The organism is Soonwooa purpurea (assembly GCF_053891095.1).
In genome coordinates this window covers 1-86653 of the sequence record NZ_JBSSMA010000013.1, presented here as the reverse complement: position 1 = coordinate 86653, position 86653 = coordinate 1, and the positions used below count along the sequence as shown (strand labels likewise).

Here is an 86653-nt window from a genome sequence, read left to right as displayed (position 1 = left end):
ACACCCAATTTAAATACTATCATATACTATTTAAAAGAATTTTAATGAATTGTAATAATTGTAATGTTCAATAAATCAAATAAATAGTATTTTATAACACTCTGTTATTGGGTAGGTTCGAATACCTTCCTCTCTGCAAGATAAAATCATCAAGAAACAAAAAGCGCTTAGAATTGTTTATTCTAGGCGCTTTTTTATTTATTATGTTTCTATAGGTTGAAATTGTCTTGTGTTTTTATTGATAATTATAGGTTTTATTCATTTTTTTTGAGGTTTATTATTTTGTGCATTTGTGTAAGTGTTTGATTAATAATTGCATATGTTTTGGTTTTTTAGTTAATCTTGTTTTTGGCATAAATTTTTCAAGTACCTAGCTCGTAAAACTAAAAAATTGAATTATGAAATTTTTAAAACAAGCATTATTTACAATTGGTGTATTAGCTGGAGGTCTGGCTTTCGCCCAAGATTCGAATATGAACAATATGATTAAAGTTGGTGTTAATGGTGGTGTATCCACAGGAGGTAACACTTCGGCCAATGTCGGATTGGACGTATCGTACCAGAATTTGGTTGCACCAGGATTTGGTTTGGGGATAGCAACGGGCTATAACCACTTCTTCGGAAAATCAGCAACGATTAATAACGTAAAAGTAGAGAATAACGATTTCGGTGTTGTACCTGTTGCTGCGTTGTTTAGGATTTATCCTCAGCAATATGGATTTTATCTAGGTGCCGACCTTGGTTATGGATTTATCGTTGGTGATGACACCGTTACAAACAACGAAGTTTATAATACACAAAGACCAGATGGCGGTTTTTACATGCGACCAGAAATTGGTTACCATAACAAAGATTGGAATTTCTATGCACATTATACAAAAGTATTCACTGGAGATAAAGGCCAGGTTGCTGATCAGAAGTATAATGCAGGTACAGTTGGTGTAGGGGTTTCTTACAATTTACCTTTAGGAGACTAATCAATTTATTATAATCTTTTCTTTAAAGTCTATCTTCGGGTAGGCTTTTTTTAAATCAAATTCTTAACATAAATCAATTTTTATTTAGAATCATTATTGGTATGTTTGCACCAGAAATTTTTAAACAAATATATAATGAAAAAATTAGCATTGGTAGCCTTAATGATGGGTAGTTTAGCATTTGGTCAAACTAAAAAAGTGGTAGCATCAGATGTACATTGGTGGGGTTACAAAATTGCAAAATCAGAAGCTTCTTCACATGATGGTACAGTTGATGTAAAATCAGGAAATATTGTTGTTAAAGGAAACAAAGTGGTAGGAGGGTCTTTCGTATTAAATATGACCACTATTAGCGCTACAGATCTCCAAGGTGAGTACAAAGCAAAATTGGACGGACATCTTAAAAACGGCGACTTTTTTGAAGTTGAAAAATATCCAACTGCAACTTTTGTGATTACTTCTGTAAAACCAAATTCGGACAAAGTGTTTAATTCAACTATTACAGGTAATTTAACGATAAAAGGAAAAACAAACCCAGTGAGTTTTCCAGCAAAAGTTGGTGTTAGCAAAGGCGTTGCAAGCATCGTAAGTGACAAATTCAGTTTTGATCGTCAAAAATTCGATATTGCATACAAATCTACAATGCAAGATGTTTTGGTAAAAGACGATATCGATATGAAAGTAAAAGTTACTGCAAAATAATTGCAAACTTTAAGAATATTTAAAAAAGAACAGCTTGTCTGTTCTTTTTTTGTTTCCTAATTTTGGGAGTATTTTAGTGTATGAAATTATATGTTGTAAGCGGTCTCGGAGCCGATTTTACCGTTCTCGAAAAGTTAAATTTTGATCAAAATCTAGAAGTCATATTTTTGGATTGGCTCATTCCGGAAAGTCAGGAAGAATTTTTACATTATGTCAAAAGAATGGCTGATAGGATAGATGATTCTCAAGAATTTTGTTTATTGGGATATTCATTTGGAGGCATTATTGTACAAGAAATTCATCGTGTGAAGCCCGCCAAAAAAGTCGTTATTTTGGGTAGCATCCGTTCTGACGAAGAAAAATCCCATTTAATAAAATTTGGAGGTTACACAAAAATTCCAAGATTGATGCCCGAGCGTTTCTTTAATGACAATTCCACCATTGTCTATACCTTCCTCCGCAAGCTGTTTGATCCCAAAAATCCGCGTATTAACAACTACTTCCGTGTGCGGAATCCTTATTATCTTAAGTGGTCTATTGAGAAAATATCGGAGTGGAAGTTCAAGAAAATACCAGATATTATCCAGATAATGGCCGACAAAGACATCGTTTTTCCCATCAAAAATTCGAAGCCCGATTATATTATTAAAAATGCAACCCATTTATTCCCAGCGACTAAACCAAAAGAAGTTTCTGCAATTCTCCACGAAGTTTTTAAAATCTAACAAATTTTAAATTTGGTGCTTTTTAATTTGTAATTTGATAGTATCTTTAGAGCCCTAATTTTATTAAATGGAATCGATCAGTGTTTTTGAAATTATAAAAGTCGGAATAGGACCTTCTAGCTCACATACCATGGGACCTTGGAATGCTGCCGAAATGTTTTTGAATCTTATTAAAAAAGATAGAAAGCTTGAAGAGGTTAAAGAGGTTTTTGTGGAATTTTTTGGTTCTTTGGCAAAGACCGGAATTGGGCATGGGACAGATATTGCTGGCATGTTGGGACTTTCTGGTGAAGATTTTAAAACCATCGATACCACAAAAATTGATGAAAAGATAGAAACCATAAAAACATCGCAACATCTTTATTTGGACGGAACTCACAAGATTCCTTTTGTTTACGGTTTTCATTTAATTTTAAATAAAGAAAAAACGCTAGATTTTCATCCTAACGGTATGATTTTCAGGGTTGTTTTTAACAATGGTCAAGAATTAGTACAAGATTATTATTCGTTGGGTGGCGGTTTTGTCGGTACGAAAGAGGATAATACGTATAATGATATGTGTATCAGGACTTTGTATCCTTGCCATCACGGTCGAGATATTCTTAAATATGTAGAGCATTTAAAGCTTGAGCGTATTTCAGATTTAATTTATCTCAACGAAGAATCTTGGCGTTCCAAAGAAGAAACTGATCAACAAGCTCTGGAAATATGGAGAAATATTAAAGAATGTATTTATAAAGGAATCAACAAAAAAGGTATTCTCCCTGGCGGGCTCAATGTAACGCGCCGCGCTTCCGAAATGAATGAAAAGCTTCTAGGTGCCAAAATTTATAAAAACCTGCATGAATGGTTTAATTTGGTTTGTGCCGAAGAAAAAAGTTTTAATTCTATAACCAAATGGGTGAGTTGTTTTGCCTTGGCGGTTAACGAAGAAAATGCAGCTTTTGGCAGAATTATAACCGCACCAACCAATGGTGCAAGTGGTGTAATTCCTGCTGTGTTGATGTACGCACAGACTTTTACAGAATTTAATACAGAAGACGATGTCATTCGTTTTATCTTGACAGCTGGCGAAATCGGAACTTTATTTAAAAAGAATGCAACCATTTCGGCTGCCATGGGCGGTTGTCAGGCAGAGGTTGGCGTGTCATCAGCTATGGCTGCAGCAGCTTTAACAGAGATTTCAGGCGGTAGTCCAGGACAGGTTTTGATGGCTGCAGAAATTGCGATGGAGCATCATCTTGGCTTAACTTGTGATCCTATTGGCGGTTTGGTGCAAATCCCGTGTATCGAAAGAAATTCTATGGGCGCTATTAAAGCCATTACAGCCTCATATTTAGCTTTAGAAGGCGATCCTAGCAAGGCAAGAGTTTCTCTAGATAATGTTATTAAATCCATGTGGGAAACTGCGCTGGACATGAATTCTAAATACAAAGAAACATCAGAAGGTGGCTTGGCTGTAGCAGTCAATGTCCCAGAATGTTAAGATATAGAAGGCGTACAAATTTTTGTACGCCTTTTTTTATTTGTCCAAAATTCCTCGGATTTTGTTAGCATTGAGAATTAATTCTTCTAAGAATTCAAAATTTTCTTTTTCTAAAGCCGATTTAAATTTTTTGAGCTGCGAAATATGTTCATTTAAAACATCTAAAACATTTTCTTTATTTTGTTTAAAAATGGGAACCCACATTTCGGGATGCGATTTTGCGAGTCTTACCGTACTCGAAAATCCTGAACTTGCCAATTGGAAAATGGTATCTTCTTCGCGTTCTTTCTCCAAAACTGTATTGGCTAAAGCATAGGATGTAATATGCGAGATATGTGAAATATAAGCCGTGTGCATATCGTGTTTTTCGGCATCCATGTAGAGAATATTCATGTCAAGATTTTCATAGATTTGTTTTACATATTCTATGGCAAAATCATAAGAATCTTCAGGATTACAAATAACAGCAGCACGATTGCTAAAGGCATCAACGGTCGCAGCGTTTGGACCACTATGTTCGGTTCCCCACATCGGATGGCTTGCAACATAGTTTTTACGTTTCGGATGATTGTCAACTATTTTTGAAATTTCATGTTTTGTGGAGCCTACATCCATAACGATTTGCTTATCAGAAATCCTGTCAAGAACTTCTAGCAAAAGGACTTTCGTAGCTTCAACAGGTAAAGCGATGATGATGATTTGCGAGTTTTTTATCAAGCCTTCGAAACTAGAAATTCTATCAATAATCTGTCGTTCTTTAGCGGTTTGCAGATGCACATCACTTTTATCAAAAGCAATAATTTCTGAAGTAAATTTTTTTTCTTTGAGTTTTAAAGCCATGGATCCGCCAATGAGTCCGACGCCGATAAGTCCTATTTTCATTTTATATTTTAATATTTAAAAACAAAAAACCCCGTCCTAGGACGAGGTTAATATCATGTATACGAAATGTTCATCCTAGATGCAGGTTGATATTCCGTAATAATATGTTACTGGGTTAAACATGAATGCAAAGCTATGAAAAGTCTGTCAAATGTTTATCGGATTTTTTTGAAAGTTTTAATGTTTAATGAATCTTTTCCTTTTTCGTAAGTAATTTCGTACTTCGGATTTTTTTCCGGTGACGTCAAATAATATTCTGGAAAAGGTTGTTTTTGAGCCTGGCTTTTATCAAAATCGATTTTTCCTTTTCCAATGATGGAGTCTTTAAGAAAAGCTTTGTCAATTTTTAAAACATTTAATTCTGTTTCGATGTTTTTAGGTAACGCAACAGGTTTTGTCATACTTTCAGCGATAACGCGGTCGTTCGGAAAGTAGGAGCAACTCGTACCTTTTTTGTTTAAAATAAACAATACAACGAGAAGTCCTGGAATAAATCCAATAAAATAAAATTTAAGTTTTTTGAGCATTATTTAATTTTAGAAAATCAATAAGTTGATGTCGTGATAGGGTAAATCGAATTTTTTACAAATAATTTGTTTGGTATGTCGACCTTTGTACATGTAAAGGCTTTGCTTGACCTCTTTTTTTTGAAGTAGCATATTCTCGAAACCGCCATCTTCGTCGTTTCCAAGAATATAGCTTAAAAAGAAATTGCTAATTGCTTTGGTTGTGGTTCTTGGCATTTTTGATGTTAAATTGGGAAGCCCGCAATGTACAACGTCGTGTTTTATGATGAAAGGTTTTTCTAGACTGGTTAATTCTGATGTTTCAATCGCTTTGCCGTTATCCACAGTGATGTCAATAATAACGCTTCCTTTTTTCATTTTTAAGACCATATCTTCTGTGACTATAGGCGGAAGGTTAGGACGTGGAAGCGCACCAATAACCACGTCAGCACGTCTTATGGCTTTGGTTAATTCGCGCGGATCGATGATGGAAGTCGGCACACGATGGTCAATTAAAGAATGCAATCGTCTTAGTTTTGACAACGAATTATCAAAAACACGAACGCTTGCGCCAAGTCCGATGGCTGCTTTGGTTGCAAATTCGCCAACGATGCCTGCACCGATGATGACCACTTCTGTAGGCCTAACACCTGTAATACCACCTAACATCAAACCACTGGAAGACGCCAAAAGTTCTGAGGCGTAAAGTATCGAAATACTTCCTGCGATTTCTCCAATGAGTCGTACCAATGACAGTTGTTGATATTCGTCGGTGATAAATTCAAAAGCAATGGCATTCACTTTTTTCTCGGACAATTGTAAGAAATAATCTTTACTTTGAAGATTAAGTTGTAGTGCAGAGATGAGATACGTATTGGATTTTAAAAAACTAATTTCCTCTGATGTCGGCGGATTTATTTTTAAAATAATGTCTTGCGAAAAAGCTTCTTTGGGATCCTCTGTAATAATGGCGCCCACCTCGGCATATTGCAAATCTGTAAAATGAGAGCCTTCGCCAGCGCCACTTTCGATAATCACTTTGTGACCAGCTTGTACCAAAATATGGACGGCATCTGGGATGAGGCAAAGTCTTTTTTCTGAAAGACAAGTTTCTTTTGGAACGCCTATACTATGCATTTTCCCTTTACGTACAATCTCTAACTTTTCCTCTTTCGGAATAAGTTCTTCCTCTTTGAAAGGTGTAAATATGGTAGAAGTATGACTCATTAACTCTGCAAAATTTATATTTTATTTAAAGATACAAATATAATCAACTTGCCTATTACTTTATTAACTGAAATTAATTATGCGCGCATCACCCGTACTGGTGATTTGCATGTCGTGAAATTCGGATGGCAAAAGTTCTGTTTCATAGATTTCGGGCCATTCGATTATGCAAAGAAAGGCGTTGTCCAGATATTCTTCGATACCGAAATCATAGGCTTCTTCAATGTTTTTTAAACGGTATAAATCGAAATGAAAAATTTTCCCTTGCGGAGAATTGTATTCATTAACAATGGAATAGGTTGGCGAGCTGACTTCGTCTTGACTTCCAAGCGCTGCAACCAATTGTTGCGTAAAAGTTGTTTTGCCAGCACCCAAATTTCCTTTTAATAAAAGAATCGGTCGATCCAGTTGTTCTTTAACATAATCAACGATAGATTGCCATTCTTCAATATTTTTAATCTTGAATTCCATTCTTAAAAATTTGGACAAAATTAAGTCTAAAACTTTTATTTAAAAACATTTATATATTTAATCTTTAAATATTAGCCTTCATCTTAAATTCAAATCTTAAATTTGTAAACTTTTATACAACGATTTTTAATACAATTCTGATATAATTGTGATAACCAAAGAGACAATTGATAAAATATTTTCCACCGTTCGTATCGAAGAAATTATCGGCGAATATGTGCAGCTCAAACGGGCAGGCTCTAACCTAAAAGGTCTGAGTCCTTTTGTGGATGAGAAGTCACCGAGTTTTATTGTGTCACCGAGTAAGCAGATTTTCAAAGATTTTTCTTCTGGTAAAGGTGGCGGTGTTATCACGTTTCTTAAAGAATTAGAAGGATTCTCTTATCCTGAGGCTTTACGTTTTTTAGCAAAAAAATATGGTATTGCCGTGGAGGAAGATGTTGTCGAGATGTCTCCTGAACAAAAGCAGCAACGTGACCAAAAAGATTTGATCTATAAAATCCATGAGGTTGCCAACGATTTCTTTATTCATCAGCTGTGGGATGACGAGGAAGGTCAACAGATCGGACTTTCGTATTTTAAAGAAAGAGAACTTCGACAAGATATTATTAAGAAATTTCAGTTAGGATATTCGCCAGAAAAGAAAGATGCTTTTACAGAATTTGCTTTAGCGAAAGGCTATGACAAGGAGATTTTAGAAAAATCGGGACTTTCTGTTTTCCCAGAAAATGCGCCAAAAGGTGTAGATCGTTTTCGCGAAAGGGTGATGTTTCCCATCCATAGTTTTTCGGGGCGTGTTTTAGGATTCGGAGGTAGAATTCTCAATAATACGATAAAAACGGCTAAATATCTTAATTCCCCAGAAACGGAAATTTACCACAAATCCAATGTTTTGTATGGTTTGTTTCAATCCAAACAAGCTATTTCGAAGCAGAATTTGTGTCTGTTGGTGGAAGGTTATATGGATGTTATTGCGCTGCATCAGGCTGGTATAGAACATGTTGTGGCGAGTAGCGGAACGGCCCTTACGGTAGAACAAATCAAATTAATCAAACGTCTTACGGAGAATGTGACGATTCTCTTCGATGGTGATGCAGCGGGTATTAAAGCGAGTTTCCGAAGTATTGATATGTTGCTTTCCGAAGGGATGAATATCCGCGTATTGTTATTTCCAGATGGTGATGATCCAGATAGTTTTTCCAGAAAGCATCCGCAAGATTACGTAGAATCTTTCATTCAGGAACATGCGCAGGATTTTATCGATTTTAAAGCTGAAATTCTTTTCAGAAATACAGAAAATGATCCGATAAAAAAAGCCGAAGCTATTCGCGAAATTGTAAAATCTGTAGCTTTTGTAACTAATGGATTAAAACAGGAGATTTATCTCAAAGAGGTTGCTAATAAGTTTAAACTTAGCGAGCAGAACTTGTTTAATGAGCTTCAGATACAGAAAGATTCTAAAGATAAAGAACACAAGCCGCGACCACAACAACTTCAACAAGTCCAAAAACTAGAAGTTGTCACAGAGCCAGAAATCAAAATCAGTCCACTTTTTGTGCTAGAAGAAAAGTTGATAGAATTGATGATGAAATTTGGTGATGTGGTTATAGAACGCAAGGATCCAGAAGGTGAATCTTACAAAATAACGGTGATAGAGGAGATTATCCAGCATTTGGAGGAAGACGATTGCCAACTTCAAACAGAGATTAATCAAAAAATTGTTCACGAAATAAAATTGGGACTTCAAGAAGATGAGTTACGATCCAGTTCATTTTTCTTCTCATTATTGGATGAAGATATTTCGAGCAAAATGGCAGATACACTTATTAACCCTTACGAAACAAGTGATTGGTCGAAGTATAATATTTATTTCAGTTCAGAAGAAGAAGTGGTTCCCAAGATGGTCCAAGATACCATCCTTCGTTATAAGCGTGAATATGTGATGAAAATCGTTGAAGAACTCAAACACCAACTGGAGGAAGAAGAACACAAAGAAGATATTTATTTAAAAATTATAAAATTGACGCAACTTCGTAACCAACTAGATGCTTTATTGTATAGGATTTTGTGACAGAATGACGTATTTTAGCAAAGGAATAGATATTGCAAAAGAGAACTAAGAAAAATACCAATCTATATGGACTTAAAAAAAGAATTTAGAGATTTCGCGGTAAAACACCAAGGGATCAACGGCTTAGCAACCGATCAATATATGGGATTGTTTAATCCAACCAATTTGACGCCTTATATTATGGAAGAGCGTCGTATGAATGTCGCACAAATGGATGTTTTCTCAAGATTGATGATGGACAGGATTATCTTTCTAGGAACTGGGATTGACGATCAAGTGGCAAATATCGTAACCGCTCAACTTTTGTTTTTAGAAAGTTCAGATCCGTCAAAAGATATTCAGATTTATATCAATTCGCCAGGTGGTAGCGTTTATGCAGGTTTGGGAATTTACGATACGATGCAGATTATAAAACCCGATGTAGCAACAATTTGTACAGGTATTGCAGCGTCTATGGGAGCGGTGCTGTTAGTAGCTGGTGAAAAAGGAAAACGTTCTGCTCTTAAGCATTCTCGTGTGATGATCCACCAACCAAGTGGCGGCGCGCAAGGTGTAGCATCGGATATGGAAATTAATTTGAGAGAAATGTTGAAGTTGAAAAAAGAACTTTATGACATTATTTCCCAACATTCTGGACAAACCTACGAGTGGGTGGAGAAAGCTTCGGATAGAGATTATTGGATGACTTCCGAAGAGGCTAAAAGCTACGGAATGGTCGATGAGGTCTTACAAAGAAAAATCGAAAAATAATATATAAAACTCAGTGAAAACTGAGTTTTTTTATTTTTTAACATTCAGTTAATCTATGATGTTGAATTATTTTATACCTTTATTACAGAAATAATGGAAATGACACGTTCTACAAGACCTATTTTCGATATTACTATACTTGATTTGATACATTTTGAGATGGCTGGTTAGCTATCTCTTTTTATAGAGTACTAACTAAACAAAATGAGATGTCTATCTACTGGAGCAGTTCCTAAAGAGCTGCTTCTTTTATTCAAACTCCTTGCTGATGCCAAGTCCGAATAAAGCATAATCGTACACGGCAGGATCATTATTATTAAGTTCTCGAAGAACCAAATCCAATTCTTCCAAAGTTTTCCAATCGTTTTGTTTGCGATTCACGAGATTAAGTTTTCTCGAAATATTAGCGGTATGTACATCCAACGGGATAGAAAGATATTTTTGATCAATATTTTTCCAAATCCCAAAGTCAACCCCACGATTATCTTCCCGTACCATCCATCGCAAAAACATCATGATTCGTTTGGAAGCAGAATTTTTGTACGGTGAGCTTACATGTTTTTTGGCGCGATGTTCTTCTTGGATAAAAGTATTTCTGAAACGTTCTATCGGGTGATAAAAATTGGTTTCGTTGTTTTTTAAAAGGAACAGATCTTCCAAACTTTCATGCTCTAGATAGATTCTTTGGAATTGTTTTAAAAAATATTTTAAATCTTCCATGTGAAACGTACGATGCGCCGCTTTGTCAGGAAATGATTTTAGATCAGATTCTTTAAAATTAAGAACAAAATCATAAGGCGAATATTCTAGCAAAGACATAATAAGATCAGCATTTTTGATAATCGCTTTTCGGTTGCCCCACGCGATGCTTGCGGAGAGAAATCCCGCAATTTCAATATCTTGTTTTATCTCGAAACGATGCGGAATTTGGATAGGATCATTTTCTATAAAATCGATGTGATTGTAGAAGTCTGCTTTTTCATTAAGAAGATTGATGATATCTTGTGTAGGACGTTTCATATTGCAAATTTCCGAATTTTAAGCCGATTTTCCACGATTCGTAGCAAAAGCATACTTCTTTTTTACAAATTAAATTTTAACTTTGTAGAAAGTGAAAAGTAAAAATGGAAAGTAAAAAAGAATTCTTTTTAGAATGCTACAAACTAGGGATTATCAAATTTGGTCGCTTCACCCTAAAAAGTGGAATAGAAAGCCCTTTTTATGTCGATCTAAGACCTTTAGCATCAGAACCCAAAATTCTCAAAAAACTGGCAAATTATCTTTTGGATATGTTGCCTTTGGACAATTTTGATGTAATATGTGGTGTGCCTTATGCAGCGCTTCCAATGGCAACGGCGATGTCTTTGGAAAGTTATATTCCATTGATTATTAAAAGAAAAGAAGCCAAAACCTATGGTACAAAAAAACTTCTCGAAGGAATTTATAAAAAAGGCGATAATTGTCTTTTGGTAGAAGATGTCATCACTTCTGGAAAGTCTTTGATTGAAACTATTGATGAGGTAGAGAACGAAGGTCTTAATGTTTCCGATATCGTTGTAGTACTTGACAGAGAGCAAGGCGGAAAAGAAAAACTAGAAGCTAAAGGCTACAATGTTCATACATTATTCTCCATTTCGGAAGTTGTTGAAATTTTGAAAGAAGTTGAACAGCTTACTGATGAAGAAGTTCAAAGAATTAATGATTTTCTTAATGGCAATCAAGTTCAGTTTCAAGAGAAGAGAAAAATTTCTTATGAAGACAAACTACACATTGTGGAACATCCGATGGGCAAACGACTTTTGGAAATTGCCATCGCTAAAAACTCAAATCTTATTGCTTCGGCTGATGTTTTGTCAACCAAAGAATTGTTAGACTTTGCAGATATGGTGGGACCGCATATTGTTGCGCTAAAAACACATATCGATATTTTAACCGATTTTGATCCAGATTCTACGATTTTACCATTAAAAGACTTAGCACAAAAACATAACTTCCTCATCATGGAAGATCGCAAATTTGCAGATATCGGAAATACACAGGAATTGCAATTCTCGTACGGCATGTACAAGATTTCCAATTGGGCAGATCTGGTAACCGCGCAAGTTATTGGTGGTAGCCAAAGTCTGGACGGTTTTCATAACGTTGGCGTTGTTGCTATTTTGGGGATGTCTTCCAAGGGAACTTTGACCGATGCACATTATCGTGAAGAAGCCACAAAAATCATCGAGTCACAAGCTAACGTGATGGCTTGTGTTGCACAAAACCAAATTGCAGATAATCTGCTGTTGATGACGCCGGGTGTCAACCTTTCGGATGCAGGCGATAACAAAGGTCAACAATACAACACGCCAGAGAAGGTGATTACAAATTATCATACCGATTTCATCATCGTAGGACGTGGCATTTATAAAGCTGAGAATCCAGAACAAGAAGCTGTGAAATACAAAATAGCTGGTTGGGAAGCTTACAAAAATGCTTTATAATTTGCCCAAATATTTAATTAATGTAAAAGCTGTCTTCGAGATTTATCGAAGGCAGCTTTTTTTTTAAAAAGTATTTAAATATTAAATTAGAATTAAGAAAAATTGAATCCTAATCGGCTTTATTGATAGGATTTTATAAAGAAAATCGAATTATTTTTTTGTAGATTTGATTATTCCAAATATTTGATGAAGAAATTATTTTTGAGTAGCTTGTTTTTGATGGGAGGATTTTGGTGTTTTGGACAACAAGATAGCATTAGGATTTCCGCAAAATTATCCGCTGATGCGCAAAGTTTGATTGTGGCGCAGCAGATCGTTTATCACAATCCGTTTGATAAGCCTACCGACAAAATTAAACTTCAAAATTGGGTGGCTGCTTACCAAAACAGAAGTACGCCACTTCTTAAAAGAAAACTCCAAGACCGTAAAAAAGATTTGTATTTTGCGAAAGCCAATGAGCTTGGTGCACTTAGAAATCTGCATATTGAAGGCGCTAATAATAGCAAAGATTATGAGCAGCTTAACGAGGAGTTTTTATACTTTTATCTGGATAAAATGTTGGCACCAAAAGAAGCCATAACAATTAATTTAACTTATGAGATAAAGCTTCCTAATGTTAAATTCACAGGTTATGGCGTTGGGGAAAAGGATATTAATCTGAAATATTTTTTCATCGTTCCAGATAGTTTTGAAAACGAAAATCAGTACCCGAAACATTTTTTGGATATCGAACAGAACCTGAACAGCAATTCTTATTGGAACGTCAATTTTGAGCTTTCAGAATTGTATAAATCGGAGTCAAGTCTTGTCAAAATAAATCCGCATACTTTCGAAGGTGTGTCCACCAATGATCCCGAATTTTTTATTAGTTATAACAAGATTGATGCGCTCGATGTTGAGGTTGATAACGAAACTATAAAACTCGTTTTTGGCTATGCAATTACCGAAGAAGACCGCCAAAGCTTGGCTTTTTTTGCACCGCTTCATTTTAAATTTTTGAAGAAACGCTTTGGAAATCTTCCAAAAAAGATATTTATAAGTGAAAGGTACAGATCCAGCGAAAAATTTGTCGGTATTGATGATATTAAGTTTTGGAAGTTTCATTACAAATTATTTTCTGATGCCGAAAAAGTAGATCTTCATTATTTTAGCATTTTATCAAAACAGCTTATGGATGCTTTATTTATTAATGAAAAGAATGAAGACCATTGGCTGAAAAACGGTTTGCAAACCTACAGCGAGATACAATATATTAAAGAATTTTATCCCCATCATAAGCTATTGGGCGATTTGCCAGAGCAAGCCAAAATTCTTGGGATGAAGCCTCTGAAAATCTTCCATGCGGCAAAACTTAAATTGACAGAGCGTTATCCGTTGGCTTATCAATATATTTTGACACAAAACCTCGATCAAAAAATCGACGAAAATTACGAGAATCTAAGTAAGTTTAACGCTTTTGCAATTAGTCATTTTGAAACGGGAATTCTGTTTTATTTTGTTGCTGATCAAATGGGTTTTTCGAAATTTAATTCATTTTTAAATTCGTATTTCTCAAATCATTTTCAGAAACCAGTTGTTGCAAGTGATTTTTTGTCAAAACTTGAGTGGGAAAGTGGCGGAAATTCTCGTTTTTTATCTTCTTTAATTGAAGAAAAAAATCGTGTTAATTTTAATCTTAAAAAATTTACGCGAAAAGATGATGCTTTCGATGTTAAAATAAATAAACTTGGGAAGTACAATCTACCTTTCAAACTGCAAGCCGAAACCGAATCTGGGCAAAAAGAAATGCAATGGCAATACGCAGATGCAGATTCTAAAGTCTATCAAATAAAAGCCAACGATGCAGAAAAGATTATTGTAAATGACGAATTTTCTTTTCCTGAAACCAATTTTAGAGACAATTATCTGTATACCAAAGGTCTTTTTTCTAATATGAAAAGACTAAAATTAAAACTGATAAAAGATGTTCCGAATCCCGAATTTAATGAGCTTTACATTTCGCCACGGCTAAGTTTCAATGCTTATGATAAAGTGATGTTAGGTTTTAATCTCGTTAATAAAGGCGTTTTCGATCAAAAGTTTGTCTATTCTGTATCGCCGTATTACAGTACCGGGACTGGACAATTGACTGGTAAAGCTGGCGTTTCTTACAATATTATGCCAGCGGACAGTTTTTTTAGAAGTTGGCAGATTGGTGGCTCGGCATCTTACTTCCATTACGATTATGATTTGGCTTACCAGACTTACAGCTTTTTTACTAATTTTTCATTTAATAAAAATCCTAGAAGTGCGATTGGACGAAACTTATATTTCAGTTATGGACATTTCCAAAAAGATTTGGATGCCAAACGTATTTTAGCAAAAGAATATGGGAAGTATAACTTGTGGAATGTTGGTTACTCGTATAGCGACAATGCTTTAATCCACGAAAAATACATTAATGCAGGTTTCCAATGGATGGAAGATTTTCAAAAATTATCGACTGAAGCGTTTTACCGTTGGGAGTATGCGAAAAACAAAAAGATAAGTTTTAGATTTTTTGGCGGTGTTTTCATTAATAACAATACCCAAAATGATACATTTGATTATGGAATTTCTAAAGTATCAAACTATGCTTTTTCTTACGGTTTGTTAGGACAAAGTGCGACTACGGGGATTTTGTCTCAACAATATATTTTAGCAGAAGGTGGTTTCAAATCTGACTTTAGAACCAAAGCCAACCAATGGATTACCAGTGTTAATGTCGATTCTCACGTTTGGAAGATGTTTAACTTGTATGCTGATTTTGGACTTTATAAAAGTAAAGGACAAGGGGCAGACTTTATTTGGGATTCTGGGGTTAAACTAAAAATTATTCCAGACTTTTTGGAGGTTTATTTCCCTGTTCAGTCTTCTCTTGGTTTCGAACCTGCGATGAAGGATTATGGCTACAGAATACGATACACGCTGCTCCTAAATCTTGGCTCGCTGTTGAGTAATCTTCGTCGAGGGGTTTATTAATTATTTTTTAGAGCCTTGTTGAAGCGCCTTGCTCTAACAAGGCTTTTATATACGTATGGAAAAATAGTTAGAAAGCTGTGGCTTTATAAACAACAAGGTGTTTTCACAAAAACAACAAGGTGTTTTCATAAAAACATCAAGGTGTTTTCATAAGAACAACAAGGTGTTTTTGGGAAGTATATAGTCTATTAAAAAAATAGGTTGGTGTATTCATTTTTTTTTTACATTAGTTTAGATATTAAAAACCAAATGTTTAACAAAAAATTTATTAGTTATGCCAATCAAATTTAATGTTGTAGCGCGCAAAAACCCAAGAGATTTTGCCGCCCCACCCAAGTATTATGCCAATATCGTAGGCGATGGCAAGACCACACTAGAAGATCTTGCAAAGTATGCTGCCAGCACTTCTACAGTGTCCAAAGCGGATATACTGGCGGTTCTGGAAAGTACCTTTTCCAAAATTGCCGATGATGTTGGCGATGGTAAGATTGTCTATGTTGGTGAGTACTTTACCTTACAAGCAGGTGGCTCTAGCGAGGGCAAGGATACGCCAGAGGAAGTAGGCGCCAGTAGTATAAAAAGTGTGAAAACAGTCTTTCGACCGGGGAGGCTTATCAAGAATGCGATAAAGCTTTCTAGCTTTCAGAAAAAATCCTAAACACAAAAAAGGCTTCCAAATTTTGGAAGCCTCTTTATTTTTCTAAGAAAAATAATTATTTTTTGATAACTTTTTGAGAAACTGCTTTACCATTAACTGTTGCAGTAACGATGTAAGTTCCTTTTGTTAAGTTAGAAACATCTAGTCTAGTGTTTTCTTTAACTTCTGCAGTTTTAACAACTTGACCAGCCATGTTGATTACAGATACGTTAGCAGCTTGTCCGAAGATTAATTCGTTAGCAACTACTGTATTTTTCACCAAGTTAGCTTTAGTTCCGTTAACATCACCTACTGCTAATGTTGCAGTTCCTTTGATATCATCTACGAACAATGCGTTAGTTGAACTTTTTTGAAGTTTGATAGAGAAAGAATTAGTATCCCAAGAAACACCAGTAAGGTCTAATGTAACAGTAATCCAATCGCTAGCGTTGATACTTCCTGTATAAGCATTTTGCGTAGCAGCTGATAAAGTTACGTCGCTAGTTGTGTTAGCAGGAACGTTAAAGAACTTATCACCAGCATTGAAAGAGATACCTCCAGAAACACCTTTAAATTTAACAGTAATATAATTGATACCTGTAGTATTCATATTTTTATTAGCTGTCATAACGTAGATGTTTGACGTCGAAGTATTGTCAGTGATTTTTAAAGCACCTGTACCACCTACACCACCATCAACACTTTGTTCTCCTGATTTAAGAGCAAATCCTAAGCTTGATTGAAATGCTGCCCAGTCGTTAAAATCTGAACCTGCAAATAAATTTGTTTGAGCACTAGCAAACATTGCTGCAGATACACCTAAAATTGTAAAGATTTTTTTCATAATATAAAAATTTAAGTTTTATTAAAAATTGGATTGCTAATTTACATATTTTTTTAATTTGAAAAACAAAACATGAAAATTTAACAATTATTTAATCTTTCTTTATATAATGTTAAATACAAAAAAAGCTTATTAGATAATACTTTAGCTAAAACAATAAGACTTAATCTTGTTATTATCTATTGCAAATTTAAGCATTATTTACACATTATAAATATGATACATATTATGTTTGTATGAACAAAAAAGCCTCCCAAAATAGGAGGCTAGCTTGTTTTTCGGCGTGAAAAACTATTTTTTGATGATCTTTTGTGATACCGCTTTACCGTTAACAGTAGCAGTTACAATATAAGTACCTTTTGCAAGATTAGAAACATCTAGTCTAGCATTTTCTTTAACCTCAGCAGTTTTAACTACTTGACCAGCCATGTTGATTACCGATACTTTAGCATCTTGACCGAAGATGATTTCGTTAGCTACCACTGTATTTTTAACCAAGTTAGCTTTTGTAGCGTTGCTGTTACCTGTTGCTAATGTTGAATCTACTGTTAATGTAGCCTCATCAGAAATCGTTTGACATGTTCCAGAAGAAATAACAACTCTGAATTTAAAACCATTTGAAAATTCTATAGTTGCAGGTGTAGTAAGAGTTGCTGTTGTAGCACTTGCAGAAAATTCCTCAGGGATGTCCGTCCATGTTGTTTGATCAGTAGCAAGCATTTGCCATTGGTAAGTAAGGTTATCTCCCGTAGCAACAACAGAGAAGCTTGCAGAATCGCCAAGATTAACTGTTTGGTCAGCTGGTTGCTCATCAATAGTTGGGTTGGTACAAAGTACATTTTCAGTACCTGTCAAAATTATATCATCAATTCTCCATTCAGTAGGATTAGTTCCTGAAAATTTTATTTGCAGTGATTGAGTTTGAGGTATATTTCCTGTAGTAGTAACTAATGTCCATTTAGCAGTTCCTGATCCAGTTGGTCTAGTGTATGCCAGTTGGGTCCAAGTTGCACCTTCATCACCACTAACTTCTACCTTAAGTTCATTATTTGCTGCATTAGTTCCTTTTCTTTGACCAAATTTTAAGCTTACGTTCTCAAAATTTTCAGTAGAAATTCCTGAGATTAATAAGTATTTAGTTGCACTGTTAATCATTACATTTCCTTGTCCACTAGCTTCTGCATAATCAGTAACAGTACTTGCACTATTAGATCTTATATCCGTCCCTGATGTCCCTGCAGTAAAGACAATTGGAGCAGAATTGTCATAACCTGTATAAGTATTAACAGAAGTATTTGCACTTGGGTTACCAAATGTTTCTTTGAAGATTTGCGTCTGTGCGTTTAAGCCACATGCGATAGCAGCAATTGCTAATAAAGAATAGAATTTCTTCATAATAAAAATATTTAAGTTTAAGTTTATCTTTTGCAAAGTTAAAGTTATGTTCCCCAATCTTAAAGTTTCAAAGGTTAATAAATGGTTAAGGATTTCTATAGACATAATCTTTAACAAAGGGCTACAAATATAAACTTTTAAATTGATTGTAAAATTTTTGTTCAAAATTCTCGTTAATCACTTGTAAATCTTTTATACATCTGTATTATTCGTAGATTTACGCTCAGAAATTATTTGAAGTTGTATCGACAGATTTTTACCATTTTGTTGTGTTGCCTAGCTTGTGGACTTTTACAAGCTCAAATTTTTTCATGGAAAAATCCCAATCTTCCCAAAGATTCAGTAAAAAAAGACAGCATTTTTTCCGCTAGGATTAATAAGGATTATTTTACCAAAGACACTTTAGATTTTATAAAAAAAGCCCCCCAGTTGGTGTATGACGAAGAGGTTTTGGTGAAAAATACGAAAGCCAGAATTCTTGGCGACCTCAATTCCAAAGGTTCTATCGTGCGGGGTATCACTTTTGGAAACAACCAAGGATCTTCGGTACAAAGTTCTATGGATATGCAAATCTCCGGAAAGCTAAGCGAAGATGTTTCGATATTAGCATCGATTTCGGATCACAATTTACCAATTCAGGCGGATGGTTATACCCAGACTTTGCAAGAATTTGATAAAATCTATGTTCAGCTAGATATCAAAAAACATAGCATTATTCGTGCAGGACATTTGGATTTAGATGATGACAGAACTTATTTTGGACGCTACCAAAGACGCAGTATGGGCCTTCAATTTTTAACCAGCTGGGAAGATAACGGCAACAAAACCAGTCTGGACGTTTCTGGAGGTATTGCAAGAAGTGAGTTCAACAGAATGCGATTTCAGGGTATCGAAGGCAACCAAGGACCTTATCGGCTACTCGGGAAAAATGGCGAACAGTTTATTACCATTATCTCTGGCTCCGAACAAGTTTATATAGATGGCGTACTGATGAAACGTGGCGAAAACCTCGATTACACCATTAATTATAATACAGGCGAAATTACTTTCACGAGTTTTCGACCAATTTATAAACAGAATTTTATCACGATTACTTATAACTACACCAACCGCAATTATACACGCTTTCTTCTTACAGGAAATATCCAGCATCAGCGGGAAAAACTTAAGCTAGGTCTGTCGTGGTTCATGGAGAATGATAACAAAAATGCGCCGCTTTCGCTTAATTTGAGTGACGAAGACAAACAATATCTCATCAATGCGGGTAACAATGCTGAGATGATGTATGCGCCTTCTGGTGTGAAAACCGATTATGATGTTAATAAAATTTTGTACAAAAAAGTAGTTTCCGGAACCAATTATCACTACGAGTTTTCTACCAATAAAGAGGATGAACTTTACCAAGTGAGTTTTACCTATTTTGGTAACACCAAAGGCGATTATAGAATCTCGCAAACTACGAATAATGGGCGCGTTTTCGAATATGTAGGACTCGGGCTTGGTGATTATCTCGCGGTTCGTAGATTGCCAGCACCAGAGAAAACCCAAGTCTTTTCAACCAATGCAGAATATGCTTTAGAAAACGGTGTTGTCGGGGTAGATGCATCACTGAGTAATAACGATCTTAATCTTTTTTCATCCAAAGACAACAAACAAAATATTGGCTATGCAACAAGAATATATGCTAATAAAAGCTTTACCAAAAACAATTGGAAAGGAACACCGATGTTCGAATATCAGCATATCGACAAGCAATTTAAAGTTCTGGACAGAATTAACAATGTCGAATTTTGGCGCGATTTCAATCTAACAGAAGAATTTAGCCAGATTACTCAAAACAGATTTGTATTTGGTTTTGATAATATTTGGAAAGAGCGAACTTTTTTAAATTATAAAATCAATTACCTCGATGAAAAAGCCAATTACAAAGGCCTGAAAAATGATTTTAGCTTTGGTTGGAAAAATCAACGTTGGATAACGCTTGCCAATGCGTCTTATCTTGATACCAAATCTACCGCGATGAATACGCAGTTTATTCGGGCAAATACTTCCGCGGAATTATTAACAAAGAAAGGAAGTTGGTCAGTCGGCGCAGCACTAGAACATAATCTTAAAAAATACAACCAAACGGGACTTTATGAGGTGTCGAGTTTTAGCTGGAATGAAGTCTTTTTGCAAAAGAAAATTGCAGACAGCGCGCGGACAAAGCTTTTAACGAAAGTCTATTTGCGGGATAACGACTCCATTCGGGATAATCGTTTGCAACAGATGAACAATATTTTGGGAATTATGGCAGAAAGCCAAATCATTAAAACCGAAAAAACACAATTGTCGGCTTTGGTGCATTATCGTAAATTTTTCTATAAAGATCAAACTTTAGCGAACGATCAAAATCAAGATTTTGTTGTCGGAAACATTATGTACAACCAACAACTTTTCCAAAACGGAATGCGTTTGCAAGCTTTTTATGAATTAGGAAATGGACAAGAAGCGCAACGCGAATTTCAGTACATCAAAGTGACAGATGGACAAGGCGTTTATAAATGGACGGATTATAATGGCGATGGCATTCAGCAACTGGACGAGTTCGAGGTCGCAGAATATATCGACCAGGCGCAATACATCAGGGTTTACACCAATACAGTCAAATATTTGGCTTCCAACAAAAACAAATTACAATTGGCCTTGTTTGTAAATCCCGCAGTAATTTTTAGTTCCGAAAACGAGTTTTTAAAACGTTGGAATTTCAATGTGTCCATGTTGTCGCAAAATGCTTTTATGAAAGGCGATCGCGTCGTGGTGCTCAATCCTTTTGCAAAGGAAAGCGACCAGATTATGAAAACCCAAAACATCTTGTTTTCGGCATTGTTTAATTCCAATGACAAATCTGGTTGGAACGCCAATTACCGTTACTCGGCGAATGACAATTTGCTCAACGCCAATTATAGTATAGAGGAGCGTTCACAAGATTCGCATTTCTTTAATTTGGGATATTGGTTTAATAAGAACTTCCGTGCCGATTGGGAAAATCAACTGCAAGATATTACCAATCACTCACAGATGTTCAGCACGCGCAACTATCTTTTACAAAATTGGGAAACCAAACCCAAAGCCACATACCGCCTAACGGAAAGTCTGCAAGCCGAACTTTTTGGCGCGCTTCGCCAAAAGAAAAGATCCGATGGCGACGAGCGTCTCACAGCTTACGAGCTTTCTGGGACTTTGCAATGGGATCACAAGAAAACCTCTTTGCGTGCTAACTTTTCATTTATCAATAACGAGTTTACGGGCAATAGTTTTAGCATTGTTGGGAACCAAATGTTGGAAGGTCTCAAAGCTGGGAAAAACCAAGTCTGGAGTGTTATTTTGCAACAAAACCTCAATTCATTTTTGCAGCTCAATGTCAATTACGAAGGCCGCAACTCTGGCGAACGCACCATCCACACGGGAAGCATGCAGATTCGCGCAAGTTTTTAGAAGTTTTATTTGGGCGGCATTTCGCGCTATTCAGGGGTTTCGTCTTCAGAAGCCAAGCTTTGTCCTATCGCTGTTCTTCAGACCGCTCGCTTCGCTCGCGCCCTTACTATCCCGGCCGCAGATTCTAGATGATATTTTGGTGTTGTCATGCAATAGAAGCGTTGTTAGGGCTCAAAGCCCTAACAACGCTCAATACTCAATTATTTAAAACTAAAAAGAACACGTATAAATAATGTGTTAACTGCTTTATTTAGTAATTTTGAGTTTTAATTATTTCCCATGCCTTTGTACAAAGATTTTTCTGATGATAAAGCCAAAATTCTGATTTGGAAATTTGACGAAAACGAACATCTAGATATCAATACTTTATTAGAACCCGAAAATTATAATAAAGTCAAAGATTATCATCCCAAAAAAATTAATGAATTTTTGATGGTGCGTAAGATGCTACAGGAATTGTTGCCGGGTTATAAAATTTTATACAAAGAAAATGGCGAGCCTTTTTTGGAACCCAACGACTACAATATTTCCATAAGTCATTCTTTCCCATTAGCTGCCATTGCGATTTCAAAGATGAAAGTTGGCATCGACCTCGAACTCAAAAAAGAAAAAATAAAACACATTCGCCACAAATTTGTCCTTCACGAAAACGACTTTATAAATAATGATGCGGAAGTCGATTTTTTAACTGCGATCTGGAGTGTCAAAGAATCTTTGTACAAAATCCACCATTCCAAATATTGGTCTTTGAAAAAACATTACGACATCCAAAGTTTTGAACCAAGCGAAAATTTTAATGTGAAAGCCCGCGTCTATGACCAAAATTTTGAAGATGTTTTCGAAGTCAAGGTGAGAAGGCTTGGTGATTATTATTTTTCGATCGTTTTGGAATAATCAATAATCAGTCATTCTTGTGTCGATAATAGTTTTCGACCACTTTTCGTTGATCTTTTGCTACATCATAAATCAGTTCTAATAAATCCTGAATGTTTTTCAGTTCGGTTAAATGACTTATTTTTGTTGGATCTCTATGGTCAATATAGTCTCTTTCATCAAGTTCTTGTCGGCGTTTTTCTAGAAGTTCGTCTACGTGATCGTCGGGTTCTATTTTGCTTTGATCGATAATTTCGTGATCAAATTCTTCCTTATGCAACAGCGAATTGCTTCTAATAAGCTCTGACGAAATTTTTATTTTCCAACTTTGGCTATCAATTTCGGGATACAACTCTTGATTTTTAGCAAACTGAGACAAAGACGCGGTATAAGCTGTTAATAGGTGAGAAGTGGTCACAAATTGATGAACTGTTTCTAATTTTTTTCGTTGATCTTTTGGATCCGAAATCATTCGTTGAAAGTTGTCGGATAAGTTGGCAAGGTCGATAATGGCGTTTTTTCTTTTGAGACGATAGTCTTCATCGTTTTCTTTTTTGTTAATGAAAAGATCCATCACCACCCCAAAATAATCGAGGTTGCTTTTTCCTGATTTTTTCATCAGTTGCAAATTTTGGGTGTATTCCCAAACCGGAAATACAAAATAGGCAACCAAAAATGTTACCGCACCTGCAATAGCCGTATCTATAATTCTGTCTTTAAAAATGAGATTAATATTCCCTGGTTTTAAAAAATTAAACGACAGAAAAACATAAATGGTCATAAAAAATACAGCCCAAAAATATTTTGATTTTAAGAGACTAAAACATAAAGTCATTGTCGTTAACAATATAGCTAGCAATAGACTTTGGTCGGTGATGTAATACAAAAGGATATATGCCGCGATGCCTCCTGCGACGGTGCCATACAGTCTGAGGAGATTGCGATGCTTGGTTGTGCTGTAAGCGGGTTTCAAAATAGCAGTTATCGTAATCATAATCCAATAGGCATGACCGATTCCTAAAAACTCGAGTTTCGAGATGATGTAACCAATAAATAAGGCTAAAGTCACACGAACGGCATGGCGGAAATGCCCAGAATGCAAAGAGATATTGCTCAACAAAACCTTGCGGTTGAGGCGTTCTTCTTTTGGAACAAACTTGTTAAGATCCAGTCCTGTAGAAAGACTTTTGGCAAGTTTTATATCTTGGTCAAAGACACGGAAAATAGTTTTGATTTCGTCCGTAACTTCTGTTATTCTCATCAAAACCTGACGCAAAAGCATGAAATCTTCTAGGTTATCTGCATTGATGACTTCTGCGCGATGTTCGTAAAATTGGTGGTAAATATTTTTTAATTCTTTATCAAAATTATATTGTTCTTTGGTTCTGATGTTGCCTTGTAAAGCGATACCAATGTTGGTAATCTCGTTGGCCATATTCATCAGATAATCGTGCATTTGGTTTAGGATTTTAGTTTCTCCAAAAACATGATTTAGTTTTCGATAGTCGTTTTCTGAAGTTAAAAGTTTTTCAAATAAATCAATTGAATTCAGGAACATTAACATCAGGATTCTACTTTGTGTCGTAGATTCATTTACGATTTTTCTGGTTTTAAAAACGATTTCTCGGGTTGCTTCTTGTTGTTCTTTTATTTTTATTTGTTGTGCAATCAATTGGTTGATGAGGCCATCGACATTTTCATTTTTTTTATAAAATTTGGCTTTAATTCTTAAATAATCGGCAAGTTCGAGGTAGTTTTCGCCCACCATTTGACTTGCTAATTTGTAAGGTTGTAATGTAGAAACGACTAAGAATACAATGACAAACCAAATACAACCTGCTAGAAATACGATTAAGCTATGGAAAACATCATCCCCCGTGAGATGCCCATCGATAAAAATGCTGAGAACCACTAATGATAACGAGCCAACGCCCGCGAGTCGACTTCCATAGACGCCAATCAATGAGAAAAACATTCCAAAAACTATGATTTCCAAATAGACAATCCACTGAAAATCTTTGACGAGACTGGCTATTAATGCAACTAAAAAATAAGAAATAACGGCAAAGGCTAATGTATTTCGTCGTCTTACGAAAGGTCCTGGTTGATCTGTTAATCCGACAAAGCTCGTGCCCATTGGGAATAAAAAATATTCTTGCAACAAACCGAAATGCGCCAAAATAATACTTGGAATAACAATGGCAAGCGCTATTCTTGTCCCTGCAAAAATATATTGGCTTGTGAGAAATTTTTTGAGTTCCGCAGTATAATTCATATAACAAAAATAAAAGAAAAATGCCTCAAATATGAGGCATTTTAAAATATTATCAGATTAATTATTAATAATCTTGAGAGTTGTAAGTTTCACCTCCGATGTTCCAAGTTAGACCAAATCTAAGTGTATTGTCTAAAGCACTATTTACTTTTGACATATTAACTAAGTATGATAAATCTAAACCGAAAGATTGATATTTGAGACCTACACCCACTGTTGCATATTGTCTAGCGCCTTGCTCTGGACTTTCTGTAAAGTACCCAGCACGGATTGCAAAGGCATCATCATAAGAATATTCTGCCGCGCCCGAGAACATGATACTTTTTTTGTTACCGAAAGATTTTCCGATACCTTCCATTACCCCAACATTCGGAATTCTGAATACAGGTTTTCCATTGGCGTCATATTCTGCGATTTCTGGACCAGGAACTAAAAGTTTTGATGCTTCACCACTGATGCTGAATCTGTTAAGGTCGTCGATGAATAAATCATAGCCAACACCCAATCTTGCCATTGTCGGAAGATAAGAGCGAGAATTTTCGTCACCCGTATAGTCTAATCTAGGACCTAGATTTTGTACAGCCCAACCAGCATTAACACGACCTTCGTAGTCCCCAATACTTTGATGCTTAGGTGATCTATAGTAACCAGAAACATCTACTGCAAAGGTGTTAGCAGGTTGTAAGGTATTGTCAGAATTGAAACTACCGCCTAAGTCTGATCTGATGAAACGACCAGTAACCGCCATAGAGTAGTAGTCAGATAGTTTAAGACCATAAGCGACATCGATAGAGAATTCGTTTGGTTTGGTTGTACCACCAGAGATAACTTCGTTACCAACTAATGATGTTAAATCTACTTGTCCCATATTGAAATAGTAGATACTAGCACTCAACGTTGATCTTTCATCATCACCTAAAAATGTGTAAAAAGATCCGTATAATAAAAATACATCATTGGTCAGTTTACTCATATAGGGCGTATAGTTAACCCCAACACCAGAAGTGTTTTTCGCGAAAGGATATTTTGCTGCGTTCCAAAATTGTGAAAAAACATCAGTTGATGTCGCAACCCCTTGATCTCCCATACCTCCTGCTCTTGCGTCTGGCGAAATTCTTAAAAAAGGAGCTCCTGTTAGTACTGTGTAGTCAGACTGAGAGTAGGCGGCTATGCTCATCCCTAAACCCAAACCTAAAAAGAGTTTTTTTGTAAAATTCATAATTAGTTAGTTATTGGTAAAATTTACCGTTTAAATATTTATATTTTGCTATTTTAATAATACCATTTTTTCGACTGCTGTGGCGCTACCTTTACACTTGTCTTGGTTTTGACTTTTTGCAAATATCTTAAAAATATATGTACCTTTTGCTACGGTATCTCCAAAGTCATCTTTTCCGTCCCATTCGATAGCTTGTCTTGGCGTTCTGTAACCTTCTAAAAATGGTTCAGCGGTTATGGAGTTACTTAGTGTTCTTACCAGTTTTCCAGTAATGGTAAATATCTGAACATTAACGTCCAAAATATCATCACAATTGTGCTCGAACTGTACATATGTTTTGTTGGTGAAAGGATTTGGCCAATTAAGCGGTCTGTTTATGATCAATTGTTGCTGGCTTTCGTCTTTCACTACAAAGTTTAACGTAGAGGTCGTTGAATTATTGTTAATATCCCAAACTTTAAATGTTAATTGATGCTCTCCAGGTTTCAAATTGCGGAAAGGATAACTCACATTTCCTTTTTGATAATCAGCCAGGCTCGGATTAACACAACCATTGCCTTCTCCCGCAGAGAAATAATCATTAAGCACTTTGGTATTGATAACCTCTCCGTCCAAAAGAACAGTTATATCATGCCCAATACCAGAGCCTGTAGAATTTATCCCGATATTGTCCGTAACGCAGGCTAAAAGCATTGGGTTTTGATCTGTAATACCACCGTTAGCAAAGTTAATATTATTCATGTAAAGATTAACTTTCGGAGGTTCGGTGTCGTTAATTCCGTTAGGGTTGATATCACCAATAGTTACCGATCCGTTATAGAAAACGTCGTGGGATTTGTTGTCAGCATAGATTAGAATTCTACCAGATCCCAAGTCATAATTAATATCTTTGGGTACATAGAATTCAATGGTATAATTTCCATTAATGACTTGTCCCGAAGCTTTCACAATAGGGCTTCCTTCTTCAATATATTCTAAAATAGGAAGCATCTTAGGATTGTTGTCGTTGTTAAGCGTTTTCTTTTTAAGTTTTTTGTCATAGATATTGACTACAGCACGCCCATTAAAGCTATTGTCTAATGTACCGTCTGGCTTTGTTACATGACCTTTTACCTTAACGAAATCTAATGCACGGATTTTTCCAGGTTCTGGAGATTCTATCTCATCAATCTTTGCAAGTCGCTGCGGACGAGAAAGTGTCATCGCAGGATCACCAAGATAATTCACCTTTAAGTGATTAATGTTGTTGCCTTGTTTTCTTTTGGCTTCAAGAAAAGAATCGCCTAGAGTACGGAATTTGTCGTTGTTTAATTTGAAAATACTCTCCGTAAAATTACCTGTAAATTGTTCCCCATATACCACTGCAATGGCACGACTTGATGTTATCATGTTGGCAGCACCACCCGATTTAAGCTTAATTACCTGTTCTCCAACGGAATTAGTAGCAGGATCATCCCAAAGCGTGAATTCGCATGTGATGGTAGATACCAACGGAAATCTGCTATAAAGTGAAGTGTAATTATTGAAATTTTGAACTTCGGTCGATGTTAAAACTCGTTCTTGTGACCAACCATTGATTCCGCCATGGCCGAAATAAAGGAGGAATGCGCTATTGCCGACATCATTGCTAATGGCTTGATTAATTTGTGGATAACGTTGTCCTCCCGCAGAGGTTTCCGCAGGAAAAGCATCGAGGTATAGTTTTCTAACATTATATTCAGATCTTGTGGTTCCTGTTTCAAAATTTGATACCAGAGATGTATTCATTGTATTGTGAAAAGGAGAATCATTATCTGCGTCGTCATCTACCACAAAATCCAATTTCATTCGCCATTCACCAAAAGGAGAAGATTGACCAGGTAGTGCATTGTAATAGGCTAATGTTTTGTCAATTAACAATTTAGCTTCTGCAGGATTAGCCGCAGGAAGTCGACCGATAGGTATGTCTGGTAACATACTTCCAAGGTCATTAACTGTTTGTGGTGAAGTCATTACAAAATAATCATCGGTCACATAAGTATTGGCATAGTCGTGACTTTCTTCACTTTGATAACTTGGAATAACGTCTGTATTATTAGCCAATCTGTTTTTGAAATCATAAGAGGTGTCTCCAAGTAAAAAGACATATTTCAAAGCACCTTTGGGCGAATTAAGTTTAGATACAAAATCTCTTACGGCTGTAATGTCTTTGCTTCCACTACTAAATTCGTTGTATATTTTGTTAATATCAACAACTTCTACATTCATAGCATTGGTTGTACGATGATAGTTGGCAAGACGTTGAGCATCATTCATCATGTTTGGTTGTGTAATGATGAGGTAGTCGACATTGGAAAGCCCAGATAGATTTTGCTGGTCTATACGTCCAACAAATGCTGGATTATAAGCAGCAGATGAACTAAAAGCGACAAATTCGTTATTGAAATAAGTGTTATTGGCAATATAGCCGATATTGTACACATTAGAATTTCCGCTACGATTATTTTTCCTTTTGACATTCGTAATGTCCGACACATCCCAGACTTGCTCTAAGCCTGCAATATTTGATAAAGAAAAGCCATATAGATTATTACTTGCTTCCTCTATACTGTAATCGCGGAAAGGCAATTGTCCAGCGTTGTTATAGGTAAGGTCTTGTTTGTATTTAACTTCAGCGTAATCCCAATAAAATTGTCCATAAGGATTATTCGCCGTATTCGGTTTGTAGGAAAAAATTATACTAGAAGTTGGCGTATTTGTTATATTACCATTGCTAACTAAAAGTCCGAGGTCTTTGGAGCTGACATTCAGGTTTTTAATATCCTTGCCGTTTACGGAAAATTCCATCTGGTTCTTTTCACCATTTAGCGAGACCACTCTTGTCCTGTATGAAATGTTATCGTTAGCATTAAGCGGTGTTCGGAGATCAAATTTAACTTCTTTGTTTGTTGTAAATGCATCACCAACCCAAAGACGTCCCAACTTTATTAAGTTAAATTTTTCCTCATTGATATATTGGTAGTCATCATAGCGCGTTATCAGGTTATTGGGAGGAGCAATGTCGTAATCGCTAATTCTTTTTCCTGGACCGATATCAAAATTAATAAAGTAGTAAGAAAAATCATCGTATAGATTGATAAAATTAGAACTTTTATCTTTTCTAGTTTCAGTTCTTTTATTATTGGTTTTTACATCTTGTGGGTTGTAAAGATTAAATCCATTAGGACCTTGCGCATAAAAAAGCACATAGTCCTGATCATTCCATACGCCATCTTCTTCGCCCACAACTTGGATAGCATTTTCCTGAAGTGCTGCGTAACGCGCATCTGTATTGTTTTCTGGAAGCATTAATCCACCATTTCCGTAGACACGAAAGTTTTTAGGGTTAATCCCAGAAACATTAATGCCATTATCTTGTAAGAATTTTTTAGAAATTTTGAATACGCCAGATTTGTCCACTTTAATTTTATAAAAAGTACCGCTTTTCAACGGGTTTTCTGTACTTCCCAAAGCATCCCCTTTTTTAAGAATCAGATTGTTGTTAGACAATTCGACATCTACAGACACTAAACGATAAATAGTATTAGCTTCTTTTTTAAAAGCAGGAATGTAGGCAGTGCCAATTTGAGCATTTTGTAGCTCATTAAAACTATAGGAAGCTTCGTAATGATTTGAGTTTACCAATAAGTCCTGGTTAATATCGTACAAATCTTCGGGTTTGGCCTTTTCCCAATTAAAGTTTTTAACAACAATTTCCTTACCCTCATTCCTTTTTTCGACAACTAGTGTAACGCCACGAGAACCAATATCATAACCACTATTTTTAAAAAAAGGCATGTTTTGCTTATAGGTGCCAAAATCGAAAGTTTTGCTTCCTTCCCATTGTATGTTGACTTTTTGTCCAAAAGCACCTAGCGAGATAACAGCAAATAATAAAGAGTAAATATTCTTTTTCATTGAGTATGTATTCAATTTACAAAATAAACGAAAATTTCTAAAAAAAGATATATAACAATAAAACTTATTTATCCACGTTAGAAAAAAAGCATATCATTATTTGATTTATTAAAATATTTATTTTTTCTTTGTACTTTGTAAATGATTATATCAACTATGAAACAAATTAAATTGTTTTCACTAGCTATCGGCTCTGCTTTAGTACTTGCAAGTTGTGGCGGAGGTAATACGAAAAGTGGCGGTGGGACGAAACGTTTTACTAGTAAAACTGGTTGGAAACCAAACGAGAAGAATGGTTATTTCTTTTCGGGTAAACAACAAAAACAAAAAGGTTGGCCAGGCATGGTATATGTCGATGGAGGAACTTTTACAATGGGATTAGTGCAAGACGATGTCATGCATGATTGGAATAACACGCCCAGACGTATGCAGGTGAGCTCTTATTTCATTGGCGAAACCGAAATTACCAATTATGAATATCGAGAATATACGACATGGCTGAAATATGTATTTCCACCATCTGATCCTAATTTCAAAAATATTTATTCAGGCGCTTTACCTGATACTTTAGTATGGAATAATAAGTTATCAAGAAATTCTTATTCAGAAACTTATTTCCGTAGTCCAGAGTTTGACTATTACCCAGTTGTCGGTGTTTCTTGGCTACAAGCGACAAAATATTGCGATTGGTTAACCAACCGTGCCAACGAAAAAGCTTTAATGCAAAAAGGTATTCTTCCAAAAGATCTATACACCAACGAATCCAATTATCAAGGTGAAAGTACCTTCAACATGGATAAGTATAAATCCAATGATGCCGAGCTAGACGCTATTGTTGATAAAAATAAGTTACAAAAACAAACAGGTATTAAGACAACTAATACAAGATTGTTAGCCGCTAACAAAGGTGGTACATCTGGTTTGGTTGAAAAATTCAGATTGCCTACAGAAGTAGAATGGGAATTCGCAGCTTTAGGTATGCAAAAGAACCGTAAATACAACAATTACCTAGGTAAAAATCCTGAAATTGATAAACTAAAAGGTAAGAAAGGACGTAACAGAGGTATGTATCTTGAAAACTTTAAGATGGGTAAAGGTGATTACTCGGGTGTAGCAGGATGGAAAAATGATGGATCACCAACCACTTCGGATGTTAAAAAGTATCAATCTAACGATTTAGGTATATTTGGGATGTATGGTAACGTTGCAGAATGGGTAGCAGATATCTATCGTCCACAGATTGATGAAGACTTTAATGATTTTAACTATTACAGAGGTAATGTTGTTTTAAAATCAGAGAAAAATGCAGACGGTACCTACAAAAAAGTTGGAAATGTAGAGATGAAATATGACACCATGGCAAACGGACAACTCGTATACAGAGGTCTTCCAGGTGAATATGAAAAACAAGTTGTTGCAGACGACAGAAATTATCGAGACGGCGATTATCAATCTTCTTTAGATATGTCTGGTGCTAATTCTGACAGTACATTCAATATGTATAATTCTGTAAGAAAAGGTTTCGTTGTTGACAAAAGCGGTAACGTTGTTCTTGAAAAACAGAAAAAACAAGTGACAACAGCTATCACTAACGAAGTGAGAGTTGTTAAAGGTGGATCTTGGCTAGATTCTTCTTATTGGTTAGATCCAGGACACAGAAGATACAAAGATCAAGGAAGAACTTTTAGTTGGATTGGTTTCCGTGTTGCTCAAGATGCTAAAGATAGTGGAAAACGAAGCAAAAGATAAAAATTCATATTAAGCAGTAGATTTTCTACTGCTTTTTTTATGCTCCTATTTTTTTAAATCTTAATTTTGAAGCATGAATATCGAATCTTTCTACAACTTATATAAAAAAGCTAACAACTGTATTATAGACAGTCGAAAGCTTCAAAATAACGACATCTTTTTTGCATTTTCTGGTGAAAGTTATAACGCAGCAGAAAAAGCCGAAGAAGCTATTGCCAATGGCGCTTTAGCAGTTATTGTTGAGGATATTACTTTTAGTAATCCAGGACGTAATATTTTTTATGTTGAATCGACTTTAAAGTTCTTGCAAGACTTAGCGATTTATCATCGTAGTCAATTAAAAATCCCGATAATAGGATTAACGGGTAGCAATGGTAAAACCACGACGAAAGAAATGATCAGCACAGTTCTGTCAAAGAAGTTCTACGTACAAAATACCTTTGGAAATCTTAACAATCATATTGGGGTGCCTTTAACAATTCTATCGATTAAACCTGAACACGAAATTGCAGTTGTCGAAATGGGGGCCAATCATCAAAAAGAAATAGAATCTCTTTGTAAAATCGCAAAACCCAATATAGGATACATCACTAATTTTGGAAAAGCACATCTCGAAGGTTTTGGCGGTTTCGAAGGTGTTATCAAAGGAAAGTCTGAACTTTATTATTATCTCAAATCCTATGAACAATGCATTTTGGTTAACGAAGCAGATGCGATACAGTTGGAGAAAACTAAAGATTATGTCAACAAAATAAGTTTTGGAAAATCAACTTCCGATTTCGTTTATGATGTTTTTGCTAAAGAGCATTTTGTAGGACTCATTTATCAAAACGAAAAATTATTATCCAACTTAACAGGTCAATATAATTTTACTAATTTGTCGGCGGCAGTTAGTTTGGGCTTACATTTTAAAATTGAATTCAAAGACATTAAAGAAGCTATAGAAAATTATTTTCCGAGCAATATGCGTTCGCAAGTTCAGAAAAAAGGTGACAAAACGCTGGTTTTAGATACTTACAATGCCAATCCGAGCAGTATGTCGGCGTCTTTGGATAATTTTAAAGAATTTGAAGGTTCCAAAACGATTATCATCGGCGATATGCTCGAACTTGGTAATGAGAGCGAAGCTGAACATCAATCTATTTATGAAAAAGCATCCCAGCTTAGTTTTGATCAAATAATTACTGTCGGAAAAGAATTTAAAAAAGTAAATCACCATGATTTAGCTTTTGAAAATACATCAGCATTAATCGATTATCTTAAAGAAAATCCTATTACCACGCAGAATATTTTACTAAAAGCATCGCGTGGAATTGCTCTAGAACAAGCAATAGAATGTTTATGAAATATCGTGATTAGATAAAAAATCTTCGAGGACTAAAAGAATATTATTAAAAGTGGACTTTTCGACATCTTGTTGGATTTCCACTTTATTTTTCCATTCTACTTTGGTGATGCCTTCTTCTACTTGCGGAATTGGCGTTTTTGCATCGCTATAAGACATGTGGTACCAATAGGTTTTTTTAAGGACAGGCTGGGATTTTATATGATACATGTGATAAGTGGTGCTGATAAAGTCCAAAAGTTGCAAATTGCTCAAGCCACATTCTTCTTCAACTTCTCGCAAAGCCGCATCATTACGAGATTCACCAGATTCTATTTTCCCCTTTGGAAGATCCCATTTTCCGAGTCGGTAGATGAACAATATTTTGCTTTCAGGATTAATGACAATGCCGCCTGCCGCTTCGATAACCTGATAATGATTTTGAAATTTTGACCACAATTCTTCCACATCGTTGTGGTAGATCGCTACATCTTTGGTCGATGTATTCTGCAAAAGATCCATCGCAATATCGAATTGTAAATCCTGTTCAAAAGCTATGTTTCGCTCAACGATTTCAGGCTTTTCACTAAGGATTAATTTTTTTTCATTGATAAAAACTTTATACATTTGCGTAGCTTATTAATTATAATTACAAAAATAGAAAAATGAATCTAGAAGGACGAAAAATTATCGTAAATAAATCGATTAAAGATTTAACAGAAATGCTGAAAAATGCTGAAGATTATAAAGCTTTGATGCCAGATAGTCTGCAAAATTTTGAAGCAAGAGAAGGTGGTTTCAAATTTGGATTGAAAGGAATGCCTGAGATTGCGCTTAAGATTCAGGAAGTTACAGAGCAAAAAGTGGTGTTGGCTTCTGCAAGTTCTAGTTTGGATTTTTCTTTGACAGGTAATATGTCGCCAATTAGCGATAATCAGACAGAAGTCCAGCTATTGTTTGATGGGAAATTCAATCCGTTTATCAAGATGATGGTGGAGAAACCATTGAAAAACTTTATCGATGCTTTGACTGATAAAATCGAGCAACTTTAATATTTTAGAAAAATTCCTGATGAATGATCGTGTCCACTGCCTGTTACAGATGACAAAACGTTAACGTGATTATTCATTTTCAGGACAGCCATAAAAGCAAAAATCAAAGCCTCTTTGTAATCGATAATTTCTTTTGAAGGAATCTCGATTTGGGTTTTGGTTTTTGTTTTAATTTTTCTAATTAAATAATCATTGTGCGTTCCACCGCCTGTAAATAGGGCGTTTTTAATATTATTCTCAGTTAGATTTTTAGCGATTTGTTCGGCAGCATGTTCTGTGAAAGTTGTCAAAATATCGAAATCTGAATAGCCTTTTAATAAAGGAAAAATTTCAGTTTCTACCCATTCGTAACCCAAAGATTTAGGCGCATTTTTCTTATAAAATCCAAGTTGATTTAATGCTTGTAAAAGTTCAGGAATAATTTGTCCTTGTTTTGCTAAAAATCCGTCTTTATCGAAATTATAAGCTTGTTTCTGTGCAAAATGATTAAGAACAATATTGACTGGGCAAATGTCGTAACCGATTCTTTTATCTTCTTTTTTAAATGAAATATTAGAAAATCCTCCTAGATTAATACAAGCTTCGAACTCTGAAAATAACAATTGATCGCCAATCGGGACCAACGGTGCGCCGTTGCCACCCAAAAGCACATCTTGCATTCTGAAATCGTAAACGACATTCTTTTTCGTCAACAATTGCAAAGCGCGTCCGTCGCCTATCTGAACTGTGAAATTTTTTTGAGGTTGGTGATAAACCGTATGTCCGTGAGAACCTATGATATCTAGGTTTTCGATATTATGATTTGAGATAAAAGCTTTGGTCAACTCACCCAGCAAAAAACCGTAATCTGAGTTAAGCTGGAACAAGTCTGGTGCATTGAGTTCGTTGGCTTTTCGAAGTCGATTTTCCCACGTTTCAGAATAAGAAATCGTCTCGGCTTGTAGGATGTCAAAAGACCAATGTTCATTAGTTTTCCAGAATTTTGAATAACAAATATCCAAGCCATCTAGGCTAGTTCCGGACATTAATCCAATTGCGAAATAATGTTTTGTAGCCATTATAAGCCAGTTTTTGGTAATCCTTTGGTGTTGAATTGTCCAGAGTTGTTGTAGAATGTGTATTCTGTAAAATCATCTTTTGCAACCATACCGTTAGCACCAATCAAAACATTGCCATCTTGATCGGATACAAAAACAGTGTCTTTGGTGTACATTTTTCTATTTTTTTTGTCCCAATTAATAGTTTCTGTTACGAAAGTTCGGCCTTCGTTGGTGACAATTTTTACGCGACCTTTTGCAAAATAGAAATCTTTCTTTTCGTCGTATCTTGCATATTTGGCCCAAATTTTTCCAGGAACTTTTGGATTTTTTTTGTCAAAATATTCGAGGTAAATTCCTTTTTTGGCTTCTACGTAAGGCGAGTCAATCAGTTCGTATTTTTCGAGTAAAGCTGCATCGAATTTTACTTTGACTTTTCCAGAATCTCTTTGGACAATTTTCGCATTGTAAATAACTTGCGAAGGGAAATTGGTTTTTTTGTCTTGTTTTTTTTTCGTGATGTCTTCCTCACATGATTGCAAAACAAAAAGCATTAAGAAACTAAAAAAGATCTTGTTTCTTAATGCTGTATGTTGTGATATTTTACTAATTCTAAAAATCATTAGTAACTATCTTTAATATTAGTTGTAAAGTCTTCTTCCGAACCATTTATCAGCAAAGTTAATACCTATCTTAAAGTTGATAAAATTCTGCTGAATAAGGTTGTTTTCCAAAGTTCCTCTGCGTCCTAGTTCTAAGCCAAGGTCAATGCTGTTCATTCTCGTTACACTACTTTTTTGGAAAGGTAATGTTACACCACCTGTGATAGCATATTTGTTGATGTCTTTTCCACCAATATTGAGCGCTCCTTTTTCATAATAAGCACCATAACGGTAGATGACACGAGAAAAATAGTTTCTGAAGTTGTTGTAGTTAGGAACAATCCAACCTCCTGCAGAAATTTTGTAAGAACTATTATATTTAAGCGTTTGTCCTAAGAAATTAAAGTTTTCGCCATTTTTATAATCCAACTGTGTTCCTACAAACCATTTGGTTTCATGACCGTAACCTAGACCCAAAGAGAACTCTTGAGGTAAGAATTTTTTATCTCGGCTTTCTTTTTCATCAATGATGGTTTCGTAACCTTTAACATCACCAATACCTTTGAAATAAGTACTGTTGGTGTATACGCTTTCCATTTGACCAGTCGTTCCGAAAGTGTAAGTTGCTCCTAGTGTTAATTTATAATCGTTGATGAATTTTTTCTGATAGGTTGTACCTAGTGTAAAATTGAAAGAATTGATTTTGTTGCTGTTAGAATAACCGCTTATCAATTCGGCGTCAGAGAAAGTAACTTCTTCGATGTCGTACAATTTTCCAAAGTAATAATTGGTTCTCAAACCTAATGCAAAACTTGGCGTAATCTGATAGCCCAAAGCCGCTTGGATTGTGTTAAGCGTACCTTTGCCATTGTATTTATGACCTTCGAGATTGCCTTCAGAAGTCGTTAAAGTTCTTAGAATTTCGTATTGTTTAGAACTATATGGCTGGAAACCCAATCCGAATTTTACTTTCTTGCTCAGAGGCATTGCAATGGCAATATTCGACAGATAATTAGAATGTTTGGTAACATTCGTATTGTTATAATCTGTTTTGTAAAAGTTATTTTCGTTGGTACCTTCAACTTTAATAGTTGCCAATTCTAGGTTGGTATTAGCTGCTGGGTTTTTAAAATTGAAATTATTATTGAAATCCCAAATGTAAGCAGTAGAAACACCTCCCATAGAACTTACATCTACTGTGTTGTCATATTTTATATCACCAATTCCGTAGGCTGCATATGGAGAATTACCAATACTTTGGGCATGTAGGTAAAATCCCGCTGTAAGTAATGATGCGACAAAAGTCTTTTTCATTCGTTGTTATTATCAAAGCGCAAATATCTTAATTAATAATGAATCTCAAAAATTTATTTGGCGTTAAAGTTTGTTAAGTGCTTTGGTATTAATTTCATTCTTGTTATTTAGCCTTCTCAAATGACCTAAAGCTAGAACTTATTTTTTATATTTGTTGGCATGAAATGGGAAAAAATCGTCGGTCAAGAAAAATTGAAGCATCAGCTTTTGTCAAGTATTAATGATAATCGGGTAGGGCATGCACAATTATTTGTTGGAGAAGAAGGTTATGGCACTTTAGCGATGGCTCTTGCGTTTTCACAAGAGATTCTTTCGCGAGAAAATCCATTGGCTGCGCAAAAGGTAGAACATCTTAACCACCTCGATTTGCATTTCAGTTTTCCAATTTTCACCGAAAAAAATATTTCACTCAGCAAACGCTATTTCACAGAATGGCGTGAAATGATTCTTGCAAATCCTTATTCTAGTTTTGATGATTGGACCAATTATTTAGATTCCGAAAAAAAACAATTCTTTATCTCTGCACAAGAAGCCGAAGACATGCACACCAAATTTGCTTTAAAAAGCTTTGAAGGTGGTAGCAAAATTCTCATTATTTGGCGTGCTGACAAAATGAATGAAGAAGCGGCGAATAAAATCCTGAAATTCTTAGAAGAACCGCCCAAAAATACATATATTATACTTTGTGCTAATAGGATAGATACTATTTTGCCAACCATATTATCGCGTTGTCAAATGCTTGAAGTACCTCGTATTGAAGACGAAGACATTAAGAACGAATTGATAAAACGTTTCCCAAATCAGGAAGAATCATCTATTGATACAATTGTCAATCAATCTCGTGGTGATCTTAATATTGCTTCTAAAATCTTAGAAGCAGGAACTTCCGCTAACGAGTTCGACGAACTCTTTATCCAATGGGTTCGTAATGCTTTTATGGCGAAAAAGAAACCCGAAGTTTTGCGTGCAATTATCCGTTGGTCACACGAGATCAGCGCATGGAACAGGGATAAACAAATTCGATTTTTAGAGTTTTGTACAGAAACTTTCCGTCTTGCATTGCTTCAAAACTATGCAAGTCCCAATTTGGTTTATAGAAAATTGGATAGCAATGGTTTTGGGTGGGATGCTTTTTCGACTTACATCAGCGGTGCCAATATTGAAGCTATTTTGGAAGAATTAACAGATGCCAGTTATCATATTTCTCGTAACGCAAATGCCAAAGTTGTACTTACAGATATGGGCATCAAATTGACAAGACATATCCATAAAAAGCACACATAATTTCAAAAAAAATAAATTTTAAGAATTAAAATCAATCAGTTGTTTGGTTTTTCTAAATACGATACATTTGCAAGTAAAATTGATGTGAATGAGAATCTCAAAAGAAGAAAATATTTTGTTTGCTGCCGAAAAACTTTTTGCTAAGAAGGGGTTTGGCGGTACATCTACGCGTGAGATTTGTAAAGAAGCAAAGGTTAATATTTCTATGATCTCCTATTATTTCGGTTCCAAGGACAAACTTTATGAACGTATTTTCGAATACCGAATGAACGAAAGTATCAGTTTTGGAAAAGATATTTTGGCACAACCAAAACTTAACGAATGGGAAAAATTAGTATTGTTAATTGATCAGTTTTGTGGTAAAATTATTCGTATGCGCGATTTTTATACCATTATGCAACGCGAACAATTATCGAATAAAACGCCTTATATTATTGATTTTTTGAAAAAGTCACAAATGAATTTTTTAAACATATATGGTGCATTAATCACGTCTGGTTATCAAAATGCGGTCTTTACAAAATTACCAAGAGTAGAGTTTATCCATTCAACAATTTCTGGAACAATTTTCAGTGCAATTCATGGCTTACAGGTCTATAAAGAATTTGCTCATGCCGAAAATGATGCGAATTTTGAAACCCTTTATTTTACAGAACTAAAAGATCACATAAAAAATATCTTAAAATATTTGTTAGGCTATAACGAAAAATAAACAATTTTTTTAAAGCATACTAAAAGATTTTCGTAATCTAAAAATATTAAAACTGAAACGCATTTATTTTTTCATCTTTCATTAAAATCTCAACGAGTTGTTGATGTTTGCTTAGTTTTCCTGTAAGTCGCCAAGTTGTAGAAATACTGTCTTTACCGTATTGTTGCCTGATAATTTCTTGTTTTAAATCCGTTTTTCGGAAAAGCATTTGACAATATTCGTAGTCGTTAACGCTTGTTGTAATTTTATAATCCCGAATTTTATTATTGCTGTCGATGATGTTTTGTAGAAATAGTAGAATTCTTAAAATCAACATTACCAAAAAAGTGCCCAACAAAGCCAAATAGATATGGCCAGATCCTACAGCCATCCCGAGCGAAGCGGTTGCCCAAATGGTAGTTGCTGTTGTTATGCCTCCGATTTTGTTATCATCTTTGAAAATAACGCCAGCGCCAAGAAAACCAATTCCGGTGATAATATTGGCTGCCAAACGGTCCGGATTATCAACACCTATTTTAAGACTCAGAATCGTGAAAATACATGACCCGAAACTGACTAAAATGAAAGTTCTTAATCCAGCTGATTTATTTTGATACTCGCGATCTGCACCGATAACAAGCCCTACCAATACCGAAATTAATATTAGTAAAACTTCGTTTTCAGTGCTTGGCATTCGTAGAATATCTAAGCTATCTTTGATGTCCATATTCTTTAATTCTATATTAAAGTTAGGACTTTTCAGAATTAAATAATATTTTTTTCTAAACTTTAAAATTCATATTCTGAATTCTTACCGCATTAAGAATCGCCAAAAGTGCGACGCCAACATCTGCAAAAACGGCTTCCCACATGGTTGCCAAACCACCAGCTCCCAGAATGAGAACAATAGCTTTTACGCCAAAAGCTAGGATAATATTTTGCCAAACTACTTTTTTTGTGGCTTTACTAATTTTAATCGCTAAAGGGATTTTAGTCGCTTTATCATCCTGAATTACCACGTCTGCCGTTTCAATTGTCGCATCGCTCCCCAATCCTCCCATCGCCATACCAACATCTGCCAAAGCCACAACAGGCGCATCGTTAACGCCATCTCCAACGAAGGCGACACTTCCGTATTGAGATCTTATTTTTTTAAGTTCAGCAACTTTATCTTCGGGTAAAAGTCCACCCGAAGCATGATTAATTTGGAGTTGCTGAGCCACAGACTCAACAACCTCTTTTTTGTCACCACTCAGCATAAAGCTGTTGATATTTAGTTTTTTAAGTTCTGCAATTGCTGTTGAAGCTTCAGGTTTTATTTGATCTGAAATTGTAATGTAGCCAACAAATTTATTATCGAAAGCAATAGCGATAAGACTTTCGGTGAAGTTTTGAGAATTTACATCGTGTGTGATTCCGAATTTATCCATCAGCTTAAAGTTGCCTGCCAGAAAGTCTTTCCCCTGATAATTGGCTTTCAGTCCACGACCTGGAATTTCTTCAATATTTTCTAAAATTAAATTAGGATTTTGCTTACCCACATATTCATGAATTGCCGTTGCAATAGGATGTGTAGAGTGGCTTTCTAATTTGTTTAAAACTTCAAGAATTTCTTTTTCATTAAAATCTTTAAAGATTTGAATGTCTTTTACTTTAAAAACACCTTCCGTTAAAGTTCCTGTTTTGTCCATTACTACATTTTTTATAGACGCCAAAGCATCGATAAAATTACCGCCTTTGAAGAGAATTCCGTTTTTGCTACCTGCGCCAATTCCGCCAAAATAACCCAAAGGAATGGAGATAACCAAAGCACATGGACAAGAAATTACAAGAAAAATACAAGCGCGGTATAACCATGTTTTGTAATCGTAAACCTCGACAAATAGATAAGGAAGCATGAAAATACTTAATGCTAAAAAAGTAACTATCGGCGTATATATTTTTGCGAATTTTCGGATAAATAATTCGGTGGGTGCTTTTTGCTGATTGGCATTTTGTACCAATTCTAAAATCTTACTGAGTTTGGAATCTTGGTAATCTGTTTTCACCAAAACCTCAGCGACAGAATTTAGATTAATCATTCCAGCCAATACTTCATCGCCTTTTTGTTTGGTGTCGGGTTTACTTTCACCAGTTAAAGCAGAAGTATTAAAAGAGGCTTGTTCACTAAAAAGTTCACCATCAAGGGCTAATTTTTCACCAGGTTTTAGAAGGATTTTTTGTCCAATGTTCACTTCTTTGGCTTTTACTGTTTTATGTTGATTATTTTCAATGATAGTTACCTCGTCAGGGCGCTGATCCATAAGGCTTGCGATATTGTTTTTGGCTTTTTGTACTGCCAAACTTTGGAAAATTTCACCAACGGAATAAAACAACATAACGGCAACAGCTTCGGGATATTCTCCAATGATAATTGCACCAATTGTTGCGATTGACATCAAGAAAAACTCAGAGAAAATATCGCCATTTTTCATACTTTCAAAAGCTTCTTTTATAACAGGCCAACCGACAGGAAGATAAGCAATTGCATAAAGAATTATTCGAGTCCAACTCTCAAACCAAGTTGGTTTAAAATAGTAATCGAAAAGAATTCCGATAATTAAAACGACAAAGGAAATAATTGCTGGAGCGAACAATTGCAAAATGCTTTTGTCTGAGGTTTCATGAGAATGATCATGAGAATCATGAGAGTGTGAATGGTCATGGTCGTTTTTTATAGGTGGATTGCTACAACATCCTTTGTTACTCATATTTAAAGCTTTTACTCAAAGTTACAAAAGCAAAATTGATATCAAGAAAAAACCTATCACTTTTGATGATAGGTTTTAAAGTTTATTGATTTTAGTTTTTTATTTTGAATGAGCTCGGGTTTCGGCGGCAGCTTCGCTACCGCCGAAAATTTTATCCTTCATTAATCAAATCCAAAAATTCTTGCTCGTCTAAAATTGTAATAGTGCCGATATCCTGAGCTTTTTTCAGCTTGCTTCCTGCTTTTTCGCCAACCACTAAATAATTTAAGTTTTTAGAAACGGCGGAAATATTTTTTCCATTGTGTTTTTCCACCATTTCTTCGGCTTGTTCGCGCGTAAAAAGCGATAATTTACCTGTAAATAAAAAGGTTTTTCCTTCCAAAACATTGCTTAAAACTTCCTGCGTACTTTCCCCTTTTTCTAATTGAACCCCATAGTTTTTCAAGCGGTCAATCATAAGATTATTTTCAGGATTTTGGAAGAAATCAACTATGCTTACGGCAATTTTCCCACCGATGTCTTCCACTTGTGTAAGTTCTTCAACTGTAGCATTTTTCAAATCTTCGATTGTAGCAAAATTTTTAACTAATTTTTTAGCAACGGTTTCGCCAACATGTTTAATTCCGATTCCGTATAAAACTTTTTCAAATGGAATTTGTTTTGATTTTTCGATACCATCAATAATATTTTGAGCTGATTTCTCCGCCATTCTATCTAATGGAAGCAGTTGTTCTTTGGTTAAAGCATAAAAGTCGGCAGGATTTTCAATCAGTTTTTCTCTGTAAAGCTGTTCTATGGTTTCGCTACCCAGATTTTCTATATTCAAAGCTTTTCTAGAAACATAATGTATCATTCTTCCAACAACTTGTGGCGGACAATGCAGATCGTTTGGGCAAAAATGTATGGCTTGATCTTCAATTTTCACCAATTCAGTTCCGCACTCTGGACAATTTTTTATGTATTCTATTTCTCGGCTTTCAGACGTCCTTTTTTCTGTATTTACGCCTACAATTTTAGGAATAATTTCGCCGCCTTTTTCTACATACACAAAATCATTTTCGTGCAAGTCCAATTTTTTTATGATGTCTTCATTATGCAAAGAAGCCCTTTTTACAATGGTTCCGGCCAACAAAACAGGTTTCAAATTGGCGACGGGAGTTATGGCTCCAGTTCTTCCGACTTGATAAGAAACACTTAAAAGTTCTGTTTCTACTTTTTCAGCTTTAAACTTATAAGACATCGCCCAACGCGGAGATTTTGCGGTGTAACCCAATTGTTTCTGCTGTTGAAGTGAATTTACTTTTATCACAATTCCATCAATTTCAAAAGGTAAATTGTGACGCTCAGCATCCCAAAAGTTGATGAAATTTTTAACATCATCTAAACTTGTGCACAATTTTGCTTGATCTTCAGATACTTTAAATCCCCAGTTTTTAGCCTTAGATAAAACATCCCAATGGGTTTGAGCAGGAAATTCCTCTGCGATATATTGATATAAAACTGCTGAAAGTCCACGTTTTCTAACCTCAGCAGAATCTTGCATTTTTAAACTTCCACTTGCTGTATTTCTTGGGTTCATAAACAAGTCTAAACCTTCTTCTTCACGCTGTTGGTTAATTTTATCGAAATTTTTTCTCGTTAAATAAATTTCACCTCGCATGAAGAATTTTTCAGGAAAATCACCTTTCAATTTTAAAGGAACATCCGAAATAGTTCTCACATTATTCGTGATTTCGTCACCTCGGAAACCATCACCACGCGTTACAGCTTGAGAAAGTTTTCCGTTTTCATATAAAATAGAGATAGAAGCGCCGTCGTATTTTAATTCAGCAACAAATTCGACGGGTTCATCAATGGTTTTAATAATTCGTTTTTCCCAATCTTCAAGATCATTAAAATCGTAAGAATTATCCAAAGAATACATTCTGAATTGGTGAGTTATCGTTGGGAAATTTTTGGTAACACCGCCACCAACACGCAAAGTAGGAGAATTAGCGTCTGCAAATTCAGGATGTTGTTTTTCTAAATCTTGAAGTTCTTTAAGCTTTGTATCAAATTCAAAATCTGAAATGCTAGGCTCGTCTAAAATATAATAATTATAATTGTGTTGGTGGAGTTCTTCTCTTAGTTCTTCTATCTTCAATTGGATGTTTTCAGACATAAATAAATGTTTATAGCAAAGATAAAAAAACTTGCTTCTGAAAAGTGAATATCTTATTTTTAGAATTGAAAGATTTAGTAAAAATTTGGATAATGAAAACACAACTAATTGTGCATCGTGGATTTTGGAAATCCCAACCTGGAACTTCAGAAAATTCTATTCAAGCTTTAAAAAATGCTCAGAAATTAAAAGTTTACGGATCTGAGTTTGATGTTCAAATGACAAAAGATGAGAAATTAATTGTTTTTCATGATGAACAGATTGGCGATTTAGAAATTACCGAAACAGATTTTGATATTTTAAAAAAGGTTAAACTTTCGAATGCTGAAAGTATTCCGAGGTTGGAGGATTATTTTATACAAGGTCAAAAATTTCCAAATTGTAAATTAATTGTTGAATTGAAACCATCTAAAAACCAAATATTAGAAGAGGTTATGGTTAGAAAAACCATGGATTTAATTCAAAAATACAATATTGAAAGTCAATGTGAGATTATATCTTTTAGCTTACATATTTGTTGTAAAATAAAAGAAATTAACCCAAAGATGTTAGTCTATTATTTGAATGGCGATTTGGCACCGAATGCATTGAAAAAGCTTGGTTTAGATGGTTTTGACTATGATTATGAAATACTTTTAGAACATCTGGATTGGATTGCGGAAGCAAGAAAAATAGGATTAAAAACCAATGCTTGGACAGTGGATGATGCCGAAGTTTATCAAAAATTAGTCAATGCCAATATTGATTTCGTTACTACCAATACACCAGATATATTTCTAAATGAATGATTGTTAAAAGGCTTTTTTAAGAAATTGCGTATTCATTTTGTACCTTTGTAAAAGATAAAGTTTAATCATAAAAATATAAGAAAATGACAAGCTTAAAAGGGAAAAATGCCATTATAACTGGTGGTGGAAGAGGTTTAGGAAAAGCCGTAGCTCTTGCTTTGGCTAATGAAGGTGTGAATATTGGAATTTCTGGAAGAAACGAAGAAAATCTTACAAATACAGTTGCAGAACTTAAAAACTTAGGTGTAAATGCATCTTACTCCGTTTTCAGTATTGATGATGAAACGGCTGTTAATACAGGAATTAAAGCTTTAGCAAACGATTTGGGAAGCATTGATATTTTGGTGAATAACGCCGGTATTGGCGATTTCGGGAAATTAAATGATATGTCAACACAAGTGTGGGAACAAGTCATGAAAACCAATCTGTTCGGTGTATTATACACTTCTAAAGCGGTTTATCCTTTTCTAAAGGAAAAAGGTCAAGGTGATATCGTAAATGTAGCTTCTACAGCAGGTCTTAAAGGTGGCGCGGGCATGTCTGCTTATGCCGCTTCTAAAGCAGCGGTAATTTCTTTATCACAATCGATGATGGCAGAATGGAGAAAAGATAATATTCGTGTAATTACCTTAACTCCGAGTACTATTGCTTCGGATATGAGTATTCAAGGAGGTTTAACAGATGGAAACCCAGAAACAGTTCTTCAACCAGAAGATTTCGCAGAATGGGTTAGAGATATCTTGAAAATGAACAGAAGAGCGATGATTGCTAATGCTTCTATTTTCTCTACCAATCCGTAAATAATTATTTTAGTTTTAAAAATAAAAAATCGCAACCAAATTTTGATTGCGATTTTTTTATAATTTTAATTAAATAGGCTTGAACTCCAAATTTTGTTCAGCTAATAATTTTTCTGCTTGCTCTTTATAATATCCAATAACTAGCTTGTCATGGATGGCCTCAAAAGCAGCCAACGTCTCATTAATCTCAGCATCTGTATGAGAAGCTGTAGGAATTAATCTCAGCAAAATCATGCCTTTCGGGATTACTGGATACACCACAACAGAGGTGAAGATGCCGAAGTTTTCGCGAAGGTCTTTTACCAAAAGTGTAGCTTCTACTGGTGTACCTTGCATCATAACTGGCGTTACACAAGTATTGGTATTTCCTAGGTTAAAGCCTCTTTCCGTAAGTCCGTTTTGTAATTTGTTAACGTTTTCCCAAAGTTTAGCTTTTATTTCAGGTCTTGTTCTTAATAGTTCTAATCTTTTAAGTCCACCAATAACCATCGGCATTGTCAAAGATTTAGCGAAAATTTGAGATCTAAGATTGAATTTTAAATATCTAATAATATCTTTATCTCCTGCGATGAAAGCCCCAAAACCTGCCATAGACTTAGCAAAAGTTGAGAAGTAAACATCGATTTGATCTTGACAACCTTGCTCTTCGCCAGCACCAGCGCCTGTTTCTCCCAAAGTTCCGAAACCATGAGCATCATCGACCAATAATCTGAACTTGTATTTATCTTTTAAAGCACAAATTTCTTTCAGTTTGCCTTGTTGTCCTCGCATTCCGAAAACCCCTTCAGTAATTACTAAAATACCGCCACCAGTTTCTGCAGCGACTTTTGTTGCTCTTTCAAGGTTTTTTTCTAAACTTTCAATATCGTTATGCTTATAAGTAAAACGTTTTCCAGAATGTAGTCTAACACCGTCAACGATACAAGCGTGAGAATCTACGTCATATACAATAACGTCATGGCGATCTACTAAAGCATCGATGGTTGATACCATACCTTGATAACCAAAGTTAAGCAGGTATGCGGAATCCTTTTTAACAAATTCGGCTAATTCTTTTTCTAATTGTAAGTGTTGCTCTGTTTCTCCAGACATGGCACGAGCGCCCATTGGATAGAACATGCCGTACTCTGCTGCGGCTTTTGCATCTGCAGCAATAACTTCGGGATGATTACATAGTCCCAAATAATCATTGGCGCTCCAGAAAATAACTTCTTTGTTTTGAAATTTCATTCTTGGACCAATAGGTCCTTCTAATCTTGGGAAAATGAAATAACCTTCGCCATAGTCTGCAAATTGTCCTAATGGTCCAGGATTTTCTTTGATTCTGTCAAAAATATCCATTCTAATTTCTTTATTAAAAATAATCTCCCGATTAAGCATCGGGAGAAACTTTATTTTATGATTTCTGTTTTAAAAACTTCTTCGTAGTTGTGAAAGCAATTGTTAACAAAACCTTGTTCAGCCATCCATTTATCACTATATACTTTTGTGATGTAACGTGATCCATGGTCTGGGAAAATAACTACAACAACATGCTTCTCATTAAGAGGATTGATGTTGGCATATTGTATTAGCCCCTGTACTGCTGCGCCTGTAGTATAACCGCCCATAATAGCTTCTTTTAGAGCGATTTCTCTGGTACGGTAGGCACTCATTTCGTCATTAACTTTTACAAAATGGTCAACTTTATCAAACAAAAGCGCAGAAGGAATTAAGTTTTTCCCCATGCCTTCGATTTGATAAGGATGGATTTGGCTTTTGTCAATTTCACCCGTTTCATGGAAGGTTTTCAGTATGGAACCATCTGCATCAATACCAATAATTTGGATGTCAGGGTTTTGTTCTTTTAAAAACTTAGCAGAACCCGTTAATGTTCCACCCGTTCCTGTACAAGCTACTAGGTGCGTTATTTTACCTTGCGTTTGCTCCCAAATTTCTGGACCAGTTGTTTGATAATGCGCATCAATATTTAATTCATTAAAATATTGATTGATATAGATTGAGTTAGGGGTTTCGCTAGCGATACGCTTAGCGACTTCGTAATAAGATCGAGGATCGTCTGCTGCTACATTGGCAGGACATACAAAAACTGTTGCCCCCAAAGCTTTGAGGTAAGCAATTTTTTCGGGTTTTGTTTTGTCACTTACTGCAAGGATACATTTATAACCTTTGATAATACACACCATTGCCAGAGAGAAGCCTGTATTGCCTGAAGTTGTTTCTACAACTACAGAGCCAGGTTTCAATAGTCCTTTCTTTTCAGCATTTTCAATAATATGAAATGCGATTCTATCTTTGGTAGAATGTCCAGGGTTATAAGATTCCAACTTAGCGTATACAGTCGCAGGGATATCCTTTGTAACTTGATTTAATCTAATCAAAGGAGTATTCCCAATTAAACCAAGAATGTTATCGTATACATTAGTCATTATTTAACATTTTTCTCACTAAAAAAACTGTTTGCAAAAATACAAAAAAAATAATAGTAGTCTAATTCTTTGTGACTAAAAAAAATCAGCTATCCATTTTTTAGAGTATTTAACATTTGCAAAACTTCCAAATATTAAGCCAAAAATTAAAATTCTGTTAAAAGGAAGATAAAAATCAGTTAAAAGTCTTATTTTCGCACTAATTTGTGATAAAAATATGAAGAACTGGACATTTAAACAATGGAATACCATCTTAGGTTGGGTTGTTTTTGTAATTGCTCTTATAACTTATCTATCGACCATAGAGCATCGATTGAGTTTTTGGGATTGTGGAGAATATATTTCTTCTGCTGTTAAGCTGGAAGTGACGCATGCGCCTGGAGCGGCTCTATTCCAACTAATAGGTGCTGTTTTCGCTATTTTTGCGTTTGGAAATCCCGAAAATTATGCTTTGGTGATCAATGCACTTTCTGGGATTTGTAGCGCGGTAACCGTCTTGTTCTTATTCTGGACGATTACACATTTTACGAGACGATTATTGAATAAAGAATATTCTGAACTAAGCCCAGGTGAACAAATTGGTATTTTATTTTCAGGTGTCATAGGAGCCTTATGTTTCACATTTTCGGATACCTTTTGGTTTTCGGCGGTGGAAGGCGAAGTTTATGCCATGGCAACGATGTTTATCGCATTATTACTTTGGTTAATCACGAAATGGGAAAACGAATACCATGATCATGGAAACGAACGTTGGATTATTCTAACTTTCTTTATTGTAGGGCTTTCTGTAGGGGTTCACATGATGTGTATGTTGGCTTTGCCAGCGGCTTGTTTCGTCTATTATGCTCGTAATTATACATTTACTTGGAAGAACTTTATCATTGCAAATTTGGTAACTTTAGTTATTCTGGGTATTGTGTTTAAAGGGATTTTCCCCTTAATAATGACACTTTTCGGAAAAAGTGAAATCTTTTTTGTTAATGGATTGGGACTTCCTTTCCATAGTGGGACTATTTTCGCTTTTGCTATTTTAATATTAATTTGCTATTTAGTTATTAATTATTCAAGAAAGATAGGAAAGTCACTTTATCAAACAATTGCATTGTCGCTTGTCTATATGATAATCGGATTTTCTTGTTGGATGGTGATCCCGATTCGTGCAAATGCCAATGCACCGATGAACCTTAATGATCCTGATAACGCCATTGGAATGTTGGATTATTACAACCGTGTACAATATGGTGATTGGCCTACAATGTATGGTCAAAACTATACTGCTTATCTTGATTATAATGGCATCCTTAAAAATGAGGACGGAAGCTTCCGTACAAATAAAACTGGAGATATCTACGAAAAAGATGAGAAAACAGGACGTTATCGTGTGGTTGGAGAGCGTTTTAATTACGTATTCAATCCGGCGCATGTAGGCTTTTTACCAAGAATGTTCAGTGAAGATCGTAGTGTTATTGCCAATTATATTTCGATGTACGATGCGCCAGATTTTACCTTTAATTTTGATAATGAAGAAGCAGCAAACAGTCCAGAAGCACAACAATATTTTGATGGTTTAAGAAAGAAATTTGAAGCAGGAACCTTAAAAGCGAGTGATTATTATGATGCAAAACCTTTTGAAATAATCAATGTACAACGACCAAGTTTATCACAAAACTTAGACTATTTCTTTACTTTCCAAAATTATTATTATTTCGCGCGTTATCTACTTTGGAACTTCTCCGGAAGACAAAATGACCTTGAAGGAAATATGCAAAATACCAATGGTAACTTTATTACAGGTATTTCGTTTATAGATAATAATCTTTGGGGAAATCAGAGTGATATGCCTGCGAAATTCCGTAACGAAAGCACGGTGTATTTTTTCATGTTACCTTTAATTTTGGGCTTGTTAGGTTTCTTTTTTCAACTCAATAGAGATTTTGGAAGATTCTATGCGATATTGTCTTTATTTATATTAACAAGTGTTGGGATTGTCTTCTACACTGGTGTAAAACCTTTCGAAGTGAGAGAGCGTGACTATGCGATGGTTGGGGCATTTTATGCCTTTGCAATTTGGATTGGTCTGGGTGTGGCAACAGTATTTTCATTCGTTCAAAAGAAAGTTAAAACCAATGCAGCACAATGGGCAGTTGGGGTAATCATGTTGGGAATTCCGCTGATGATGGGCTTCCAAAATTATAATTCCCATGACAGAAGCAAAAGAACTGCAGCTTACGATTATTCTTATTCTTCTCTGAAATCTTTACCAAATAATGCCTTGTTGTTTGTGTATGGAGATAATGATACTTATCCAGTCTGGGGATTGCAAGAAACTGAGGAATTCCGTTCGGATGTTAAAGTTGTTAACTTCACCTTATTGGCAACGCCTTGGTATTTGGATCAAATGAAGCGTCAAACTTATAAGTCTGCGCCTGTGCCTTCGGTATTTACACATGAAGATTATCGCGATGGATCTAACGACCAAATATATTTAATGACTAAAAAAGATTGGCAGAATATTTTTGCTAATCTTCAACAAGCTGGTGCGCCAGAAACCGAATTTGCAGAATATAGAAAATTCTTGGAACAAGACTCTATGACAGTGAAAGATGCGGTTAATTTCTTAAAACAAAAATCTGAAAATAAAACAGAAATCCTGAAAATGATCTTTGGAGAAAATAGCAAAACAGAGCGTTTTAATTTTATTCCTGTGTCCAAATTTGTGTTGCCTGTGAATGTTAATAATGCTGTGAAATCAGGAATTATTACACCAGCAGAAGCTGCTTTGGCAGAACAATCGATTACAATCGATTATAAGAAAAATAGTATGTTCAAAAACAATTTGATGCTGTTGGATATTCTCGCAAACTTCGATTGGAAGCGACCTCTTAACTTCTCGAATGGTGGCGTTTATGATCCAGAAAATATTTTCTTCCTTCAAGATTATTTACAGTTAGATGGTTTTAGTTATCGTTTGGTTCCTATCAAAACACCAGAGTCAGATTCTGGCGAAATGGGTAGAATTAATGCTGACCAAATGTATAATGTCGTGAAAAACTACAAATGGGGCAACTTTAAGGATTTGAGTGTTCATTTCGATGGCACAGCTCAAGAAAATATTTTAGGTTATAGATTGTCAACAAGTCGTACGGCGGTAGCTTTGGCACAAGCGGGACAAAAAGGAAAAGCTATTGAACTTCTTAATTTAATAAGCACAGAAATTCCTGGTTCCAAATACAATGATCCTAGATCGCTAAGTGCAATTGCCTATGCGTACATTGTTGCGGGCGATGAGAAAAAAGGTCTGGAAATGGCTGATGCCATCAAAAAAGATATCTTCACAGAGTATGATTATTATCTAAAACTTTCGCCTGAATACCGAGTTTATTCCGCACGTCAAATGAATACCAAACCAATGGAATACGCTTATCTAGTGAATTCAATTTCGGATGCGTATCAAAAAATCGGTCAAAAGGAAAAAGCTTATAATTATACCATCAATGCAATTTCTGTTATTGACAAACGTTTTGATGCTTTTGTTAAAGAACTTCAAATGTTAGGCAAAGAAAAAGCGTTTGGCAAATTAGAAGAATCTCATAATATCACGAATTTTTATCAATATCTTTTCGATGTTACCAATAAGTATGACACAACTTATGCTTCCGAAAAAGAAGAGCAAGTGACACGAGCTTTGATGAAAGTGGCGCAATAGATACTAACCCAATTATACAGCAGGTCTTGAGTTTTCTTGAGACCTGTTTTTAAAATACACAGATGAAGAAAAATTTACCTATCTATGCTTGTATCGCAATTGTGCTGATAAAGCTTTTGTTTTTGTTGACGCATCATATTCAGGAAGATGCATTTATCACTTGGCGTGTAGCCCAAAATCTTTTGGATTACGGCGTTATCGGTTTCAATGGTGACGAAAAACTTTCTTCCTCTACCACGCATCTTTATGTATTTGTTACCTATTTTTTTAATTTGATATTTGGAAAGGCTTACTTCATGTATCCCATTCTCATTTTCAATTCTATATTATTTACGATAGGAAGTTGTTTTTTGTCAAAAATGCTTCTGAAAGACTATTGGCAACACGCTGTTTTCATTATTCTTTTTGGAATATTGCCGCCATCTATTAAGATTTCAATTCTCGGAATGGAATATGGTATTCTGTTTTTCCTGGAAATGGCTTTGCTTTATTATGGATTTTATCAAAAGAAAAATTGGGCTTTGTTGGTGTTTCCGCCTTTAATTTTATTTACGAGAATTGATACTGTCATTTTCTTAGGAATTGTCTTTTTGGTCGATCTTATTTGGAACAAAAAAATTAATTGGCGCTACATTCTAGGTGGTATTTTGGGCGTTGGGCTCGTTTTGGCGTTCAACTGGTTTTATTTTGGAGAAATTGTCAACAATACTATTACAGCAAAACAGATAGCTTACGATAAAGAATTTACACCGAGCCTTAGCTGGAAATATTTTTTGATTAATTATGGTAATTATTGGGGAATGTTAAAGATGACCACGATTTTCAATCCATACACGATTTTGATATTGTTGTTTGAGTTGTGCGCTTTCATTTTCTTGGTTACTAAAAAGAATTCGCGCAATATTTTCTTGTGGATTATTTTCTTGTTTGCATGGGCTAAACAGATTATTTTCATATCTCAAAAATCTTATTTTGATTGGTATTATTGGGTGCCACAGATTTTACTTTTTGCGGTTATTATCGTATTTGTTTTAGAACAAAAATCAAAACGAAATCTTTGGTTGGCACTTTTAGTTTTATTTTATGTCGGACCAATGCTGGCTTATCAAACGATACATTCTATCGCAACGGGAAATGGCGAATGGAATTATAGACGAAACATCGGCATTTTTCTAGACCAACATGAAAAGGACAAAAGCCAATGGATTTTCTTAGAACCTGCTGGTTTTGTGCCGTATTTTTCACATCTCAAAACCATAGACGAAGTAGGTTTGGTTGACCGCGGTGTCCAGACAGAAATTGTGAAAGACAAAAAACATTATTGGTTTAATACCATTAAAAACAGACAACCAAAATATATTTTAGCTTACAAAGATATTTTTGAAGAATCAGAAGCGGATTATTACAAAACGCATTATAAATTATTGAAAGAGTTTAGGATTAAAGAGCATCTTAAAAGTGACAATCCGATTTTAGAAAAAATTTATAAACTAAAACCTTCTGGGAGAGATTACAATTTGTACGAAAGAATCCCGTAATTTTATAGCATGAAAAAATATTGCGCATTTCTGCGAGGTGTTAATGTCAACGGAACTTCCATGAAGATGAAAGAGGTTTGTGATGTTTTTACAAAAGCAGGAATGTTCCGTGTGCAAAGCATTTTAGCTAGCGGTAATATTTTGTTCGAATCGGATAAGAATGAATCTGATTTAAAATCAATTTTGGAAGAAGCCATGTCCAAAACGTTTAATTATGAAGCTTTTCTCTTTATCAGAGATTTTAAAAGTATTGAAAATGTATTGATGAAAAAAGCTTTTGAGGACAAAGAGGATTGTCATCATTACGTTTTTATTTCGGATAAAAATACAGCGGAAAAGCTTCAACAATATTTTGAAGAAAAAGGAAATAAAGAATACGAATCTGCCAAAATGGTCGATGCGGTATTTTATTGGCAAACCCCCAAAGGAAATACGCTTAATTCTGAGTTTGGCAAAGTTTTAGGAATGAAAAATCTGAAAGATAAATTCACCAGTCGTAATCTTAATACGATCGAAAAAATAGTTAACAAACTGAAATAATATCATGATACAATATTTAGAAAATATCAAACACAAAGATTCTAAAAACTTCTTTTTAATTGCGGGACCTTGTATTATCGAAGGCGAAGATATGGCGCTACGCATTGCTGAAAAAGTACTTGAATTAACGAATAAATACAATATACCCTATATTTTTAAAGGAAGTTTTAAAAAAGCCAACCGCAGTAGAGTAGATTCTTTCACAACAATTGGCGAAGAAAAATCTTTGGAAATCCTCAAGAAAGTAGGCGAGACTTTTGACATCCCTACAACCACAGATATCCACGAGAACGACCATGCAGCTTTGGCGGCGCAATATGTTGATGTATTGCAGATTCCAGCTTTTTTGGTGCGCCAGACCGACCTTTTGGTGGCAGCAGCGCAAACTGGAAAATGTGTGAGTCTTAAAAAAGGACAATTTTTGTCACCAGAAGCAATGCAGTTTGCGGTACAAAAAATTACAGATTCTAACAACCCAAAAGTTGCAATCATCGAAAGAGGAAATTCTTTTGGATACACAGATTTGGTAGTTGATTTTCGCGGTATTCCGACGATGCAACAATATGCACCAGTTATTTTGGATGTCACGCATTCGTTACAGCAACCCAACCAAAGTTCGGGGGTTACGGGCGGTCGTCCAGAGCTTATCGAAACGATCGCAAAAGCAGGAATTGCTGTAGGAGCAGACGGCCTTTTTATAGAAACGCATCCGACGCCAGAAACAGCTTTGTCCGATGGTGCTAATATGCTAAGATTGGACAAACTAGACGATTTGTTACAAAAACTGACGCGTGTAAGAGAAGCGATTATTTAATATAAAAAGGAGTTTGACAATTTCAAACTCCTTTTGTTTCAGTGAAAAAATTTTACAACATTAAAAATCTGAATGATTATTAAGCTTATAAAACAAAGCTAAATATTTTGAATCTTTGTTATCTTAATTTTAAATTAAAATATAATTAAAATTTTTAATGCTTATTTAGTTTTACAATCTGCAAAGTTTTTAGACTTTAATTTAATTCAAATCTTGCTTGTTGGATTCTGTGTTTTCCGATGTTTTTGATTTTTTCTTTTGTTGTCTTTTGTAAAAATAAAATCCTATGCCTGCAATGATGAATATAGGCCAAAAAGGTAAAAGAAATAAAAAAATATCGCCCAAAACTTTGCCGCCATTACCTATCGCATCCATAGCTTTTTGAGAGAAACTGGCATTAGGATTGGCTTCGTTTTCTTTTTTGGCAGATTGTGTTTCTATAATCGTAAGTTCTACAGTACACAATTGGTTGGACGAAAAATCTTCGCCTTTTATTTCAATGTTTTTATTTTTAATTGTTCCCAGATTGTTTGAAACCGCATCTACGAAATAATCAAATTTCGATAACGGAACTTTTGCTACCACATACATCGTCTGGAATTCGTTATTGCTGACGATATTTTCGGACTGAATTCGGGCATCGAATTTCGCAATTTCATGATTTAGTTCCTGACGCGTTTGGGTCAGATTTTCCACATTGATTTCCAAATGGGCACTTTTAATTAAAGCATCTAGTTTAGGTAGATTTTGCGTCGGTTGTTGTTCTGGACGATTTTTGTAGATGACTTTAACTCGTTCTTTAACTTTTTTGAGTTGGTCAGCATTTTTTATTTTAGACTTTACAGAATCGATTTGTTGTTGGATGTCTTTTGATTCTAATTTCTCATTAAAATCCTTGATGTTTTTGCCTAAAGAGTCAATTGATTTTTTAGAATCATCAAAAACCTTTTCGAGCTTTTCTTTTTCTTTGATAATATGAGGAATGCTCACCGAATCCAAGTTAATGGAAAGCGAATCGATATTTTTAAGATGGTCGTTAACACTATTAATCAAACTGTCCGCGGAATTCAGGTGATCTTGCACTTTCTGAATTTCCGATTTTTGACACATCATCAAAGTGTTTAGAATAATGATGCCTGCTAGAATTTTTTTCATGCTCAAAATTTATGAGTTAAAACTAAAGGCTTTTTCGGAAATAAATTTGTAAATAACCAGTAAATCAATTGTATTGTCAAAAGCTTGATTGTCAGGATTTAAAATTTGATTTACAAAAATTTTACAAGAAAAAATACAGAGAAACGATTAATGATGGTGTGTTAAATGTCCCAGCATGGCTAGGCCGATACCTAGAATCACGAAAATAATTTTGGACCAATCCATTTTGTGATTCTTGTTGCTTTCAAAAATAATAACCGAAGAAATATGTAAGAATATTCCGGCAACAACGGCTAAGAAATATATTTTGTGTTCTGGGTTGAAATAATGTCCGATCCACATGCCCAGCGGAGAAGCCATTGCAAAAATCGCCACAACCAACCAAAACTTAGGAGAAAAGGTTTTACTTCTCGCCAAAAAGCTTCCCAAGACAAAAGAAATCGGAAGATTATGAAACAAAATTCCCGTTAAATAAGGTGATAAAACTTCTTTCTCCTGAGCCAACGGAATACCTTCGATAAATGCATGAACGAACAATCCTATAATCAGCGCCAAAGGTAAAATATGCTCATCTTCTGCATGGTGATGAAAATGGCCATGCTCAAAACCTTTGGTTAAACTTTCCAAAAGCATCTGAAGCAAAACGCCGCCAATTACAAAAATACCAATGTTATGATTGCCACTACCGTAGATTTCGGGGAAAACTTCATTGATACAAATGCTTATCAGAAACCCAGCACTCATCACCAAAAGATTTTTTGCAAACTTCTGCTGACTTCCAAAATATTTACCTAGAAAAACGCCCGATAAAACACTTAGTATCAATAAAATAACAATCATAATTCTATTATTTTTTTACGAATAAATTGATGCAACGTGGAGATGTGGCAGGATCAAAATCATTAAGTTCGTAATCGCCCCAGACTTTAGCACGCTCAAAACCAACTTGTTTGGCGTAAGCTTCAATCTGTTGTGGCGTTGACAATTTTACTTTTTCGAAGAAATGAAAATCTGTGCCTTCATCATGAAAATGAATGTCTTTAACAACGAAATTGTCTTCTATTCTTTTCGATATATTAAATTGAATGCCTTCTTTTTCAACAACCGCATGCGGCACCAAAGTATTTCTGACAAATCCTTCATTAAGAAAGTCCAGCACAAAATAACCGCCAGGCTTCATTGCATTATAAACCGATTGGAAAACTTTAAGATCATCCTCAGGGTTTTCAAAATAACCAAAACTGGTAAACAGATTGAAAACCGCATCAACAGGCTCGCTCACACGCATTGGATCTCGCATATCATGAATGGCAAAATTCAAAGTTTCGTTTTCGAATTGTTTGTTGTGAAGAATACTCTGTTCGGACAAGTCTAATCCCAAAACATTATAATCCATTTTGTTAAGGTAAATTGAATGCCGTCCTTTTCCACAAGCCAAATCTACGATTCGCGAATGAGGAGGCATTTCTAAATCCTTAATCAGCAGATTGATAAAATGTTCTGCCTCGTTGTAATCTCTATCTTTGTAGAGTATATGATAATAGGGTGTATTAAACCAAGATTCAAACCATTGCATAAGCGCAAAAATACGACATTTTAGGCATAGTAAATCTTAATAATTCTTTAAAATTTAATTCAAAATATCTATTAGATAACTTCTAGAAATAAAGAATTAAATTTCTAAGCATATTATTCCTAATTTTGCAGCATGAATATAGATAATCTGCAAATACAAATAAAAACTTTCTTTGGTCTGGAACCTATTTTGGCTGAGGAACTTAAAAAATTGGGAGGCCGCAATGTTGAGATAAAAAACAGAGCGGTGAACTGCGAAGGCGATCTTGGTTTTTTATACAAAATCAATTATTCTTGCCGAACGGCGCTTAAGATTTTGGTTCCTATAAAGAGTTTTAAAGCTTTTAATGAAGATCGTTTTTATGACAGATTGTTTGATGTTCAGTGGGACGAGTATATGTCGATCGATCAAAGTTTTGTCATAGATGCAACGGTTAATTCGGAGCGTTTTAGCCATTCCCAATTTATGACTTTGAAAATGAAAGACGCTATCGTGGATTATTTTAAAATGAAATACAAAGCTCGTCCCAATGTGGATAGCAAAAATCCAGACATCAAATTCCATTTGCATATCGACCGCGAATTGGTAGTCATCAGCCTTGACAGTTCTGGCGATCCACTTTTCAAAAGAGGCTATCGTCAAATCCAGACCGAAGCGCCTATTAATGAAGTTTTGGCTTCTGGACTCTTGCAAATTGCAGGTTGGGATGGCAAAGGTAATTTCCTAGATCCCATGTGCGGAAGTGGCACACTTTTGATAGAAGCAGCCATGATTGCCATGGATCTTCCAGCGCAGATTTTTAGAAAGAAATTCGCGTTTCAAAATTGGAAAAACTACGATGCCGAATTGTTTAAAACGATAAAAGAATTCCGTATCAATCGTGTGAAAGAATTTACGGGAAAAATTGTCGGTTACGATATTGATCTTAAAGCTCTGGATGCTGCGAAAACTAATATCGAGTTTGCCGAAATGGAAGATGTGATTGAAGTTAGAAAGCAAAATTTCTTTGATTCTAAAAAAGATTTGTTCCCGTTATTGATGGTTTTTAATCCACCATACAATGAGCGTATCGCGATAGATGTCGAAGATTTTTATAAAAAAATAGGAGATACTTTTAAACAAAATTATCCTAACACTTTGGCTTGGCTAATCACTTCAGACCTTGAAGCTTCTAAAAAAATTGGGCTAAGACCTTCCCGAAAAGTTAAATTGTTTAATGGGAAATTAGAAACGCGATTCTTACAATATGAAATGTATGAAGGCACCAAAAAAGCTAAATTTGACAATAAATAATTTCTCTCATTCAGAATTAAAATAAAAGAACATTGAACTCTATTTCTATCATCATAGCCATTTATAATCGTAGAGATGAACTCTTCGAATTATTGAATTCTTTAAGCCGACAAACCGACAAAGATTTCGAAATAATAGTTGTTGATGATGGTTCAAAAATAGATTTAAGTCATACAGTTCAGTTATTTGAAAATCAATTAAATATATCGTTTTACCAAAAAAGCAATTCAGGTCCAGGATTGACTCGGAATTACGGTGCCAAACGTGCTAAAAATGATTGGTTGGTTTTTGTAGATTCAGACGTTATTGTTGAAAATGATTATATTGAAAGCATCAAAAAAGATTTAGAAACGACGCCTTGCGATGCTTTTGGTGGAGCTGATAAAGCGCACAAAGGATTCAATATTATGCAAAAAGCAATATCGTATTCTATGACTTCTGTTTTTACAACAGGTGGTATTCGTGGGAGTAAAAAAGCCGTCTCAAAATTCCAACCTCGCAGTTTTAATATGGGTGTTAACAAAGGAGTTTTTTTAGAAGTTGGTGGCTTTTCTGAAATGCGAATTGGTGAAGATCCAGATCTTTCGATGACACTTTGGGAAAACGGATACACCACGGCTTTTTTCGATAATATTGGTGTGTATCACAAAAGAAGGACTGATCTTGGTAAGTTTTCAAAACAGGTGTATCAATTCGGCTGTGCGCGTCCAATTCTTAACCAAAGACATCCAAAATATGTGAAGCCGACATTTTGGTTTCCGACATTATTTTTGCTCGGCTATGTTATGGGACTTTTCCACTACTTTGTTTGGGGTTATGGACTGTTGTTAGCGCTTTATGGCATCTACACCTTCGTTGTGTTTTTTCATGCTCTATTTGTGACGAAAAACGTTAATATCGCCGCAATGGCAATTATTGCAACCTATGTCCAAATGTTTTCTTATGGTTATGGTTTTTTGAAATCTTGGTTTAAACTGAACATCCTTAGACAAAGTCCAAAACAAGCATTTCCTTCCCATTTTCATTAGGAAGGAAATGATATCTAAATTATTTCTTTAAATTTTAGTTGATTTTTAGCGCTTTATATTCGCTTTCGTTGCTCAGTTTATCAATGGCTTGTATGGCGATTGTGTTGAGATTTTTACCATCTCTGGAGCTTGGAATAATAAGTGATGTGATGTCCGATGTTAGAATTTCTGTTTTCCAAGTATTGGCATATTTTGTATAAAGTACCCATTGGAAAACATTCGTGTTGTCTTCTATGGACCAAAATGCTGTTGTATTTCCGTTGTCTTTTTTGTAGCCTAAAGTTGGTTTTTTCAAAGGTGTTATTTTTAACCAAGGACTTGTGGGAATTAAAGCTTTCTCTTGATAAACTTGCGTTTTGAGAGCGTTTTGCATCGTGTAACTTTTTGTTAAACCAGCGATGCTCCAATGGATTTCGCCTGCTTTATCTTTAAGAATTTCACGACTTATTTGGACTTGATTAACAATTTCTGTTGGTTTGTCAGAGGCTTTGACTTCCACGGTGTTAAGTCCTGGCCAAAGATGTCTTTTCATGGTATTTTCACTTTCCCACCATTCTAAAAGCTTTGGAAAACTCTGTCCAGTAGAATTAATAGGCCAATACAATTGCGGTGCGAAATAATCGATCCAGCCTTTATTTAGCCATAATTTAGCATCGGCATACAATTCGTCATATTGTGAAGAACCTTTGATGCCTTGTGGATATCCAGGTTTCCAAATTCCGAATGGACTTATCCCGAATTTAACATAATTCTTTTCTGTTTTAATTTCTTTGTAAATACGTTCTACGAATTTGTTCACATTGTCACGACGCCAATCTGATCTGGAAAGTTGGCCGCCAGCATTTTTGTATTGGTTCCAAGTTTTAGAATCTGGAAAATCTGCTCCGCCATTGTAGGTGGCGTATGGATAGAAATAATCGTCAAAATGAACGCCATCCAAGTTGTAACGCTTTACCAAATCTTTTACAACTGTTGATGCATGATCCTGAATGATTTTGGCTGCGGGATCAAACCAATACATACCGTTTTTTAATCTGTAAGTATATTCTGAATATTTGTTGACCAAAGACGCGCTAGAAACTTTACCGCCATTGGAATGGTGAGCGCGGTAAGGATTTAGCCAAACATGAAGTTCCATGCCTCTTTTGTGGGCTTCTTCAATCCAAAATTCTAATGGGTCGTAATAAGGAAATGGTTTTTTTCCTGTTTCACCTGTTAAGAAATAGGACCAAGGCTCGTGTGGGCTTTCGTATAATGCGTCGCCAGAAGGACGAACTTGTAAAATGACCGCGTTGAAATTATTGTTCTTTAACATGTCCAATAACGCGATAGCATCTGTTTTTTGTTGATCTGTAGATAAGTTATTTTTTGATGGCCAATTGATATTAGCTACCGAAGCGACCCATGCACCACGAAATTCTCTGTTTAGTTTAGGGAGTTCTACCTTGTAATCGTCAGATTTAGGTGGAGTAGGTGGTTTGGGCGTTGTAGGTTTTGTTGTAGTCGGCTTTGTGGTTGTAACTGGTTTTTTTTGACCGCCACAATTATAAAGTAAAAGTGCTAGAAGTAATAAAGAGAATGTCTTGAATCGACTAAAATCCCGTTTAAATGTCATTAGAAATAATTTAATGTTTGAAAGTAATAAAAAAGCCCCGATTATCGAGGCTTTTTATAATAATTAAGAATTTATTAAGCTTTCGCTTGTCTTTCTAATCTTTTTCTATCTTCTTCAGATAAGATTTTCTTTCTCATACGGATGAAGTTTGGCGTTACCTCAATCGCTTCATCAGCTTGGATATATTCCATACATTCTTCTAATGAGAATAAGATTTTTGGAGCAACACCAGTATCTTTATCTTTACCAGCAGCACGCATGTTGTTCAATTGTTTTGCTTCTACGATGTTTACTACCAAATCTCCTGGTTTATTTTGCTCACCGATAATCATCCCTGTGTAGATTTCTTCACCTGGATCTACGAAGAATTTGCCTCTATCTTGTAGTTTGTTGATTGAATATTCAGTTGCTGGACCAGTTCCTTTACTTACCAACACTCCATTGTTTCTTCCTGGAATAGCACCTTTAAAAGGCTTATATTCTGTGAAACGGTGCGCCATGATAGCTTCACCTGCAGTTGCTGTCAACATTTGAGAACGCAATCCGATAAGACCTCTTGAAGGAATCTCGAATTCCATATGTTGCATTTCACCTTTAGTTTCCATAATGTGAAGGTCACCTTTTCTTTGAGTTGCTAAATCGATAACTCTTGAAGCAAATTCTTCAGGAACATCTACCACCAAAGATTCGTATGGCTCGCATTGTACACCATCAATTTCTCTTAAGATAACTTGTGGCTGACCAATTGTCATTTCATAGCCTTCTCTTCTCATCGTTTCAATAAGAACTGACAAGTGAAGAATACCTCTACCGAAAACTAAGAATGTATTAGCATCATCCGTTTGTTGAACTCTTAATGCTAAATTCTTCTCTAATTCTTTTGTTAATCTTTCTTTAAGGTGGTTAGAAGTAACATATTTACCATCTTTACCAAAGAAAGGTGAATTGTTGATAGAGAACGTCATGTTCAACGTTGGCTCATCAATCGCTGTTCTTTCCAATGGTTCTGGATTTTCCAGATCTACGAAAGAATCTCCAATTTGGAATGCATCGAAACCTACAACCGCACAGATATCTCCAGCCTTTACTTCAGTTACTTTTTTCTTTCCTAATCCTTCAAAAACGTAAAGTTCTTTTACTTTTCCTTTTACAATTTTTCCACCATCCTGAGCAAGACCAATCCATTGTCCTTCAGATACTGAACCTCTAGTCACTTTTCCGATAGCAATTCTTCCTAAGAAAGAAGAGAAATCTAAAGAAGTGATTTGCATTTGCAAGTTACCTTCCATAGTTTTTGGTTCCGGAACATATTGTAAAACACCATCCAAAATTGGTAAAATACTATCTGCTGGCTCCAATGAGGTGTTGAACCAACCTTGTTTTGAAGATCCGTAGAATGTTGGGAAATCCAATTGCTCTTCCGTAGCATCTAAAGCAAAGAATAAATCGAATACTTTGTCATGAACTTCTTCTGGACGACAGTTTGGCTTATCAACTTTATTAATAAGAACGATAGGTTTCAAGCCTAATTCTAGAGCTTTTTGAAGTACGAATCTTGTTTGTGGCATTGGTCCTTCAAAAGCATCTACTAATAAGATAACACCATCAGCCATTTTCAATACTCTTTCTACTTCACCTCCGAAATCGGCGTGACCAGGTGTATCGATAACGTTGATTTTTGTGTCTTTGTAGGTTACCGAAATGTTTTTCGATAAAATGGTGATTCCACGCTCTCTTTCCAGATCGTTGTTGTCCATAATCAGTTCTCCTGATTCTTGGTTTTCTCTAAAGATGTTGGTAGCATGGATAATTTTGTCCACCAAAGTAGTTTTACCATGGTCAACGTGTGCGATAATCGCAATATTTCTAATGTTTTGCATACAGAATTTTTACGAGCGCAAAATTACGGAATTTTCAGAAAAGAAAATTAAAACTAACAAAAAATTAACAAAAAAACAAAAAGCCCATTCAAGAGAATGGACTTTTTAAAATTTATAAGTGTAAAAATTAATTATTCCACAATTAATTTATCAGTTTGGATTACTTTTCCGTTTTCAGAAATACTTACTACATATACGCCTTTTGGCATGCTAGAAGTTGATACTGTTTCCACGCTGTTTTTCTTTCTGTCGAAAGATTTAATTACTTTTCCAGTAATATCCAACACTTCAACTTTTACCGAACCTTGGTTAAGTGTTGGTTTTCCAGCGATAAAGAATTCTCCTTTTGCTGGGTTTGGATAGACATTATAGGCTTTGTTTTTGCCAACTTCTGATGTTGCTAATTTACATTTTTCAGGAATGTTATAATCTTCTGTTTGGTCTTCTACGCTGTTGTTAGAGCCAGCATTAGCGTTAACACCAAGACCTCTTTTTGCAAAAACTTCCCAGATCATACATTCGTCAGCTCCGCCTTTTAGAGCATCGGCTTCTAAGATTGCATTTCTACCAGAAACGAAATCTGGAGAACAAGGTTGTAATTTAAGACCATCTACTACTAACTGCACAACTTTTGCACTACCGCTGTTAGGATTGGCTACAATGTCTGACGCATAGCCATATTTTTCTGCCATTTTCCAGTGAAGATCCCAAAGCATTGTTGCCCATACTTGACCAACATCGTGCGGTGAAAAAGCACCTCTAATATTGTTATATGTGTAGTTGTTAACTGCAAAATCAGGTGAATATTTTCTACCTCTAATACCTTGTCCTGTCGTTGATTGTCCCGAAGAATATGTTGCAATACCTCTAGCAGTTGCTTCAGTATATTCAGGTTTGTTGGTTAACATCAACGCGAAGAAGTCGGACCAGCCTTCACCCATTTGTTCAGCGTTGTTAAGGCATCCCATACTGTTACCTGTTAAACGGTTAGAGATTCCGTGTCCGTACTCGTGTATAATAACGCCATTATCAAAACTTGAGTTTTTATAGCCGTTGCCCATATCTCTCAAGTCAACATTAACAGTTATTCCGTTGTTAATTTGAGAAAGGATATAGTCGCCTTCGTCTTTTCCTAGCATTATAGAAGTCATTGTAATGCTATTGTCTACTCCTGACATATCGATTGGAGTATTGGAATTGGTTCTGTGAAGAACTGCTCCTTTTGCTCCTGCGGCTTGTGCATTTCTAACTTTGGTGATAGGAGTACATTCCCCAGCACCACCTGGTGAATATTGTATGAAAGCAATTTTCCCAGCCATAGAGGACATAGATGAGCATCCGTTTTGAACACTTGGAATTACAAGATCTCCTGTTATGGGGATGGAGAATAGTTGTTTGCCAAAGTTAGCGGCTCCTGCAGCTACTCCTGGTCTTGTTACAGCATCTGCTGGACTATTGTAGAATAATTTTTGTTTTAAACCTAAAGTACCAGACTTCCATAGATACATTTGCATTCTTGGTAGAGCAACAGAGCTTTCTGTTTCGTAGCCCGCGTTGAAGTTGGCGTTATTATAACCACTACCGTCAAAACCTTCGGCACGTACAGCATCGTTTCCTCTACCGCCTTTATCAAAATTATTTATTTGGAAATTTTTAGCCGATTCTGTAAAACCAAACTTGTAGAAAATGTCATGAATCATGTTGTTTGCGTAGAACAAGTTGGTAATTGCAGCGTGCTTATTAGAATAGGCTGAAATTTCTGCAGCTTCTGCATAAGGGAAATTAAAGTCTAAAGAAGAACCACCTTCTGTCATATCGGTATTTGGAGGTGAGTTGGTGCCAGCATTATCAAAATAAGCCCAAACATTATTTCCTCTTGTATATGTGAAGTTAGTGTTGCCTGTATCATGCCATCCTAAAGGAGAAGAGGCTATATCCCAAGGATCGGTTAATACGGATCTAGTTCCAAAAGTTGGTGCTTCTATAGGAAATGGGAAAACATTATATGAAGCACTTGCCACAGCTGCTGTGGAAGCTTTGTGAGCTTTATTGATTTGGTTTTCTACGTAAGCTGGCAAAAAGTGGCTATGCTCGTGTCCTTCGGTTTCTGTAGCGGCATATGCATCATCGTGAAAGTTACAAGAAATAACCATGTTGTTTTTTTCAAGAATCTCGTTATTCTCAAGGTTTACCATGATTTGCCAAAATGCATTATTCTTAGCATCATCTATAAAGAATAACCTAGATGGAACCAACTTGTTATCTTTTTGGTAATAGTAAGCAAAATTAGCTACATCATTTGCTGAAGGATTGTCCAGTGTTGTACCGTCCGGTATAAGTTTGTAATTGGTGTTTGTTAAGCCTAAATGGCTAAGAGCTGCCTCCAAAGCAGAAGTTACCGAGTTAACATTTACATATTTGGAAACATTTAGGTTTTTATCAAAGTTATTTTTGAATGACCACATTTTTCCGTCTTTAATTACCGCTTTAGCCAAAGAGTGATAAATTGGAATACCATTCACTGTTTGTTGTACGTCCACAACATTAGATTTTAAACTAGAAGAACTATCTTCGTTTACAACTTTAAAATCCATTGGTTTTTGTACCCCTTTAAAACTTGCATCAGTTGAAATGAAATCTCTGATAATGTTTTCTGTACTTTGTCCGTTCACAACAGTCATAAAGAAGATTGCTCCGACCCCAATTGAACGCTTTAATAAAGAATTTTTCATATAGAAATAAGGAATTTTATAATTTGATTTTTGAATGGTCTAAAATTACATTATTTTTTAATAATTTTAAAATCTTATTAGGAAATAAATGGATTTATATTCAATAAATAAGAATGTTGAATTGTTATTTTGATAATTATTTGTATTTATAATGTTAATTTGATAATTGAATTGTTTTGAGTTATAAATACTTTTTTTAATTAAAACCTTTAGGCTAAGTCCCGAATAACCCAAAAAATATCTTTAATACTTAAAAAAGCAAAATTTATTATAAATTTAAAATAGCTTATGTATCTATCAAAAAAAAATGTATTTTTGTAAAAATTCAAAAAAAGTAAAAATGGCTGAATATAAGTTGTTATTACCTTCTATGGGAGAAGGTGTTATGGAAGCTACAATCATCAGTTGGTTATATAATGAAGGCGACATGGTCAAAGAAGATGATTCGGTTGTAGAAATTGCTACTGATAAAGTTGACTCGGATGTGCCGACACCTGTTTCAGGAAAAATCGTTAAAATTCTAAAACAAAAAGACGAGGTTGCAAAAATTGGTGAAGCTATTGCAATTTTAGAAACAGAGGCTGACGCTTCTTCTGATATTGCTTCTACGCAGACAGCTTCTACACCAGAGCCAGAAGTTATTAAAACTTTGGAAGAACCATTAGCTCATGTAACGACAACTAATGTGACAGCTGCTATTTCTACAGATTTGTTTTTATCACCACTTGTAAAATCTATCGTTAATCAAGAAAACATCAGTGATGCAGAGCTTAAAACTATTGCAGGTTCTGGATTGGAAGGCAGAATTACAAAAGAAGATATTTTAGAATTTCTTAAAAATAGAGGAAATACTCTAGCTGCAACGCCAGCAGTTGTTGAAACTCCAAAACCTGTTGCTACAACGGCTCCGGCTACCCCTATCTCTGTTGCTGCAGGTGACGAGATTATCCCGATGGATCGTATGCGTAAAATTATCGCAGAGAACATGGTGAAAGCTAAACATATTGCACCACACGTTACATCATTTATTGAGACAGACGTTACGAATGTGGTAAGATGGAGAGCGAAACACAAATCAGCTTTCGAAAAAAGAGAAGGTGAGAAATTGACTTTCATGCCAATCTTTGTAAAAGCTGTAGTTAAGGCAATTCAGGATTTCCCGATGATCAATGTGTCCGTGAATGGTGACAACATTATCAAAAAGAAAAATATCAACATCGGTATGGCGACCGCTTTGCCAGATGGTAATCTTATTGTTCCCGTAATCAAAAATGCAGATCAATTATCACTTTCTGGACTTGCAAAAGCAATCAACGATTTGGCTTTTAGAGCAAGAAACAAAAAACTAAGACCAGAAGATACGCAAGGTGCAACATATACCATTTCCAACGTAGGAAGCTTCGGCAACCTTATGGGGACACCAATTATTCCACAACCACAAGTGGCTATTTTGGCAATTGGTGCGATTGTTAAAAAACCAGCAGTTCTAGAAACGCCAGATGGCGACGTTATTGCAATTCGTAACCTGATGTTCATGTCGCACTCATACGATCACCGCGTTGTGGACGGTTCTTTAGGAGGAATGATGTTGAAACATATTCACGATTATCTAGAAAATTGGGACATCAATACAGAAATTTAATTCTCATTATTATAGAATAAATATAAAGCCTTCAAATTATTTTGAGGGCTTTTTATTTGGGCGCCATTTCCGGCTGTCACTAGTCGCTGCGCCACGCCTGTGCTAATGCCCGCGCCTGCGGCTCGAGCTCCAACATGCCGTTCCATCCGGGGCGCAGAGCAATTATCCGTTGTTATTTTGCATCTTCAAAAGAAAAAGCCTTGTTAGGACTTAAAGCCCTAACAAGGCTCTCATAACTACAACGACATTGGTTTTAATTTTAATTTAAACCGATTATATAGGATTTAGAAAATATCGTTCAATATTTTGGCAAGACGAAGACCTCCATGCAAAAGTTGACGCTCCATCACTTCATTGAACTGATATTGATAATCGTAGGCCAACTTGCTGTCATTAGGTGTTGCAGCGTAAATTTCGTTGGCAATTTTATGCGAATCATACATCCAGTCTTCTAGTGTTCCTGCTTGTATAGCTTTTACTTCATTTTTAGTTTTAATGTCCAGAAGCTTTGCATATTCAGTATAGCTGTATTTCTGAGAATCTACCAACTTCCCATCCCAAACCGAATGTAGATTGGTTTTGCTCCCAAAATAAGTCACGTTTATTCGGTTGCCACCAAGATCATCTTTGCGTCCTGTATGCATTGGCTGCGCAAGATCACCCACCAAATGAATCAAAAATATCAATGCGATTTTTCGATCTTTTTCAGAAGTTTTTTCATCTTTTATTTGAGAGGAAAGTACGCGGATTTGCGTATATAGATTGGGACCTGCTTGAGCTTTTAGTTGTTCTTCAAAAGATTTAAAATCTGTCTGCGGATCAATGTTCACATAATGCCAAGTAGATGCTTCTTTCCATTTTCCTGTTTTATCAGATTTGATAAAGTCTGGCCAGTTGGCCCAGTAGGCGAGACGCTCTTGTCCCATTATTTTTTTTATTTCACGACGGGCTTTTCCGTTGAGGTTGTTTTCTGCAATTTCCGCAATAATGCGATGACCTGTAAGTCCCCAAGCATAAGTGTATAAAGAAGTTGTGATGCTGACTAATGTTAATACTTTTAACCAAATATTTTTCATGTTTCTATCAATAAGATTTTAAGTTACAAAGATAAGCACTGTAAGTACAAATATAACAAAGCTTGTTACTATTAAATTGAAGATATTGAATTTTAGTGAGTTTCTTTCTTATCCTTTTCAATTGCTGATATTTTTAGGATGAAATTTAATTCTAAATCTTAATTATACTAAGAAACCTTATGGGATTTTTTTGTTGCAATGATGTCTAAAGGTTTGATTATTCGTACCTTTGCAAAATCTATGGCAGAGCAAGAATTTATAGAAGTTTATGGTGCTAGAGAGCACAATCTTAAGGATATTAATGTAAAAATTCCGCGCAACGAATTAGTTGTTATTACGGGACTTTCGGGTAGTGGAAAATCATCTTTGGCGTTCGATACTATTTTTGCCGAAGGCCAACGCCGTTATATTGAAACTTTTTCAGCGTATGCGAGACAGTTTTTGGGTGGTTTAGAACGTCCTGATGTTGACAAAATCGAAGGACTGTCACCAGTTATTGCGATCGAACAAAAAACAACCAACAAAAATCCACGTTCTACAGTGGGTACGATTACAGAATTGTATGACTTTCTGCGTCTTTTGTTTGCAAGAGTTTCGGATGCGTATTCTCAAACGTCAGGAAAAAAACTAGTAAGTTATTCGGAAGATCAAATTTTAGAAACCATTAAAGAAAATTTTAAAGGTCAAAAAATATTGTTGCTTTCGCCAGTTATACGTTCCAGAAAAGGGCACTATCACGAGCTTTTTGTTCAGTTGGCAAAGAAAGGTTATTCGCAAGCGAGGATTGATGGTCAACTTCAGGATATTGAATATGATCTAAAGCTTGATCGTTACAAAACCCACGATATAGAAGTGGTTATCGACCGTTGGATTATCGGTGAAAACGCTTCGGAGATACGAATGCCAAAATCCCTGAAAACCGCTATGGAAATGGGAGAAGGTATTATCGCAATACAGAAGATGGGCGAGGACGAGGTTCAGTATTTTAGTAAGAATTTAATGGACGATGCAACAGGAGATTCCTTAGCATTGCCAGAGCCTAATACCTTCTCATTCAATTCGCCAAAAGGAAGTTGCCCAACTTGTAAAGGATTGGGAACTATCAAAAAAGTGAATGTCGATTATTTTGTAGAGAATCCAAAATTGTCAATTAATCAAGGTGCTTTGTTACCTTTAGAACAAATTAAGAATAACAAATGGATTGTTGCCCAGATCAAAACGATTTTGGAACAATTCGATTTGCCGATGTCCACTCCTTTTCAGGATATTCCCAAAGAAGCTTTGGACATGATATATTATGGCGCGCATCAAGAGATTAACAAAGAGCTAAAACACGCTGGCATTTCTAAAAAACTAAAAATCAATTTTGATGGTTTGGTTGCAATTGTTGAAGAGCTAGTTGAAGAGCGGGAAAACTATGACGCGGTTGTTATGGAACGTAACTTTACAACCGAGGAGACTTGTCCTAGTTGTAAAGGCGCGAGATTGCAAGCCTCTAGCTTGAGTTTTAAAATCGATGGAAAAAATATTGCTGAAATCAATGCTTTGTCTTTGATTGATCTTAAAGATTGGTTGGCAGAAGTTAAAGATAAATTCACTGAGAAAAATAAAATCATTGCGCACGAGATTTTAAAAGAAATAGAAACAAGGCTTCAGTTTTTATTGGATGTTGGTTTGGATTATTTAAGTTTGAGCCGTAGTTCCAAAACTTTATCTGGCGGCGAATCACAAAGAATTCGTTTGGCAACGCAGATTGGATCGCAGCTTGTTAACGTTCTTTATATTTTGGACGAACCAAGTATCGGCTTGCACCAGCGCGATAACGAAAGATTAATAAAATCTCTTAAAAATCTGCGTGATATAGGCAATTCAGTTTTGGTGGTGGAGCATGATAAAGATATGATTTTGGAAGCCGATCATGTTTTGGATATTGGTCCGAGAGCAGGGAAATTTGGCGGAGAAATTCTTTGGCAAGGAAACCCAAAAGACATTACCAAAGCCAACACGATTACCGCAGATTACATCACAGGAAAAAGAAAAATTGAAATTCCTGAAACCAGGAGAGAAGGTAATGGGAAATCAATCGTTTTGAAAGGTGCAACGGGAAATAATCTTAAAAATGTAACCTTAGAAGTTCCTCTTGGGAAATTGGTGGTTGTGACTGGGATTTCGGGAAGTGGAAAATCTTCGCTCATCAACGGAACTTTGTATCCAATTCTTAATCGTCATTTTTATAGAGCTGTGCAAGAACCTTTGCCTTACAAAAGTATTGAAGGTATTGACAATATTGATAAAATTGTCGATGTGGACCAAAGTCCGATTGGTCGTACGCCGCGCTCGAATCCAGCAACTTATACAGGGATGTTTACCGACATTCGGAATCTTTTTGCCGAACTTCCCGAATCAAAAATCCGAGGTTACAAAGCGGGACGTTTCTCATTTAATGTGAAAGGTGGACGTTGCGAAACTTGCCAAGGTGGCGGTCTTAAAGTTATTGAAATGAATTTTCTTCCAGACGTTTATGTACATTGCGAAACTTGCCACGGCAAACGTTTTAACAGAGAAACTTTGGAAGTTCGCTACAAAGGAAAATCGATTTCTGACGTTTTGGAAATGACGATTAACGAAGCGGTTGAGTTTTTCCAGCCTATTCCCAAAATTTATAATAAAGTAAAAACACTGCAAGACGTTGGCTTGGGCTACATTACCATTGGACAACAATCAACCACTTTGAGCGGTGGAGAAGCACAACGTGTGAAACTGGCGACAGAACTTTCCAAAAAACAAACAGGAAATACGCTTTATATTTTGGATGAACCTACAACGGGGCTTCATTTTGAAGATGTTAAAGTTTTGATGGACGCCATTAATCAATTGGTAGAATTAGGGAATTCGTTTATTATTATTGAGCATAATATGGATGTTATAAAACTCGCCGATCATATTATTGATGTTGGTCCAGAAGGCGGTAAACACGGCGGAACCATCGTCGCAAAAGGAACGCCCGAAGAAATTATTAGATCTAAAAAATCCTTAACAGGTAAGTTTTTGAAGAAAGAGTTTTAAACAAAAATTTTAATAATTTAACACCAAATACCTTTTCTATTGAGAAGGTATTTTTTTCTTACAATATTAAATTTTAGGCTTAATGTTAATTTAATATTAACAGAATATTAAAAAGTTGTAACTTTGTATTTGTAAATGATAGAACTAATCTAAAAATCAAACTATTATGAAAACAAATATCAAAATTTTATCACTTGCTATATTTACTTTAGGCTTCACAAGTTTTTTATCGAATGTCTCTGCACAAACGGCTCATAATGGCGAAATCCAAGGTGTTCTTGTTAAAGCGGGTGATGGTTTTGGCGAACTTAGAAACTTATTAAAAGATAATTTTGATTTCAATAACCCCGATTTTAAAGAAGGTGTTGTTAACTCGAATGTTAGCTTTAGCTTGACACCAGAAGGAAAATTAGCCAATGTACATGCAGAAGGAGATTGCAAAAATGTTAGTAAAGAAATCGAAAATGTTTTGACACATTTGTTATACAAAGTTGATACTTCGAAACTGAAAAAAAATATGATTGCTGAGAGTTATAATCTACCCGTTACGGTAACCATTGCTCAGCGTTAATTTTTATATTAAACTTTTTATAGAACCATACATTTAGAATGTGTGGTTTTTTTATTATTGAAATTAGCTTTCACAGAACAATTTCTTCAATAATTCTGATTGTTTAAAAATGATATTTTCAATCTTGGCATTTATATTGAATAAACTTAAACGAACGTAAAATTGAAAGTTATGAAATGGATTAAATTTTTGGGACTAAGTCTTGTCGGTGGTTTTTTGGCAATATCATGTTCAACAGGTTCTGTGTATGGAAAAAATGATAAAGTTTATCGTGCACCAGATGGAGGTATTTACAGACAAGGTGAAGTTTACCGAGATAGAAATGGTAGAGTTTATAGAAACGGGCAAATTATTGTTTATAACAAAAACTCTGGCGATTATAGAAGCCTTCCGCCAGGACAAGCCAAGAAAATCTATGGCGACAAGTCAGCTAAAAAGTATGCACCTGGACAACGTAAAAAACATTATCGATATGACCAAGGCAATCAGGATGAAGGCAACAGAAAACACCATAAAAATAAAAAAAGTAAACATCACGACCACGATGATGATTAAAATAAAAACTCGGAGATTTTCCGAGTTTTTTGTTATATACCTTTGTTGATATTTCGATTGAGATAATTGCTGTAATTCGGGATTTCTACCAAATAGTCTTCGTCCATATATTTTGAAGTAATCAAAAAATCAGCACTTGCAGAGTTACTAGCTGTTGGGATGTTCCACACCACACAAAGACGAAGAAAAGCTTTTACGTCGCTATCATGCGGCTGAGACTCCATAGGATCCCAAAAGAAAATCACCATATTAATTTTTCCTTCCGCAATCATGGAACCGAGTTGTTGGTCGCCACCCAATGGTCCACTTAGGACACGCTGGACGTCAACATTTAGGCTTTCTGAAATTAGTTTTCCAGTGGTTCCTGTCGCAACAAGATTGTGTTGGATAAGAATATTTTTATGCCGCTTTACCCAATCTAGAAGTTCGTCTTTTTTATGATCGTGAGCGACAAGCGCAATGGTTTTTTGCGCAGGAAGTTGTTTTTGTTCTTTCATGATTGTTCTTTCATGGCAAAGTTACGCATTTGCAAGGATAGATAGGTTTTCTTATAAGAAAGTTATGAATATTAATCTTATTTTAAAATTAATATTAAATGATGTATATTTATTAATTATCTTTTAATTTTAAACATAATTAATAATAATTAAATGTTGAATAGATTATTAAAATTGCTTTAAAACAAATCAATTGATTTTATTTATCGAAAATTTAATCTTTATAAATTATAAAATCCGAGTTTGCAATTTATAAACCTATAGTTTTGCTATAGTCAAAGAAATTATTAAAACAAATATATATGAACACAGAAAACGAGAAAGATAAATGCCCTTTCAATCACGGTGAAGGGTTCACAGAGAATAATCCAAATAAAGGAGAAACCATTCACAGCGAAAACGCAAAAGCGCCTAAAATAGAATCGGGTGCAAAATGCCCCGTAATTCATGGCGGACTTACTTCCAATAACGAATCGGTGATGGAATGGTGGCCAAATGCGCTTAATTTGGATATCTTATCTCAAAATGATACCAAAGTAAATCCATTAGGACAAGACTTTAACTACGCTGAAGAGTTTAAAAAACTAGATTTAGAGGCTGTAAAAAATGATATTAAAACATTACTAACGGACAGCCAAGATTGGTGGCCTGCAGATTACGGAAATTACGCTGGAATGTTTGTGCGTACCGCTTGGCATATGGCAGGGAGTTATCGTGCAATGGACGGAAGAGGAGGAGCGAATACCGGAAATCAACGCTTTGCACCCTTAAATTCTTGGCCGGATAATGTGAATACAGATAAAGGTCGACGTTTGTTGTGGCCTATTAAAAAGAAATACGGAAACAAAATTTCTTGGGGCGATTTAATTATCCTCGCAGGAACCGTGGCTTATGAAGCGGTTGGTCTTAAAACTTTTGGTTTTGGCGGCGGTCGTTTGGATATTTGGGCGCCCGAGAAAGATGTGTATTGGGGTTCAGAAAAAGAATGGTTAGCAGCTACAGAAAACCGTTATGGAAGTGATGAAAACCGTGATTCTTTAGAAAATCCTTTGGCAGCAGTACAAATGGGTTTAATTTATGTAAACCCTGAAGGGGTTGATGGAAATCCAGATCCGCTAAAAACGGGTCACGACATTCGTGTAACCTTCAAAAGAATGGGAATGGATGATGAAGAAACAGTAGCTTTAACTGTTGGTGGACATACGATTGGAAAAGCCCATGGAAACGGAAATGCTTCCAATCTTGGTCCAGATCCTGAAGAAGCGGATGTTAACAGACAGGGGCTAGGTTGGCACAATTCCGAAGGAACGGGAAATGCTGGACATACGATGGTTTCTGGTATTGAAGGGGCTTGGACAACCCATCCAACACGTTGGGATAACGAATTTTTAACTTTACTTTTTAAATACGACTGGCAATTGACAAAATCTCCAGCGGGAGCCCATCAATACGAACCGGTAAATATCGCTGAAGAGGATAAACCTGTAGATGCTTTTAATCCAAATGTAAAGCGAAATCCAATGATGACGGATGCGGATATGGCATTGAAATTCGATCCTATTTATAGAGAAATTTCTTTGAACTTTTTAAATAATCCAGAAAAATTAAATGACGCTTTCGCAAGAGCTTGGTTCAAATTAACACACAGAGATTTAGGTCCTAGAAACCGATATTTAGGTGCTGATGTTCCTGCGGAAGATTTAATCTGGCAAGATCCAATTCCGAAAGTTGATTATACTTTAAATGATGCTGAAATTGCCAATTTAAAACAAACTTTATTAAACTCTGGATTATCAAGAGCAGAACTTATTAACACCGCTTGGGATTCTGCAAGAACCTGGAGAGGTTCAGATTATCGAGGTGGCGCAAATGGCGCAAGAATTAGATTGGAACCTCAAAGAAGTTGGGTGGCTAACGAACCTGAAAGATTGAATAAAGTTTTAGCAAAATTAGAAGAAATTCAAGCTGGATTACCGAAGAAAGTTTCTATTGCGGATTTAATTGTTTTGGGAGGTTCTGCAGCCGTTGAAAAAGCAGCACAAGAAGCTGGGGTTAACATTACCGTTCCGTTTGTAGCAGGTAGAGGAGATGCTTCGCAAGACCAAACCGACATCGAATCTTTCGAATATTTGGAACCTTTGTACGATGGTTACAGAAATTTCTTGAAAGAAAACTATTCCGTAAAAGCCGAAGAATTGTTGTTGGATAGAACGCAATTAATGGGTTTAACAGCTCCTGAAATGGTGGTCCTTATCGGTGGAATGAGAGTTTTAGGAACGAATTATGGAAATTCTAAACACGGTGTTTTCACAGATAGAGAAGGTGTTTTGAGTAACGATTTCTTTGTGAATTTAACCGATATGCAAAACCAATGGATTCCTACAGGAGAAAATGTTTACAATATTGTTGACAGAAAATCTGGTGCTACCAAATGGACGGCCACAAGAGTAGATTTGGTTTTCGGATCTAATTCTATTTTGCGTTCTTATGCGGAAGTTTACGCTCAGGATGATAATAAAGAGAAATTTGTAAAAGATTTCGTGGCAGCTTGGGTAAAAATGATGAATGCCGACCGTTACGATTTAAAATAATGTAGCTTCTATAAAAGTAAAAACCTCAGGTGATGTCACTTGAGGTTTTTTGTTTATTAATTATTGGGTGATTTCATTATAATACATTATGCTATCGTCTTTTCCTATGCCGATGATGGTAACTTCAAAACTTTTAGCATCTTCATTATTAAAAAACTTAGCTCTTGGCGGAACATTGTTTGGTTCAGAAAGATTAGGATCCCAGTACAAAACTTCGCGAGAGTCGACGCTTATTTTTTTATAGATGTCTTTACTAAAATCTGGTAATTCGAATGGAAGAGATTTGTCGTATGTTTTAAGAGTTGTTTTGTTATTTTTTGGAGTGCTTTTTTCTTGTGCAGCGCCCATATTTCCACGTTTTGTGTAGATGGCAACCGAATTACTAACAAGGCCACTATTTTTAAAAACTTTTACCATCGCAATATTAGAAATTGGTAAAGTGCTTATTAAGGTAGCATCCGTTTTTAATTCATCTAAGTAAATGTTGGCTTGCGAATTACGGATAAGTGGGACAAGATTTCCACTAGAATCTCTTTGGAAAGTTAATCCTGCTTCGCGGCCTTGCAGCCATTCAAAAATGTTTAGGCTGGTTGCTGCATCTTGGTTTTCATTAACAAAATAAAAGATTGTAGCGTCCTGAGAAGTGAACATTCCTCCAGATAGCTCCTCATTCAGTTTTTGTTTTAAATCTTGTTTTTTAGCAATGATTTTTACTTCCTCGATTTGGGTTTCATCGTCTTTAATTAGCTTTTCATTCGTTCTATTATTAATAGCTTTTGAAATGGAATTATTAATGGATGTTGCCGTTTTGGATGTTTTTAAATAATAATTAGTTTCGGGTAATTCGCCATTAAAAACAGTTGGCTCAACAAGATTCTGAAATAGTAATGTTAAGTTTTCTGGGATTTCTTCATTTTTATTTTTTGAGTTGAGATAATAATGTACGGTTACTGGCTCATCTATAAGAATATTGTTAAGAAAAATGTCGCCATTGGCATCTGTCACAAAGCTTGATACATTGGAGTCTTCCGATTCTGTTTTAAAAATTAAATTAACAGGCGTATTGGCCAACGGACGGCTATTAAGCGCAAGTCTTGCTTTATAGGAGAGAAAGTTGATTGGTTTATATTTTGTGTCAGGTAGTTCTCCTGATAAAACGCTATTCCAGTCGAAGCGTTGCCACTTTTCTGAAATTAATAAAGCATCCAAAGCTTCTGGATTGCTTCCCGCTTGAAAATATTGAGCGGGTGAAAATATAGGACTCGAAAAATCACCACTTAACCAAAGACTGCTAAGGATATTTTTTTTACTAAAATTTTGTCCTGCCAAAGCGGTATTGTCTTTTATAAGAACGCTATAATGTGTGTAGTTGTCATTTGGTGCAATATCAAAACTATTATAAGCTCTGGCTTTGGTATCCCATTTTTTACTTACAAAGTCGGGTTGATCAATGTAGATATTTTTAGGATTTATAAAATTAAGCCTTTGCGATACAGGATTGTCGTGTTGGTCAAATACTGTAAGTTGTAGCACGCCATTAACTTCGTCACTCGATTTCACAGGAATGATACTTGAGATTTCTTTGTCGCCTGTTTTAATTTCTGCTTTGTAAGCCAGCCTGTTATTAATGGTCCCAACAACTTTATAGCCTTTAAGCCCTTCTGCCAAATTGCTGGAAATTAAAGTATATTTAATGCCTTTTGAATCATCAGTAACTTTTATATTGACGCCTGTATTTTTTACATCAGGAAGAAGATAGGATTGTTTATTTCCTTTTTTATCCTCAACAACGATTTGGTACTTTTCAGTGTCTTTTGGGGTGAAAGAAAATAAAGCAACATTTTGATCAAGATTATTAAAAGTCACCAACTTTTCATTTGGTTTCGTCGTATTTACCAAATATCCAGACCAATTTTTGGGAGGTTCTGCTGCTGTAAGATAACGCACTGCGAGTTTTGTAGGAATATTATTTAACAAATTGCCACCTTCTGCTTGTGCAGAAATGGTCCATTTTGGATTGTCATGGATTGCTAATTTTTGTTCCGATGTGGGATTAAAAATAGGAATCGTTTCTACAATTTCAAAATTTTGAGAAAAGTTTTCCATCCAAGTTGTGTAGGCTCTGATGAAGTAAATGTCTTCCTTAATATCATCTTTTAATTGAAAAGTTCCGTCGCTTTGTCCATGTTCTATCGGAAGCATTTTTTTATCAATGATTTTTTTATCACGATTATAAAGTTCAACAAACAAAGTCGTAGAAATATCAGTCGGATTATAAGCATTAAAAACAAAAGCTTTGAATCTTATCGGATCACCTGCGATATATTGATTTTTATCTAAAAGAAGGTAAACTTTTTCTTGTGAAAATTTATCCTGAATGGTTTTAATTGCTTGATCCAGTTTGCTTTGTGCCTGGAATGTTGAAATCGAAAATAGACAAAGTAAAACGAAAGTAGTTTTTTTCATGTAATGAAGAATAATGACCTTTAAAATTACTCAAAATTTCTAGTATTAAAAGCTAATTAACGCGAGTTTAACATTTTAAAAATCAGTTTTATTAAAACTTATCAGCACAAAAAAAACGGCTACTTTAAAACAAAGTAGCCGATATCTTGAAATTTATTTCTAAATCTTAAATGCCGTCAACTATAGCATTCAATGTCGCGCTAGGTCTCATTGCAGCGTAAGTTTTATCCTCATTTGGTTTGTAATAACCTTCAATATCCTGAGCTTTTCCTTGAGCGCCAATTAATTCTTCATTAATTTTAGCTTCATTTTCTTGCATTGATTTTGCAATTGCTGCAAACTTAGCCGCTAAATCAGCATTTTTAGTTTGAGCAGCCAAAGCTTCAGCCCAATACATAGCCAAATAGAAGTGAGAACCTCTGTTATCAATAGTTCCTAATTTTCTACCTGGAGATTTATCAGTTGCTAAGAATTTTGCATTAGCTTCATCTAAAGCATCTGCAAGAATTTGAGCTTTTTCGTTGTTTTGAGTCTGAGCCAAATGCTCTAAAGAAGCTTGTAAAGCTAAGAATTCACCTAGAGAATCCCATCTTAAATATCCTTCTTCTAAAAATTGCTCAATATGTTTAGGTGCAGAACCTCCAGCTCCCGTTTCGAACAATCCACCACCATTCATTAACGGAACAATAGAAAGCATTTTTGCAGAAGTTCCAAGTTCTAAAATTGGGAAAAGGTCTGTTAAATAATCTCTCAATACGTTCCCAGAAACAGAAATAGTGTCTTTTCCTTCTCTTGCTCTTTTTAGAGTTTCTTTCATAGCATCTTTAACATCCATAATTCTGATATCAAGACCTGTAGTATCGTAATCTTTTAAGTATTTTTCAACTTTATTAATGATTTGCTGATCGTGAGCTCTTCCTTTATCCAACCAGAAAATTGCAGGAGTATCAGACAGTCTAGCTCTGTTTACGGCTAATTTCACCCAGTCTTGAATAGGAGCATCTTTGGTTTGACACATTCTGAAAATATCATTAGCTTCTACTTTTTGCTGTAATAATACATTTCCGTTAGGGTCTTCCACTTTAATAGTTCCGTTGTCTGGAGCTTGGAAAGTTTTATCATGAGAACCATATTCTTCAGCTTTCTGGGCCATTAATCCAACATTTGGAACAGAACCCATTGTTGTTGGATCTAGTTTTCCATTAGCTTTCATATCATCTACTACAGCTTCATAGAAGCCTGCATAAGAACGATCTGGAATAATAGCAATTGTATCTTCTTCAGCACCATCTTTATTCCACATTTTACCGCCATTTCTTACCAAAGCCGCCATAGAAGCGTCAACAATAATATCTGAAGGAACGTGGAAGTTGGTAATTCCTTTATCAGAATTTACCATAGCAACACGTGGTCCATTGGCTAAAGCTTCATCGATAGCCGTTTTAATTTCAGCTTCTTGAGATTGGCCTTTTATTTTTTCGTATAAATCAGCCAAACCGTTATTTGAATTAATGTCTAAAGATTTGAATAATTCGCCATATTTAGCAAAAACATCTTTGAAGAATGTTTCTACAATTGCACCAAAGATAACTGGATCAGAAACCTTCATCATGGTAGCTTTAAGGTGTGCAGAAAGCAATACATTTTTCTCTTTAGCTTCGTTAATAGCTTCTTGTACAAAAGATTTTAAAGCGTTAATATTCATTACAGAAGAATCAATCACTTCACCAGCTTTCAATGGAGAAAGGCCTTTTAGTTCTTTTGAAGAACCATCATTTCCGTAGAATACAATCTTAAATTGAGTATCGTTTTCAACAGTTGTTGAATTTTCAGTTCCATAGAAATCACCTTCAGTCATATTAGCAACTTCTGTTTTACTGTCAGAAGCCCAATTTCCCATTTTGTGTGGATTAGCTTTTGCATAATTCTTAACTGCTTTTGGAGCACGTCTGTCAGAATTTCCTTCTCTTAAAACTGGGTTTACAGCAGAACCTAAAACTTTAGCATATTTAGCTTTAATCGCTTTTTCGTCATCATTTTTAGGCTCAGCAGGATAATTGGGAACCGCAAATCCTTTTGCTTGAAGTTCAGCAATAGCTTCATCTAATTGTGGAGCAGATGCAGAAATATTAGGAAGTTTAATAATATTTGCTTCTGGAGTTGTCGCCAAAGCTCCTAATTCTGCAAGAGCATCTGGAATTCTTTGTTCTTCTTTTAAGAATTCTGGGAAATTAGCCAAGATTCTTCCCGAAAGAGAAATGTCTGGAACTAGAATTTCAATATCTGCAGTTTTTGTAAAACCTTGAACTATTGGCAAAAATGAGTGTGTTGCCAGCATTGGTGCTTCATCTGTAAGCGTGTAATGAATTTTTGCTTGTGACATTATTGTAATTCTTTTTATTTACGATTTTAGCTACAAAAATAAGGATTATTATATGATTTTAAATTATTGAGAGCATGATTTTCAGACGTAATTGTAATGTGTTGCGTTAAATTTTCTTAAATCTTTTCAAAAGTTATAGGATTATAGAATTGCAAAACCTAAATTTGGTTTAAATAAAAAAAATTATGGCAAATATTACATTTAAAGGAAATCCAATTCATACTGTTGGCCAACTTCCAGAAGTAGGAACTTTAGCAAAAGATTTCAATCTTGTATCGTCTGATCTTTCCGAAAAAAAACTATCAGATTATAAAGGTAAAAAAGTTGTGCTTAACATTTTTCCAAGTATCGATACTGGTGTTTGTGCGGCTTCAGCAAGACATTTTAACCAAGAGGCGAGTTCTTTGGAAAATACGGTTGTTATTAATGTTTCTCGCGATTTACCATTTGCGTTAAGTCGTTTTTGCGCGGCAGAAGGACTTAACGATGTTGAGGTTTTATCGGACTTTAGAGGACGTTTTGGTGAAGATTATGGCGTGACTTTGGAAGATTCTCCACTTTCTGGATTATTGAGCAGAGCGGTTGTTGTTCTTGATGAAAATGGAAAAGTGAAATACACAGAGCAAGTTCCAGAAATCGGACAAGAACCTAATTATAACGCAGCTTTGGAAGCTGTAAAATAATTTCTAAATCGATAGCAATAATAAAAAAAAGCATTTTTCAATGGAGAAAGATGCTTTTTTTATTATGTGTTGAAAAGAATATTGTTTAAAACTAATTAAATTTCGCTGTTTTTTTATTTTTACAAAACAGCAAGAAAAATTTTCTCAATTAAATTTAGAATTAATGAATTTGGATACACCAGTTTTTAGGCATGTTTATCAACATTTTATGTTTTCCGAAGACGATTTGGAGCGCATTGCCGCATCACATGTTTTAATTAGCATTTCAAAAGGCGAAACGATTTTAAAATCAGGTGAAATTCTGGATAGCTATTATCTTTTGGAGTCGGGGATTGTCCGTGCTTTTGTGCATGATTTTGATATGAACGAAATGTCCACGGAATTTTTTATAAACAACGAAATTGTAATTATTCCAAGTTCTCTTTTTCAAAGAATCGCATCGCAAGAAACTTTGCAGGCGGTGACAGATTGTAAGCTTTGGCAAATTACGTATGATGATTTTCAGGTCTTGTTTCAGGAGATTCCAGGTTTTGCAGATTGGGGAAGGATGTGGTTTACGTTTCAATTATTTTCTTTGAAACAACGTTCGCTCGACATGATTATGGAGCCTGCCAAAAACCGCTATTTAAAACTTTTGAAAGAACGTCCATCCATTGTACAAAATGTTCCGCTAAAGCAAATTGCAACTTACCTAGGCATTACAGACACATCGCTAAGTCGCATTCGTAAAGAGCTTGTTAAAGTTTAATTTTAAATATTTAAATAAAAAAAGCCACAAAATAATGTAGCTTTTAGAGTTATGAATTTGAAGATTTTGTAAGTTCTCGTGATTTTTCTTTTTCCTGTTTATTAAAAACATATTTGGATATAAAAATACTGAATTCGTACAATAATAAAAGTGGGAAAGCGGCAGCTAACATACTCAAGACATCGGCAGGTGTTATAATCGCAGCAACGACCATGATTAATACAATGGCGTGGCGGCGGTAAGTTTTAAGAAAAGTAGGGGTCAAAATTCCGATGGCCGTTAAAATATATACGATAATAGGGAATAAAAATACCAAGCCCATTCCCAAAACAACTTGTAAAAATAAAGTGGTATAATCACTCAAATCAAAAAGTTGAACAATATTTTCGGAAACTGTAAAGAGTAAACCAAAATTAATCGCTAAAGGTAATATTAGAAAATAACCAGTTAATACACCAGCTATAAACAAAATCCAAATAGCATTGATGTAAAGTAGAGAGTTTTTCTTTTCATTCGGCATTAATGCAGGACTTATGAATCGCCATATTTCCCAAATAATATAAGGAAAAGCAAGAATTATCCCACCAAATATGGAAACGGCCATCATGACGTTGAACTGCTGAAATAGTTGTTTCTGTTGAATTTTAAATGTGTCTGGCAAAATAATACTATCCTGACCAGTGAATTCTCTAGAAAAATGATTTATGATTTTAAACGTTGGAAAATCGTTGCTTGTAGGACCAAAAAAAATATGATCCATAATCCAATTGATGTTAAAACCAACAATTATTCCGCCCACAACAATAGCAATAATAGATCGCACAAGATGCGATCGTAGCTCTCCAACGTGTCCTAGAAAGGACATTTCCTTTTCTTCACTCATTCAGATATCTGCTTTACAGTATTTTCAGTTTGCGAAATTAAGAATAATCTAGCGAAAAACTTAGATAATTCCTTCGTCTAATAATTTATGCAAATCTATAATGCCGTAATATTTTCCATGGTCGGTAACGATAAGTTGTCCTATGTTGTTGTCTTTTAAAATGCGCATCGCTTCTTTTGCTAGTTCAGATTTATCAATATTTTTTGGATTTTTACTCATAATATCTTTTGCAATAACGTTAGAAACATCATTTTGGTTAAGAAGCATTCTGCGCAAGTCACCATCGGTAATAACGCCTAAGATTTTATCATTTTCGGTAACAACAGTTATTCCGTGCTTAGAAGCGCTTACCGAAATTATCACCTCGCGAACGCTGGATTCTGGCTTAACCTCGGGTTTGGTTTGGGAAACAAATTGTTCCACTTTTGCAGTTAAATTTTTTCCTAAACTTCCTCCAGGATGGAATTTTGCAAAATCAATGTCTTTGAAATCTTTTAGTTCCATAAGGCAAACTGCCAAAGCGTCACCCAATGCCATTTGGACAGTTGTAGAACTTGTTGGCGCCAGTTTGTTAGGGCAAGCTTCTTTGTCAACATGTGTGTCAAGAATAATGGCGGAGGCTTGGCCCAGCTTGCTATCAGGATTTCCTGTCATACCAATAAGACAAGAAGAATAATCTTTGAGAAAAGGCAAAAGATTTACAATTTCTGGAGAATTTCCAGAATAAGAAATACAGAGTACAATATCTTGTTTTTGGATAACACCTAGATCGCCGTGTATCGCTTCCGCTGCGTGGAGGAATTGTGCTGGCGTACCCGTTGAGTTAAGAGTAGCGACAATTTTGTTACCGACATGGGCCGATTTTCCAATGCCGACTACAATTAGTTTTCCAGTAGCAGAATGGATGGTTTCTACGGCTTTAACAAAACTTTCGTTAAGACGATTTTTCAAAGATTCTAGTTCTGCAATTTCTATTGATAAGGCATTTTTTGCCAAAGAGAGAAGATTCATATTACTTATTTATTAAGCTTTATTTTTTTATTTTAGAATCACCATAAAATTTGCTATCTTCACGTTCCCAAAAAAATGGGAGTTTGGATTTTTCAATAAGCTTTAGTAACTTTAATTCATTAAAATCAATTTAATAGCTTTAGAAATTGGCAACAGGTTATTCTTGAAATAAATTTAACTTGTTATTCAGATTTATTATGCAAATTTAGTAAACAAAACTAAAGGATGGATACAAAGAACATCGACTTATCAAAGGAGTTAAAAAAATACTTTGGCTTTTCAACTTTTAAAGGACAACAACAAGAAATTGTAAAAACACTTTTGGATTCAAAAGATGTATTTGTTTTGATGCCGACAGGTGGCGGAAAATCACTTTGTTATCAATTGCCAGCTTTGATTTCGGAAGGTACTGCAATTGTAGTTTCACCGCTTATTGCCTTGATGAAAAATCAGGTCGATGCGGTTAATGGACTTTCAGAAGAAAGTGGTGTAGCGCATGTTCTTAATTCTTCTCTTAATAAAGCACAAACCAAACAGGTTTTTGATGATATTAAAACTGGAAAAACAAAATTGCTATATGTAGCACCAGAATCTTTGATAAAAGAAGAATATGTTGATTTTCTTCGCGATGTCAAAATATCTTTTGTAGCCATTGATGAGGCGCATTGTATCTCTGAATGGGGACACGATTTTCGTCCAGAATATCGTAATCTAAAAGGAATTATTGATAAAATTGCAGATGTTCCCGTGATGGCGCTTACCGCAACGGCAACGCCGAAAGTTCAAGACGATATCCAAAAAACTTTGGGGATGAATAATGCTCAGGTTTTTAAAGAAAGTTTTAACAGAGCTAATTTGTTTTATGAAATCCGTCCTAAAGTTAATGTCGATAAAGAAATCGTAAAATTCATCAACCACCATAAAGGGAAATCTGGAATTATCTATTGTCTTAGCCGTAGAAAAGTTGAAGAATTTGCACAACTTCTTCAGGTTAATGGTATTAATGCATTGCCTTATCATGCTGGCTTGGATCAGAAAACAAGAATAACCAATCAAGATAAATTCTTGATGGAAGAAGTTGATGTGATCGTGGCAACTATCGCTTTTGGAATGGGGATTGACAAGCCAGATGTACGATTTGTCATCCATTACGATATTCCAAAATCTTTGGAAAGTTATTATCAAGAAACAGGACGTGCAGGCAGGGATGGTGGCGAAGGTCTTTGTTTGGCTTTTTATGATCCAAAGGATATTGAGAAATTAGAAAAATTTCTAGCTCAAAAACCTGTGTCAGAAAGAGAAATCGGTTTGCAACTGCTTAACGAAGTTGTAGGTTATGTAGAAACCTCGATGAGCCGCCGCCAATATTTATTGCATTATTTTGGTGAAAAGTTTGATCCAGAACATGGACAAGGTGCCAAAATGTGTGATAACTCAGTTAATCCTCCAAAACTAATTGAAGCTGTTGTAGATTTAAAATTTGTTTTAAAAATTATAAAAGAACTTGGTGAAAAATTCAGAACCAAAGATCTTATTTCCATTATTGGCGGGAAAGAAACAGCTGTGACCAAGTCTTATAAATTAGAAAAATCAGAATTCTTTGGGACTGGAAAAGAGAAAAGTGATAATTATTGGAAATCCATTATTCGCCAAGCGACCGTGCAGGAATATCTAAAAAAAGATATAGAAACCTATGGCGTTCTCAAGATTTCTGCGAAAGGATTGGAAATGCTAGACGGACAATGTACAGATTCTTTTTTCATCGCGGAAGATAGACAATATGATTTAGCTCAAACCAAAAAAACAGACGCCGAACAAGTCCAGGTACAAGCTGGAGGTGGTTTGGATCAGGTTTTATTCGGACAACTGAAAGAGCTTCGCAAGAAAATTGCCCACAAATTAGGAATTCCGCCGTACACCGTTTTTATGGATCCTAGCTTGGAAGATATGACGGTGCAATACCCGATTAGCTTGGAAGAAATTGCGAAAATCTATGGTGTTGGCGAAGGGAAAGCTAAAAAATATGGAAAAGATTTTGCCGAATTTATAAAAAAATATGTTGAAGAAAATAATATCGAGCGTATGCAGGATATGGTTCTGAAACAAGTCGCTAACAAGTCGAGTCATAAGGTTTTTATTATACAGAATACCGATAAAAAACTGGATTTTGAAGATATTGCAAGAGCGAAAAACTTATCAATGGTAGAGCTTTTGAAAGAAATGGAAGCTATTGTTTATCAAGGAACTAAACTGAATATCGATTATTATATTGATGAGAATTTTGATGAAGATATTGTCGATGAATTTATGGACTTTATGAAAGATTCTGAAAGTGACAGCATGAAAGTCCTTACAGGAGAATTTGGTGATGATCTTTCGGATGAAGAAATCCGAATGTTACGTATTAAATTCATTAGCGATGTCGCCAATTAAAATAGTATTGTAACGTCCTGAAAAAATGATACAGGATTAGACCAATAAAATTTTATTTTAAACAGTACATATATTCGTATTTGTACTGTTTTTCTTTTTGTACGATTTTGGTATTAATTCTTGTTGCTGGTGCATTTGCATCGGTGTTAAATAATAGTTTGACAAATGCGGTCTTAACTCATTATAGACCTTTACGGTTTGTTTGACCAAAATCTTTCTTGTATTCAAATCTACATTAAATTTATCAATATCAT

General features: G+C 35.3%; 64 protein-coding genes. 32 read left to right on the top strand and 32 right to left on the bottom strand.

The window, feature by feature from the left end; translation table 11 throughout:
- The first annotated feature begins 398 nt into the window (after positions 1 to 398).
- The 4 genes from ACVFVN_RS12025 (at position 399) to ACVFVN_RS12010 (ending at position 3890) form a co-directional block, all read left to right on the top strand.
- Positions 399 to 977, top strand: coding sequence for a hypothetical protein (locus ACVFVN_RS12025; RefSeq protein ID WP_456235442.1), 579 nt, complete (start codon positions 399 to 401; stop codon positions 975 to 977).
- Between the two features lie 135 nt (positions 978 to 1112).
- On the top strand, positions 1113 to 1679 hold the full coding sequence (locus ACVFVN_RS12020) for a YceI family protein (protein WP_456235441.1): 567 nt from the start codon (positions 1113 to 1115) through the stop codon (positions 1677 to 1679).
- 80 nt (positions 1680 to 1759) lie between these two features.
- Entirely contained in the window at positions 1760 to 2404 is a 645-nt protein-coding gene (locus ACVFVN_RS12015) for an alpha/beta hydrolase (protein WP_456235440.1), read from the top strand.
- Positions 2405 to 2471: 67 nt separating this feature from the next.
- The gene (locus tag ACVFVN_RS12010; protein WP_456235439.1) at positions 2472 to 3890 is read left to right on the top strand and encodes an L-serine ammonia-lyase; all 1419 of its coding nucleotides are present in this window, start codon (positions 2472 to 2474) and stop codon (positions 3888 to 3890) included.
- A 36-nt stretch (positions 3891 to 3926) separates the two neighbouring features.
- Here the strand turns inward: ACVFVN_RS12010 and ACVFVN_RS12005 are convergent, their stop codons facing one another.
- From ACVFVN_RS12005 to tsaE, 4 genes are all read right to left on the bottom strand, one after another.
- Positions 3927 to 4772 carry a prephenate dehydrogenase gene (locus ACVFVN_RS12005; RefSeq protein WP_456235438.1) on the bottom strand — a complete coding sequence of 282 codons (846 nt, stop codon included), beginning with the start codon at positions 4770 to 4772 and terminating at the stop codon, positions 3927 to 3929.
- A 155-nt stretch (positions 4773 to 4927) separates the two neighbouring features.
- Positions 4928 to 5299: a hypothetical protein gene (locus ACVFVN_RS12000; RefSeq protein WP_456235437.1), complete on the bottom strand. Its 372-nt coding sequence runs from the start codon at positions 5297 to 5299 to the stop codon at positions 4928 to 4930.
- A gap of 9 nt (positions 5300 to 5308) precedes the next feature.
- Positions 5309 to 6505, bottom strand: a complete 1197-nt coding sequence (locus tag ACVFVN_RS11995) for an alanine dehydrogenase (protein WP_456235436.1) — start codon at positions 6503 to 6505, stop codon at positions 5309 to 5311.
- A gap of 63 nt (positions 6506 to 6568) precedes the next feature.
- A complete protein-coding gene (gene tsaE, locus ACVFVN_RS11990) occupies positions 6569 to 6976 on the bottom strand; it encodes a tRNA (adenosine(37)-N6)-threonylcarbamoyltransferase complex ATPase subunit type 1 TsaE (RefSeq protein ID WP_456235435.1) in 408 nt (135 codons plus the stop codon).
- Between the two features lie 148 nt (positions 6977 to 7124).
- Here tsaE and dnaG point away from each other — a divergent pair, with 148 nt between their 5' ends.
- Complete coding sequence (gene dnaG / locus ACVFVN_RS11985) at positions 7125 to 9047, top strand: DNA primase (RefSeq protein ID WP_456235434.1); 1923 nt, start codon at positions 7125 to 7127, stop codon at positions 9045 to 9047.
- A 66-nt stretch (positions 9048 to 9113) separates the two neighbouring features.
- Positions 9114 to 9797 (top strand): ATP-dependent Clp endopeptidase proteolytic subunit ClpP, encoded by a 684-nt coding sequence (gene clpP / locus ACVFVN_RS11980; RefSeq protein ID WP_165130582.1) that lies wholly within the window; start codon positions 9114 to 9116, stop codon positions 9795 to 9797.
- A gap of 249 nt (positions 9798 to 10046) precedes the next feature.
- On the opposite strand, the gene ACVFVN_RS11975 is transcribed toward clpP, so the two are convergent.
- Positions 10047 to 10817, bottom strand: coding sequence for a TIGR02757 family protein (locus ACVFVN_RS11975; protein ID WP_456235433.1), 771 nt, complete (start codon positions 10815 to 10817; stop codon positions 10047 to 10049).
- A 104-nt stretch (positions 10818 to 10921) separates the two neighbouring features.
- On the opposite strand from ACVFVN_RS11975, the gene pyrF reads away from it, so the two are divergent.
- The 3 genes from pyrF to ACVFVN_RS11960 all read left to right on the top strand — a co-directional run bounded on the left by pyrF (position 10922) and on the right by ACVFVN_RS11960 (position 15938).
- Entirely contained in the window at positions 10922 to 12280 is a 1359-nt protein-coding gene (pyrF, locus tag ACVFVN_RS11970) for an orotidine-5'-phosphate decarboxylase (RefSeq protein WP_456235432.1), read from the top strand.
- Positions 12281 to 12466: 186 nt separating this feature from the next.
- Entirely contained in the window at positions 12467 to 15280 is a 2814-nt protein-coding gene (locus tag ACVFVN_RS11965; protein ID WP_456235431.1) for an aminopeptidase, read from the top strand.
- A 274-nt stretch (positions 15281 to 15554) separates the two neighbouring features.
- Positions 15555 to 15938: an HU family DNA-binding protein gene (locus tag ACVFVN_RS11960; protein ID WP_456235430.1), complete on the top strand. Its 384-nt coding sequence runs from the start codon at positions 15555 to 15557 to the stop codon at positions 15936 to 15938.
- A gap of 55 nt (positions 15939 to 15993) precedes the next feature.
- Here the strand turns inward: ACVFVN_RS11960 and ACVFVN_RS11955 are convergent, their stop codons facing one another.
- Both ACVFVN_RS11955 and ACVFVN_RS11950 read right to left on the bottom strand, forming a co-directional pair.
- The gene (locus ACVFVN_RS11955; RefSeq protein WP_456235429.1) at positions 15994 to 16761 is read right to left on the bottom strand and encodes a T9SS type A sorting domain-containing protein; all 768 of its coding nucleotides are present in this window, start codon (positions 16759 to 16761) and stop codon (positions 15994 to 15996) included.
- A gap of 291 nt (positions 16762 to 17052) precedes the next feature.
- Positions 17053 to 18156, bottom strand: coding sequence for a T9SS type A sorting domain-containing protein (locus ACVFVN_RS11950; protein ID WP_456235428.1), 1104 nt, complete (start codon positions 18154 to 18156; stop codon positions 17053 to 17055).
- A 240-nt stretch (positions 18157 to 18396) separates the two neighbouring features.
- Here ACVFVN_RS11950 and ACVFVN_RS11945 point away from each other — a divergent pair, with 240 nt between their 5' ends.
- Both ACVFVN_RS11945 and ACVFVN_RS11940 read left to right on the top strand, forming a co-directional pair.
- The gene (locus ACVFVN_RS11945) at positions 18397 to 21633 is read left to right on the top strand and encodes a hypothetical protein (protein WP_456235444.1); all 3237 of its coding nucleotides are present in this window, start codon (positions 18397 to 18399) and stop codon (positions 21631 to 21633) included.
- Positions 21634 to 21912: 279 nt separating this feature from the next.
- On the top strand, positions 21913 to 22527 hold the full coding sequence (locus ACVFVN_RS11940) for a 4'-phosphopantetheinyl transferase superfamily protein (protein WP_456235427.1): 615 nt from the start codon (positions 21913 to 21915) through the stop codon (positions 22525 to 22527).
- Between the two features lie 7 nt (positions 22528 to 22534).
- On the opposite strand, the gene ACVFVN_RS11935 is transcribed toward ACVFVN_RS11940, so the two are convergent.
- From ACVFVN_RS11935 to porU, 3 genes are all read right to left on the bottom strand, one after another.
- Positions 22535 to 24781: an FUSC family membrane protein gene (locus tag ACVFVN_RS11935; protein ID WP_456235426.1), complete on the bottom strand. Its 2247-nt coding sequence runs from the start codon at positions 24779 to 24781 to the stop codon at positions 22535 to 22537.
- A 64-nt stretch (positions 24782 to 24845) separates the two neighbouring features.
- The gene (porV, locus tag ACVFVN_RS11930; protein ID WP_165130598.1) at positions 24846 to 26000 is read right to left on the bottom strand and encodes a type IX secretion system outer membrane channel protein PorV; all 1155 of its coding nucleotides are present in this window, start codon (positions 25998 to 26000) and stop codon (positions 24846 to 24848) included.
- A gap of 48 nt (positions 26001 to 26048) precedes the next feature.
- Positions 26049 to 29936 (bottom strand): type IX secretion system sortase PorU, encoded by a 3888-nt coding sequence (gene porU, locus ACVFVN_RS11925; RefSeq protein ID WP_456235425.1) that lies wholly within the window; start codon positions 29934 to 29936, stop codon positions 26049 to 26051.
- Between the two features lie 156 nt (positions 29937 to 30092).
- Between porU and gldJ the strand changes: the two genes are divergently transcribed.
- Together gldJ and ACVFVN_RS11915 are read left to right on the top strand one after the other, a co-directional pair.
- Positions 30093 to 31685, top strand: a complete 1593-nt coding sequence (gene gldJ / locus ACVFVN_RS11920) for a gliding motility lipoprotein GldJ (protein WP_165130601.1) — start codon at positions 30093 to 30095, stop codon at positions 31683 to 31685.
- 73 nt (positions 31686 to 31758) lie between these two features.
- Positions 31759 to 33030, top strand: coding sequence for a UDP-N-acetylmuramoyl-tripeptide--D-alanyl-D-alanine ligase (locus ACVFVN_RS11915; protein ID WP_456235424.1), 1272 nt, complete (start codon positions 31759 to 31761; stop codon positions 33028 to 33030).
- Here ACVFVN_RS11915 and ACVFVN_RS11910 read toward each other — a convergent pair.
- Positions 33025 to 33636, bottom strand: a complete 612-nt coding sequence (locus tag ACVFVN_RS11910) for an NUDIX hydrolase (protein WP_456235423.1) — start codon at positions 33634 to 33636, stop codon at positions 33025 to 33027. The two genes, ACVFVN_RS11915 and ACVFVN_RS11910, sit on opposite strands and share 6 nt — an antisense overlap.
- 38 nt (positions 33637 to 33674) lie before the next feature.
- Between ACVFVN_RS11910 and ACVFVN_RS11905 the strand changes: the two genes are divergently transcribed.
- Complete coding sequence (locus ACVFVN_RS11905) at positions 33675 to 34061, top strand: SRPBCC family protein (protein WP_456235422.1); 387 nt, start codon at positions 33675 to 33677, stop codon at positions 34059 to 34061.
- Here ACVFVN_RS11905 and ACVFVN_RS11900 read toward each other — a convergent pair.
- From ACVFVN_RS11900 to ACVFVN_RS11890, 3 genes are all read right to left on the bottom strand, one after another.
- Positions 34058 to 35119 carry an anhydro-N-acetylmuramic acid kinase gene (locus tag ACVFVN_RS11900; protein WP_456235421.1) on the bottom strand — a complete coding sequence of 354 codons (1062 nt, stop codon included), beginning with the start codon at positions 35117 to 35119 and terminating at the stop codon, positions 34058 to 34060. The two genes, ACVFVN_RS11905 and ACVFVN_RS11900, sit on opposite strands and share 4 nt — an antisense overlap.
- Positions 35119 to 35652, bottom strand: coding sequence for an LPS export ABC transporter periplasmic protein LptC (locus ACVFVN_RS11895; protein ID WP_456235443.1), 534 nt, complete (start codon positions 35650 to 35652; stop codon positions 35119 to 35121). The genes ACVFVN_RS11900 and ACVFVN_RS11895 overlap by 1 nt, the downstream gene beginning before the upstream one ends.
- 87 nt (positions 35653 to 35739) lie before the next feature.
- Complete coding sequence (locus tag ACVFVN_RS11890; protein WP_456235420.1) at positions 35740 to 37014, bottom strand: hypothetical protein; 1275 nt, start codon at positions 37012 to 37014, stop codon at positions 35740 to 35742.
- 159 nt (positions 37015 to 37173) lie between these two features.
- Here ACVFVN_RS11890 and ACVFVN_RS11885 point away from each other — a divergent pair, with 159 nt between their 5' ends.
- Both ACVFVN_RS11885 and ACVFVN_RS11880 read left to right on the top strand, forming a co-directional pair.
- Positions 37174 to 38298, top strand: coding sequence for a DNA polymerase III subunit (locus tag ACVFVN_RS11885; RefSeq protein WP_456235419.1), 1125 nt, complete (start codon positions 37174 to 37176; stop codon positions 38296 to 38298).
- A gap of 88 nt (positions 38299 to 38386) precedes the next feature.
- The gene (locus tag ACVFVN_RS11880; RefSeq protein ID WP_456235418.1) at positions 38387 to 39010 is read left to right on the top strand and encodes a TetR/AcrR family transcriptional regulator; all 624 of its coding nucleotides are present in this window, start codon (positions 38387 to 38389) and stop codon (positions 39008 to 39010) included.
- Between the two features lie 46 nt (positions 39011 to 39056).
- Here ACVFVN_RS11880 and ACVFVN_RS11875 read toward each other — a convergent pair whose 3' ends face one another.
- From ACVFVN_RS11875 to ligA, 3 genes are all read right to left on the bottom strand, one after another.
- Complete coding sequence (locus ACVFVN_RS11875; protein ID WP_456235417.1) at positions 39057 to 39716, bottom strand: MgtC/SapB family protein; 660 nt, start codon at positions 39714 to 39716, stop codon at positions 39057 to 39059.
- 55 nt (positions 39717 to 39771) lie between these two features.
- Positions 39772 to 41739: a heavy metal translocating P-type ATPase gene (locus ACVFVN_RS11870; protein WP_456235416.1), complete on the bottom strand. Its 1968-nt coding sequence runs from the start codon at positions 41737 to 41739 to the stop codon at positions 39772 to 39774.
- Positions 41740 to 41890: 151 nt separating this feature from the next.
- Complete coding sequence (ligA, locus tag ACVFVN_RS11865) at positions 41891 to 43900, bottom strand: NAD-dependent DNA ligase LigA (protein ID WP_456235415.1); 2010 nt, start codon at positions 43898 to 43900, stop codon at positions 41891 to 41893.
- Between the two features lie 92 nt (positions 43901 to 43992).
- On the opposite strand from ligA, the gene ACVFVN_RS11860 reads away from it, so the two are divergent.
- Positions 43993 to 44688 carry a glycerophosphodiester phosphodiesterase gene (locus tag ACVFVN_RS11860; protein WP_456235414.1) on the top strand — a complete coding sequence of 232 codons (696 nt, stop codon included), beginning with the start codon at positions 43993 to 43995 and terminating at the stop codon, positions 44686 to 44688.
- Positions 44689 to 44771: 83 nt separating this feature from the next.
- On the top strand, positions 44772 to 45488 hold the full coding sequence (locus ACVFVN_RS11855) for a 3-ketoacyl-ACP reductase (protein ID WP_456235413.1): 717 nt from the start codon (positions 44772 to 44774) through the stop codon (positions 45486 to 45488).
- Between the two features lie 69 nt (positions 45489 to 45557).
- Here the strand turns inward: ACVFVN_RS11855 and ACVFVN_RS11850 are convergent, their stop codons facing one another.
- The gene (locus ACVFVN_RS11850; protein WP_456235412.1) at positions 45558 to 46829 is read right to left on the bottom strand and encodes an aminotransferase class I/II-fold pyridoxal phosphate-dependent enzyme; all 1272 of its coding nucleotides are present in this window, start codon (positions 46827 to 46829) and stop codon (positions 45558 to 45560) included.
- 50 nt (positions 46830 to 46879) lie between these two features.
- Positions 46880 to 47917, bottom strand: a complete 1038-nt coding sequence (locus ACVFVN_RS11845; RefSeq protein WP_165130622.1) for a PLP-dependent cysteine synthase family protein — start codon at positions 47915 to 47917, stop codon at positions 46880 to 46882.
- A gap of 217 nt (positions 47918 to 48134) precedes the next feature.
- On the opposite strand from ACVFVN_RS11845, the gene ACVFVN_RS11840 reads away from it, so the two are divergent.
- The 4 genes from ACVFVN_RS11840 (at position 48135) to kdsA (ending at position 54515) form a co-directional block, all read left to right on the top strand.
- A complete protein-coding gene (locus ACVFVN_RS11840) occupies positions 48135 to 51623 on the top strand; it encodes a glycosyltransferase family 117 protein (RefSeq protein WP_456235411.1) in 3489 nt (1162 codons plus the stop codon).
- A gap of 62 nt (positions 51624 to 51685) precedes the next feature.
- Complete coding sequence (locus ACVFVN_RS11835; RefSeq protein WP_456235410.1) at positions 51686 to 53161, top strand: hypothetical protein; 1476 nt, start codon at positions 51686 to 51688, stop codon at positions 53159 to 53161.
- 9 nt (positions 53162 to 53170) lie between these two features.
- The gene (locus ACVFVN_RS11830) at positions 53171 to 53701 is read left to right on the top strand and encodes a DUF1697 domain-containing protein (RefSeq protein WP_456235409.1); all 531 of its coding nucleotides are present in this window, start codon (positions 53171 to 53173) and stop codon (positions 53699 to 53701) included.
- Positions 53702 to 53705: 4 nt separating this feature from the next.
- Entirely contained in the window at positions 53706 to 54515 is an 810-nt protein-coding gene (gene kdsA, locus ACVFVN_RS11825; RefSeq protein ID WP_456235408.1) for a 3-deoxy-8-phosphooctulonate synthase, read from the top strand.
- Between the two features lie 201 nt (positions 54516 to 54716).
- Here kdsA and ACVFVN_RS11820 read toward each other — a convergent pair whose 3' ends face one another.
- From ACVFVN_RS11820 to ACVFVN_RS11810, 3 genes are all read right to left on the bottom strand, one after another.
- Entirely contained in the window at positions 54717 to 55670 is a 954-nt protein-coding gene (locus tag ACVFVN_RS11820; protein ID WP_456235407.1) for a DUF4349 domain-containing protein, read from the bottom strand.
- A gap of 147 nt (positions 55671 to 55817) precedes the next feature.
- Entirely contained in the window at positions 55818 to 56510 is a 693-nt protein-coding gene (locus tag ACVFVN_RS11815; protein ID WP_165130634.1) for a ZIP family metal transporter, read from the bottom strand.
- A 7-nt stretch (positions 56511 to 56517) separates the two neighbouring features.
- Complete coding sequence (locus tag ACVFVN_RS11810) at positions 56518 to 57246, bottom strand: class I SAM-dependent DNA methyltransferase (RefSeq protein WP_456235406.1); 729 nt, start codon at positions 57244 to 57246, stop codon at positions 56518 to 56520.
- A gap of 132 nt (positions 57247 to 57378) precedes the next feature.
- Between ACVFVN_RS11810 and ACVFVN_RS11805 the strand changes: the two genes are divergently transcribed.
- Positions 57379 to 58539 (top strand): THUMP domain-containing class I SAM-dependent RNA methyltransferase, encoded by a 1161-nt coding sequence (locus tag ACVFVN_RS11805; RefSeq protein ID WP_456235405.1) that lies wholly within the window; start codon positions 57379 to 57381, stop codon positions 58537 to 58539.
- Between the two features lie 32 nt (positions 58540 to 58571).
- Positions 58572 to 59567 (top strand): glycosyltransferase, encoded by a 996-nt coding sequence (locus ACVFVN_RS11800; protein ID WP_456235404.1) that lies wholly within the window; start codon positions 58572 to 58574, stop codon positions 59565 to 59567.
- Positions 59568 to 59601: 34 nt separating this feature from the next.
- Here the strand turns inward: ACVFVN_RS11800 and ACVFVN_RS11795 are convergent, their stop codons facing one another.
- The 3 genes from ACVFVN_RS11795 to ACVFVN_RS11785 all read right to left on the bottom strand — a co-directional run bounded on the left by ACVFVN_RS11795 (position 59602) and on the right by ACVFVN_RS11785 (position 65794).
- Positions 59602 to 61182, bottom strand: coding sequence for a glycoside hydrolase family 10 protein (locus ACVFVN_RS11795; RefSeq protein WP_456235403.1), 1581 nt, complete (start codon positions 61180 to 61182; stop codon positions 59602 to 59604).
- A gap of 74 nt (positions 61183 to 61256) precedes the next feature.
- The gene (gene typA / locus ACVFVN_RS11790; RefSeq protein ID WP_456235402.1) at positions 61257 to 63062 is read right to left on the bottom strand and encodes a translational GTPase TypA; all 1806 of its coding nucleotides are present in this window, start codon (positions 63060 to 63062) and stop codon (positions 61257 to 61259) included.
- Between the two features lie 131 nt (positions 63063 to 63193).
- The gene (locus tag ACVFVN_RS11785) at positions 63194 to 65794 is read right to left on the bottom strand and encodes a T9SS-dependent M36 family metallopeptidase (RefSeq protein WP_456235401.1); all 2601 of its coding nucleotides are present in this window, start codon (positions 65792 to 65794) and stop codon (positions 63194 to 63196) included.
- Positions 65795 to 66134: 340 nt separating this feature from the next.
- Between ACVFVN_RS11785 and ACVFVN_RS11780 the strand changes: the two genes are divergently transcribed.
- Positions 66135 to 67436 (top strand): dihydrolipoamide acetyltransferase family protein, encoded by a 1302-nt coding sequence (locus ACVFVN_RS11780; RefSeq protein ID WP_456235400.1) that lies wholly within the window; start codon positions 66135 to 66137, stop codon positions 67434 to 67436.
- A gap of 284 nt (positions 67437 to 67720) precedes the next feature.
- On the opposite strand, the gene ACVFVN_RS11775 is transcribed toward ACVFVN_RS11780, so the two are convergent.
- A complete protein-coding gene (locus tag ACVFVN_RS11775) occupies positions 67721 to 68512 on the bottom strand; it encodes a S1/P1 nuclease (protein WP_456235399.1) in 792 nt (263 codons plus the stop codon).
- Between the two features lie 240 nt (positions 68513 to 68752).
- On the opposite strand from ACVFVN_RS11775, the gene uvrA reads away from it, so the two are divergent.
- The 3 genes from uvrA to ACVFVN_RS11760 all read left to right on the top strand — a co-directional run bounded on the left by uvrA (position 68753) and on the right by ACVFVN_RS11760 (position 72704).
- Positions 68753 to 71578, top strand: a complete 2826-nt coding sequence (gene uvrA, locus ACVFVN_RS11770; RefSeq protein WP_456235398.1) for an excinuclease ABC subunit UvrA — start codon at positions 68753 to 68755, stop codon at positions 71576 to 71578.
- 166 nt (positions 71579 to 71744) lie between these two features.
- Entirely contained in the window at positions 71745 to 72149 is a 405-nt protein-coding gene (locus tag ACVFVN_RS11765; RefSeq protein WP_456235397.1) for a hypothetical protein, read from the top strand.
- Positions 72150 to 72320: 171 nt separating this feature from the next.
- Positions 72321 to 72704, top strand: coding sequence for a hypothetical protein (locus tag ACVFVN_RS11760; protein ID WP_185670512.1), 384 nt, complete (start codon positions 72321 to 72323; stop codon positions 72702 to 72704).
- A 32-nt stretch (positions 72705 to 72736) separates the two neighbouring features.
- Here ACVFVN_RS11760 and ACVFVN_RS11755 read toward each other — a convergent pair whose 3' ends face one another.
- Positions 72737 to 73201: a methylglyoxal synthase gene (locus ACVFVN_RS11755; protein WP_165130656.1), complete on the bottom strand. Its 465-nt coding sequence runs from the start codon at positions 73199 to 73201 to the stop codon at positions 72737 to 72739.
- 302 nt (positions 73202 to 73503) lie between these two features.
- Here ACVFVN_RS11755 and katG point away from each other — a divergent pair, with 302 nt between their 5' ends.
- On the top strand, positions 73504 to 75792 hold the full coding sequence (gene katG, locus ACVFVN_RS11750) for a catalase/peroxidase HPI (RefSeq protein WP_456235396.1): 2289 nt from the start codon (positions 73504 to 73506) through the stop codon (positions 75790 to 75792).
- A gap of 60 nt (positions 75793 to 75852) precedes the next feature.
- On the opposite strand, the gene ACVFVN_RS11745 is transcribed toward katG, so the two are convergent.
- Together ACVFVN_RS11745 and ACVFVN_RS11740 are read right to left on the bottom strand one after the other, a co-directional pair.
- Positions 75853 to 78258 carry a hypothetical protein gene (locus tag ACVFVN_RS11745; RefSeq protein WP_456235395.1) on the bottom strand — a complete coding sequence of 802 codons (2406 nt, stop codon included), beginning with the start codon at positions 78256 to 78258 and terminating at the stop codon, positions 75853 to 75855.
- 166 nt (positions 78259 to 78424) lie between these two features.
- A complete protein-coding gene (locus ACVFVN_RS11740) occupies positions 78425 to 80641 on the bottom strand; it encodes an NADP-dependent isocitrate dehydrogenase (protein ID WP_456235394.1) in 2217 nt (738 codons plus the stop codon).
- A 185-nt stretch (positions 80642 to 80826) separates the two neighbouring features.
- Between ACVFVN_RS11740 and tpx the strand changes: the two genes are divergently transcribed.
- Together tpx and ACVFVN_RS11730 are read left to right on the top strand one after the other, a co-directional pair.
- Positions 80827 to 81324: a thiol peroxidase gene (gene tpx / locus ACVFVN_RS11735; protein WP_165130664.1), complete on the top strand. Its 498-nt coding sequence runs from the start codon at positions 80827 to 80829 to the stop codon at positions 81322 to 81324.
- A 163-nt stretch (positions 81325 to 81487) separates the two neighbouring features.
- Entirely contained in the window at positions 81488 to 82072 is a 585-nt protein-coding gene (locus ACVFVN_RS11730; RefSeq protein WP_456235393.1) for a Crp/Fnr family transcriptional regulator, read from the top strand.
- Between the two features lie 49 nt (positions 82073 to 82121).
- Here ACVFVN_RS11730 and tatC read toward each other — a convergent pair whose 3' ends face one another.
- Together tatC and ACVFVN_RS11720 are read right to left on the bottom strand one after the other, a co-directional pair.
- A complete protein-coding gene (tatC, locus tag ACVFVN_RS11725) occupies positions 82122 to 82955 on the bottom strand; it encodes a twin-arginine translocase subunit TatC (RefSeq protein ID WP_456235392.1) in 834 nt (277 codons plus the stop codon).
- Between the two features lie 60 nt (positions 82956 to 83015).
- Complete coding sequence (locus ACVFVN_RS11720; RefSeq protein WP_456235391.1) at positions 83016 to 83966, bottom strand: KpsF/GutQ family sugar-phosphate isomerase; 951 nt, start codon at positions 83964 to 83966, stop codon at positions 83016 to 83018.
- A 225-nt stretch (positions 83967 to 84191) separates the two neighbouring features.
- On the opposite strand from ACVFVN_RS11720, the gene recQ reads away from it, so the two are divergent.
- Positions 84192 to 86399 carry a DNA helicase RecQ gene (gene recQ, locus ACVFVN_RS11715; protein WP_456235390.1) on the top strand — a complete coding sequence of 736 codons (2208 nt, stop codon included), beginning with the start codon at positions 84192 to 84194 and terminating at the stop codon, positions 86397 to 86399.
- A gap of 57 nt (positions 86400 to 86456) precedes the next feature.
- Here the strand turns inward: recQ and ACVFVN_RS11710 are convergent.
- A partial coding sequence (locus ACVFVN_RS11710; protein ID WP_456233938.1) for a hypothetical protein occupies positions 86457 to 86653 on the bottom strand: 197 nt, incomplete at its 5' end.

Excerpts from the sequence above, each read along its gene's own strand:
- ACVFVN_RS11745 (WP_456235395.1), bottom strand. The coding sequence starts at position 78,258 with ATGAAAAAAACTACTTTCGTTTTACTTTGTCTATTTTCGATTTCAACA.
- ACVFVN_RS12010 (WP_456235439.1), top strand. The coding sequence starts at position 2,472 with ATGGAATCGATCAGTGTTTTTGAAATTATAAAAGTCGGAATAGGACCT.
- ACVFVN_RS11880 (WP_456235418.1), top strand. The coding sequence starts at position 38,387 with ATGAGAATCTCAAAAGAAGAAAATATTTTGTTTGCTGCCGAAAAACTT.
- ligA (WP_456235415.1), bottom strand. The coding sequence starts at position 43,900 with ATGTCTGAAAACATCCAATTGAAGATAGAAGAACTAAGAGAAGAACTC.
- ACVFVN_RS11915 (WP_456235424.1), top strand. The coding sequence starts at position 31,759 with ATGAATATCGAATCTTTCTACAACTTATATAAAAAAGCTAACAACTGT.
- ACVFVN_RS11950 (WP_456235428.1), bottom strand. The coding sequence starts at position 18,156 with ATGAAGAAATTCTATTCTTTATTAGCAATTGCTGCTATCGCATGTGGC.
- ACVFVN_RS11875 (WP_456235417.1), bottom strand. The coding sequence starts at position 39,716 with ATGGACATCAAAGATAGCTTAGATATTCTACGAATGCCAAGCACTGAA.
- ACVFVN_RS11830 (WP_456235409.1), top strand. The coding sequence starts at position 53,171 with ATGAAAAAATATTGCGCATTTCTGCGAGGTGTTAATGTCAACGGAACT.
- ACVFVN_RS11870 (WP_456235416.1), bottom strand. The coding sequence starts at position 41,739 with ATGAGTAACAAAGGATGTTGTAGCAATCCACCTATAAAAAACGACCAT.
- recQ (WP_456235390.1), top strand. The coding sequence starts at position 84,192 with ATGGATACAAAGAACATCGACTTATCAAAGGAGTTAAAAAAATACTTT.
- ACVFVN_RS11975 (WP_456235433.1), bottom strand. The coding sequence starts at position 10,817 with ATGAAACGTCCTACACAAGATATCATCAATCTTCTTAATGAAAAAGCA.
- ACVFVN_RS12005 (WP_456235438.1), bottom strand. The coding sequence starts at position 4,772 with ATGAAAATAGGACTTATCGGCGTCGGACTCATTGGCGGATCCATGGCT.
- ACVFVN_RS12025 (WP_456235442.1), top strand. The coding sequence starts at position 399 with ATGAAATTTTTAAAACAAGCATTATTTACAATTGGTGTATTAGCTGGA.
- typA (WP_456235402.1), bottom strand. The coding sequence starts at position 63,062 with ATGCAAAACATTAGAAATATTGCGATTATCGCACACGTTGACCATGGT.
- kdsA (WP_456235408.1), top strand. The coding sequence starts at position 53,706 with ATGATACAATATTTAGAAAATATCAAACACAAAGATTCTAAAAACTTC.
- ACVFVN_RS11835 (WP_456235410.1), top strand. The coding sequence starts at position 51,686 with ATGAAGAAAAATTTACCTATCTATGCTTGTATCGCAATTGTGCTGATA.
- ACVFVN_RS11810 (WP_456235406.1), bottom strand. The coding sequence starts at position 57,246 with ATGCAATGGTTTGAATCTTGGTTTAATACACCCTATTATCATATACTC.
- ACVFVN_RS11960 (WP_456235430.1), top strand. The coding sequence starts at position 15,555 with ATGCCAATCAAATTTAATGTTGTAGCGCGCAAAAACCCAAGAGATTTT.
- gldJ (WP_165130601.1), top strand. The coding sequence starts at position 30,093 with ATGAAACAAATTAAATTGTTTTCACTAGCTATCGGCTCTGCTTTAGTA.
- ACVFVN_RS11840 (WP_456235411.1), top strand. The coding sequence starts at position 48,135 with ATGAAGAACTGGACATTTAAACAATGGAATACCATCTTAGGTTGGGTT.
- katG (WP_456235396.1), top strand. The coding sequence starts at position 73,504 with ATGAACACAGAAAACGAGAAAGATAAATGCCCTTTCAATCACGGTGAA.
- ACVFVN_RS11850 (WP_456235412.1), bottom strand. The coding sequence starts at position 46,829 with ATGGATATTTTTGACAGAATCAAAGAAAATCCTGGACCATTAGGACAA.
- ACVFVN_RS12020 (WP_456235441.1), top strand. The coding sequence starts at position 1,113 with ATGAAAAAATTAGCATTGGTAGCCTTAATGATGGGTAGTTTAGCATTT.
- ACVFVN_RS11900 (WP_456235421.1), bottom strand. The coding sequence starts at position 35,119 with ATGGCTACAAAACATTATTTCGCAATTGGATTAATGTCCGGAACTAGC.
- ACVFVN_RS12000 (WP_456235437.1), bottom strand. The coding sequence starts at position 5,299 with ATGCTCAAAAAACTTAAATTTTATTTTATTGGATTTATTCCAGGACTT.
- ACVFVN_RS11775 (WP_456235399.1), bottom strand. The coding sequence starts at position 68,512 with ATGAAAAATATTTGGTTAAAAGTATTAACATTAGTCAGCATCACAACT.
- clpP (WP_165130582.1), top strand. The coding sequence starts at position 9,114 with ATGGACTTAAAAAAAGAATTTAGAGATTTCGCGGTAAAACACCAAGGG.
- tatC (WP_456235392.1), bottom strand. The coding sequence starts at position 82,955 with ATGAGTGAAGAAAAGGAAATGTCCTTTCTAGGACACGTTGGAGAGCTA.
- ACVFVN_RS11855 (WP_456235413.1), top strand. The coding sequence starts at position 44,772 with ATGACAAGCTTAAAAGGGAAAAATGCCATTATAACTGGTGGTGGAAGA.
- ACVFVN_RS11755 (WP_165130656.1), bottom strand. The coding sequence starts at position 73,201 with ATGAAAGAACAAAAACAACTTCCTGCGCAAAAAACCATTGCGCTTGTC.
- porV (WP_165130598.1), bottom strand. The coding sequence starts at position 26,000 with ATGAATTTTACAAAAAAACTCTTTTTAGGTTTGGGTTTAGGGATGAGC.
- ACVFVN_RS11905 (WP_456235422.1), top strand. The coding sequence starts at position 33,675 with ATGAATCTAGAAGGACGAAAAATTATCGTAAATAAATCGATTAAAGAT.
- uvrA (WP_456235398.1), top strand. The coding sequence starts at position 68,753 with ATGGCAGAGCAAGAATTTATAGAAGTTTATGGTGCTAGAGAGCACAAT.
- ACVFVN_RS11860 (WP_456235414.1), top strand. The coding sequence starts at position 43,993 with ATGAAAACACAACTAATTGTGCATCGTGGATTTTGGAAATCCCAACCT.
- ACVFVN_RS11720 (WP_456235391.1), bottom strand. The coding sequence starts at position 83,966 with ATGAATCTTCTCTCTTTGGCAAAAAATGCCTTATCAATAGAAATTGCA.
- ACVFVN_RS11940 (WP_456235427.1), top strand. The coding sequence starts at position 21,913 with ATGCCTTTGTACAAAGATTTTTCTGATGATAAAGCCAAAATTCTGATT.
- ACVFVN_RS11885 (WP_456235419.1), top strand. The coding sequence starts at position 37,174 with ATGAAATGGGAAAAAATCGTCGGTCAAGAAAAATTGAAGCATCAGCTT.
- ACVFVN_RS11760 (WP_185670512.1), top strand. The coding sequence starts at position 72,321 with ATGAAATGGATTAAATTTTTGGGACTAAGTCTTGTCGGTGGTTTTTTG.
- pyrF (WP_456235432.1), top strand. The coding sequence starts at position 10,922 with ATGGAAAGTAAAAAAGAATTCTTTTTAGAATGCTACAAACTAGGGATT.
- ACVFVN_RS11740 (WP_456235394.1), bottom strand. The coding sequence starts at position 80,641 with ATGTCACAAGCAAAAATTCATTACACGCTTACAGATGAAGCACCAATG.
- tsaE (WP_456235435.1), bottom strand. The coding sequence starts at position 6,976 with ATGGAATTCAAGATTAAAAATATTGAAGAATGGCAATCTATCGTTGAT.
- ACVFVN_RS11995 (WP_456235436.1), bottom strand. The coding sequence starts at position 6,505 with ATGAGTCATACTTCTACCATATTTACACCTTTCAAAGAGGAAGAACTT.
- ACVFVN_RS11805 (WP_456235405.1), top strand. The coding sequence starts at position 57,379 with ATGAATATAGATAATCTGCAAATACAAATAAAAACTTTCTTTGGTCTG.
- ACVFVN_RS11965 (WP_456235431.1), top strand. The coding sequence starts at position 12,467 with ATGAAGAAATTATTTTTGAGTAGCTTGTTTTTGATGGGAGGATTTTGG.
- ACVFVN_RS11845 (WP_165130622.1), bottom strand. The coding sequence starts at position 47,917 with ATGACTAATGTATACGATAACATTCTTGGTTTAATTGGGAATACTCCT.
- ACVFVN_RS11955 (WP_456235429.1), bottom strand. The coding sequence starts at position 16,761 with ATGAAAAAAATCTTTACAATTTTAGGTGTATCTGCAGCAATGTTTGCT.
- ACVFVN_RS11795 (WP_456235403.1), bottom strand. The coding sequence starts at position 61,182 with ATGACATTTAAACGGGATTTTAGTCGATTCAAGACATTCTCTTTATTA.
- porU (WP_456235425.1), bottom strand. The coding sequence starts at position 29,936 with ATGAAAAAGAATATTTACTCTTTATTATTTGCTGTTATCTCGCTAGGT.
- ACVFVN_RS11765 (WP_456235397.1), top strand. The coding sequence starts at position 71,745 with ATGAAAACAAATATCAAAATTTTATCACTTGCTATATTTACTTTAGGC.
- ACVFVN_RS11815 (WP_165130634.1), bottom strand. The coding sequence starts at position 56,510 with ATGATTGTTATTTTATTGATACTAAGTGTTTTATCGGGCGTTTTTCTA.
- ACVFVN_RS11935 (WP_456235426.1), bottom strand. The coding sequence starts at position 24,781 with ATGAATTATACTGCGGAACTCAAAAAATTTCTCACAAGCCAATATATT.
- ACVFVN_RS11730 (WP_456235393.1), top strand. The coding sequence starts at position 81,488 with ATGAATTTGGATACACCAGTTTTTAGGCATGTTTATCAACATTTTATG.
- ACVFVN_RS11785 (WP_456235401.1), bottom strand. The coding sequence starts at position 65,794 with ATGAAAAATTCTTTATTAAAGCGTTCAATTGGGGTCGGAGCAATCTTC.
- ACVFVN_RS11780 (WP_456235400.1), top strand. The coding sequence starts at position 66,135 with ATGGCTGAATATAAGTTGTTATTACCTTCTATGGGAGAAGGTGTTATG.
- tpx (WP_165130664.1), top strand. The coding sequence starts at position 80,827 with ATGGCAAATATTACATTTAAAGGAAATCCAATTCATACTGTTGGCCAA.
- ACVFVN_RS11895 (WP_456235443.1), bottom strand. The coding sequence starts at position 35,652 with ATGCTTTTTGTTTTGCAATCATGTGAGGAAGACATCACGAAAAAAAAA.
- ACVFVN_RS11890 (WP_456235420.1), bottom strand. The coding sequence starts at position 37,014 with ATGAAAAAGACTTTTGTCGCATCATTACTTACAGCGGGATTTTACCTA.
- ACVFVN_RS11820 (WP_456235407.1), bottom strand. The coding sequence starts at position 55,670 with ATGAAAAAAATTCTAGCAGGCATCATTATTCTAAACACTTTGATGATG.
- ACVFVN_RS11910 (WP_456235423.1), bottom strand. The coding sequence starts at position 33,636 with ATGTATAAAGTTTTTATCAATGAAAAAAAATTAATCCTTAGTGAAAAG.
- ACVFVN_RS12015 (WP_456235440.1), top strand. The coding sequence starts at position 1,760 with ATGAAATTATATGTTGTAAGCGGTCTCGGAGCCGATTTTACCGTTCTC.